Annotated in this window: 93 protein-coding genes and 2 pseudogenes; 40 read left to right on the top strand and 55 right to left on the bottom strand. The window is 66.9% G+C overall.

Features of this window, described 5'->3' with window-relative positions; all coding sequences use genetic code 11:
• The first annotated feature begins 5 nt into the window (after positions 1-5).
• On the top strand, positions 6-578 hold the full coding sequence (locus tag BAC01S_RS16650; RefSeq protein WP_027795792.1) for a cob(I)yrinic acid a,c-diamide adenosyltransferase: 573 nt from the start codon (positions 6-8) through the stop codon (positions 576-578).
• A gap of 115 nt (positions 579-693) precedes the next feature.
• Positions 694-1,932, top strand: coding sequence for an NO-inducible flavohemoprotein (gene hmpA, locus BAC01S_RS16645; protein WP_407667938.1), 1,239 nt, complete (start codon positions 694-696; stop codon positions 1,930-1,932).
• A 105-nt stretch (positions 1,933-2,037) separates the two neighbouring features.
• On the opposite strand, the gene aroG is transcribed toward hmpA, so the two are convergent.
• The 4 genes from aroG to BAC01S_RS16625 form a co-directional block, all read right to left on the bottom strand.
• Positions 2,038-3,111, bottom strand: a complete 1,074-nt coding sequence (gene aroG, locus BAC01S_RS16640) for a 3-deoxy-7-phosphoheptulonate synthase AroG (protein WP_027795790.1) — start codon at positions 3,109-3,111, stop codon at positions 2,038-2,040.
• A gap of 428 nt (positions 3,112-3,539) precedes the next feature.
• On the bottom strand, positions 3,540-5,006 hold the full coding sequence (gene tldD / locus BAC01S_RS16635) for a metalloprotease TldD (protein WP_027795789.1): 1,467 nt from the start codon (positions 5,004-5,006) through the stop codon (positions 3,540-3,542).
• Between the two features lie 80 nt (positions 5,007-5,086).
• Positions 5,087-5,926: a carbon-nitrogen hydrolase family protein gene (locus BAC01S_RS16630; protein WP_027795788.1), complete on the bottom strand. Its 840-nt coding sequence runs from the start codon at positions 5,924-5,926 to the stop codon at positions 5,087-5,089.
• 115 nt (positions 5,927-6,041) lie between these two features.
• Entirely contained in the window at positions 6,042-10,355 is a 4,314-nt protein-coding gene (locus tag BAC01S_RS16625; RefSeq protein ID WP_027795787.1) for a YhdP family phospholipid transporter, read from the bottom strand.
• A gap of 142 nt (positions 10,356-10,497) precedes the next feature.
• On the opposite strand from BAC01S_RS16625, the gene glnE reads away from it, so the two are divergent.
• Complete coding sequence (gene glnE / locus BAC01S_RS16620) at positions 10,498-13,290, top strand: bifunctional [glutamate--ammonia ligase]-adenylyl-L-tyrosine phosphorylase/[glutamate--ammonia-ligase] adenylyltransferase (protein WP_027795786.1); 2,793 nt, start codon at positions 10,498-10,500, stop codon at positions 13,288-13,290.
• Positions 13,291-13,337: 47 nt separating this feature from the next.
• Here the strand turns inward: glnE and recN are convergent, their stop codons facing one another.
• Entirely contained in the window at positions 13,338-14,996 is a 1,659-nt protein-coding gene (recN, locus tag BAC01S_RS16615; RefSeq protein WP_027795785.1) for a DNA repair protein RecN, read from the bottom strand.
• Between the two features lie 52 nt (positions 14,997-15,048).
• On the bottom strand, positions 15,049-15,963 hold the full coding sequence (locus BAC01S_RS16610; protein WP_027795784.1) for an NAD kinase: 915 nt from the start codon (positions 15,961-15,963) through the stop codon (positions 15,049-15,051).
• 213 nt (positions 15,964-16,176) lie between these two features.
• On the opposite strand from BAC01S_RS16610, the gene hrcA reads away from it, so the two are divergent.
• The 3 genes from hrcA (at position 16,177) to BAC01S_RS16595 (ending at position 18,854) form a co-directional block, all read left to right on the top strand.
• Complete coding sequence (gene hrcA / locus BAC01S_RS16605; protein ID WP_027795783.1) at positions 16,177-17,196, top strand: heat-inducible transcriptional repressor HrcA; 1,020 nt, start codon at positions 16,177-16,179, stop codon at positions 17,194-17,196.
• A 151-nt stretch (positions 17,197-17,347) separates the two neighbouring features.
• Complete coding sequence (gene hemH / locus BAC01S_RS16600; protein WP_027795782.1) at positions 17,348-18,415, top strand: ferrochelatase; 1,068 nt, start codon at positions 17,348-17,350, stop codon at positions 18,413-18,415.
• A 31-nt stretch (positions 18,416-18,446) separates the two neighbouring features.
• The gene (locus BAC01S_RS16595; RefSeq protein WP_027795781.1) at positions 18,447-18,854 is read left to right on the top strand and encodes an RNA-binding S4 domain-containing protein; all 408 of its coding nucleotides are present in this window, start codon (positions 18,447-18,449) and stop codon (positions 18,852-18,854) included.
• Here BAC01S_RS16595 and BAC01S_RS35125 read toward each other — a convergent pair.
• Complete coding sequence (locus tag BAC01S_RS35125) at positions 18,826-18,987, bottom strand: hypothetical protein (protein WP_169740126.1); 162 nt, start codon at positions 18,985-18,987, stop codon at positions 18,826-18,828. The genes BAC01S_RS16595 and BAC01S_RS35125 overlap by 29 nt on opposite strands.
• A gap of 363 nt (positions 18,988-19,350) precedes the next feature.
• Between BAC01S_RS35125 and grpE the strand changes: the two genes are divergently transcribed.
• The 4 genes from grpE (at position 19,351) to pabB (ending at position 25,480) form a co-directional block, all read left to right on the top strand.
• Positions 19,351-19,929, top strand: a complete 579-nt coding sequence (gene grpE / locus BAC01S_RS16590; protein WP_027795780.1) for a nucleotide exchange factor GrpE — start codon at positions 19,351-19,353, stop codon at positions 19,927-19,929.
• Positions 19,930-20,126: 197 nt separating this feature from the next.
• On the top strand, positions 20,127-22,073 hold the full coding sequence (gene dnaK, locus BAC01S_RS16585) for a molecular chaperone DnaK (RefSeq protein ID WP_027795779.1): 1,947 nt from the start codon (positions 20,127-20,129) through the stop codon (positions 22,071-22,073).
• 323 nt (positions 22,074-22,396) lie between these two features.
• On the top strand, positions 22,397-23,530 hold the full coding sequence (gene dnaJ, locus BAC01S_RS16580; protein WP_027795778.1) for a molecular chaperone DnaJ: 1,134 nt from the start codon (positions 22,397-22,399) through the stop codon (positions 23,528-23,530).
• Between the two features lie 66 nt (positions 23,531-23,596).
• Positions 23,597-25,480 (top strand): aminodeoxychorismate synthase component I, encoded by a 1,884-nt coding sequence (gene pabB, locus BAC01S_RS16575; RefSeq protein ID WP_027795777.1) that lies wholly within the window; start codon positions 23,597-23,599, stop codon positions 25,478-25,480.
• Between the two features lie 79 nt (positions 25,481-25,559).
• Here the strand turns inward: pabB and panB are convergent, their stop codons facing one another.
• The 6 genes and pseudogenes from panB to hda form a co-directional block, all read right to left on the bottom strand.
• A complete protein-coding gene (panB, locus tag BAC01S_RS16570; RefSeq protein ID WP_027795776.1) occupies positions 25,560-26,378 on the bottom strand; it encodes a 3-methyl-2-oxobutanoate hydroxymethyltransferase in 819 nt (272 codons plus the stop codon).
• 80 nt (positions 26,379-26,458) lie between these two features.
• Complete coding sequence (locus BAC01S_RS16565; RefSeq protein ID WP_027795775.1) at positions 26,459-27,139, bottom strand: deoxynucleoside kinase; 681 nt, start codon at positions 27,137-27,139, stop codon at positions 26,459-26,461.
• Positions 27,139-27,714, bottom strand: coding sequence for a 2-amino-4-hydroxy-6-hydroxymethyldihydropteridine diphosphokinase (folK, locus tag BAC01S_RS16560; RefSeq protein WP_027795774.1), 576 nt, complete (start codon positions 27,712-27,714; stop codon positions 27,139-27,141). The genes BAC01S_RS16565 and folK overlap by 1 nt, the downstream gene beginning before the upstream one ends.
• 75 nt (positions 27,715-27,789) lie before the next feature.
• Positions 27,790-29,469: a polynucleotide adenylyltransferase PcnB gene (gene pcnB, locus BAC01S_RS16555; protein ID WP_027795773.1), complete on the bottom strand. Its 1,680-nt coding sequence runs from the start codon at positions 29,467-29,469 to the stop codon at positions 27,790-27,792.
• Positions 29,466-30,152: a histidinol-phosphatase gene (locus BAC01S_RS16550; RefSeq protein ID WP_027795772.1), complete on the bottom strand. Its 687-nt coding sequence runs from the start codon at positions 30,150-30,152 to the stop codon at positions 29,466-29,468. Before BAC01S_RS16550 ends, pcnB begins: the two co-directional genes overlap by 4 nt.
• A 584-nt stretch (positions 30,153-30,736) precedes the next feature.
• Positions 30,737-31,471 (bottom strand): annotated as a pseudogene (gene hda / locus BAC01S_RS31560) (DnaA regulatory inactivator Hda); the annotation flags it as partial.
• Positions 31,472-31,775: 304 nt separating this feature from the next.
• Here hda and purM point away from each other — a divergent pair.
• Positions 31,776-32,837: a phosphoribosylformylglycinamidine cyclo-ligase gene (gene purM / locus BAC01S_RS16540; RefSeq protein WP_027795771.1), complete on the top strand. Its 1,062-nt coding sequence runs from the start codon at positions 31,776-31,778 to the stop codon at positions 32,835-32,837.
• Positions 32,838-32,949: 112 nt separating this feature from the next.
• On the opposite strand, the gene kynA is transcribed toward purM, so the two are convergent.
• From kynA to kynB, 3 genes are all read right to left on the bottom strand, one after another.
• Positions 32,950-33,900, bottom strand: coding sequence for a tryptophan 2,3-dioxygenase (gene kynA, locus BAC01S_RS16535; RefSeq protein WP_027795770.1), 951 nt, complete (start codon positions 33,898-33,900; stop codon positions 32,950-32,952).
• Positions 33,901-33,910: 10 nt separating this feature from the next.
• The gene (gene kynU / locus BAC01S_RS16530) at positions 33,911-35,161 is read right to left on the bottom strand and encodes a kynureninase (protein WP_027795769.1); all 1,251 of its coding nucleotides are present in this window, start codon (positions 35,159-35,161) and stop codon (positions 33,911-33,913) included.
• A gap of 81 nt (positions 35,162-35,242) precedes the next feature.
• Positions 35,243-35,881 (bottom strand): arylformamidase, encoded by a 639-nt coding sequence (gene kynB, locus BAC01S_RS16525; RefSeq protein ID WP_027795768.1) that lies wholly within the window; start codon positions 35,879-35,881, stop codon positions 35,243-35,245.
• A gap of 132 nt (positions 35,882-36,013) precedes the next feature.
• Between kynB and BAC01S_RS16520 the strand changes: the two genes are divergently transcribed.
• Entirely contained in the window at positions 36,014-36,520 is a 507-nt protein-coding gene (locus BAC01S_RS16520) for an Lrp/AsnC family transcriptional regulator (RefSeq protein WP_027795767.1), read from the top strand.
• A gap of 18 nt (positions 36,521-36,538) precedes the next feature.
• On the opposite strand, the gene BAC01S_RS16515 is transcribed toward BAC01S_RS16520, so the two are convergent.
• Positions 36,539-37,051, bottom strand: a complete 513-nt coding sequence (locus BAC01S_RS16515; protein WP_027795766.1) for a flavin reductase family protein — start codon at positions 37,049-37,051, stop codon at positions 36,539-36,541.
• A gap of 198 nt (positions 37,052-37,249) precedes the next feature.
• Here BAC01S_RS16515 and msrA point away from each other — a divergent pair, with 198 nt between their 5' ends.
• A complete protein-coding gene (gene msrA, locus BAC01S_RS16510; protein WP_027795765.1) occupies positions 37,250-37,798 on the top strand; it encodes a peptide-methionine (S)-S-oxide reductase MsrA in 549 nt (182 codons plus the stop codon).
• Here msrA and BAC01S_RS16505 read toward each other — a convergent pair.
• From BAC01S_RS16505 to pdxH, 3 genes are all read right to left on the bottom strand, one after another.
• A complete protein-coding gene (locus tag BAC01S_RS16505) occupies positions 37,785-39,065 on the bottom strand; it encodes a DUF72 domain-containing protein (protein ID WP_027795764.1) in 1,281 nt (426 codons plus the stop codon). The genes msrA and BAC01S_RS16505 overlap by 14 nt on opposite strands.
• 85 nt (positions 39,066-39,150) lie before the next feature.
• Complete coding sequence (locus BAC01S_RS16500) at positions 39,151-40,365, bottom strand: SAM-dependent methyltransferase (RefSeq protein ID WP_027795763.1); 1,215 nt, start codon at positions 40,363-40,365, stop codon at positions 39,151-39,153.
• Positions 40,366-40,575: 210 nt separating this feature from the next.
• Positions 40,576-41,211, bottom strand: a complete 636-nt coding sequence (gene pdxH, locus BAC01S_RS16495) for a pyridoxamine 5'-phosphate oxidase (protein WP_027795762.1) — start codon at positions 41,209-41,211, stop codon at positions 40,576-40,578.
• Positions 41,212-41,412: 201 nt separating this feature from the next.
• Here pdxH and BAC01S_RS16490 point away from each other — a divergent pair, with 201 nt between their 5' ends.
• Positions 41,413-42,276 (top strand): tRNA threonylcarbamoyladenosine dehydratase, encoded by an 864-nt coding sequence (locus BAC01S_RS16490; RefSeq protein ID WP_027795761.1) that lies wholly within the window; start codon positions 41,413-41,415, stop codon positions 42,274-42,276.
• Positions 42,277-42,387: 111 nt separating this feature from the next.
• Here BAC01S_RS16490 and trxA read toward each other — a convergent pair whose 3' ends face one another.
• Both trxA and BAC01S_RS16480 read right to left on the bottom strand, forming a co-directional pair.
• The gene (gene trxA, locus BAC01S_RS16485) at positions 42,388-43,236 is read right to left on the bottom strand and encodes a thioredoxin (RefSeq protein WP_027795760.1); all 849 of its coding nucleotides are present in this window, start codon (positions 43,234-43,236) and stop codon (positions 42,388-42,390) included.
• Positions 43,237-43,365: 129 nt separating this feature from the next.
• Complete coding sequence (locus BAC01S_RS16480) at positions 43,366-44,247, bottom strand: pirin family protein (RefSeq protein WP_027795759.1); 882 nt, start codon at positions 44,245-44,247, stop codon at positions 43,366-43,368.
• A gap of 222 nt (positions 44,248-44,469) precedes the next feature.
• Between BAC01S_RS16480 and BAC01S_RS16475 the strand changes: the two genes are divergently transcribed.
• The gene (locus BAC01S_RS16475; protein ID WP_027795758.1) at positions 44,470-45,366 is read left to right on the top strand and encodes an EamA family transporter; all 897 of its coding nucleotides are present in this window, start codon (positions 44,470-44,472) and stop codon (positions 45,364-45,366) included.
• 100 nt (positions 45,367-45,466) lie between these two features.
• Here the strand turns inward: BAC01S_RS16475 and BAC01S_RS16470 are convergent, their stop codons facing one another.
• Entirely contained in the window at positions 45,467-47,050 is a 1,584-nt protein-coding gene (locus tag BAC01S_RS16470) for an N-acetylmuramoyl-L-alanine amidase (RefSeq protein WP_062859421.1), read from the bottom strand.
• Positions 47,032-47,601, bottom strand: coding sequence for a tRNA (adenosine(37)-N6)-threonylcarbamoyltransferase complex ATPase subunit type 1 TsaE (tsaE, locus tag BAC01S_RS16465; RefSeq protein WP_027795756.1), 570 nt, complete (start codon positions 47,599-47,601; stop codon positions 47,032-47,034). The genes BAC01S_RS16470 and tsaE overlap by 19 nt, the downstream gene beginning before the upstream one ends.
• 115 nt (positions 47,602-47,716) lie before the next feature.
• Between tsaE and queG the strand changes: the two genes are divergently transcribed.
• From queG to BAC01S_RS16435, 6 genes are all read left to right on the top strand, one after another.
• Entirely contained in the window at positions 47,717-49,030 is a 1,314-nt protein-coding gene (queG, locus tag BAC01S_RS16460; RefSeq protein WP_043202518.1) for a tRNA epoxyqueuosine(34) reductase QueG, read from the top strand.
• 73 nt (positions 49,031-49,103) lie between these two features.
• Positions 49,104-49,577 carry a methylated-DNA--[protein]-cysteine S-methyltransferase gene (locus tag BAC01S_RS16455; RefSeq protein WP_027795754.1) on the top strand — a complete coding sequence of 158 codons (474 nt, stop codon included), beginning with the start codon at positions 49,104-49,106 and terminating at the stop codon, positions 49,575-49,577.
• A complete protein-coding gene (xerD, locus tag BAC01S_RS16450) occupies positions 49,574-50,614 on the top strand; it encodes a site-specific tyrosine recombinase XerD (protein ID WP_245616604.1) in 1,041 nt (346 codons plus the stop codon). Before BAC01S_RS16455 ends, xerD begins: the two co-directional genes overlap by 4 nt.
• Before the next feature lie 9 nt (positions 50,615-50,623).
• Entirely contained in the window at positions 50,624-51,115 is a 492-nt protein-coding gene (gene ybaK / locus BAC01S_RS16445; protein WP_027795752.1) for a Cys-tRNA(Pro) deacylase, read from the top strand.
• 147 nt (positions 51,116-51,262) lie between these two features.
• On the top strand, positions 51,263-51,889 hold the full coding sequence (gene plsY, locus BAC01S_RS16440) for a glycerol-3-phosphate 1-O-acyltransferase PlsY (protein ID WP_027795751.1): 627 nt from the start codon (positions 51,263-51,265) through the stop codon (positions 51,887-51,889).
• Between the two features lie 139 nt (positions 51,890-52,028).
• Positions 52,029-53,831, top strand: coding sequence for a methyl-accepting chemotaxis protein (locus BAC01S_RS16435; RefSeq protein ID WP_027795750.1), 1,803 nt, complete (start codon positions 52,029-52,031; stop codon positions 53,829-53,831).
• Positions 53,832-53,888: 57 nt separating this feature from the next.
• On the opposite strand, the gene BAC01S_RS16430 is transcribed toward BAC01S_RS16435, so the two are convergent.
• Genes BAC01S_RS16430 through BAC01S_RS16420 form a run of 3 tightly spaced genes read right to left on the bottom strand, consistent with a single transcriptional unit; the run spans position 53,889 to position 59,187 of the window.
• Positions 53,889-54,965 (bottom strand): Imm72 family immunity protein, encoded by a 1,077-nt coding sequence (locus BAC01S_RS16430; RefSeq protein WP_027795749.1) that lies wholly within the window; start codon positions 54,963-54,965, stop codon positions 53,889-53,891.
• On the bottom strand, positions 54,962-56,419 hold the full coding sequence (locus BAC01S_RS16425) for a hypothetical protein (RefSeq protein WP_027795748.1): 1,458 nt from the start codon (positions 56,417-56,419) through the stop codon (positions 54,962-54,964). Before BAC01S_RS16425 ends, BAC01S_RS16430 begins: the two co-directional genes overlap by 4 nt.
• Complete coding sequence (locus tag BAC01S_RS16420) at positions 56,416-59,187, bottom strand: type VI secretion system Vgr family protein (RefSeq protein ID WP_027795747.1); 2,772 nt, start codon at positions 59,185-59,187, stop codon at positions 56,416-56,418. Before BAC01S_RS16420 ends, BAC01S_RS16425 begins: the two co-directional genes overlap by 4 nt.
• Before the next feature lie 474 nt (positions 59,188-59,661).
• Between BAC01S_RS16420 and BAC01S_RS34650 the strand changes: the two genes are divergently transcribed.
• Positions 59,662-60,000 carry a hypothetical protein gene (locus tag BAC01S_RS34650; protein ID WP_156954431.1) on the top strand — a complete coding sequence of 113 codons (339 nt, stop codon included), beginning with the start codon at positions 59,662-59,664 and terminating at the stop codon, positions 59,998-60,000.
• 264 nt (positions 60,001-60,264) lie between these two features.
• On the opposite strand, the gene BAC01S_RS16415 is transcribed toward BAC01S_RS34650, so the two are convergent.
• Positions 60,265-60,750: a YajQ family cyclic di-GMP-binding protein gene (locus BAC01S_RS16415; RefSeq protein WP_027795746.1), complete on the bottom strand. Its 486-nt coding sequence runs from the start codon at positions 60,748-60,750 to the stop codon at positions 60,265-60,267.
• 251 nt (positions 60,751-61,001) lie between these two features.
• Between BAC01S_RS16415 and murB the strand changes: the two genes are divergently transcribed.
• Positions 61,002-62,060, top strand: a complete 1,059-nt coding sequence (murB, locus tag BAC01S_RS16410) for a UDP-N-acetylmuramate dehydrogenase (RefSeq protein ID WP_027795745.1) — start codon at positions 61,002-61,004, stop codon at positions 62,058-62,060.
• 46 nt (positions 62,061-62,106) lie between these two features.
• On the opposite strand, the gene BAC01S_RS16405 is transcribed toward murB, so the two are convergent.
• On the bottom strand, positions 62,107-62,949 hold the full coding sequence (locus tag BAC01S_RS16405) for an EAL domain-containing protein (protein ID WP_027795744.1): 843 nt from the start codon (positions 62,947-62,949) through the stop codon (positions 62,107-62,109).
• Positions 62,950-63,285: 336 nt separating this feature from the next.
• Between BAC01S_RS16405 and hmgA the strand changes: the two genes are divergently transcribed.
• Positions 63,286-64,641 (top strand): homogentisate 1,2-dioxygenase, encoded by a 1,356-nt coding sequence (gene hmgA, locus BAC01S_RS16400; protein WP_027795743.1) that lies wholly within the window; start codon positions 63,286-63,288, stop codon positions 64,639-64,641.
• Positions 64,638-65,954 (top strand): fumarylacetoacetase, encoded by a 1,317-nt coding sequence (gene fahA, locus BAC01S_RS16395; protein ID WP_027795742.1) that lies wholly within the window; start codon positions 64,638-64,640, stop codon positions 65,952-65,954. The genes hmgA and fahA overlap by 4 nt, the downstream gene beginning before the upstream one ends.
• Before the next feature lie 149 nt (positions 65,955-66,103).
• On the opposite strand, the pseudogene BAC01S_RS16390 reads toward fahA, so the two are convergent.
• From BAC01S_RS16390 to BAC01S_RS16380, 3 genes and pseudogenes are all read right to left on the bottom strand, one after another.
• Positions 66,104-66,358, bottom strand: a pseudogene (locus BAC01S_RS16390) (MFS transporter); the annotation flags it as partial.
• Between the two features lie 103 nt (positions 66,359-66,461).
• Positions 66,462-67,646 (bottom strand): MFS transporter, encoded by a 1,185-nt coding sequence (locus tag BAC01S_RS16385; RefSeq protein ID WP_027795740.1) that lies wholly within the window; start codon positions 67,644-67,646, stop codon positions 66,462-66,464.
• 197 nt (positions 67,647-67,843) lie between these two features.
• Entirely contained in the window at positions 67,844-68,644 is an 801-nt protein-coding gene (locus BAC01S_RS16380; RefSeq protein WP_245616603.1) for a crotonase/enoyl-CoA hydratase family protein, read from the bottom strand.
• A 118-nt stretch (positions 68,645-68,762) separates the two neighbouring features.
• On the opposite strand from BAC01S_RS16380, the gene BAC01S_RS31555 reads away from it, so the two are divergent.
• Entirely contained in the window at positions 68,763-69,287 is a 525-nt protein-coding gene (locus BAC01S_RS31555; RefSeq protein WP_043202549.1) for a plasmid fertility inhibition factor family protein, read from the top strand.
• A 72-nt stretch (positions 69,288-69,359) separates the two neighbouring features.
• Here BAC01S_RS31555 and BAC01S_RS16370 read toward each other — a convergent pair whose 3' ends face one another.
• Entirely contained in the window at positions 69,360-70,337 is a 978-nt protein-coding gene (locus BAC01S_RS16370; RefSeq protein ID WP_027795738.1) for a LysR family transcriptional regulator, read from the bottom strand.
• 546 nt (positions 70,338-70,883) lie between these two features.
• Here BAC01S_RS16370 and aspT (BAC01S_RS16365) point away from each other — a divergent pair.
• From aspT (BAC01S_RS16365) to BAC01S_RS16355, 3 genes are all read left to right on the top strand, one after another.
• Positions 70,884-72,566: an aspartate-alanine antiporter gene (gene aspT, locus BAC01S_RS16365; RefSeq protein WP_027795737.1), complete on the top strand. Its 1,683-nt coding sequence runs from the start codon at positions 70,884-70,886 to the stop codon at positions 72,564-72,566.
• A gap of 104 nt (positions 72,567-72,670) precedes the next feature.
• A complete protein-coding gene (aspT, locus tag BAC01S_RS16360) occupies positions 72,671-74,356 on the top strand; it encodes an aspartate-alanine antiporter (RefSeq protein ID WP_027795736.1) in 1,686 nt (561 codons plus the stop codon).
• A 134-nt stretch (positions 74,357-74,490) separates the two neighbouring features.
• Positions 74,491-76,152 carry a bifunctional aspartate transaminase/aspartate 4-decarboxylase gene (locus BAC01S_RS16355; protein ID WP_027795735.1) on the top strand — a complete coding sequence of 554 codons (1,662 nt, stop codon included), beginning with the start codon at positions 74,491-74,493 and terminating at the stop codon, positions 76,150-76,152.
• On the opposite strand, the gene BAC01S_RS31550 is transcribed toward BAC01S_RS16355, so the two are convergent.
• Positions 76,070-77,257 carry a glycosyltransferase family 2 protein gene (locus BAC01S_RS31550; RefSeq protein ID WP_407667937.1) on the bottom strand — a complete coding sequence of 396 codons (1,188 nt, stop codon included), beginning with the start codon at positions 77,255-77,257 and terminating at the stop codon, positions 76,070-76,072. The two genes, BAC01S_RS16355 and BAC01S_RS31550, sit on opposite strands and share 83 nt — an antisense overlap.
• A gap of 159 nt (positions 77,258-77,416) precedes the next feature.
• The gene (locus BAC01S_RS16345; protein ID WP_027795733.1) at positions 77,417-78,628 is read right to left on the bottom strand and encodes an MFS transporter; all 1,212 of its coding nucleotides are present in this window, start codon (positions 78,626-78,628) and stop codon (positions 77,417-77,419) included.
• Positions 78,629-78,984: 356 nt separating this feature from the next.
• On the opposite strand from BAC01S_RS16345, the gene xdhA reads away from it, so the two are divergent.
• From xdhA to xdhC, 3 genes are read left to right on the top strand one after another with little or no spacing between them, the layout of a single operon-like run.
• On the top strand, positions 78,985-80,550 hold the full coding sequence (xdhA, locus tag BAC01S_RS16340) for a xanthine dehydrogenase small subunit (protein ID WP_027795732.1): 1,566 nt from the start codon (positions 78,985-78,987) through the stop codon (positions 80,548-80,550).
• A 28-nt stretch (positions 80,551-80,578) separates the two neighbouring features.
• Entirely contained in the window at positions 80,579-82,933 is a 2,355-nt protein-coding gene (gene xdhB / locus BAC01S_RS16335) for a xanthine dehydrogenase molybdopterin binding subunit (protein WP_027795731.1), read from the top strand.
• 44 nt (positions 82,934-82,977) lie between these two features.
• The gene (xdhC, locus tag BAC01S_RS16330) at positions 82,978-83,562 is read left to right on the top strand and encodes a xanthine dehydrogenase accessory protein XdhC (protein WP_043202515.1); all 585 of its coding nucleotides are present in this window, start codon (positions 82,978-82,980) and stop codon (positions 83,560-83,562) included.
• A gap of 201 nt (positions 83,563-83,763) precedes the next feature.
• Here xdhC and BAC01S_RS16325 read toward each other — a convergent pair whose 3' ends face one another.
• Positions 83,764-84,171, bottom strand: coding sequence for a hypothetical protein (locus tag BAC01S_RS16325; protein ID WP_156954429.1), 408 nt, complete (start codon positions 84,169-84,171; stop codon positions 83,764-83,766).
• Between the two features lie 568 nt (positions 84,172-84,739).
• Here BAC01S_RS16325 and BAC01S_RS33330 point away from each other — a divergent pair.
• Positions 84,740-86,305, top strand: coding sequence for a caspase family protein (locus tag BAC01S_RS33330; RefSeq protein WP_052408765.1), 1,566 nt, complete (start codon positions 84,740-84,742; stop codon positions 86,303-86,305).
• A 64-nt stretch (positions 86,306-86,369) separates the two neighbouring features.
• On the opposite strand, the gene BAC01S_RS31540 is transcribed toward BAC01S_RS33330, so the two are convergent.
• The 3 genes from BAC01S_RS31540 to BAC01S_RS31535 all read right to left on the bottom strand — a co-directional run bounded on the left by BAC01S_RS31540 (position 86,370) and on the right by BAC01S_RS31535 (position 89,841).
• Positions 86,370-87,383 carry a LysR family transcriptional regulator gene (locus BAC01S_RS31540; RefSeq protein WP_084168616.1) on the bottom strand — a complete coding sequence of 338 codons (1,014 nt, stop codon included), beginning with the start codon at positions 87,381-87,383 and terminating at the stop codon, positions 86,370-86,372.
• A 186-nt stretch (positions 87,384-87,569) separates the two neighbouring features.
• A complete protein-coding gene (locus BAC01S_RS16310) occupies positions 87,570-88,238 on the bottom strand; it encodes a 2-hydroxychromene-2-carboxylate isomerase (protein ID WP_027795728.1) in 669 nt (222 codons plus the stop codon).
• Positions 88,239-88,368: 130 nt separating this feature from the next.
• Positions 88,369-89,841 carry a TAXI family TRAP transporter solute-binding subunit gene (locus BAC01S_RS31535; protein ID WP_043202513.1) on the bottom strand — a complete coding sequence of 491 codons (1,473 nt, stop codon included), beginning with the start codon at positions 89,839-89,841 and terminating at the stop codon, positions 88,369-88,371.
• Positions 89,842-90,117: 276 nt separating this feature from the next.
• Between BAC01S_RS31535 and BAC01S_RS16300 the strand changes: the two genes are divergently transcribed.
• Positions 90,118-90,378: a hypothetical protein gene (locus BAC01S_RS16300; protein ID WP_027795727.1), complete on the top strand. Its 261-nt coding sequence runs from the start codon at positions 90,118-90,120 to the stop codon at positions 90,376-90,378.
• Positions 90,379-90,412: 34 nt separating this feature from the next.
• Here BAC01S_RS16300 and BAC01S_RS16295 read toward each other — a convergent pair whose 3' ends face one another.
• Positions 90,413-91,201, bottom strand: coding sequence for a sulfite exporter TauE/SafE family protein (locus BAC01S_RS16295; protein WP_027795726.1), 789 nt, complete (start codon positions 91,199-91,201; stop codon positions 90,413-90,415).
• A 211-nt stretch (positions 91,202-91,412) separates the two neighbouring features.
• Between BAC01S_RS16295 and rarD the strand changes: the two genes are divergently transcribed.
• Both rarD and BAC01S_RS16285 read left to right on the top strand, forming a co-directional pair.
• A complete protein-coding gene (rarD, locus tag BAC01S_RS16290; protein ID WP_027795725.1) occupies positions 91,413-92,300 on the top strand; it encodes an EamA family transporter RarD in 888 nt (295 codons plus the stop codon).
• Positions 92,301-92,415: 115 nt separating this feature from the next.
• Positions 92,416-92,796: a DUF5594 family protein gene (locus tag BAC01S_RS16285; protein ID WP_027795724.1), complete on the top strand. Its 381-nt coding sequence runs from the start codon at positions 92,416-92,418 to the stop codon at positions 92,794-92,796.
• A 79-nt stretch (positions 92,797-92,875) separates the two neighbouring features.
• Here BAC01S_RS16285 and BAC01S_RS16280 read toward each other — a convergent pair whose 3' ends face one another.
• Genes BAC01S_RS16280 through BAC01S_RS16260 form a run of 5 tightly spaced genes read right to left on the bottom strand, consistent with a single transcriptional unit; the run spans position 92,876 to position 96,588 of the window.
• The gene (locus BAC01S_RS16280; RefSeq protein ID WP_027795723.1) at positions 92,876-93,712 is read right to left on the bottom strand and encodes a sulfite exporter TauE/SafE family protein; all 837 of its coding nucleotides are present in this window, start codon (positions 93,710-93,712) and stop codon (positions 92,876-92,878) included.
• Between the two features lie 22 nt (positions 93,713-93,734).
• The gene (locus BAC01S_RS16275) at positions 93,735-95,366 is read right to left on the bottom strand and encodes a bifunctional protein tyrosine phosphatase family protein/NAD(P)/FAD-dependent oxidoreductase (protein ID WP_027795722.1); all 1,632 of its coding nucleotides are present in this window, start codon (positions 95,364-95,366) and stop codon (positions 93,735-93,737) included.
• A gap of 16 nt (positions 95,367-95,382) precedes the next feature.
• Positions 95,383-95,814, bottom strand: a complete 432-nt coding sequence (locus tag BAC01S_RS16270; protein ID WP_027795721.1) for a YeeE/YedE family protein — start codon at positions 95,812-95,814, stop codon at positions 95,383-95,385.
• Between the two features lies 1 nt (position 95,815).
• A complete protein-coding gene (locus BAC01S_RS16265) occupies positions 95,816-96,256 on the bottom strand; it encodes a YeeE/YedE family protein (protein ID WP_027795720.1) in 441 nt (146 codons plus the stop codon).
• Complete coding sequence (locus BAC01S_RS16260; protein ID WP_027795719.1) at positions 96,253-96,588, bottom strand: ArsR/SmtB family transcription factor; 336 nt, start codon at positions 96,586-96,588, stop codon at positions 96,253-96,255. The genes BAC01S_RS16265 and BAC01S_RS16260 overlap by 4 nt, the downstream gene beginning before the upstream one ends.
• A 109-nt stretch (positions 96,589-96,697) precedes the next feature.
• Here BAC01S_RS16260 and BAC01S_RS16255 point away from each other — a divergent pair, with 109 nt between their 5' ends.
• Positions 96,698-97,591 carry an MBL fold metallo-hydrolase gene (locus BAC01S_RS16255; RefSeq protein WP_043202510.1) on the top strand — a complete coding sequence of 298 codons (894 nt, stop codon included), beginning with the start codon at positions 96,698-96,700 and terminating at the stop codon, positions 97,589-97,591.
• A gap of 81 nt (positions 97,592-97,672) precedes the next feature.
• Here the strand turns inward: BAC01S_RS16255 and BAC01S_RS16250 are convergent, their stop codons facing one another.
• From BAC01S_RS16250 to BAC01S_RS16240, 3 genes are all read right to left on the bottom strand, one after another.
• Positions 97,673-98,128, bottom strand: coding sequence for a host attachment protein (locus BAC01S_RS16250; RefSeq protein WP_027795717.1), 456 nt, complete (start codon positions 98,126-98,128; stop codon positions 97,673-97,675).
• A gap of 319 nt (positions 98,129-98,447) precedes the next feature.
• Positions 98,448-98,582: an entericidin A/B family lipoprotein gene (locus tag BAC01S_RS16245; RefSeq protein WP_027795716.1), complete on the bottom strand. Its 135-nt coding sequence runs from the start codon at positions 98,580-98,582 to the stop codon at positions 98,448-98,450.
• A gap of 170 nt (positions 98,583-98,752) precedes the next feature.
• The gene (locus BAC01S_RS16240) at positions 98,753-99,859 is read right to left on the bottom strand and encodes an MraY family glycosyltransferase (RefSeq protein WP_027795715.1); all 1,107 of its coding nucleotides are present in this window, start codon (positions 99,857-99,859) and stop codon (positions 98,753-98,755) included.
• Between the two features lie 179 nt (positions 99,860-100,038).
• On the opposite strand from BAC01S_RS16240, the gene BAC01S_RS31530 reads away from it, so the two are divergent.
• Positions 100,039-101,154, top strand: coding sequence for a PLP-dependent cysteine synthase family protein (locus BAC01S_RS31530; RefSeq protein ID WP_043202508.1), 1,116 nt, complete (start codon positions 100,039-100,041; stop codon positions 101,152-101,154).
• A gap of 22 nt (positions 101,155-101,176) precedes the next feature.
• Here BAC01S_RS31530 and BAC01S_RS31525 read toward each other — a convergent pair whose 3' ends face one another.
• Complete coding sequence (locus BAC01S_RS31525; RefSeq protein ID WP_245616602.1) at positions 101,177-102,499, bottom strand: glycoside hydrolase 5 family protein; 1,323 nt, start codon at positions 102,497-102,499, stop codon at positions 101,177-101,179.
• Positions 102,500-102,518: 19 nt separating this feature from the next.
• The gene (locus BAC01S_RS31520; RefSeq protein ID WP_084168615.1) at positions 102,519-104,000 is read right to left on the bottom strand and encodes a flippase; all 1,482 of its coding nucleotides are present in this window, start codon (positions 103,998-104,000) and stop codon (positions 102,519-102,521) included.
• A gap of 187 nt (positions 104,001-104,187) precedes the next feature.
• Here BAC01S_RS31520 and BAC01S_RS31515 point away from each other — a divergent pair, with 187 nt between their 5' ends.
• The gene (locus tag BAC01S_RS31515) at positions 104,188-105,996 is read left to right on the top strand and encodes an alpha/beta hydrolase (protein WP_043202537.1); all 1,809 of its coding nucleotides are present in this window, start codon (positions 104,188-104,190) and stop codon (positions 105,994-105,996) included.
• A gap of 46 nt (positions 105,997-106,042) precedes the next feature.
• Here the strand turns inward: BAC01S_RS31515 and BAC01S_RS31510 are convergent, their stop codons facing one another.
• The 5 genes from BAC01S_RS31510 to BAC01S_RS16195 all read right to left on the bottom strand — a co-directional run bounded on the left by BAC01S_RS31510 (position 106,043) and on the right by BAC01S_RS16195 (position 112,173).
• Positions 106,043-108,559 (bottom strand): glycoside hydrolase family 2 protein, encoded by a 2,517-nt coding sequence (locus BAC01S_RS31510; protein ID WP_043202535.1) that lies wholly within the window; start codon positions 108,557-108,559, stop codon positions 106,043-106,045.
• A 72-nt stretch (positions 108,560-108,631) separates the two neighbouring features.
• Positions 108,632-109,621, bottom strand: a complete 990-nt coding sequence (locus BAC01S_RS31505; RefSeq protein WP_043202506.1) for a DUF1839 family protein — start codon at positions 109,619-109,621, stop codon at positions 108,632-108,634.
• Positions 109,618-110,649: an amino acid--[acyl-carrier-protein] ligase gene (locus BAC01S_RS16205; RefSeq protein ID WP_027795714.1), complete on the bottom strand. Its 1,032-nt coding sequence runs from the start codon at positions 110,647-110,649 to the stop codon at positions 109,618-109,620. The genes BAC01S_RS31505 and BAC01S_RS16205 overlap by 4 nt, the downstream gene beginning before the upstream one ends.
• Position 110,650: 1 nt before the next feature.
• Positions 110,651-111,925: an acyl-CoA dehydrogenase family protein gene (locus BAC01S_RS16200; protein WP_027795713.1), complete on the bottom strand. Its 1,275-nt coding sequence runs from the start codon at positions 111,923-111,925 to the stop codon at positions 110,651-110,653.
• Positions 111,922-112,173, bottom strand: coding sequence for an acyl carrier protein (locus tag BAC01S_RS16195; protein WP_027795712.1), 252 nt, complete (start codon positions 112,171-112,173; stop codon positions 111,922-111,924). Before BAC01S_RS16195 ends, BAC01S_RS16200 begins: the two co-directional genes overlap by 4 nt.
• A gap of 373 nt (positions 112,174-112,546) precedes the next feature.
• On the opposite strand from BAC01S_RS16195, the gene BAC01S_RS16190 reads away from it, so the two are divergent.
• A complete protein-coding gene (locus BAC01S_RS16190) occupies positions 112,547-113,362 on the top strand; it encodes a class I SAM-dependent methyltransferase (RefSeq protein ID WP_027795711.1) in 816 nt (271 codons plus the stop codon).
• Positions 113,363-113,792: the final 430 nt, after the last annotated feature.

The raw sequence follows: 113,792 nt of genomic DNA, 5'->3' as shown, positions 1-113,792 counted from the left end.
ACATCATGGGCAATCGGCTGAGCAAAATCGTTACGCGCACGGGCGACGACGGCACGACCGGCCTCGGCGACGGCAGCCGCATCCGCAAGGACGCCTTGCGGATCGCGGCTATCGGCGACGTCGACGAACTGAATTCGCAAATCGGCGTGCTGCTTTGCGAAACGCTGCCCGACGACGTGCGCGCCGCGCTCACGGAGATCCAGCATGATCTCTTCGATCTGGGCGGCGAGCTCTGCATGCCGGGACACACGGTCGTGACGGATGCGCATCTGGCACGGCTCGACGGCTGGCTGGTCCACTACAACGCCGCGCTGCCGCCGCTCAAGGAGTTCATCCTGCCCGGCGGCTCGCGCGCGGCGGCGCTCGCGCATGTGTGCCGCACCGTTTGCAGGCGCGCGGAGCGGACCGTCGTAGCGCTCGGAACCTCGTTACCGGCGGGCGAAACGCTTGCCCAAACACCGCGGCGTTATGTGAACCGGCTGTCCGATCTGCTTTTCGTGCTGGCGCGCGTGCTCAATCGCGCGCATGGCGGCGATGACGTTTACTGGCGTCACGACCGTGGCGGGTCGGCGGACTGAGGGGGCCGTCGGCGGCGGCCCCAACCGGGGCGTCGCCATGCGCCGCCGACGCTCCAATTTGTCCGCGAATTCCCATGCGGCAAAATGACCAGGGTATACTCGAACTTAAACATGTATCGTAGATGCATCTTTAAGCCGGAGAACCCGAATGACTGTGCTTACCGCCGACCAGATGGCCCTCGTCAAGGCCACGGCCCCCGTCTTTGCCGAACATGGCGCCACCATCACGAAGCACTTCTACAAGCGGATGTTCAATGCGCATCCCGAACTGAAGAATCTCTTCAACCAGACGCACCAGCAAAGCGGCAGCCAGCCCGAAACGCTGGCGCGCGCGGTCTATGCCTACGCGGCGAATATCGACAATCTGGGCGCGCTCGGCGGCGCAGTCACGCACATCGCCCACAAGCATGCGAGCCTGAACATTCGTCCGGAGCACTATCCGATCGTGGGGCGCCATCTGCTCGGCGCCGTGGTCGACGTGCTCGGCGATGCCGTCGATCAGCCTACGCTCGACGCATGGACCGCAGCCTATGGCCAGCTCGCGCAGATCATGATCGGCGCGGAGGCGGGTTTGTACGAGGGCGCGTCCTGGAGCGGCTTCCGGCCGTTCAAGGTGATTCGCAAGCAGGTCGAGAGCGACGAGATCACGTCGTTCTATCTCGCGCCGGCCGACGGCGCTTCCGCCGGCGGCTTCGAGCCGGGACAGTATGTGAGCGTGACGCGCTTCGTCGATCGCCTGGGCGTCGATCAGCCGCGCCAGTACAGCCTCTCGGACGCGCCCCACGGCCGCTGGCTGCGCATCTCGGTCAAGCGCGAGGCGGGCCGCGAGCAGGTCGAGCCCGGTCACGTGTCGAACCTGATGCACGACGGCGTCGAGGAAGGCGCGATCGTCCACGTGAGCGCGCCGATGGGCGAATTCACGCTCGACCGGAAAGCGGCAGCGCCTGTCGTGCTCATGAGCGGCGGCGTCGGCATCACGCCGATGGCGTCGATGCTCGCGACCCTCGTGGCCGAGGGCAGCGCGCGCCCCGTAACGTTCGTGCATGCATGCCGCAACGGACGCGTTCATGCGTTCCGCGACTGGCTGCGCGATGTCACCCGCGATCATGCGAACGTGCGCAGCGCCGTGTTCTATGAGGAAGTCGAGGCGAGCGACCGCGCGGGCGTCGATTACGACTACGCGGGACGCATGGACCTCGAACGGATCGAAGCGGCCGCGCTGCCGGCTGACGCCGACTATTACCTGTGCGGCCCCGTGGGATTCATGCGCGCGCAGCGCGAGGCGCTCGTCGCACGCGGCGTCGATCCGCAGCGTATCCGCACGGAAATCTTCGGTTCGGGCATGCTCGACTGAGCGGCATGTAAAAACGCCCGGCTGCAACGGCCGGGCGAACTGGAGCAAGACCCCGGCGCGACGCCGGGGTTGCCGTATTCACGAACGACGCGGCTCAGTTGTCGTTCAGTTACCGCTGCCGCGCGCCACGCGCCGCTGCCTGACGCTTTCCGCCAGCCCTTCCAGCACACCCACGCTTTCGTCCCAACCGATACAGGCATCGGTGATGCTCTGCCCGTAGGTGAGCGCGCAACCTTCCTTCAGATCCTGGCGCCCTGCCACGAGATGCGACTCGACCATCACGCCGATGATGCGCTCGTCGCCCGCGGCGATCTGGCGGCCGATGTCGGCGCACACGGGAATCTGGTTCTCGTGCTTCTTCGAGCTGTTGGCATGGCTCGCGTCGATCATGAGGCGCGCGGCGAGGCCTGCCTTGCCGATGTCGGCGCATGCCGCGTTCACGCTGTCCGCGTCGTAGTTAGGCGTCTTGCCGCCGCGCAGGATCACGTGGCAGTCCTCATTGCCGGCCGTCGAGACGATGGCCGAATGGCCCCCCTTCGTCACCGAGAGGAAATGGTGCGGCTGCGAGGCGGCCTTGATCGCGTCGACGGCGATCTTGACGTTGCCGTCCGTGCCGTTCTTGAAGCCCACCGGGCACGAGAGGCCCGAGGCCAGTTCGCGGTGCACCTGCGACTCGGTCGTGCGCGCGCCGATCGCACCCCACGAGATCAGGTCGGCGATGTACTGCGGGCTGATCATGTCGAGGTACTCGGTGCCGGCGGGCAGGCCCAGTTCGTTGATCGAGACGAGCAGTTCGCGCGCGGTGCGCAGGCCGTCGTTGATCTTGAAGCTGTTGTCGAGGTACGGGTCGTTGATGAGGCCCTTCCAGCCCACCGTCGTGCGCGGTTTTTCGAAGTACACGCGCATCACGATTTCGAGCTCGCCGGCGAAGCGTTGGCGCATCGGCTGGAGCTTCTGCGCGTACTCGACGGCGGCCTTGGTGTCGTGGATCGAGCATGGGCCGATGATCACGATAAGGCGGTCGTCCATGCCGTGCAGGATGCGGTGCAGCGACTGGCGGGTTTCGTAGATCAGGGTCGAGGCGGCCTCGGAGCACGGGAATTCGCGGATCAGGTGCGCGGGCGGCGTGAGTTCTTTCAGTTCCCGGATGCGGACATCGTCGGTGTTGTGCGGGGGCATGGTCGTTTTCTCCTGATCCTGTGTGTAGCGTGTGTCGGCGTCGATCAACGGTGGCGGCGCGGACGGTGCCTCAAAAAGCGGTTAGATGAAAATTGCGGCTCGTGGGTTTGGGGCGAAAGGACGAAAAAAAACCGCCAGGCTTGCTGGCGGTTTCTCGTGTATTCGGGGTTCTGCGCGTACTGTCAACCCTCTCGATCCGCCAGCGGTCTGAGATACCAAAAGAAGTAAAAGTAAAACTTCGTGGCGGTCATGGCGAAAAACTTGCTGGAACGTGAAGTTCGTCGAAAAGGGTGTTTGCCTTTATAACCCGATCATCCTCGGGCTGGCAAGCGCTGCACTGCAAAAATGCGTGATATCCGCGCAGTATGTAGTCAAGGCGCGGAAATCATGCACATGGATGCGGATTTTCCGCATCCATGTGCATGAAATCAAACCGTGCCGCCCACCGTCATGCGGTCGATGCGCAACGTAGGCTGGCCGACACCCACGGGCACGCTCTGGCCTTCCTTCCCGCACACACCCACCCCGGAATCGAGCTTCATGTCGTTGCCGATCATGCTCACGTACTTGAGCGACTCGGGGCCGCTGCCGATCAGCGTGGCGCCCTTGACCGGATAGGTGATCTTGCCGTTCTCGATCATGTAGGCCTCGGAGGCCGAGAACACGAACTTGCCGTTCGTGATGTCCACCTGGCCGCCGCCGAAGTTGACAGCGTAGAGACCGTTCTTCACGGAAGCGATGATCTCCTGCGGATCCTTATCGCCGTTCAGCATGTAGGTGTTGGTCATGCGCGGCATCGGCAGGGCGGCGTAGGACTCGCGGCGGGCATTGCCGGTCACGGGCATCTTCATGAGACGCGCGTTGAGCGAGTCCTGGATGTAGCCCTTGAGAATGCCGTCCTCGATCAGCGTCGTGCACTGCGTGGGGTTGCCTTCGTCGTCGATGTTGAGCGACCCGCGCCGATTGGGCAGCGTGCCGTCGTCGACGACCGTGACACCCTTTGCGGCCACCTGCTCGCCGATGCGTCCCGCGAATGCCGACGAGCCCTTGCGGTTGAAGTCGCCTTCCAGCCCATGGCCGATCGCTTCGTGCAGCAGCACGCCGGGCCAGCCCGGCCCGAGCACGACGGTCATCGCGCCGGCCGGCGCCGGGCGTGCCTCCAGATTGACGAGCGCGCTATGCACGGCATCGTCGACGTATTTCGAGAGGACGTCATCGGTGAAGTAGCCGTAGTCATAGCGCCCGCCGCCGCCGCCGTTGCCGATCTCGCGGCGGCCGTTCTGCTCGGCGATCACCGTGACCGAAACGCGCACGAGCGGGCGGATGTCCGCCGCGAGGGCGCCGTCGCTGCGGGCCACGAGCACGACGTCGTATTCGCCGGCGAGCGCCGCCATGACCTGGGTGATGCGCGGGTCGCGGCCCTTGGCCATCTGCTCGATGCGCTCGAGCAGCTTGACCTTTTCGGTGGCGTCGAGCGATCCCAGCGGATCGGAGGGCAGATACAGGTCGCGGCCCGCGATGCCCTTGAAGGCGCTGGCCACCTTGATCTTCTGCTTGCCGCCGCCTGCTTTCGCGATCGAGCGCGTGGCGAGGGCCGCCTGGCGGATCGCTTCGGGCGAGAGATCGTCCGAGTACGCGAACGCCGTGCGCTCGCCGGAGACGGCGCGCACGCCGACACCCTGGTCGATGCTGAAGCTGCCCGATTTGACGATGCCTTCTTCGAGGCTCCACGCTTCGCTGCGCGTGGCCTGGAAGTAGAGGTCGGCGTAATCGACGCGGTGAGTGAAAATCTCGCCGAGCGTGCGCGTGAGCAGCGTCTCGTCGAGGCCGTAGGGCGTGAGGAGCACGTCCTTGGCGGTCGCCAGATTGCGGATGCCGGGTTCGATGATGTTCATGCGTGCAATAGGGAGGATCAGTTTCGGTAAATTCGGGTGGTGAGCGGCTTTGTCAAGCCGTTGCGCTGCTCTTGTTGTGCTCAGTTGCAGTCGAGCATGCGATGTCGCCACGCGGGCAAACTCGCGCGCACGGCGGCGATGCGCGCGAGGTCGATGTCGCCGGCCACGACGCCGGGGCCTTCGTCGAGCACGTCCATCACTTCGCCCCACGGGTCGATCAGCATGCTGTGGCCCCAGGTGCGGCGGCCGTTCTCATGCTGTCCGCCTTGCGCGGCGGCCAGCACGTAGCACTGGTTTTCGACGGCGCGGGCGCGCAGGAGCGTCTGCCAGTGCGCGCGGCCTGTGGTGTACGTGAACGCGGACGGTACGACCATCAGCGCGCAGTCGCCCATGCGGCGGTACAGCTCGGGAAAGCGCAGATCGTAGCAGACCGACAGGCCGACGCGGCCAAACGGGGCTTCGAAGGTGCGCACCTCGCCACCGGGGCGGATCGTGCGCGCTTCGTCGAACGATTCCGCGCCTTTCTCGAAGTTGAACAGGTGGATCTTGTCGTAGCGCGCGACCTCTTCGCCGCGCGTGTCGAACACAAGTGTCGTGTTCAGCACGCGGTTTTCCTCGGGCAGCGGGTCGGGCACGCGCAAAGGCAGCGTGCCGCCGATGATCCACACCTTGTTTTTCAGCGCGGCCTCGGCGAGAAACCGCTGGATCGGCCCATCGCCGTAGGGCTCGCGGACCGCAAGCTTGTCGCTGTCCTTGTAGCCCATGAAGCAGAAATATTCGGGCAGTAACACGAGGCGCGCGCCGGCCGCGGCCGCTTCGGCGATCAGGCGCCCGGCTTCGGCCAGATTGCGCTCGCGATCGGGCGTGCTGACCATCTGCAGCGCGGCGACGCGAAATGGGGTAGTGGGGGAATCGCTCATCGACGGCGTGCGAGCTGGCTCGCGAAGTGGCTCATGGGAGACGCCGCCCGGTACGGCACCTGGCGTGACGCGCAGTGCGGCAAACAGGGCGGCTGGCCGGTACGGCGCGCACGGTTCAATGCGCCGTGGCCGGCGACTGCGCGTTCATCTTACCCTGATCGCCGTGCAGCCGCTCGACGTGCGGTTTGGCCCAGGAGCCCGTGATCGCGTAGTCGATCGCGAACGCCGACTCGACGGTGTGCGAGAGCGCGAAGTCGGCGACGAGCGCGCCAAGGCCGATGAGCGGATTGATGACCGCCGCGGCGATCACGCCGGCGCCCAGGCTGACGGTCGGCTCTACGTGCACGTGCAGGTCCTGGGTCTCGTGGGCGAGGTCGACGCTGCCGCTCATCTGGGCGCGGGCCGGTGCGGTGACGAGCTTGAAATCGTTCGTGCGGCCGACACCGTTTTCGATCACGCCCGTGCCTGTGACGCTCGTGAAGGGCAGGCCTTCGCCGATCACGTCGCGGAAATCCGTGCTCGCATAGCGCGCGAGGCTTTGCAGGCTCAGCACGCCGAGGAGCCTCGCCACGCCCGGATCGACCTTGAGGATCTGGCCATGGCGCAGATCGACGGCGACGCTGCCTTCGAGCGACGGGTAATCGATCTTCGTCGGGCCGCCGCGCCAGTCCAGCTTGCCGGACAGCGTGCCTTCGCCGCCCTTGAGCGTGCGCGGCTTGCCCGCGCGTGCGAGCAGGTCGCCCGCGTTCTTGATGTCGAGGCGGAATTCGAGCGCGGTGCGGCGCGGCGTCGCCGTTTCGAGGTCGGGGCCGATGTCGCCGATCGAGCGCCAGTTGCCCGTTGCGGCCAGGTGCGCGTCGGGATTGCTGAGGTCGAGCGTGTCGAGCTGCCAGACCGGCACGCCGTTCTCGTCGATATTGCGCGCGTTCACCTGCAGCCGGCCGAAGTCGCGGCCTCGCACGATCAGCTGGTTCACGACCAGGTCGATCGAGGGCATGTTCTGGGCGGGCTGCGAAATGGCCTGGCCGAGCAGGTCGTTTTCGGTCGCGGCGGGCACCACGAGGCGCGCAAGGCGTGCCTCGAGCGTGCCGGGCGAACCGGGAACGGCGCCGGGCTTCCAGGAGAGGTGCCCGGAAACCTGGTTCGAGGCGAGGTTGGCCTGCCAGTCGCGGCCGGTGCGCGTCGCGCCGACCACGACGTTCTCCCAGTGGCGTTTGAGCAGCGTGAGCGTGCCGACGTGCACCGCGAAGCGCGACGGCAGGAACTGGGCGAAGGCGCCGCCGGGCATGGGCGGGGTCGCGGCCGTTGATGAGGCGGGTTGCGCCGGGGCGGCGCCGCTGGCCGCGCTGCCGGCGGCATTGGCCGCAACCGTCTGCGCGCCGCTCGCCGGCGTCGCGGCCGCCGTGCTCGCCGCCGCTGCGCCGCGAATCTGCTGCACGACGCTGTGCCACGCGTCGGCATCGAAGGCGGGCATGTCGACGTTGGCGGTCACGCCGTCCGTCGGCAGATCGACGGGCCGGTTCATCGAGATCGCACCGCGCACCACGTCGGGCACGTGGCCCGGCACGCGCCGCAGCACATACTTCGCGGCGAACGGCCCGAGCGTCACGTCGGCGTGCTGGAACGCGGCGGGATTGCCGGCGTCGCTGCCGTCGCCCGCGCCCGGCTGCAGTTCGAAGCGCAGCGGCATCGGCGTTCCCGCGGTCTTGCCGAACGGCGCGGGCAGGTCGAGCGCGAGGTCGGTCAGGTCCGACGAGGCCTTCACGTCGGGCAGATGGCCCTTCGTGCCGCTCACGCTGAGCGCGTAGGGCGCCTGCCCGCTCAGGCGGCCCAGCACGGCCGCCGCCGTGCCGCGCAGGTTCAGGCCGCGCGCGGCATCCACGGCAACGTTGCCCGATACGTCGAGCGCATAGCGGCCGTCTTCGCTCAGCCCGCCGTTGGCGCGCAGGGCGCCGCCGAGGAAACGCGCGCTCAGCGCCTCGACCTGCGCACTGTGATTGCTGAAGTGGACCTTGCCCGTGAGATTCGAGACGGGCGGCACGTTGTCGGCCGTGAGCTGGTCGTTTTCGAAGCCGATCGTGCCCGCCAGCTTGACCTTGGGCTTGGGCACGCGCGGGATCGTGAGCTTGAGCGCCAGCGTTGCCGGTCCTTGCGCGCGCACCTTTGCGGTGGCGTGTTTCGACACATAGCCGATCGAGCTGTTGTCGGCATAGTCGAGCAGGTCGGCAAGCGGGCCGCGGCCGGCGCCGCTGATGAAGAGGTCGGATCCCTTCGTGCCGAGATCGTCGATGCGGCCGCTCACGTCGTGCAGAACGAAGCCGCGATAGTGGCCGCGCGCGACGTCGAAGCGCAGCTTGTTTTCGGCAAGCGTGAACACGCCGTCGATGCCGTCGAACGCGGGCCACACGTTCGGCGCGCCGTTCTTGAGCTTTTTCGGCGGGAACGGCGACGGGTCGAAGCGGCCGCCCGCGAACGGCGCGACGATGCGGAACTGGCCGGCATCGGGCGCGCGCGAGTAGGGGAACAGCGTGAGGTCGCCATGAATTTCCAGCGTGGCTCCCTTCGAGACGCCGGCCTGCAGGCCGTGGCCGAGGTAGGTGCGCACCTTTTCGGAGAGGCTCGTCGGCAGGTAGCGCGGGATGGCCTTGACCTGGGCCCGCTCGAAGTCCGCTTTCAGGTCCAGTGCGCCGCGTCCGTGGCCGGGGTTCGTGTAGTGCGCGGTCATCCTGGCGCGCGCGTCCTCGTTCGCGACACCCAGTTCCGAGACGTCCACTTCGAAGGCCTTGTGCGTGTCGCCGGCTTCGCGCCGGGGCGCGACGGTCCACTTGCCCGCGCCGTAAAGCCGGTCGAACGTGAGGCGCGGGTTGTCGAACACGCCCGGCAGCGTGACGGCGGCTTTGGTCGTGTCGAAGTTGATCGTGCCGTGCGCCTCGTCGGCGTCGATATGGCCCCAGAGGTTCTCGAAGCCGGGCAGGCCCGCGCGCGGGTGGCCGCGCGGCGTGAGGCCCGGCCCCGGTTCCTGGGCGTCCACGCTGATGCCCTGCAGGTCGGCCTTGAGCCGGTAGTGGACGATCGGCTCGGCGCTCGTCGCGCGTTGTTCGGTGGCGGCCTCGCCCGACTCCGGCGCCGCGCGTTCGAGCGCGAGGTCGTAGTTCTCGACGAGCCCCTGCGGATTGAAGCGGATCAGGGCGTTTTCCACGCGGCCCGGCAGCGGCAGCGCGCGCATGAACTCGTCCAGGATGCCGAGGTCGATGCGGTCGCCCGCCACGCTGAAGAGCTGGCCGTGCTGCAGCGACTGCTGTCTCAAACGCGCGTCGAGCGTCGTGAACGCGAGCGTGCGCACGAGCGGCGTGCCGTCGTCGAGCGGCGGCTGGCCGAGCTCGGCGCGAAAGTCCTGCAACTGCAGCGTGTAGTCGCCGGGCTGCACGCCCATGCGCCACTGGAAGTGCGCGACGGGCAGGTCGAGGCGCGGCTGGGTCGGACGCACCTGCAGCGAAACGGCGGTGCCGTCGACCACGCCGTTCGCCGACAGCAGATGGCCCGAGGCGAAGTGCGCCCAGATGGCGTTGTCGATGCGGCCTGCATAGGTGGCGATCGGGATCTTGACGTAGCGGGCAAGCGTGGGCAGATCGACGGGGCCGGTGGAGAGATAAGCGTTGCCGGTCCAGGCAACGGGTTTGCCCGCTTGCGACAGGCGCGCGTGGCGGAAGTGCGCCCGGAAGTCGAGCGGGCCGTCCAGTACGGTGCCCTCGCTCGGCGCCTGCAGCCCGACGCGGTGGTCGTAGCCGTCGTTGAGGATCGCGAGGCGGATGTCGTGCAGCGCGAGATCGGGCACGTCGCGCGTGGCGTCATGCCAGCGCAGCGTGCCGCCGCGCAGAATAATGGCCTGCTGGCGCATGAGCCAGGTCGTGAACGTGGCGTTGCCCGTATGAGCCGTGGGCACCGGCACGCCGGCCACCGTGAGCGTGCCGTCGTCCTCGCGGGCGATCAAGACGTCGGGGCGCTCGACCTCGACGCTCGAGAGCAGCAGCTCGAACGAGACGAGCGAGCGCCAGGAGACCGCCATCGTGGCATGCGGCACGTTCAGCGCGATCGCGCCATGGCGGTCGCGGATCGTGAGATCGGTGACGTCGATGCCGGGCTGGAAGCCTAGCCAGTGCGGCGCGAGCTTGCCGATGCGGAATTCCGCGTGGATCTTGCTGGAGACGAGGGCTTCGATGCGCGGCCGAATGTCGTTGACATAGGGCAGCACGATGTAGCGCAGCCCGAAGGTCAGCGCGGCGACGATGAAGTAGAGGACGAGCGCGAAGGCGGCCAATACGCGCAACGTGTGACGCAGCACCGGGTGATGGTGCTCGGGCGCATCCGGGGTCGCCCGGCTGGCATGTCCGGTTTGATGCGGGCCGGCGGGATCGTTTCGCTCGGACATGCTGCTGCGGGTGGGGTATGGTAGCGTTGCGTTCTGACCACGAAATGTATCACATAGGGGGGCGGCATCGGCCATCCGGAGTAGCCTCGATGGCCCGCAAAATGCATGCCGCCGGTACTGCACCCCAGCGAGCCAGGCCTTCATGACCGACGACATTCCCCTTCTCAGTTCCCGCTACTCCCGTTATGCCGCGCGTGCTTGTGCGGCCCGCCCAGGCCTCGCGGCGCAGGTCGAGGCGCTCGCCGCCGGGCCGGTCACGCGCGAGCGCATCGCCGCGCGGCTGGAGACGCTCTGCGCGCAGGCAGGCGGCGCGGCGCTCACCGACGATCAGTTGAAGAAGGCGTTGCGCCAGCTGCGCGTCGAGGTGATCTGCGCGGTGATGGAGCGCGATCTTGCGCGCGTGGCCGACGTGGCGGAGGTCACCGGCACGATGACCGATCTCGCCGAAGTGGCGATCCAGCGCGCGCTGGCGGTGGTCACGGCCGACCTCGAAGCGCTCTTCGGCGAGCCGCGCGGCCCGAACGGCGAGCGCCTCACGCTCGGCGTGGTGGGCATGGGCAAGCTGGGCGGGCGCGAACTCAACGTTTCGTCGGACATCGATCTGATCTTCGTCTACGAGGACGACGGCGAGACCACGGGCGGCCAGCGCTCGCCCATCGCGACGCAGGACTTTTTCACGCGTGTGGGCAAGCGGCTGATCGGCGCGTTGAGCGACGTGACGGCCGACGGCTTCGTTTTCCGCGTGGACATGCGGCTGCGTCCGAACGGCGACTCGGGGCCGCTCGTGGGCAGCCTCGGCATGCTCGAAGAATATTTCTACGTGCAGGGCCGCGAGTGGGAGCGCTACGCGTGGATCAAGGGGCGGCTTGTTTCGGAGTCCGATAGCGAGAGCGCGCGGCGGCTCGCCTCGCAGCTCGACGCGCTCGTGAAGCCGTTCGTCTACCGGCGCTACCTCGACTTCGGCGTGATCGCCGCGATTCGCTCGCTGCACGTGCAGATCCGCCAGGAGGCGCAGCGCCGCGCTCACATGCGTCCCGACAAGGCCGACGACATCAAGCTCGGCCGCGGCGGCATCCGCGAGATCGAATTCAGCGCCCAGGTATTTCAACTGATTCGCGGCGGCCAGGACGCGGGCTTTCGCGTGCGGCCGACGCTCGCCGTGCTCGGCTATGCGGCGGCGCGCGGGCTGATCGCGCCGGAGGTCTGCACGGACCTGACGCGCGCCTATCAATTCCTGCGCGAACTCGAGCATTGCCTGCAGTATCGGGACGACGCGCAAACCCACGCCATGCCGGTCGATCCGGCCGAGCGCGCGGCGCTGGCCGGCGCGATGGGCTTCGCCGACTACGCCGCGCTGATGAAGACGCTCGACGCGCACCGCGACAGGGTGGAGCGCCAGTTCGACCAGATCTTCGCCGACAAGGTCAACGGCGACGGCGGCTGTGCGGCGCGCGAGGACGGCGCGGCCGCGTGGGTGTGGAGCGCCGCGCTGGCGGAGGAGGGGACCGACGACGAACTGCTCGAGCGCCTGCACGACCTGGGCATCGACGACCCCGGGCCGCTGCTCGCGCGTCTGCGCGGCCTGTGGCAGTCCTCGCGCTATGCGGGGCTGCCCGAAAAGAGCCGCCAGCGCTTCGACAGCGTGGCGCAGCGAGCGCTGGAGGCCGCGCGCACGCTGGAGACGCGCGCGCACCGCGGCGACACGCTCGCGCGCATGTTCGACCTGCTCGAAGCGGTGATCCGGCGCGGCGCCTATCTCGCGCTGCTCTGCGAGTATCCGGACGCGCTCGACCGCGTGCTGAAGGTGCTGGGCACGTCGCGCTGGGCGGCGGGCTACCTGATCCGCCATCCGCAACTGCTCGACGAGCTGCTCGACGACGAGGCCATCGCCACGCCGTTCGACTGGCCCGAGTTCTCGCGCCTCCTGCGCGCGCGCCTCGCGGCCGCGGCCGACGTGGAACAGCAGATGGACCTGCTGCGCCACGCGCACCAGGCCGAAGTGTTCCGCATCCTGCTCAACGACCTGGCGGGCCGCCTCTCGGTCGAACACGTGAGCGACCGGCTCTCCGAGCTCGCGGACGCGGTGCTCGACGTGGCCATCGAAACGGTCTGGAAGCAGTTCGCGAAGCGCCACCGCGAGGTGCCGCGCTTCGCGGCGATCGCCTACGGCAAGCTGGGCGGCAAGGAGCTCGGCTACGCCTCGGACCTCGACCTGATCTTCCTCTACGACGACGCAGACGAAAGCGCCGCCGAGATCTACGCGACGTTCGCGCGGCGCCTCATCACGTGGCTCACGACGGCCACCGGCGCGGGCACGCTGTTCGACGTCGACCTGCGCTTGCGGCCGAACGGCGAGTCGGGGCTGCTCGTCACCGATCTCGATTCGTTCCGCCGCTACCAGTTGCGCGAGGGCGACGCGGCGAACACGGCGTGGGTCTGGGAGCACCAGGCGCTCACGCGCGCGCGTTTTTCGGCGGGCGATGCAGAGATCGGCAACGCCTTCGAGGCGATCCGCGTGCAGGTGCTCACCACGCCGCGCGACGCCGCGCCGCTCGCGCAGGAGATCGTCGAGATGCGCCAGCGCGTGGAGGACGGCCATCCCAACCGGACCGAACTCTTCGACCTCAAGCACGACCGCGGCGGCATGGTCGATATCGAGTTTCTCGTGCAGTACTGGGTGCTGCTGCACGCGGCAGAGGACCCCGAGCTGATCCGCAACACGGGGAACATCGCGCTCTTGCGCGAGGTGTCGCGCTTCGGGCTCATGAGCGAGGAAGAGGCCGATACGATCGGCTCGGCGTACCGGCTCTATCGCAAGCTGCAGCACCAGTTGCGGCTGGACGGGATGGAGAAGGCGCGCGTGGCGCCCGAACGGGTGGCGGCACAGCGCGAAGCGGTGCTGGCGTTGTGGCGGCGGGTGTTCGAGCGGGGGTGAGGCTGGCACGAAGGCATGCCGGCAACCCGTTCAGCATCTGCGCATCCTCACGCCGCCAGCATCTCTTTCGCATGCCTGCGCGTGGTGGCCGTGATTTCGAGGCCGCCCAGCATACGGGCGACTTCCTCGACGCGGCCCGGCTTGTCCAGCGGGGTGACGGCCGAAAGCGTGCCGCCGTTGCCGTCGCTCGCCTTCGAGACCTGGAAGTGATGGTCGCCGCGCGCGGCCACCTGCGGCAAGTGCGTGACGCACAGCACCTGGCGTTCGCCGCCGAGCTGATGCAGCAGCCGGCCCACCACTTCCGCCACGCCGCCGCCGATGCCGGTGTCGACTTCGTCGAAGATCAGCGTGGGCGTAGGGCTCGCCGCGCTCGCGATCACGGCGAGCGCGAGGCTGATGCGCGCGAGCTCGCCGCCTGAAGCGATTTTCGCGAGCGGCCGCAGCGGCACGCCCGCATGACCCGCGACGCGGAATTCGATCTGCTCCAGCCCGTGCGCGCCGCCTTCCGCAAGCGGCACGAGCGCGACTTCGAAGCTGCCGCCCGCCATCGAAAGCTCCTGCATCCCTTGCGTGACCGCCACGCCGAGCGCCTTCGCCGCTTTTGTGCGGGCCTTCGAAAGCTGCTTCGCCTCGGCGAGATACGACTCGTGGGCGCGGTCCGCGGCGGCGCGCAGGCTGTCGAGGTCCGCGGCGGCGTCGAGCGTGGCGAGTTGCGCGCGCCGCGCCGCGTGCTCTTCGGGCATCGTCTGCGGCTGCAGGCGGAACTTGCGGGCCGTCGAATGCAGCGCGTCGAGGCGCTTTTCCACCTGGGCGAGCCGGTCGGGGTCGAGTTCGAGCCGCTGTGCGTAGTGCGACAGCGAGTACGCCGCCTCTTGAAGCTGGATTGCCGCCGGTTCGAGTGCGGCAAGCGCATCGCCGAGCGCCGGGTCGATTTCGGCCAGGTCGCGCAGCTTCGAGACGATGCTGTTCAGATGCGAAAGCATCGCCTCGTCGGATTCGGAGAGCGCGGTGAGCGCGCCCTGCACGCCGTCGATCAGGTTCGCCGAATGCGTGAGCCGCCGGTGTTCCGTGTTGATCTCTTCCCACTCGCCGGGCTGCGGCGCGAGCTTGTCGAGCTCCGCGAGCTGCCACGCGAGGCGCTCGCGTTCGAGCTGCAGTTCGCGGTCGCGCGACTGGGCGGTTTCCACGGCCTGGCGGGCGTCGCGCACCGTGCGCCACGCGCGCGTGACGGCGGCGGCGAGCTCGGTCAGGCCCGCATGCGTGTCGAAGAGTTCGCGCTGGGCGTCGGGACGCATCAGTAGCTGGTGCGCGTGCTGGCCGTGAATGTCCACGAGCATCTCGCCAACCTCGCGCAACTGCGTGAGCGTAGCCGGCGTGCCGTTGATGAACGCCCGCGAGCGGCCGCCGGCGTCCACCACGCGGCGCAGCATCACCGCGTTTTCACCGTCGGGGCTGGCGAGCGCCTGCTCGTCGAGCCACGCGGCGACGTGCGGCGGGACGTCGAATTCGGCGGTGATGTCGGCGCGGGTTTCGCCGGTGCGCACGACGCCCGCGTCGGCGCGCGCGCCGAGCGTCAGGGCGAGCGCGTCGATCAGGATCGACTTGCCGGCGCCCGTCTCGCCGGAGAACACGGAAAAGCCGTTGTCGAATTCGAGATCGAGCGCCGCGACGATCACGAAGTCGCGAATCGAGAGATGGCGGAGCATGGAGTCTGGTGGTTGGCGTGCGGTCGGAAAGATGAGCGGGCGCGCGGCGCGTTCAGTCTTCGGGATCGTCCTGACGCATCGAGGGATGCTCGTTCCAGTGCAGCTTCTTGCGCAGCGTCGCGTAATAGCTGTAGCCCACCGGATGCAGGAAGGGCACGGTATGGCGCGAGCGGCGCACGTCGATCACGTCGCCGAGTTCGAGCGAGGTGAACGACTGCATGTCGAAGTTCACGTTGACGTCGCGGCCCGCCACGATCTGGATGCTGACCTTGCAATCGTCGGGCAGCACGATCGGGCGGTTCGAGAGCGCGTGCGGCGCGATCGGCACGAGCACGAGGCCCTGCAGTTGCGGATGCAGGATCGGCCCTTGCGAGGAGAGCGCGTAGGCGGTCGAGCCCGTGGGTGTGGCGACGATCAACCCGTCGGAGCGCTGGTTGTACATGAAGCGTCCGTCCACGTGCACGCGCAGCTCGGCCATGCCGGAGAAGCCGCTGCGGTTCACGACCACGTCGTTGAAGGCGAGCGCGTGGTAGATCGGGTCGCCGTCGCGGGTGATGCGCGATTCCAGCAGCGTGCGCTCCTCGCGCTCGAACGAGCCGGCGAGCAACTGCGGCACGATCTCCTGCATGTCCGAGAACGGAATGTCGGTGATGAAGCCGAGCCGACCGTGGTTGATGCCGATCAGCGGGGTGCGGTAGGGCGCGAGCTGGCGTCCGATGCCGAGCATCGTGCCGTCGCCGCCAAGCACGACCGCGACGTCCGCGCGCGCACCGATCTCGGCGGGCTGGAGCGCGGGGTAGCCGGCAGCGCCGATCTCGTTGGCCGTCTGAGCCTCGAACACCACGTCGAAGCCGAGCTTCGAGATGGTTTGCGCGAGCGCCGTCAGCGGCTCGCCGATGCCCTGCGTGTTGCTGCGGCCGACTAGCGCGACGGTCTTGAACTGGCTCTGGATCTTCTGGATTCGCATGCCGGCATTACACCATAGTCAGATCGTGAAAAGAACCTGGCGGTCCCCGGGAAGGCCGGACGGCGGTGCTTTGGGCATTTCCCGATAGAATCGGTGACGCGGTGATGACAACGCCGCGCGCCGCGCGCGGACTCCCCAAAAGCCTCGAAACGCCGTTCCGTGCGGCCGGAGCGCACTCGCGGCGCGGCGGCCATTAGGCTAGAATTTTCAGTCATGCTAGATTCCCGCGCACAAACCCTCCTCAAGACGCTGATCGAGCGCTACATCGCCGAAGGCCAGCCGGTCGGCTCGCGCACGCTGTCGCGCTATTCCGGCCTGGAACTGAGCCCGGCGACGATCCGCAACGTCATGTCGGATCTGGAGGAGCTGGGGCTCGTATCCAGCCCGCACACCTCGGCGGGACGCGTGCCCACCCCGCGCGGCTATCGCCTCTTCGTGGACACCATGCTCACCGTCGAGTCCGCTGCCGACGAAGAGGCGGTCACGCAGGCGGTCAAGACCACGCTGCGCCCCGGCGAGACGCAGAAGGTGGTGGCCGCGGCCGCGAGCGTGCTGTCCAATCTCACGCAGTTCGCGGGCGTGGTGCTGACGCCGCGGCGCAGCCACGTGTTCAAGCAGATCGAGTTCATGCGCCTTTCCGCCAGGCGCATCCTGCTCATCATCGTGACGCCCGAAGGCGACGTGCAGAATCGCATCATGGCGACCCAGCGCGACTTCTCGCCCTCCGAGCTCATCGAAGCCTCCAATTACATCAATGCGCATTTCGCAGGCCTCTCGTTCGACGAGGTGCGCCAGCGGCTGCGCGACGAAATCGACGCGCTGCGCGGCGACATGACCACGCTGATGCACGCTGCCATGACGGCGAGCACCGACGAGTCCGACGTCGGCGAAACCGTGCTCATTTCCGGCGAGCGCAACCTGCTCGAAGTGGCCGATCTTTCGTCGGACATGGCGCGGCTGCGCAAGCTCTTCGACGTGTTCGACCAGAAGACGAGCCTCCTGCAGCTACTCGACGTCTCGAGCCACGCGCAGGGCGTGCAGATCTTCATCGGCGGCGAATCGAATCTCGTGCCGATCGAGGAAATGAGCGTCGTGACCGCGCCGTACGAGGTGAACGGCAAGATCGTGGGCACGCTCGGCGTGATCGGCCCGACGCGCATGGCATACAACCGCGTGATTCCCATCGTCGACATTACCGCGCGCCTCCTTTCGCTCACGCTCAGCCAGAACTGAGCCGGCCACGTTTTCATCATCGGGCAAACGCGCGCGGCGCGCCATTGGCCGAATGGCCAGATGGGCATGCACGAGCCGGCCGCTATAATGATTCCCTTGTGCAACCGTTGCTGCGCTCGATGGACTTGAGGCGCGGCGCAAGTCTTCGCCTATGCGTTTCGATCTGGAGCGGCCTCTGCAATCCGCCGGCGCACATCGCGTCGCCGTGCTGCTGATCAATCTGGGCACGCCCGACGCGCCCACGCCGCGCGCGGTGCGCCGCTATCTGGCGCAGTTTCTCTCCGACCCGCGCGTGGTCGAGATTCCCGCGCTCGCCTGGCAGGTCATCCTGCGCACGCTGATCCTGCCGCTGCGCGGACGCTCGTCGGCCAAGAAGTATGCGGCGGTCTGGACGCCCGAAGGCTCGCCGCTGCGCGTGCACACCCAAAAGCAGACCGACGGCCTGCGCCACTTGCTGCATGCGAACGACTATGCGGTCATCGTCGATTACGCCATGCGCTACGGCACGCCCGACATACTCTCGGTGCTCCGGCAGCTCAAGCTGTCGGGCGCCGAGCGCATCCTGCTCGTGCCGATGTATCCGCAATACTCGGCCTCGACCACGGCCACGGCATTCGACGCCGCGTTCGCCGCGCTCGGTCGCATGCGCAATCAGCCGGAAGTCCGCACGGTGCGCGCCTATCACGACCATCCGGCCTACATCGCGGCGCTCGCGGCGCAGGTCCAGCAGTACTGGCAGGCGCATGGCCGCCCTGATTTTGCTGCGGGCGACCGCCTCGTGTTGAGCTTTCACGGCGTGCCGAGCCGCACGCTCGACCTTGGCGATCCGTATCACGATCAATGCCAGCAGACAGCGTCGCTTCTCATGCACGCGCTCGAATTGACGCCGGTGGAATGCCGCGTCACGTTCCAGTCGCGCTTTGGCCGGGCACAGTGGCTGCAGCCGTATACCGCGCCGAGCTTGCGCGAGCTAGGGCAGGGCGGCGTGCGGCGCGCCGACGTGTTCTGCCCCGGTTTCACGGCCGACTGCCTGGAAACGATCGAGGAAATCGGCATGGAAGTGCGCGACGAATTCCTGCATGGCGGAGGCAAGGTGTTTCACCGCATTCCCTGCCTGAATTCATCGCCGGCATGGATTGCCGCGCTCGGCGAAATCGTCGCGCAGAACCTGCAGGGCTGGCCGGTGCGGGCCGCCTCCCCGGCCGGCGCGCTCGCCTGAACCCGGCTCCGGCGCTATCCATTTGCATCGTATGAACTACAAGATCTCGACCGACCCGTCCGCGCGCCTGCGCATCGACAAGTGGCTATGGGCCGCCCGCTTCTTCAAGACCCGCTCGCTGGCGGCGGACGCCGTGAGCAAGGGGCACGTGCGCATCGGCGGCGACGCGGTGAAGGCCTCGAAGGACGTGCGTGTGGGCGACCTCGTCGAAATCGAGATCGATCACGTGCTCTGGGAGGTGGAGGTGCTGGGTCTGTGCGACGTGCGCGGCCCGGCGAGCGTTGCGCAAACCCTTTACGCGGAAACGCAGGCCGGGCGCGAGCGGCGCACGGCGGAGCAGGAACGCCGGCGGCTCTTTCGCGAGCCCGCGGCGGTGCTGCACGGACGACCGACGAAGCGCGACCGCCGCACTATCGACAAACTTGGGCGTGAGGGTTGAACAGCGCTTCCATGGCGGCATGAACGCCGCCATATTCGGTCGTGTTGTCGGTTACGGCGCCCGACATGCAGATGGTGGTGGTTCCGGCAATGAGTACCAGCGCGACCACCGATATTGCAAAGGTCAGTTTCACGGTACTCCCCCGGGAGAAATGCACGGCGAAAACGGCCAGCTCGGTGTTGGGTACGGGCCTCGGACGCACTTGCAGGGTCAGGGTAAACGTGGTCTGAGCAGTACCTGTTCCTGAGTGTAGGTCAGCCGGGCGGCGCACTCAATTTCATTTTTGCGGCGGCGCAGTAATGGTTGTAACGGCCAGTTTCCCAAGGCTGAAAAACTGTAAAAAAGCCGCGGAAAACCCTTGAAATCGGCAATCCGGCACCCAAGTGCAGTCGCAACACGCAAAGCGGGTGTCGTGCCGGAACAACATGGCGCGAACCGCCGGGCAGAGTGCCCGGAGCTTTGCTCCTTTTTTGATTATCCAACCACGTTCAGCGACATGGAAAACACGCAAGAGAACCCGACGAGCCAGAATCCCACGCCCGCGGACGAGGCCTCGCAAGCCGCTGCATCGGCGCAGCCCGAAGCGGCTGCGGCGGAAACCGCCGCAGCGTCGGCGCAGGGCGGCGTGGACGCGGCACTGGCCGAAGCGCAGGCGAAGATCGCCGAGTTGCAGGATGCGTTCGTCCGCGCGAAGGCGGAAACCGAGAACGTGCGCCGTCGCGGCCAGGAAGATGTCCAGAAGGCGCACAAGTTCGCCATCGAGAGCTTCGCCGAGCACCTGCTGCCCGTTGTCGACAGTCTCGAAGCGGCCGTCACGCACGGCTCGGACGACCTCGTGAAGGTGCGCGAGGGCGTCGAGCTGACGCTTCGCCAGCTCACCGGCGCGCTCGAGAAGGGCAAGGTGCTGGCCATCAACCCGGTGGGCGAGAAGTTCGATCCGCATCGCCACCAGGCCATTTCGATGGTGCCGTCGGAGCAGGAGGCGAACACCGTCGTCGCCGTGCTGCAGAAGGGCTACGTGATTGCCGACCGCGTGCTGCGTCCGGCGCTCGTCACGGTCTCCCAGCCGAAGTAAGCAAGATGAAAGCGTTCACGCCCAACCGTCCCGGTTGCGGCGCGGGCGATTGAAAAAAATTAATAACCGGATAGCGCCCAGGGTCTTGAAAACGCCTCAGTGGCACTTATTTGGGCAGCAGTTCCGGATTAAGGCGGATGGGCCGAGCAAAGCGCAGGCGCCGTTCGCACAGCGATCAATTATTGGAGATCAACTAAATGGGCAAAATCATCGGCATCGACCTCGGCACCACGAACTCGTGCGTGGCGCTGATGGAAGGCAATCAGGTCAAGGTGATCGAAAACTCGGAAGGCGCCCGCACGACGCCGTCGATCATCGCCTACATGGACGACAACGAAGTGCTGGTCGGCGCGCCGGCCAAGCGCCAGTCGGTCACGAACCCGAAGAACACGCTTTACGCCGTCAAGCGCCTGATCGGTCGCCGCTTCGACGAGAAGGAAGTGCAGAAGGACATCGGCCTGATGCCCTACAAGATCGTCAAGCACGACAACGGCGACGCCTGGGTCGAAGCGCACGGCGCGAAGCTCGCGCCTTCGCAGGTTTCGGCCGAAGTGCTGCGCAAGATGAAGAAGACCGCTGAAGACTACCTCGGCGAGCCGGTCACCGAAGCCGTGATCACGGTTCCCGCGTACTTCAACGACAGCCAGCGTCAGGCCACCAAGGACGCCGGCCGCATCGCCGGTCTGGAAGTCAAGCGCATCATCAACGAGCCGACGGCGGCCGCGCTCGCGTTCGGTCTGGACAAGGCCGAAAAGGGCGACCGCAAGATCGCCGTGTTCGACCTGGGCGGCGGCACGTTCGACATCTCGATCATCGAAATCGCGGACGTTGACGGCGAAATGCAGTTCGAAGTGCTCTCGACGAACGGCGACACGTTCCTCGGCGGCGAAGACTTCGACCAGCGCATCATCGATTACATCATCGGCGAGTTCAAGAAGGAGCAGGGTGTCGACCTCAGCAAGGACGTGCTCGCGCTGCAACGCCTGAAGGAAGCCGCCGAAAAGGCCAAGATCGAACTCTCGTCGGGCCAGCAGACCGAAATCAATCTGCCGTACATCACGGCGGACGCCTCGGGTCCGAAGCACTTGAACCTGAAGATCACGCGCGCCAAGCTGGAAGCGCTGGTCGAAGACCTGATCGAGCGCACCATTGAGCCGTGCCGCGTGGCGATCAAGGACGCGGGCGTGAAGGTTGGCGACATCGACGACGTGATTCTCGTCGGCGGCCAGACGCGTATGCCGAAGGTGCAGGAGAAGGTGAAGGAGTTCTTCGGCAAGGATCCGCGCCGTGACGTGAACCCCGACGAAGCCGTGGCCGTGGGCGCCGCGATTCAAGGCCAGGTTCTCTCGGGCGACCGCAAGGACGTGCTGCTCCTCGACGTGACCCCGCTCTCGCTCGGTATCGAGACGCTCGGCGGTGTGATGACGAAGATGATCAACAAGAACACCACGATCCCGACCAAGCACGCTCAGGTCTACTCGACGGCCGACGACAACCAGGGCGCCGTGACGATCAAGGTGTTCCAGGGCGAACGCGAAATGGCGGCGGGCAACAAGCTGCTGGGCGAGTTCAACCTGGAAGGCATTCCGCCCGCACCGCGCGGCGTGCCGCAGATCGAAGTGAGCTTCGACATCGACGCGAACGGCATCCTGCACGTCGGCGCGAAGGACAAGGCGACCGGCAAGGAAAACCGCATCACGATCAAGGCGAACTCGGGTCTGTCCGAAGCCGAAATCGAGAAGATGGTGAAGGACGCCGAAGCGAACGCGGAAGAAGATCACCGTCTGCGTGAGCTGGCCGACGCGCGCAACCAGGGCGACGCGCTGGTTCACAGCACGAAGAAGGCCGTGGCCGAGTACGGCGACAAGATCGACGCCTCCGAAAAGGAAAAGATCGAAGCCGCGCTGAAGGATCTCGAAGACACGCTGAAGAGCGCGTCGGCCGACAAGGCCGAGATCGAGGCGAAGGTCGAGGCGCTGTCCACGGCATCGCAGAAGCTCGGCGAAAAGATGTACGCCGACATGCAGGCTCAGCAGGCCGGCGCGGCAGCAGGCGCCGCAGGCGCGGGCGCGGAGCAGGCGGGTGCGCAGGGCAACGCCGACGACGTGGTCGACGCCGAGTTCAAGGAAGTCAAGAAGGACTAAGTTGTCCGGCCCGTACCCGTGCCGGGCGGGCCGCAGCGGCGAACCGGGCCTCGCAGGAGGTCCGCGCCGCGGCGGGAATGTTCGGCGCAGGACGGCCGCATCGGTTACGATGCGGGCAGCATTGCTTAACGCCTGGCGAGCCTTTTCGGCTCTCCGGGCACATTTGTTTTATGGAGGCCGTTCCCGACAGGGGCCGCTGGACGCGTTGCAGCAGGGTGCGATGGCGTTTTCGGCGGTGAACGGGACGGCAAACGGGTCACGAGATCCAGCATTCATGAGGAGCCGACGCGCACGACTGCGTGCGTGACCGGCGTTGAACCGATATGGCGAAACGGGATTACTACGAGGTTCTGGGCGTCGCGAAGAACGCGAGCGACGACGAAATCAAGAAGGCGTATCGCAAGCTGGCGATGAAGTACCACCCCGACCGCAATCCGGACAACAAGGACGCGGAAGAGCATTTCAAAGAGGTGAAGGAAGCCTATGAAATGCTGTCGGACTCGCAAAAGCGTGCGGCCTACGACCAGTACGGGCACGCGGGCGTCGATCCGAACATGGGCGGCGCGGGTGCGCAGGGCTTCGGCGGTTTCGCGGATGCATTCGGCGATATTTTCGGCGACATCTTCGGCCAGACGGCAGGCGCCCGCGGCGGCGCGCGCAGCGGCCCGCAGGTGTATCGCGGCGCGGATCTGCGCTACAGCATGGAAATCACGCTGGAGCAGGCGGCGCACGGCTACGAGACGCAGATTCGCGTGCCGGGCTGGAGCAGTTGCGAGGTCTGTCACGGTTCGGGCGCGAAGCCCGGCACCAAGCCGGAAAGCTGCCCGACCTGCCATGGCTCGGGTTCGGTGCGCATGTCGCAGGGTTTCTTCAGCATTCAGCAGACCTGCCCGAAGTGCCATGGCACGGGTTCGTACATTCCTGAGCCCTGCACGAACTGCCACGGCGCGGGCAAAGTGAAGGAAACCAAGACGCTGGAAGTGAAGATTCCGGCGGGCATCGACGACGGCATGCGCATCCGCTCGGCCGGCAACGGCGAGCCGGGTATCAACGGCGGGCCGGCGGGCGATCTCTACGTCGAGATTCATATCAAGTCGCACCCGGTATTCGAGCGCGACGGCGACGACCTGCACTGCCAGATGCCGATTCCGTTCACCACGGCGGCTCTGGGCGGCGAGATCGAAGTGCCGACGCTGGCGGGCCGCGCGACCTTCCCGGTGCCCGAGGGCACGCAGTCGGGCAAGACGTTCCGCCTGCGCGGCAAGGGCATCAAGGGGCTGCGTTCGAGCATCGCCGGCGATCTGTACGTGCACGTACAGGTGGAAACGCCGGTCAAGCTCACCGACCAGCAGCGCGATCTGCTTCAGCAGTTCGAGAAGTCGCTCGTGGAGGGTGGCTCGCGCCACAGCCCGCAGAGCAAGAGCTGGTTCGACCGCGTGAAGAGCTTCTTCGACTAAGGCGGGTTTCATGCCGGCGGCGCGTAACCTGCGTACGCGCCGCCGGCCTTGCGGCAGGTAGCGTTTATGGCAGTGAATGACGGCGGCGCGGTGTTCGCGCTGCTCGACGATGGCGATTCGACGCCCGCGCGCCGCACGAGTCGCCTCTACACGGGGTTCGTGCGCGAACGCGTGTGCAGCCGGGCGCAGGATCTCGACGCGGTATGCCGCGCGGTGGAGGGCGATCTGCGCGCGGGGCTGCATGCGGTCGTGCTCGGCGATTACGATTTCGGGCGCGATCTGCAGTTTGCGAAGCATGCAAGCGGCGCCTCGGACGATACTTTGGGAACGCAGCACGGCCACGCCGCGCTGCGTTTTTTATTGTTCGAGCGCTGCGAGCGGCTTTCGCGCGACGAAGCCGATGCCTGGCTGGCGGCGCGCGAAGGTGCCGCGACCCCCGCGCCGGCCGGCATCGCGGGTGTCGTGCCGGGCGTCGATCGCGACCAGTTCGAACGCGGCATCGAGGCCGTGCACGCGGCGCTGCGCGCGGGCGACTCCTATCAGATCAACTACACGTACCGGCTGCAATTCGAGGCATTCGGGCCGCCGGTCGCGCTTTATCGGCGTTTGCGCGAGCGGCAGCGCGTGCCGTTCGGCGCCCTGATCGCGCTGCCGGGCGACCGCTGGGTACTGTCTTGCTCGCCCGAGTTGTTCGTCGAGAAGCAGGGCGATGCGCTGCGCGCACGTCCCATGAAGGGCACCGCTGCGCGCTCGCCGGATCCTGTTGCAGACCGTGCCGCCGCGCAGTTCCTCGCCAACGACCCCAAGAATCGCGCCGAAAACGTGATGATCGTGGATCTGCTGCGCAACGATCTTTCGCGCGTCGCGCAGACCGGTTCGGTGCGCGTGCCCGCGCTCTTCAGCGTGGAGTCTTACGCGTTGGTGTGGCAGATGACCTCGACGGTCGAGGCGAAGCTGCGCGAACGCACGTCGTTCGCCGGGGTCATGCGCGCGCTCTTTCCCTGCGGCTCGATCACGGGCGCGCCCAAGCACCGCACGATGGAACTGATCGACGCGATCGAGCATGGTCCACGCGGCCTCTATACCGGCACGATAGGCTGGCTCGACGGCGCGACGGGCGACGACACCTGCGGCGACTTCTGCCTTTCGGTCGTGATCCGCACGTTGACGCTCGACGCACCCGCCGCGCCGGCCGGGGTGCGGCGCGGCGAGATGGGCGTGGGCGCGGGCATCGTGCTCGACAGCGTCGCCGCAGACGAATACGAGGAGACACGTTTGAAAGCCCGCTTCCTGACTGGCGCCGACCCCGGCCTCGAACTGTTCGAAACGATGTATGCGACGCGTGCGGATGGCGTGCGCCACCTGGAGCGTCATCTCGCCCGGCTGGCGGCGGGCGCCGCGTGGCTAGGCTTCACGTGCAACGCCGACGACTTGCGCGCGCGCCTCGCCGAAATCTGCGCCGCGTTTCCCGAGGGTGTCGCGCACCGCCTGCGCGCCGCCCTTGGCAAGGACGGCGCGGTGCAGCTGACCAGCGCGCCGCTGGCGCCGTTGCCGGGAGGGCCCGTGGGCGTGATGCTCGCGCCCGACCGCGGCTTCGCGCCGGTGGCTTCCGCCGATGCGCTCCTGCTGCGCAAGACCACGCGCCGCGCCGAATTCGACCGCGCGTGGCGCGAGGCCGAAGCGCAGGGCGGCTTCGACATGCTGTTCTTCAACGAGCGCGGCGAACTGACCGAAGGCGGGCGCTCGAACGTGTTCGTGAAGCTGGACGGAACGTGGTGGACGCCGCCGCTTTCCGCGGGCGTGCTGCCGGGCGTGATGCGCGGCGTTTTACTCGACGACGAAACGTTCGGTGTGAAAGAGCGCGCGCTGACCCGCGCCGACGTGCTGCGCGCCGAAGCGCTGCTGCTGACGAACGCGCTGCGTGGCGCGGTGCCTGCGCGGCTGATCTGACGCCGACGCGGGGAGCAACGACGAAAGAAGGGCGCGGCGCCGCATGGCCCGCGCCCTTCGTCTTCCGGGTTGCTTGCTGTTACTGAAACGCGTGTTCGGCCGCCGGGAACGAGCCGTCCTTTACCGCCTTCACATACGCGCTAACGGCCGCTTCGATGCTCGGCTGGCCCTGCATGAAATCCTTCACGAATTTCGGCCGCTTGCCGGGGAAGATGCCGAGCATGTCGTGCAGCACGAGCACCTGGCCCGAGCAATCCACGCCGGCGCCGATGCCGATCGTCGGAATGCGCAACTGCTTCGTGACCATCGCGCCGAGCGCCGAAGGCACGGCCTCGATCACCACGAGCTGCGCGCCCGCCGCCTCCAGCGCCTGCGCGTCGCGCACCATCTGCGCCGCGCCGCTCTCGGTCTTGCCCTGCACCTTGAAGCCGCCAAAGGCATGCACCGACTGCGGCGTGAGGCCGATATGGGCGCACACGGGCACGGCGCGCTCCACCAGCATCTTCACCGTGGGCGCGAGCCATTCGCCGCCTTCGAGCTTGACCATCTGCGCGCCGGCGCGCATCAGCTTGACCGAGCTCGCGAACGCGTCTTCGGGCGTGCCGAAGGTGCCGAACGGCAAGTCGGCGACGATCAGCGCGGACGGCCGCGCGCGCGCGACGCAGGCCGTGTGATAGGCGATTTCGTCGAGCGTGACGGGCAGCGTCGTCGTCTGGCCTTGCAGCACGTTGCCGAGCGAATCGCCGATCAGCAGCACGTCGACGCCCGCGCGGTCGCATAGCGACGAGAAACTCGCGTCGTAGCACGTAAGCATGGCGATCTTTTCGCCGGCGTCGCGCATGGCCTGGAGTTTGGGCACGGTCACGGCGCTGCGGCTCGTTTCCTGCAGGTAAGTCATGAGGGAATCCGTCTGGAAAGGAAAACGGGAAGGGGCCGCTGCTTCGGAGTCGACTCAGCCGAGTCGACCCGGCGTCGACGTCAGCGCGGCATGCCCTTGACGAAGGACTCCTTGCGCCCGCGCATCGTCTCGATTCTTTCGGCGACGAGCGCAAGGTCCGCATCGGAGTCGAGCGGGTTCAGGTGTTCGGCGCCGACGGTCAGCACCGGCGCATGGTCGTAATGATAGAAAAATTCGTTGTAGCTGTCGCAGAGGGCCCGCAGGAAGGCGTCCGAGATCGGCAGCTCGGCGGGGTTCGCGCGCTTCTGGATGCGCGCGTAGAGCACCTCGGGGCTGGCCTGAAGATAGACGACGAGATCCGGCGGCGGCGCGTTCGCCACGAGCCGCGCGGCGAGCGCGCGGTAGAGCGGCAGTTCGTCGTCGGCGAGCGTGAGGCGCGCGAACAGGTCGTCGCGCGCCGCCACGAAGTTCGTCACGAAGGGCTTGCCCGCGGCGCGCAGGGCCGCGACGTCGCGCGCGAGCCGCTCGCGCTGCAGCGCGAAATGCAGCTGCGCGGCGAGTCCGTGTCGCGACGGGTCGCGGTAGAAGCGCTCGAGAAACGGGTTGCTCGTGTTCGATTCGAAGAGCGTCTGCATCGACCAGCGGTCGGCGAGGCGCGTGGCCAGCGCCGTCTTGCCCGCGCCGATCGGTCCTTCGATGGCGATGTGCGCGAGCGGCGGGCGTGCCGCGCGCGTGACCGGGGCGAGTGGCGGCGTGTTCATCATCGGCAGGTGCGGCCTGGCGCGGGGGTGTCCGAGGGCGTATCCGCTGCGCGGTCGGTGGGGGCGGCGGCCGGTGCGGCGCCCATGCACTGGCACGGCGGCTTGACCTTTTCGATGCGCTGGTCGGTGACGGCGGGGAGGAACGCGCTCGCCAGGCCGTGGCCCGGAATCGCGAGATCCGGATCGATCTCGACGGCCGGCACGAGCACGAACGCGCGGCCCGTCATGCGGGGATGCGGCACGGTCAGGTCGGGTTCGTGGATCACGGCGTCGCCGTAAAGCAGAATGTCGATGTCGAGCGTGCGCGGCGCGTTGCGAAAGGGGCGCTCGCGGCCGAAGTGATGTTCGATGCGCTGGCACAGGGCCAGCAGTTCGCGCACGCCAAGGCGCGTTTCGAGCTTCACGACGCAGTTGAAATAGTCGTCGCCGCCCGCGTCGACGGGCGCGGTGCGGTAGAGACTCGACTTCGCGAGCACGGCGAGGGTGTGCTGCTGTGCGAGGCACACCACCGCGTCTTTGAGGGTCTGGCGCGCATCCCCCAGATTCGCGCCAATTCCCAGCCAGGCAACCGTCATGGCTTCACTTCCTGCGACTGTCGTTTCCGGTTCGTCCATTGCATCATGGTCCGGCGGCATGCGGCGCTCCCGCGCTCAGTCCTCGAAGGGACCGTCGTGGTCCGCGCGCGCCGGCGCATCCGCGCCTTCATCACTTTCAACGCCTGCTGCGCCCTCGGCCGTCTTGCGGTTCTTTGCCCCGCCGCGGCGGCGGCGCTTGCGCGGCGCACGTTCCTTGCCGCCCTGGGAGAGGAGCGCTTCGCGCGCGGCGAAATCGCCGTCGATGAAATCGGTCCACCATTGCCCGATTTCCTCGTCGAGCTCGCCCGATTCGCAGCGCAACAGGAGGAAATCATACCCCGCTCTGAAACGCGGGTGTTCCAGCAGCTTGATCGCGCTGCGGCCGCGCTTTTCGAGGCGCTGCTGCAGCCCCCAGATCTCGCGCATGTCCGACGAGTAGCGGCGATGGATCGCGAGCTTTTCCGTCTGCACGTCGATCACGTCGTCCATCGCGCGGTGGATGGCCGGCACCGGGTACTCGCCCGCGGCCGTGTACTGCTGCCAGCGCTGCTGGACGTCGTGCCACAAGAGCGTCGCGAACAGGAAGCCCGGCGAAACCGGCTTGCCGGCACGCACGCGCGCGTCGGTGCTCGAAAGCGCGAGCGAGATGAAGCGCTCGCCCTGCGGCTCTTCCAGAATCACGTCGAGGAGCGGCAGCAGGCCGTGATGCAGCCCTTCCTTGCGCAGCCACTTGAGGCATTCCAGCGCGTGGCCCGAGAGCAGCAGCTTGAGCATCTCGTCGAAGAGACGCGCGGCCGGGACGTTGTTGATGAGGTCGGCGAGCTCCTTGATCGGCTCGCGCGTGCGATCCTCGATCTCGAAGTCGAGCTTCGCGGCGAAGCGCACCACGCGCATCATGCGCACCGGATCTTCGCGGAACCGCGTGGCCGGGTCGCCGATCATCCGCAACAGGCGCGCGCGCATGTCGGCCATCCCGTTGTGATAGTCGAGCACGGTCTGCGTGGCCGGGTCGTAGTACATCGCGTTGATCGTGAAGTCGCGGCGCGTGGCGTCTTCGTGCTGCTCGCCCCAGACGTTGTCGCGCAGCACGCGGCCGCTTGCGTCCACCGCGTGTGTCTTGCGGTCGAGCTCGTCGCGGCGCAGGCGCTTGTTGGGCGAACTGCCGGCCGATGTGCTACCCGACCCGCCCGGCGCGGACTCGGCGGTCGGCGGAGCGTCCACCAGCGCGCGGAACGTCGAGACTTCGATGATTTCCTGGCCGAACTGCACGTGCACGATCTGGAAGCGCCGGCCGATGATGCGCGCGCGGCGGAACAGCTTCTGCACCTGGTCGGGCGTGGCGTCGGTGGCGACGTCGAAGTCCTTCGGCGCGATGCCCAGCAGCAGGTCGCGCACGGCGCCGCCCACGATGAACGCCCGGAAGCCCGCCTGCTGCAGGCCGTCGGTGACGCGGACGGCGTTCTTCGAGATGAGCGAGGGATCGATGCCGTGAATGTCGGCCGAGAGGATGACCGGGGTGGCCGGATCGGCGTTTTGCGCCGAGCCTTTTGAGCCGCCTTTCGTGGTGCGGGACCTGGGTCCGCGAATCGTCTTGTCGTCGGCGGCAGCGGCCGGCTTGCGCGCCGCGCGGCTGGAAGCGCGGGCGGGGGCGGCATCTTCAGCCACCGCGGCCGGCGTATCGACGCCCGACGTGTCGGCGGCGGCTTCGGGGGCGCTGTCCTGGCCGAACAGCTTGCGGATGAATTTCTTGATCACGAGGCCTGGAACAAATCGAGAATGGGCCAGCCAGCCGTTTGCGCGTGCGCGCGCAGGGTGGCGTCGGGGTTGGTCGCGATCGGGTCGGTGACCTTTTCGAGCAACGGAATGTCGTTGTGCGAGTCGCTGTAGAAGTAGCTGCGCTCGAAGTTCGACCAGCTTTTGCCGAGCGAGGCGAGCCACGCTTCGGTGCGCACGATCTTGCCCTCGCGGTAGCTGGGCGTGCCCGTCGGGCGGCCCGTGTAGGCGGAATCGGGGTGGCCGTCCACGGTTTCGACCTCGCAGGCGATCAGCTTGTCCACGCCGAACACCTCGGCGATCGGGCCCGTGATGAACTCGTTGGTCGCCGTGACCATGCAGCAGAGGTCGCCCGCGTCCTTGTGCTTGCGCACGAGCTCCATGGCCGCCGGCACGATCGCCGGCCGGATGACTTCGTGCATGTACTGGTCGTGCCACGCCTTGAGCTGCGTGCGCGGGTATTTCGCGAGCGGCGTGAGCATGGCGACGAGGTAGGCGTGGATGTCCAGCACGCCGGCCTTGTAGTCGGCGAAGAAGCGGTCGTTCTGCTTCGCGAAGCGCTCGGCGTCGACAATGCCGAGCTTCACCATGAAGCGGCCCCATTCGTGGTCGCTGTCGGTGGGGATCAGCGTGTGATCGAGATCGAAAAGTGCAAGATTAGCCATGGGCGCTCATTTTACTTGAAGCGGGTCAACCCGTTGCCGGTGCCGGTTTCGGAGGGCGGGTGGCGCGGCTCCGGGGCAGGGGTGGGATCACCGGCGGTTTCGGGGACGTCTGCGGCCGCGGGCCGTGGCGGCGCCGGGTTCGTGGCGGCGGCGTCGGAGGCGGCCGTCGCACCGGGCGCGGTGGCGTCCGACGTGCCGCTGCCGGGTGTTGCGGCTTCGAGGTCGCCGCCGAGTTTGCCGTTCAGTTCGCCGCTCACGTCGGCCTCGACCTCGCCGGTCAAGGCGCCGCCCAGTTCGCGCTCGACCGCGTCGCGAAACGGCGCGCCGAGTTCGCTGTCGACGTTGTCGGTGGGCGTTGCGAAGGGAGCCGGTTGTGGCGCGCGTGCGTGCGCGGCGGGCGGGCGCGCTGGTTCATAGGGGGCCGGGGTTTCGGCAGACGGTGCGGCTTGTGCCGGCTCGCTTGCGCTGTTGGCGGACACCGGCGGCATCGGGTCCGGCAGATCGGGCGATCTGGGCTCGCCGCCGTTACTGTCACCGAAATCGAATTCGTCGCCCGCGCTGTCCGCCTGGCTCGCGCTGCCGCCGGATTCGCCGGCAAGATCCACCGGCGCCGCGGCGCCCCCCTGCGGCGGCACGCCGGCGGCCAGCATCGTGCGCAGAAGCGGCAGCGTCACCGCGCGCTTCTGCTCGAGCGAGAAGCGGTCGAGTGCGTCGAGCAGCGCCATCAGGCTCGGCATGTCGCGGCGAAAGTGCGTGAGCAGATAGGCGGGCACGTCGTCGGCGAGCGCAATGCCGCGCTCGCGCGCCGCGCGCTTGAGCACGGCGGACTTGCCTTCGTCGGAGAGCGGCGCGAGATGGAACACGAGCCCCCAGCCGAGCCGCGTGCGCAGGTCCTCGCGCACCGCGAGCCCCATCGGCGCCGTGTTGCCGGTTGCCACGAGCGCGCTGGTGGGATGCGCGCGCACCTCGTTGAAGAGGTTGAAGAGTGCGATCTGCTGGGCGCCCGAGAGCGCATCGCAGTCGTCCACGGCATAGATCGCGATGCGCGGGTCGAAGCCGAACGCCGCGAGCGCGCTTTGCGGCCCGAGATAGCGTGCGTGGCCGGGCGGCGCCTCGTGCACGAGCGCGTGCAGCAGATGGCTGCGCCCGTTGCCGGGCTCGCCCCAGATATAGAACGTGCGATCGGCAACCGGACCGGCGGCGAGCGCGGCGTCGAGCCCGCGCAGGCGCGCGACCAGCTCCGCGTTGGCGGCGGTGTGGAAGTTTTCGAAGGTCGAAGGCGGCGGCGTGCCGAGATCGAGCGTTAACTGTCGCTGCACGATGGTTTCAGGCGTAATTCAGTTCACTGGCGCGGCCTTGCCCGGCTCGGGAGCCCAGGCGCGTTTCCGCCCGGAACCGCGCGCGGAGACAGCGTGAAAGTCGGTATATCCGGTGACAAAACTCGGCGACAAACGAGGGTTTCCGGTCGTTGGGCGGCCCGCAGTCCCTGCCGGGTGCCGTATTGAGCACCGCGGTTGCCACCGCAGTTGTCACCTTGGTTGGCAGATTTCTCGACCTGGCCACGGCGGTGGGGCGCCGTCAATCGGTTAAAATCGCATTTTACCGACCTTCTGGCACTTCCCCATGAATCAACCGAAATCCGACCAGGGCGCTGGCGCCCAGGGCCTCTCGTACCGCGACGCCGGCGTGGACATCGACGCAGGCGACGCGCTCATCGACCGCATCAAGCCTTTTGCGAAGAAGACCCTGCGCGAAGGCGTGCTGGGCGGGATCGGCGGATTCGGCGCGCTCTTCGAAGTGTCGAAGAAGTACAAGGAGCCGGTGCTCGTGTCGGGCACCGACGGCGTGGGCACCAAGCTGCGTCTCGCCTTCAATCTGAACAAGCACGACACGGTGGGCCAGGATCTCGTCGCGATGAGCGTGAACGACATTCTCGTGCAGGGCGCCGAGCCGCTGTTCTTCCTCGACTACTTCGCCTGCGGCAAGCTCGACGTCGATACGGCGGCGACGGTCGTGAAGGGCATCGCCTACGGCTGCGAGTTGTCGGGCTGCGCGCTGATCGGCGGCGAGACGGCGGAAATGCCGGGCATGTACCCGGACGGCGAATACGACCTCGCTGGCTTCGCGGTGGGCGCGGTCGAGAAGAGCAAGATCATCGACGGCAGCACGATCGCCTCGGGCGACGTGGTGCTGGGCCTCGCGTCGAGCGGCATCCACTCGAACGGCTTCTCGCTCGTGCGCAAGATCATCGAGCGCGCGCAGCCGGACCTGAACGCCGACTTCGACGGCCGCACGCTGGCCGACGCGCTCATGGCGCCCACGCGCATCTACGTGAAGCCGCTGCTCGCGCTGATGGAGCAGGTGAAGGTGAAGGGCATGGCGCACATCACGGGCGGCGGCCTCGTCGAGAACATTCCGCGCGTGCTGCGCGAAGGCCTCACGGCCGAGCTCGACCATCGCGCCTGGCCGCTGCCGCCGCTGTTCACGTGGCTGCAGAAGCATGGCGGCGTGGCCGATTCGGAAATGCACCGCGTGTTCAACTGCGGCATCGGCATGGCCGTGATCGTCTCGGCCGATCAGGCCGACGAGGCGGCCGGGCTGCTGGCGGCCGCGGGCGAGCAGGTCTGGAAGATCGGCATCGTGCGCGAGCGCAAGGCAGGGGAAGCGCAGACAGTCGTGATCTGACCTGACCGGTCACGCGCGGCTTGCGTTCGCGCGAGCCGCCAGGGCGTTCGGAACGCCACAAAAAAGCCAGCGCAATGCTGGCTTTTTTCGTTCTCGCTTTGCGTAACCGGCGTTACAGCACCGTCCGCACGTGCCAGAGCTCGGGGAACAGCACGACGTCGAGCATCTTGCGCAGATACGGTGCGCCGTTGGTCCCCCCGGTGCCCTGCTTGAACCCGATGATGCGCTCGACCGTGGTGACATGCCGGAAGCGCCATTGCCGGAAGGCGTCTTCGAGATCCACGAGTTCCTCGGCCATCTCGTACAGATCCCAGTACTGCGAAGGATTGCGATAGACCTCGAGCCAGGCGGCCTCGACGGTGGCGTCGTGCTCCGTCTGCAGCGTCCAGTCGCGTGCGAGGCGCTCGGGCGCAATCGCGAATCCGCGCCGGGCGAGCAGACGGATCACTTCGTCGTAGAACGACGGCGCTTCGAGCGTCGCCTTCACTTGCGCGAGGATCTCGGGCCGGTGCTCGTGCGGCTTGAGCATCTGCACGTTCTTGTTGCCGAGCAGGAACTCGATCTGCCGGTACTGATACGACTGGAATCCCGACGAACTGCCTAGATAGGGGCGCATCGCCGTGTACTCGGAGGGCGTGAGCGTGGAAAGCACGTTCCAGGCTTGCACGAGCTGCTCCAGGATCCGGGAAACGCGCGCGAGCTGCTTGAACGCGGGCTGCAGCTCGTCGCGGTGCACGTTTGCGAGCGCCGCGCGCAGTTCGTAGAGCGCGAGCTTCATCCACAGCTCGCTCGTCTGGTGCTGCACGATGAACAGCATCTCGTTGTGGTCGGGCGAGAGCGGATGCTGCGCGTTGAGCACGGCGTCGAGCGCCAGATAGTCGCCGTAGCTCATCGACTTCGAGAAGTCGAGCTGGGCGTCGTGCCAGCCTTCGCCGGTTTGTGCCGCCGCACCGGGCGTCGGCTGAGAAGCCGCCGCGGCGCCGCCGAAAGGACAGCCGCCGCTCGGCGCGGTCTGGGTGACGCCCGCGTCGGGCATGCCGGGAACCTGCATGTGGTCGGTCATTTCGGTCTCCTCAGGTCACCGTGCCGCGTGCGGCGAATTCGGGCGCACGCCAGTGCTCGCCTGCGAGAACCTCGCGCAGCGTTTCGACGGCGTCCCAGACATCCACGTAACGCACGTAGAGCGGCGTGAAGCCGAAGCGCAGCACGCGCGGCTCGCGATAGTCGCCGATCACGCCGCGCGCGATCAGCGCCTGCATCACCTCATAGCCATGCGGATGCTCGAAGCTCACGTGCGAGCCGCGTTGCGCATGCTCGCGCGGCGTGACGAGCGTGAGATCGAGGCCGGCGCAGCGCGCCTCGACCAGTTCGATGAAGAGGTCGGTGAGCGCGAGCGACTTGCGGCGGATAGCCTGCATGTCGGTTTGCAAGAACACGTCGAGTCCGTTTTCGACGAGCGCCATCGAAACGATCGGCTGCGTGCCGCACAGGAAGCGGCCGATGCCGTCGTCAGGCCGATAGTCCGGGCTCATCTCGAACGGCTTCTTGTGGCCCCACCAGCCCGAGAGCGGCTGCGAGAACGCATTTTGATGATGCTTGGGCACCCAGATGAAGGCGGGCGAGCCGGGACCGCCGTTGAGGTATTTGTACGTGCAGCCCACCGCATAGTCGGCGTTCACGCCGTTCAGGTCCACGGGGACGGCGCCGGCCGAGTGCGCCAGATCCCACAGTGCCAGCGCGCCGCGCGCGTGGATCAGTTCCGTGAGCGCGCGCATGTCGTGCATGTAGCCCGTGCGGTAGTTCACGTGCGTGATCATCGCGATGGCCACGTCGTCGGTGAGCGCGGCGGGGAGTTCGGCCGGATCGTCCACGAGGCGCAGCTCGTAGCCGCGGTCGAGCTGCTCGATCAGGCCCTGCGCGATGTAGAGATCGGTCGGGAAATTCGAGCGCTCGGAAACGATCACGCGGCGCTTCGGATCGCGTTCGTTCTGCAGCCGCAGCGCCGCCGAAAGCGCCTTGAACAGGTTCACCGAAATCGTGTCGGTGACGACCACTTCGTCCTCGGCCGCGCCGATCAGCGGGGCGAGCTTGTTGCCGAGGCGGCGCGGCAGCGCGAACCAGCCCGCGGTGTTCCAGCTGCGGATCAGGCCGTCGCCCCATTCGCCGCCGATCACGGCTTGCGCGCGCGCAGCGGCGGCGCGCGGCGGCACGCCGAGCGAGTTGCCGTCGAGGTAAATGGTGTCGGGGGCGAGCGCGAACTGGTCGCGCAGCGCGGCGAGCGGGTCGGCGCGGTCGGCGGCCAGGGCGTCGTTACGGTCGTTCATGGAGGTCATGGGTGGTAGTGGCTGTGTTTCGGTATCCGGTTGGAAGCTGGGTGTCGTGTCCTCGGGCGGGCGCTCGGGCGCTCAGGCCGTGCGCGGCAGCGCGCGCAGCACGGCCCGCACGGGGCTCGCGTCGAGCGTCGCGAACTTGAGCGGCAGCGCGATCAGTTCGTAGTCGCCGGGCACGACAGCGTCGAGCACGATGCCTTCGAGGATCGCCATGCGGTGTGCGCGTATGCGGTGATGCGCGTCCATCGTTTTCGACTCCTGCGGGTCGAGCGAGGGCGTGTCGATGCCGATCAGGCGCACGCCACGCGCGGCGAACAGGTCGATCGTTTCCGGCGCAACGGCACAGAATGTGCTGTCCCACCGCCCCACGGGTGCCTGGCGGTAGGTGCGCAGCAGGACGCGCGGCGGCACGCCGTCGAGCGCATGCGCCACGTGCTCGGGCCGCACGAGCGGCGCCGCGCCGAGGCAGTGAATCACGCGGCATGGGCCGAGATAGGCGTCGAGCGGCACGGCGCCGATCGGCGCGCCGTGCTCGTCGTAGTGCAGCGGGGCGTCGGTGTGCGCGCCCGTGTGCGGCGAGAGCGTCACGCGCGCCACGTTCACGGGCGAGCCGGCTTCCATGCGCCATATACGTTCGACCCCGACCGGCGTGTCTCCTGGCCAGACGGGCGTTGCGGGATGGATGGGTGGGGAAATGTCCCAGAGGTCGTTCATGTTTTTGATCCGCATTCGCTGCTTGTGCTTCGAATGATAGGCAAGCTAGAGTGAAATGTGCTTGCGAAAAAAACGCCGCGGACCGGGGTTCCTGGCACATAATTTACGACAGGACGGGAATGGAGACCAAATATGAATGCAATCTCGCTGGACGCCACCGATTGCCGTATTCTCGCCGTGCTGCAAAACGAGGGGCGGATCAGCAACCTCGATCTGGCGGAGCGCATTTCGCTTTCGCCTTCGGCGTGTCTGCGCCGGCTGCGGCTGCTGGAAGAGCAGGGGGTGGTGGATCGGTATCGCGCGTGCCTGAACCGCGAACTGCTGGGGTTCGAAATGGAGGCGTTCGTGCAGGTGTCGATGCGCAATGACCAGGAAAGCTGGCACGAGCGTTTCGTGGCGGCGCTGCGCGACTGGCCGGAAGTGGTGGGCGCGTATGTCGTGACGGGCGAGACGCACTATCTGCTGCGCGTGCTCGCGCACAACCTCAAGCACTATTCGGATTTCGTGCTGAACAAGCTCTACAAGGCACCGGGCGTGATGGACATCCGCTCGAACATCGTGCTCACGACGCTCAAGATCGAGGCGGGCGTTCCCGTCGATCTGATCCAGCAGAGGGAAGCCAGAAGCGTCGTGGCGTGACGGGAGCGCTGCCCGGCCTCAGAGCGATTGCAACTGGTGGAAGGCGCCGGCATGGAAGACGAGCGGCGCGGCGCCGGCCAGGTCTTCGCGCACGCCGCAGCGCTCCACTTCGCCGACGAAGATGACATGGTCGCCCTCGTCGTAGCGGCTGCGGTTGTGGCACTCGAACCAGGCGATCGCGCCGTCCAGCACGGGCATGCCCGTGTTTCCGGCTGCGTGCGAGACGCCCTCGAAGCGATCGCCCTTCACGGTGGCGAAGCGTTTGCACAGGTCGAGCTGCGAGGCCGCGAGCACGTTCACGACGTAGTGGCTGTTCGTGCGGAACACGGGCATCGAGGCCGAGCGCGTGGCGAGGCTCCACAACACGAGCGGCGGGCTCAGCGAGACGGAGTTGAACGAGCTGGCGGTGATGCCGATCAGCTTGCCGTCCGGCGCGCGCGTCGTGATAACGGTGACGCCGGTCGCGAACTGGCCGAGGGCCTGGCGGAAGGCGGCGGCGTCGAAATTGGGCGGGGTGGCGCGGCGCGTCATCGGCGGGAGGCCCCGCCTGGCAGGAGCCGGCGAGGTGCGAGGAAAGTGGGTGTTGGGTTCGGTGTCATCTGGAAAACCGGCGTATTGTCACAATTTTAACGGATGCGCCGGGCGCCAGTCGGGCTTACACGTATCGCGTTCAAGGTTGCTGGCGGCGGCAAGTTGCCGGCCTCGGGTCAAGTTCAAGGAGTGAGCAGCATGAGTCAGACAGTCGAAGTCGCCATCTTGGGCGGCGGGTGTTTCTGGTGCCTCGAAGCGGTGTATCTGCGCGTGGAGGGCGTGGTGTCGGTCGAGTCGGGCTATGCGGGCGGCCAGGTCGCGAACCCGAGCTACGAGCAGGTTTGCGACGGCGACACGGGGCATGCCGAGGTCGTCGACGTGACGTTCGATCCGGCGAAGATCGGCTATCGCGAGATCCTGGACATTTTCTTCGCGATCCACGACCCGACTCAGCTGAACCGCCAGGGCAACGACGTGGGCACGCAATACCGCTCGGTGATCTTCACGCACTCCGAGGCGCAGCGCGAAACGGCGCTGCAGGCCATTCGCGAGCTGGCCGCCGAGGGCGTCTACGATGGCCAGATCGTCACCCAGGTGCTACCGCTCGACGGCAATTACTATCCCGCCGAGGCCTACCACCAGAACTACTTCGCGCAGCATCCGAATCAGGGCTATTGCGCGTTCGTCGTCGCGCCGAAGGTGGCGAAGTTCCGGCAGAAGTTCGCGCACCGGCTCAAGGCGGAGTGAGTGCTTCGGCGCCGTCTTCCGGCGCCGCCTCGCCCTTCAGCCGCAGGAATGCGTCCGCGATCGCGCGCGCGAGCTTCGCGCACGAGAGCGGCGCCGATCCTTCCGCCTTGTTGTTCGTCGTGATCAGCACGGGCTGGCCGGCCAGCGCGTAGCGCGCGGCCAGTTCGGCGAGCGCGTCGCGGGTGTGCGGGTCTTCGTCGACAAGCTTGTCGAACGGTTCGTAGCGCGCCTTCGCCTGTTCGTAGCGAAAACCGCCATGCAGGCTCCAGCGCACGATCAGCGGTCCGGCGGGCGTTTCACCGTCCATCAGCGCGAGCGCCGCGGCCTGGCGCAGCGGGTCGGGCATGCGCGCGTGCAGTCCCACGCAATAGCGCACACCCACCGCGCGCAACATGCGCACGAAGCGCGGCGTGAGCAGGATCGCATCGCGGATCTCGACCGCGTAGCAGGGGCCGTCGGCCGTGGCCGGCAGCGGAGGCAGCGCCGTGAGGAACGCGTGCAGCCGCTCGACGAATACGGCCGGATCGGCGAGCAGCTGATCGGGCAGCGGCGGAAACTGGAACACGAGCGCGCCGGCCTTCTGGCCGAGACCCGCGAGGCAGGGATCGACGAACTCGCTCGCGGCCAGTTGCGCGTTCAGGAAGCAGGGGTTGGCCGCAATCGGCTCGCCGCGTTCGCCGCGCACGCTGGCGTCGGTGATCGAGGCGGGCGCCTTCACGATGAAGCGGAAGTGGTCGGGCACCTGCTGCGCGTAGCGCAGGTAATCGGCGACGGAGAGCGGCGCGTAGAACGACCGGTCGATGCTCACCGACCGCAGCAGCGGATGGGCGCCATAGGCCGAGAGACCGTCGCGCGCGAGCTTGCTGTTGCTGTAGTCGTCGCCGTAGACGATGCCGCGCCAGCCCGGAAACGACCACGACGACGTGCCGAGCCGCACCTGCGGCGGCAAGTGGGCGCCAAGGTCGAGCGTGGCTTCGTCGGCCGCCATCGGCAGCACGCCGCGCGCGCGGCGTTTCGGAGCGGGAGCCGCGGGAGGAGCTTCGAAGCCGGCCAGCTCGCCCGTCGCGGGAGCGGGTTCGGCGGCGGTGTCTACCGGAGCGCCCTCTTGTTTCGCGCGTGGCGTTCTGGTCGCGGCGGGCTTTACGGGTGGCTCCGGCGCGACGAAGCCGAACAGGTCGGCCTGCGTGTCGGTTCGCGTATCGGCAGCGTGCGGCTCGTTGCGCGCGTCGGTGGAATCCCCGGCATCCGGGGCGTGGCGGTCGTTCATGCGTGTGCGGTCGTGCGGTTTCGATCGGGCAGGCCGCGCGCGCAGCGGTCGCGGCACCGTTACCGGCGCCGCGCCGCGATTCCCGTCACAGCGGCTTTTCGTACATATAGCGGCGCGACCAGGGCAGCGTGGTCGCGCTGCGGCCGGCCTTGCGGCAGACGATCTGGAAGATCGAGACGTCGTCGTGTTCGAACGCGTAAGCGCAGCCCGCGAGATACACGCGCCAGATGCGGAATTTCTCGTCGTCGACGAGCTTTTTCGCCTCTTGCGCGCGCGCCTCGAAGTTCTCGGACCAGATGTCGAGCGTGTGCGCATAGTGACGGCGCAGGCTCTCCACGTCAACCGCCTCCAGCCCGCCGCGCTGCGCCGCTTCGAGCGCGAGGCCGATATGCGGCAGCTCGCCGTCCGGGAACACATAGCGGTCGATGAACTCGCCGCCGCCCAGCGCCGTCTCGCCCGAGTCGGCGTCCGACGAGGTGATGCCGTGGTTCATGGCGACGCCGTCGTCCACGAGCAGGTCGTGCACCTTGCGGAAATAGCCCGGCAGATTCTTGCGCCCGACGTGCTCGAACATGCCGACGCTCGTGATGCGGTCGAACTGGCCGTCGATCTCGCGATAGTCCTGCAGGCGGATTTCGATGCGGTCCTCGAGCCCGGCGGCTTTCACGCGCGCCGTCGCGAGGTCGAACTGGTTCTGCGAGAGCGTGACGCCCACGCAGCGCGCGCCGAACTTCTGCGCCGCGCGCAGCACGAGCGCGCCCCAGCCGCAGCCGATGTCGAGCAGGCGCTGGCCCGGCTGCAGCTGGATCTTGGTGAGGATGTGGTCGATCTTCTTCAACTGCGCGGTGGCGAGGTCTTCGTCGCCGTTCTCGAAGTAGGCGCAGGAATAGACCATGTTCTCGTCGAGCCAGAGCTGGTAGAACTCGTTCGAGACGTCGTAGTGATACTGGATCGCTTTCTTGTCGGTGGTTTTCGAGTGCGTGAAGTAGCGCCGCACGCGTGCGAGCTTGCCGGCGCTCGTGACCGTGCTGCGGGCAAGCGAGTAGCCGATGTTGATGATGTCGGCGAGCTTGCCCTCGATGTCGATCTTGCCCTTCACGTAGGCCTCGCCGAGATTGTCGAGGCTCGGTTCGAGCAGTAGCGGCAGCGCGGACGCGCTGTTCACCTTCAGCGTGACCTGCGGCGCGGCGAAGTGGCCGAAGTCGTACTGCTGGCCGCTCCAGAGCACGAGGCGCGCCGGCAGGTTGGCCTGGTTGCGCACCTCGTCTACCCACTGTGCGAGTTTTTTCTCCCAGAACATGCGTTTTTCTCCGTGTCGATCCGGTGTTGGCGCTTTAGCGCTTTACTCCGGTCCCATGCGGGTTTGTGGCGGTCTGATAACGATGAAGCCCCAAGACAAAAGTGCAAAACGAATGACTCAAACGAACTGCGAGTGAACTGCCGGCAAACCTCGACCGCTGCGGACTGCGGGCGGCTTGGACGCGCATGGCCGGGCGGCGCTGGCGTCGGCCTACGGCGCGAGACGCTCGATGCGCCAGCCGGCGCCGTCGCGCGTATAGCGGATGCGGTCGTGCAGGCGCGACGGACGGCCCTGCCAGAACTCGATCGCGTCCGGCACGAGGCGGTAGCCGCCCCAGTGCGGCGGGCGCGGCGGGTTCTCGCCGTACTGCGCGCTGATTTCGCGCTCGCGCGCCTCGAGTTCCGCGCGGCTGCCGATCACGGTGCTCTGTTCGGAAGCCCAGGCGCCGATGCGCGAGCCGAGCGGGCGCGAATGGAAGTAGCCGTCGCTTTCCTCGGCGCTGGTTTTCTCGACCGTGCCCTCGACGCGCACCTGGCGCTCCAGTTCGATCCAGTGAAAGAGCAGGCTCGCATGCGGGTTGGCCGCGAGCTCGCGGCCCTTGCGGCTTTCGTAGTTCGTGAAGAAGACGAAGCCGCGCTCGTCGACGCCCTTGATGAGCAGGATGCGCGCCGCCGGACGGCCCGCGGCGTCCACGGTGGCGACGGTCATCGCGTTGGGTTCGGGCAGCTTTGCGTCGAGCGCCTGGGCGAACCAGGCCTGGAACTGGCGGATGGGATCGCGGTCGACGTCGGCGGCATCGAGCGAGCCGAGCGAGTAGTTCTTGCGGAGGTCTGCGAGGGTTGTCATGTTTTATGCGGACACTTCAATACCAACAAGTATAGCGAAGGACGAAAATCGCCGCGCACGCTCAACCCGGCGTCTTTCCTGCGATGCGGGCCGCCGGCGGCCGCGGAACGATCTCGTCCGATCAGGCAAAATACGGGTCTCGCGCGGATCGGCGATACGCTCGTCCGGTTCGCTTTCGCGCCTTTCTGAAGCTCCGCCGCCATGTCCAGTACCCCGATTTCGCCGCAAACCGATCTTACCGCGCCCCCCGTGACCGATGAAGCCGACCGGGCCCGCCGCTTCGGCGGCGTGGCGCGGCTTTACGGCGCACCGGCGCTCGCGGCGTTCGAGCGCGCGCATGTCGTGGTGATCGGCATTGGCGGCGTGGGGTCGTGGGTGGCGGAGGCGCTCGCGCGCAACGCGATCGGCAAGCTCACGCTGATCGATCTCGACAACGTGGCCGAGAGCAATACCAACCGCCAGATCCATGCGCTCGACGGCAACTACGGCAAGCCGAAGGTCGAGGCCATGGCGGAGCGCATCCGGCTGATCGACCCGGCCTGCGACGTGCGGTTGGTGGAAGATTTCGTCGAGCCGTCGAACTTCGACGCGCTGCTCGGCGGTGGCTTCGACTACGTGATCGACGCCATCGACAGCGTGCGCACGAAAACGGCGCTGATCGCCTGGTGCGTGGAGCGCCGGCAGCCGCTCATCACGGTGGGCGGCGCGGGCGGGCAGCTCGACCCTACGCGCATCCGCATCGACGATCTCGCGCTGACGATCCAGGACCCGCTGCTCTCCAAGGTGCGCGGCCAGTTGCGCAAGCACCACGGCTTTCCGCGCGGACCGAAGGCGAAGTTCAAGGTGAGCGCCGTGTACTCGGACGAGCCGCTCATCTATCCCGAGGCCGCGGTGTGCGACGTGGACCCCGAGGCGGAGCATCTCACCACGTCGCCGGGCCATCACGCTCCGGTCGGGCTCAACTGCGCGGGCTTTGGGTCGAGCGTCTGCGTGACGGCAAGCTTCGGTTTCGCGGCGGCCGCGCATGTGCTGCGCGCGATTGCGCATGGGGCTGTCGCGCGCTAAGCGGCTTCGGCGCGGCTGGCGCCTTTCGGCGCAACAAAAGAAAACGCACGGCGGTGTCAATGCCGTGCGTTTTTTGCGTCCACGCGGCGGTTGCCGCGCGCCTTGGTCGATTCAGTTGAGCATGGCGCTCAGCTTGCGCCGCCACTCGCTCACGAGCTGCGGCTGGTGTGCCGCGAGATCGAACACCGAGAGCATGGTCTTGCGGCCGATGTCGTCGCGGAACGTGCGGTCGCGCCTGACGATCTCGAGCAGCTGCTCGAACGCGCCGGCGTACTTGCGCCGCGCGATCAGCGCGTTGGCGAGATCGAAGCGCGCCTCCAGATCCTCCGGATGGGCGCTCACCTGCGCTTCGAGCGCATCGGTGGGCGGCAGGTCGGCGGCGGCGTCGAGCGCGTCGAGGCGCGTCTTGATCGCGTTGTAGCGCGGATCGATGCCTTGCGTCGTTTTCGGCGAGAGCAGTTCCGCTTCCTTGTGAGCTTCGTCGGCGCGGTTATCGGCCAGCAGCAGCTCGATCAGGTCCATGCGCGCGTCGTCGAAGCCCGGGTCGTAGGCCAGCGCGGCTTGCAGCGCGTCGTAGGCCTCTTCGCGGCGGCCTTCGGCCAGCGCTTCCTGGGCGGTGCGGCGCTCGGTGGCGGCGGGGTCGGGGATCAGGCCGTCGATGAACTGGCGCAACTGCCCTTCGGGCAGCACGCCGATGAACTGGTCGACGGGCCGGCCGTCCGCGAACGCGACGACGTGAGGAATGCTGCGCACCTGGAAATGCGCGGCAAGCTCCTGGTTTTCGTCGACGTTGACCTTCGCGAGCTTCCACTTGCCGCCGTATTCGGCTTCGAGCTTTTCGAGCATCGGGCCGAGCGTTTTGCACGGGCCGCACCACGGCGCCCAGAAGTCGATCAGCACGGGCGTGAGCGCCGATGCCTCGATCACGTCCTTTTCAAAAGTGGCCAGGGTGGTATCCATTGCGTCCTCGTTGGGTTTGCTCAATTGGGTTCGAGCAGTCATGCGCTGAGATGGGGACGATACGCGGCGGATTCAATCGCCGCGGTTTGCTCGTGCTTGCCTGCGGTTTGCTGGCCATCCAGCGCCGGCTCAATGCGGCTTCTTTTCCGGCAACGGAATCCATTCGGTTTCGCCGGGGACATGCCCCATTTCCTGGCGCGTCCACGCGGCCCTGGCGGCCTCGATCTTCTCGCGCGAGCTGGCCACGAAGTTCCATTCGATGAAGCGCTCGCCCTCCAGCTTCTCGCCGCCCAGCAGCATCACGCGTGCCCCGCCGGTGCTCGCGAGCGTGACCGTCTCGCCCGGCACGAGCACGGCCATCGTGGCGGCTTCGAGCGGCGTGCCGTCGATCGACAGATCGCCTTCCACGAGATACACGCCGCGTTCCTCGTGCTCCGCGTCGAGCGCGATCGCGCCGCCCGGCGCAAAGTCGCCCGCCACGTAGAGGGTGCCCGAGAAGGTCTCGACGGGCGAGGTCGCGCCGAACGCCGTGCCCGCGATCACGCGCAGCGCGACGCCGTTGCGCTCGATCTCGGGCAATGTATCGGCGGCGTGATGGAAGAACGACGGCTCGGTGTCCTCGTGATCGAGCGGCAGCGCCACCCAGGTCTGGATGCCGTGCATGGTCATGCTTCGCGCGCGATCTTCGTCGGGCGTGCGCTCCGAGTGGACGATGCCGCGGCCCGCGGTCATCCAGTTGACGTCGCCGGGGACGATCTTCTGGCTCGAGCCGATGCTGTCGCGGTGCATGAGCGCCCCGTCGAACAGGTAGGTGACGGTGGCGAGGCCGATGTGCGGGTGCGGGCGCACGTCGACGCCCGCGCCCGGTTCGAGCGTGGCCGGGCCCATATGGTCGAAGAAGATGAAGGGTCCGACGAGACGCGCGGCGAGCGCGGGCAGCACGCGCCGCACGAGCAGATTGCCGATGTCGCGCGTATGGGGCTTGAGGACCGCTTTGATCGATGAGGACATGGCGCTTCCTTGATGGATCGGTATGGGCACGCTAAACCTGAATGCGGCTGTATGCGGCTCGACGTGATTGGATACGGCGGCCGGCGCGCGGCGCCTCGGTTCTTTGTTGACGTCGCGCGCGAGCAGGCGCTCATTCTAACGCCCGCTGTCGGGCCATGCCGAGCGGCCGCGAGGGCGGCACGGTACACTCGCCAGTTCGACAAGAACGAAGCGGAGGAGGCGATGTCGCCGAAGGATCTGCTGTTCGCGCTGGTGGTGGTGCTGGCGTGGGGCGTGAATTTCGTGGTGATCAAGGTGGGCCTGCACGGCGTGCCGCCGATGCTGCTGGGCGCGCTGCGCTTCCTGCTGGCGGCGTTTCCGGCGGTGCTGTTCGTGAAGCGGCCGAACCTGCCCTGGAAGTGGCTTTTCGCCTACGGCCTGACGATCTCGTTCGGGCAGTTCGCATTCCTGTTCTCCGCCATGTACGTGGGGATGCCCGCCGGGCTCGCCTCCGTCGTGCTGCAGGCGCAGGCGTTCTTCACGCTCGGCTTTGCGGCGTTCTTCCTGAGCGAACGCTTTCATGCGCAGAATGTGATCGGCCTGCTGATCGCGGCGGGCGGCCTCGCGCTGATCGGGCTGCAGTCGGGCGCGGGCGGGGGCGCGCAGGCGATGACGCTCGCCGGCTTCCTGCTCACGCTCTGTGCGGCCGTGATGTGGGCGCTCGGCAACATCGTCACGAAGAAAGTGGGCAAGATCGATCTGGTCGGGCTTGTCGTCTGGGCGAGCCTGATTCCGCCGCTGCCGTTCCTCGTGTTGTCGTACGGCTTCGAAGGGCCGCAGCGTATCGTGGGCGCGCTCGAAGGGATCGGCGTGTCTTCGGTGCTCGCGATCGTGTATCTCTCGTTCGTCGCGACGCTGCTCGGCTATAGCCTCTGGAGCCGCCTGCTCTCGAAATATCCCGCAAGCCAGGTGGCGCCGTTCTCGCTGCTCGTGCCGATCGTCGGGCTCGCCTCGGCCTCGGTGCTGCTCGACGAGCATCTGACCGTCGCGCAGATCGGCGGCGCCGCGCTGGTCATGGGCGGGCTCGTCGTCAACGTGTTCGGGGGCTGGGTGCGGCAGCGGCTCGCCACGGCGCGCTAGTCTCGCCTCTCGCGCCGGCGCGCGCCCGCAAAAGAAAACGCCGCGCGCCCATGAGGCTGCGCGGCGTGACGACGGGGCGGCGGCACAGGCCTTACGCGCCTCAGGTCATGCGGTTCTTTGCGAGCGGCGGATTCGCCGCGAAGTAGCGCTTGATGCCCTTGAGAATGGCGTCCGCCATCTTGTCGCGGTAGGCGTCGTCGTTGAGCTTGACCTCTTCTTCCGGGTTGCTGATGAACGCGGTCTCGACCAGGATCGACGGGATGTCGGGCGCCTTGAGCACCGCGAAGCCCGCCTGCTCGACCGAGCCCTTGTGCAGCTTGTTGATGTCGCCGATCTCGTCGAGCACGAAGCCGCCGTAACGCATCGAGTCGCGAATCTGCGCCGTGGTGGACATGTCGAAGAGCGCGCGATTCACCGCGGCGTCGGCGGTCTGCACGTTGATGCCGCCGATCTGGTCCGACGAGTTCTCCTTGTTCGCCATCCAGCGCGCCGCGGCGCTCGAGGCGCCGTGCTCCGAGAGCGCGAACACCGACGAGCCGCGCGCGAGCGGCGTCGTGAAGGCATCGGCGTGGACCGAGACGAAGAGGTCCGCGCCCACGCGCCGCGCCTTTTGCACGCGCACGTTCAGCGGCACGAAGAAGTCGGCGTCGCGCGTCATCATCGCGCGCATGTTGGGCTGGGCGTCGATCTTCGCGCGCAGCTTCTTCGCGATGTCGAGCGCGATGTGCTTTTCGTAGGTGCCCGCGCTGCCGATGGCGCCCGGATCTTCGCCGCCGTGGCCCGGGTCGACGGCGACCGTGAGCAGGCGTATCGTGCCGCCCTTGCCCGACTTCGGCGTGACGAAGCCGTAGTCGTCGCCGTTGCTGCTGTCGCCGTCGTTTTGCGCGAGCGCAGCGGTGCCCGGTGCGGGTTTGGGCCCGCGCTGCACGATGACGGCGGGCGGCACCGGCGGCGCCGGGCGCGGCACGGCGGGGCGCGCGGGCGGCGCATTTCCCGCATCGGCCGCGTCGTTCTGCGCGTAGTGCTGGAAGAACGCGTCGCTGCTGTCGCCGGATTGGGCGCCCGGTGAGGCCGGCGGAGCCGCCGGGCCCGCGAGCGTCGAGGGCGGAACGTCGTGGCGCATCGCCTCGCGCGCGTCGAGCTGCTCCTGTTTTTTGTCGCTCTGCGCGAGCAGATCCATCATCGGATCGGGCGCGACGGCCGGGTAGAGGTCGAACACGAGCCGGTACCGGTAGGAGCCCACCGGCTCCAGCGTAAACACCTGCGGCTTCACCGAGCCCTTGAGGTCGAACACCATGCGCACGACGTGCGGCTGGTATTGCCCCACGCGCACCGCCTGGATCTGCGGATCGTTCGGCGTGATCTTGGAGACGAGGTTCTTCAGGGCGTCGTCGAGGTCGAGGCCGCTGATATCGACGACGAGCCGGTCCGGGCTTTGCAGCATTTGCTGCGAGGTGGCGAGCGGCTGGTCCGATTCGATCGTGACGCGCGTGTAGTCGCGCGCGGGCCACACGCGCACGCCAAGCACCGAGGTCGCCCACGCCAGCCGCGGCGCGGCCACGGAGAGGCCGAGCACGAGCGTGGACGCGCCCGCCTTCAGGATCTGCCGGCGCCGCCAGTTGTGCGTGGCGGTGGCCGCGGATTCGATCGAGCGGAACGGTTTGATCAACATCTTTCTAGACATGCCTTTCCTGATGCGCTGTATGCGTAGGCGGTCAGCACGCGGCCTTCGCCTTGTTCTCCGGGTTCCAGCGAAAACACGAGATCCGGTACGCCGAGCAGGCCTTGCGCGCGTTGCGGCCACTCGACGAGACACACCGCGCCGGCTGCGAAATATTCGCGAAAGCCGGCGTCGGCCCATTCAGCCGGATCGCTGAAACGGTACAGATCGAAGTGATAGAGCGGGAGTTCCCCGTTCGGCGTCGCGACCGTGTACGGTTCGACGAGCGTATAGGTGGGGCTGCGCACGCGGCCCGCGTGACCCAGCGCGCGCAGCGTGGCGCGCACGAGCGAGGTCTTGCCCGCGCCCAGGTCGCCCAGCAGCTGGACCTGCAGCCCTTCGAAGCGCGTGCTTGCCTCAGCCTTGGCGGCTTCGGCACGCTGCGCTTCGAGCGCATGAGCGAAGCGCGCGCCGAATGCATCGGTGGCGGCTTCGTCCGGCAGGTCGATGCGCCGTTCGAGCAGGACCGGGGCCGGTGCTTGCGGCGTGTGCAGCGCGTGATCAGGGCCGGGCATGTCGGGCTTCAGGGGCATTAACTCGTAAAATGACGTAATGAACCGCAGTCCCTCGCCTTCCTCTTCAAGCCTCGCGTTCGCCACGACGGACGTGGAGGGTCTTGAGCCCTCTGCGATGCGTGCCGCCGCAACGTCGTGCGAACCGGCCGCGCCTCGCGCGCCGTCGGGGCCATCGCTCGATGCGCCGGCGCTTGCCGCCCTCGCGGCGCGCATCCGGACATGGGGACGCGAACTGGGGTTCGGTGCGATCGGCATCAGCGATACCGACCTCTCGCATGCCGAAGCGGGCCTCGCCGCATGGCTCGAAGCCGGCTGCCACGGCGAGATGGATTATATGGCCAAACATGATATGAAACGTGCGCGGCCCGCAGAGCTTGTGGCCGGTACGCGACGCGTGATTTCCGTGCGCATGGCCTATCTGCCGGGCGCGACGCTCGCGCCGGCCGCATCGAATGGGGCGGGAAAGACAGCCGAAAGTGCTTTGCAAGACGCGGCGCGCGACGAGCCCGCCGCGCGCTCGCAGGAGGCGCCGCGCGAGTACGTGCGGGGCGGATGGCGCGGGCGCGAGCACGCGCGTCTCGCGGATCCGCAGGCGGCGGTCGTGTCGATCTACGCGCGCGGCCGCGATTATCACAAGGTGTTGCGCGCGCGCCTGCAGCAGCTCGCGGATCGCATCGAAGCCGAGATCGGCGCGTTCGGTCATCGCGTGTTCACCGACTCGGCGCCGGTGCTCGAAGTGGAGCTCGCGCAAAAGGCCGGCATTGGCTGGCGCGGCAAGCATACGCTGCTGCTTCAGCGCGACGCCGGATCGCTCTTCTTCCTCGGCGAGATCTACGTCGACCTGCCGTTGCCGACGGATGCCGAAACCGCAAGTTCCCCCGCGGCAGGGCCCGCGGCCGCCCAGGTGCCCGAAACGGCCGGCGCCCACTGCGGCAGCTGCACGCGCTGCATCGGCGCGTGCCCGACCGGCGCGATCACCGGGCCGTATCGCGTGGATGCGCGGCGCTGCATCTCGTATCTGACGATCGAGCTGAAGGGCAGCATTCCGCTCGAGATGCGCGAGCTGATCGGCAATCGCGTGTACGGCTGCGACGACTGTCAGCTCGTGTGCCCCTGGAACAAGTTCGCGCAGGCGGCGCCCGTCGCCGATTTCGACGTGCGCCACGGGCTCGATCGCGCAACGCTCGTCGAGCTGTTCGGCTGGAGTGCGAAAGATTTCGACGAGCGCATGCAGGGCAGCGCGATCCGCCGCATTGGCTACGAGCGGTGGTCGCGCAACATCGCGGTGGCGATGGGCAATGCGCTGCGCGCGCGTCCCGCGCTGGAGGAGGGTGCCCGCGCGGCGATCGTCGCGGGGTTGCGCGCGCGCGAGGACGATGGGTCGGAGCTCGTTCGGGAACACGTGCGCTGGGCGCTCGAAGCGGCGTAAAGTGCGGAATCCGGCAGCAAACTCGAAGGCAAGCACGGCGGCGAATGCACCCGCCGCGCAGACGGAGGCAATCATGTTCAATGCAGTGATCGACGCGCCGTTCGGCAAGGTCGGCATTCGCACCGGCGGCGAGGCCGTGCGCGAGATCGTCTATCTGAATGGAGCGACGGCCAGCATCGAGCCGGACTGCGTGCTCGCGGCGCGTGCGGCCGAGCAGATCGCGCGCTATTTCGACGACGCGTCGGCGGGCTTCGACCTGCCGCTCGCCGCGCGCGGCACGCCGTTCCAGCAGCGCGTCTGGCACGGCATCAGCGCCATCGTCGCGGGCGGCGTGCTGACCTACGGCGAGCTCGCGAGGCGCATTGGCAGCGACTCGGCGCGCGCGGTGGGCCAGGCGTGCGGCTCGAATCCCTTTCCGCTCGTGATCCCGTGCCATCGCGTGGTTTCGGCAAGCGGAATCGGGGGCTTCGCGCATCACGGCGGCGAGGGCTTCTTCCGCGACGTGAAGCGCTGGCTGCTCGCCCATGAGGGCCTGGCCTTCCGATGACGAACGCCATGACGCCCATGGAGCCCATGGCGCCCGCCACGCCCGCAGCCGACGATGCGCTCGCCGCGCGCGAGGCCAACGACGGTGGCAGCACGGCTGCTGCTTTCGACGATGCCGAAGCCTTGCCTCCCGAAGCCGCGTCGGCGCTGGCGCAGAGTCTGCTCGCCATCGACACCTTCTGCGACGCGATGTGGCTCGAACACGGCCTCTCGCGCAACACCCTCGACGCTTACCGCCGCGATCTGAAGCTCTTTTCGACGTGGCTCGCGAGCGCGCGCGCGGGGACGCTCGACACGACGCACGAGGGCGATCTCTTCGCCTACAGCGCGAGCCGCAAGGCGGACAAGTCGACCTCGGCGAACCGGCGTCTTTCGGTGTTTCGCCGTTATTACGGCTGGGCGTTGCGCGAGCGGCGCGTGGCGACCGATCCGACCGTGCGCGTGCGCTCGGCGAAGCAGCCGCCGCGCTTTCCCACGACGCTCACCGAGGCGCAGGTGGAGGCGCTTCTCGGCGCGCCCGACGTGAGCACGTCGCTCGGCCTGCGCGATCGCACGATGCTCGAGCTGATGTATGCGAGCGGCCTGCGCGTGACCGAGCTCGTGACGCTCAAGACCGTCGAGGTGGGGCTGAACGAGGGCGTCGTGCGCGTGCTGGGCAAGGGTGCGAAGGAGCGGCTGATTCCGTTCGGCGAGGAGGCGCACGCCTGGATCGAGCGTTATCTGCGCGAGTCGCGGCCCGCGCTGCTCGGCCCGCGCACGACCGACGCGCTGTTCGTCACGGCGCGCGCGGAGGGCATGACGCGCCAGCAGTTCTGGCACATCATCAAGCGCCATGCGGCGGCGGCCGACGTGCACGCGCCGCTTTCGCCGCACACGCTGCGGCACGCGTTCGCAACGCACCTGCTCAATCACGGCGCCGACTTGCGCGTGGTGCAGCTGCTGCTCGGCCACAGCGACATCTCCACGACGCAGATCTACACCCACGTCGCGCGCGAACGCCTCAGGCTGCTGCACGCGAAGCATCATCCGCGAGGGTAGGGGCGATCCATGAGCAAATCGAAACACGTCTCCGAAACGCCCGCCACGCAGATGCTGCGCCGCGCGGGCATCGCGTTCGGCGAGCATCCCTACGAGTATGTCGAGCACGGCGGCACCGAAGAATCCGCGCGTCAGCTCGGTGTGGACGAGCATCGCGTCGTGAAGACGCTCGTGATGGAAGATGAGCACGCGAAGCCGCTGATCGTGCTGATGCACGGCGACCGCAAGGTCTCCACGAAGAACCTCGCGCGCCAGATCGGCGCGAAGCGCATCGAGCCCTGCAAACCCGAGGTCGCGAACCGCCATTCGGGCTATCTCGTCGGCGGCACGTCGCCGTTCGGCACGAAGAAGACCATGCCGGTCTACGTCGAATCGACGGTGCTCGAACTCGACGAGATCTGGCTCAACGGCGGCCGGCGCGGCTACCTGGTGAGCCTCGCGCCGGCGGCGCTGGTCTCCCTGCTGGGCGCGAAGCCGGTGCAGTGCGCAAGCGTGGAGTGACGGCCGGCGCAGGCCGCGCCTCCGTACGTTCCCTGATTCGCGCTCACCCGGCGCCCGCGCTTCGGTAGAATGGGCGCCTTCGCGCGCCCCCGCCCGGCCTCGACGGCCGCGCCGCGCGCCTCCTTCACCAATTACCGGGTTTCGCGCATGTACAACCTGATCGTCGCCGTTCTCGCCTATCTGATCGGCTCGGTATCGTTCGCCGTGATCGTGAGCGCCGCGATGGGGCTCGACGACCCGCGCTCCTACGGTTCTGGCAATCCCGGCGCGACCAATGTCCTGCGCAGCGGCAACAAGAAGGCCGCGATCCTCACGCTGATCGGCGACGCGTTCAAGGGCTGGCTGGCCGTGTGGCTCGCCGCGCATTTCGGCCCGCACTTCGGGCTTGGCGACGAGGCGATCGCGCTTGCCGCGATCGCCGTGTTCCTCGGCCACCTGTATCCCGTGTTCTTCCGCTTCCAGGGCGGCAAGGGCGTGGCGACGGCCGCGGGCGTCCTGCTCGCGATCCATCCGGTGCTGGGGCTCGCCACGCTGCTCACCTGGCTCATCGTCGCGTTCTTCACCCGCTACTCGTCGCTGGCGGCGCTCGCCGCCGCCGTGTTCGCGCCGCTCTTTTACGTCTTTCTGTTCGGCCCGCACGTCATCGCGCTTGCCGTTCTCGCGATGAGCGTGCTGCTGTTCTGGCGCCACCGCTCGAATATCTCGAAGCTGATGGCGGGCAAGGAAAGCCGCATCGGCGACAAGAAGAAACCGGCCGCCGAAGCCGGGCAGTAACGCGGCCAGGCACAGCCCTGCACGATCAAGCCCCAATTGATGGGGCTCAAGTCCCGCGTCGCGGCCGCCGTAAACGCCGGTGAAGTCCCCAATCGTGTTTGCCGGCCAACCGTTTCATTCCCCGCACCCGACGCTCTCCATGTTCTCCACCATTCGCGCGCGCATCGTCGCGCTCGCAGTCGTCATCGTCGTCGCGGCGCTTGGCGCCAACGCGGCGCTCGATTATTTCGTCGCCAACTCGCACAACACGGAGTCGGTGAACAGCACGCTCACGGCCGTCGAGAACAGCCACGCTGCCGGCATCAACGACTGGATCGCCGCGCACGCGCAGATGATCAACTCGCTGCAGGACACGGTGATCGATCCGGCGGATCCGGTGCCGGCGCTCAAGCAGGTCGCGGCGGCGGGCGGCTTCACCAACGTCTACGTCGGCTACGCGGACAAGACCGCAAAATTCTCCGATCCCACCGGCATCCCGCCCGACTACGATCCCACCGGCCGCCCCTGGTACAAGCAGGCGGTCGCGGCGGGCAAGGGCGTGGTGACGCCGCCTTACGTGGACGCCGGCAGCGGCAAGCTCGTGGTGGCGTTCGCGACGCCCGTCATCCGTGACGGCGCGGTGAAAGCCGTGGTTTCAGGCGATGTCTCGATGGACAGCGTGATCGCCAACGTCCGCTCGATCCAGCCGACGCCCGCGAGCTTCGGCATGCTGGTGGACAGCAGCGGCCAGATCGTCGCGCATCCCGACGCGAAGCTCACGCTCAAGCCCGTTTCGGAACTGGCGCCCGACCTGGCCGGCGACCGCCTTAACGCCCTGTTCGCCTCGACGGACCCGGTGCCCGTGGACGTGGGCGGCAGCATCAAGCTGATGCGTGCCGAGCCGATCGCGGGCACGGACTGGCACGTGGTCGTGGCGCTCGACCGCACGGATGCGACGGCGGGCATGCGCTCGCTGCTGACCGCCTCGCTGATCGCGCTCGTGGTGATCGCGGTGGCGGCGGCACTGATCATGGCGGCGGCGACGGCCGTGTCGTTCCAGCGGCTTTCGAAGGTGCGCAACGCCATGGACGCCATCAGCGCGGGTGAGGGCGACCTCACGCAGCGTCTGCCGGCCGAGGGCGCCGACGAAGTCGCGCAGATCGCGCGCTCGTTCAATGCCTTCATGGACAAGCTGCGCGACGTGATGCGCCATATCCGCGATACCAGCGAATCGGTGCGCACCGCGAGCGACGAGATCGCCGCCGGCAACGTCGACCTGTCGGGCCGCACCGAATCGGCGGCGGCGAGCCTGCAGCAGACGGCGGCCTCGATGGAGCAGATCACGGCGACGGTCGCGCAGTCGGCGAACGCGGCGCAGCAGGCCGACGTGACGGCGGCCTCCGCCTCGCAGGTGGCCTCGCGCGGCGGCGCCGTCATCAACGACGTGGTGCGCACGATGGGGTCGATCGAAGAGGCCTCGGTGAAGATTGCGGACATCATCGGCGTGATCGACGGTATCGCTTTTCAGACCAACATTCTCGCGCTGAACGCGGCTGTGGAAGCGGCGCGCGCGGGCGAGCAGGGCCGCGGCTTCGCGGTGGTGGCGGGCGAGGTGCGCAGCCTCGCGCAGCGCAGCGCGCAGGCGGCGCGGGAGATCAAGGACCTGATCGAGTCGACGGTGGCGAGCGTCACGTCGGGCTCGCAGCAGGTGCGCCGCGCGGGCGAGACGATGGACGAAATCGTGCAGAACGTGGGGAACGTCACGACCATCATTTCCGAGGTCACGAATGCGGCGAGCGAGCAGACGCGCGGCATTCAGGAAGTGAACCGCGCCGTGAGCCAGCTCGACGAAATGGTTCAGCAGAACGCGGCGCTCGTCGAGGAATCGACGGCGGCGGCCGCGGCGCTGCGCGGCCAGGCGACGAATCTCGCGGCGGCGGTGGGGCAGTTCAGGCTCGATTGAGGCGGTGGGCAGGTTGACCCGGAGTCCCATTCGCCTCTCGCGGATTTTTGGAAAAACTCAGTTGTCCGGCTGCGGATCGCAATAATGCCAGATGACCATTCCCCATGAAGTGTGCGGGGGGCCCGGCATGGGTTCTCCGGCCTTGACGTACACCTGACTTTTCATCGCCGGGTTTTGCCAGTAGCCGGCGCGCGGGCAAGGCTCGCCTGGCAAAGCACGCAGCCTGGGTTGCGCGATGGGCTTGGGGAAGTAGGTCTCTTCCTCCGCGGGCACGCTACCATCCTGGTAACGTTTGTCTTCCCACAGCAGCCGCCAGCGCACCGCATGTTCATCATTGGTGCCCTCCAGCAGATATCTGTGGGCGACGCTGCCTTTGAGGAAGTAATTCGGGCAACCAACCTTGCCGATCGGAAACCACGGCTCCCAGATTCCTTCGACAGGAATCTCCTGATCGCTGTGGATCTCACCCTCGCTGGACTGGTTTTTGGGCGGACACGGGGGGAGTTCCGAAGGATAACTGCGACCGGGCGGCCAAGGCCTCCACGCCGGATATCGCGCATCCTGGAACAAAGATTCATAGGTCCAGTGCTCGAAGACACGGGGACCCCCATCGTCACGCTGTCCGTATGTGAGCAACCCCATAAAATTCAACCCGGCTGTGCACTTAAGCGCCAAACAGCTCAACTCCTCGATCCACACCCCTTCCGCAAATCCGGTGGCATATACGGAATCCGTGTAGTTCGTATCTCTTACTCCGAGCGCTTGAAAGAACGGATCGTAGGTTCTGCCGATTTCGTGTGCGCTTCTGCCAAAGAGAAGCTCGCTACCTCGCTCACTACCTGTAACAAGTGCGTCGTAGGCCGATCGCTTGTCCGAACCTTTGCGCAATGTCTCAATGCCCTCATCCATTTGCACCAATGCATCGAGGAAGTTGCTGACATACGCGATCTCGAGTTCCTTCTGATTGGGACTCGGTGTGTCCAATTGTTTTGCGTATGCGCCGAGAAAATCCCGGTACAGCCCAACCGCGTGGCCGAGAAACGTCACGCTAGTCCACTTTTTGAGCAGATAGAACGCCTTGGCCCGCGCATCCTGCTCCTGCGCCGGGGTCATGGTCAGAGTATTCAGCATCATGGGTTCTGTTCGTCCGTCGATTGTTTGCCAACGTCGGCTCCTGCTCGCCGCACGTAGCCTTCCTGCCTGATCTTGGCCGATCGTTCGCGCTCCTCCAGAAATAGAGCGCGTGCCTCGGCCTGATCCGGTAGCCTCACATCGGTCCAATGCGTCGGCTGCGCTTTGATCTGCTTTTGTATCCACTCTTTTACGGGAGCGTTGAATGGGTGGCTAAAGTCCACGAAAAACTGGACATCGCCGCCCACCAGCAAGCGCATGGTGGCACCGGGTTCTTCGTTGTCCAACTGCTCGGCAATTCTGCCTTTCCACAAGCGCATTCCATCCCAGCCGGCGGGCACTGAAATGCCAAGAGCTTCCATCGCCTCGCGTGTAGGCACTTGCATTTCGGCATAACTGCCGTTCATGCTCCAGGCGTGCTTGATTGCGCTCTGCGTGCGCCAAACGGTTCCGTTAGGGGCCAGGCTATCAGCCCAGAATTTACCGGGAATCGTCCGTGGCTTATCGAGGTACCGGCTATCGACCACACGAATCATTGTCTCGCCTGGCGTCCGCGTTATTGCTTCGAGTGGCGCCTTTACGCTAAAGGTTCCGATGGCCTCACTGACTTTGAATGCCAAAAGGTCCGGCCACCCATCTTTGGGCACATAGTCCCTGGCGGTCATCGGCTTATGTCCGAGGCTCTTTGTATCTTCGGCCAGATGAGCCAGACGTGCCTCCTCCGTCATCGTCCGGGTGGTGCCGCCTCCCACCGACACATCCGCCCAGGTGCCCTCCACCAGATGGCTTCGAACCCGCTCCAGCAACCGCATCAAATCTTTGATGCCCTGCGCGATCTTGGTGTCCCCCAGCTTGCGCAGTTCTTCGAGGTTGGGCAATAGCTTCCGGATGTAGCTCTGCACTTGCGCAGGGATGACGGAGCCGAGCTTGTTCAGAATGAAATTCAGCGCCTTGCCGATGCGATCCAGCATCGTTCCAAATGCTTTGACTACCACGTCTTGATATTGAGTGAAGTCCAGCTTTCTGAACCACTGCACCGCATCGCCCAAGCCGGCCTTGCGGACGATTGCCAGGATTTCCCTGCACAGCTTGGCCAGGTCCTCGGATTTCTCGACCGCGCGCATCAGCAGCTTGCCCACACCCTTGAGCAGGCCACCGGCCACTGGAACGACGGCCAGCAGACAGAGCACCAGCGCGACCCATTCCCACGTGTCCTCCCGATCCTTCGGATCATCACACATGCGAATGGTGATAGCGATCGCATCGCGCGCGGCGGTGACTTCGCCCGCTACCGGGAACATGCTGACAACAGCATCAATGACGATGGCACCGCTGTTGCGCTTTTGCGAGAATTCTCCGGCTACGGCGCCGACAACGGTATTGCCGACCGCAGTGGCTCCGCGCCATAGATAGTCGCCGACCTCGGACGCAGCCTGGCTGATCCTGCTGTCGCTCATGACTGCCCCCCCTGCATCCTGTCCAGGGACTGCTGCATGTCGGAATCGCTCCAATCGGCCTTGTAGCCGGGATTTTTCTCGGTGGCCTTGATTTCGTAGGCTCGGCTGTCTTCGCCCAATTCGATGCGTCCCGATCCTTTCGGTGCGTTCGTCAGGTCGGCCATGCCCTGGCCGTCGACGGTGCCGGAGAACGTGGCACCGCTGTCGTAGTGGATGGTGAACTTGGCGCCCTGCACGGGCGTGTCGTCGTGATACAGATATTGCAACGCGTCGGGGTCGCGGGACGTTGGCGACGGCGACAGCGGATAGTCGAGCTGCGTCGGACCACTGAATGCATGCGAGGCGCCCTTGATATCGATTTTTCCCGGCGCATGAATCTCGATATTGCCGCTCTTGAGCCGGATATACGCGCCTCCCGAAGTCAGCAGGATTTCCTGCTTCGCAGCCGCTTCGATATTCTCCGTAGCCGACAGCACCTTCACCGTCTTCTGCGCGGTCAGTTCGATGTTGTCCGAATGGGCCTGAACCGCCACCTTCCCCTGCGCCGCAAACAGCTTCATCCCCGCGTTCTGCACGAACAGGCTGATCTTCTCCGCCACGCTCGCCACCAGCGACTTTCCGCTTGCGATGAACGTGCTCTGGCCGCTGACGAGATTGATCTGCTGGTCGCTCGACACATGTACCGACTGCGGCGTCGACAACGCCATACCGGATGGGCTCGCGAACAGCATGACCGGAGCCTTGAATGCGTTCGCACTGCCCGTGCCGCCGCCCCCCGTCCTGCCCCCCGACTGCGAGCCCTGCACACTGTTCTGCGTCGCATCGGTGAAAGTCTTCAATGCGTCGTGACCGGCATCGAGACTCTCCGCCTGATGTTGCTGGCTCGCCTGCGACAGCCCTTGGATCGTGCTCTCGGCACTGACGAGCTGCTGCTGCGCTTCGCGAACGTCGAGCTGCTGGCTGCCCGCCTGCTTCGGATACGTCGCGACGTAAAGTCCCTGCGCAGCACTGACCGCGCCATACGAAGCGGTCCCCAGATCGAACCCTGAACCCAGGTAGGCGCCGCGCGTGTTGCCGCTCTGGTCGACCAGGTAACCCAGGTGCAGCACGCTGTTCCCGGTGCTGCTCATCAGCCGCATGCGGTTCTGTCCGGTGGCGTCGTCCAGCACCATTTCGTTATAGCCGGAACCCGAGTACTCCTTCGACCGGTATCCCGACAGGATGCCGTTGCTGTGCCACTGCGGCTGGACCTCTCCGTTGTAGACGCGATACAGGACGATAGGCCGATCACAGTCGCCGCCCATATAGCCGATCAGCACTTCCTCGCCCACTCGCGGAACGTGGACGCTCCCGTATCCGCCCCCCGTGTCCGACTGCGCAACTCTTACCCAGCACGAAGCGCCCTCATCCCCCGCGTTCTGCCGATCCCAGGTGAACATGACCTTCACCCGGTTCAGTTCGTCCGTGTATATCTCTTCGCCCTGCGGCCCTACGACGATGGCCGTCTCCAGGTGCATCTCCGGCTTCTTGTGCTCGAACGGGCTGCGGTACGGAACCGTCACGCGCTGCGCTTCGACTTCAACCAGATAAAAGCCCGCCGAACCGTCTTCGTGGGTGACCGTTCCTTCCGTATGCCCGGCCTTTGCCTGCGCCAGTTCGTTCTGCAGGCTGTGCGGGAAGCTCGCTTCCTGGTCCGACAGCGGTAGGTTGTTTTCGATATAACGGCGCACCTTGATCGCCGCAAACTCCCGCTGGCTGGACGCATCGCGGTCATGCTCCGGATGACCGCTCAGCTCGAAGCGTCGCCCCGCGTCAATTCCCCGAACGCCGCCCACCGCGTAGAACCGCTTGGCGCGGGATTCCCACTCTTCAAGATGAACCTTCGAAAGCTGCTCGCCGCGGGACGGGTCGAGGTACGTGTACGCGCCGGTATATTCGTAGACCTCTGCCTGCTCCGGCAAATTTCCCTGGCCGGACATCGTCGGCAGCGATGTCCCTTTGGGGCTGACTGCCGACGATGGCGCCTTGTAGTCGAACGTGCGCGTCGTGTAGGTAGTGCTCTGCAGGGTCCGTGAACCCGACCATTGCGTGAACGCATCCGTTTCGCTGCCCGTGCCGGACCGGTAGAAGCTGAGCGGATTCGTCGACACTTCATCGAGCGAATGGATGTCGTCGGTCACGACCAGCGTGTGCGACTTGCCGTCCTGGCCGTAACGCCAGAAGCCAAACAGGCCTTCCTCCTCCATCAGCCGCTGTACAAAATTCCAGTCGGTCTCGCTCTGGCGGCAATACGACCGCTGGGGCAACGGCTTGCGCAAGACAAACTGAAACTGCCCCTGAGCCTGCGGATGTGCGTTGAATACATCCGTGATGATGGCGTCCGCGCTCCTGTCCTGCCAGTACCGCATATCGCGGCGGAACTTGAGGAAGTGCATCCATGAGGCGAATGTCAGCTGATAGCCAGAAAAGCTGCCATCTGCACCCAGCCGGCGCGCGGTGTGAATATAGCCGTTGACCGGGAGACAGGATTTATCCGCCTGTTGGATCCACAGCGTCATTTGCTGCGCAATCAGCGTCTTCAACTCGATATCGCCCGCTGTGGACACCATATCAAGCGTGACGCTGAAATCGCGGCCGAGTTCGGAACAAGTTACCGCTCGGCGCGGCACAAGCGCATTATTCGGTAAAGATGGAATATCTGCCTTGATCAGGCGGTCCTGCTGGATCAGGCCTCCCCGGATCATCCGGGCCAGTTCGGTCGGATTCATGCGGTTTCCATATTCTTGTGCATTGCGGCTGATAACCCGCGTTTTCAACGAAACGGTCTCGACTGACTGTATAGCGGGCCGATTTTAGATTTCACAAATGTGCCACGTCAACCGATAGATAATCAAATTTTGAAAACTGGACTGAAATACGGTCTGAAACTAATTTTCCGCCTTGAATACTCAGGGTGTGCCGCAGACTGCTGGCAGCACCTGTCTTGCCGTACTCAATCCCGATAGCTCGTACGGGGGTTGATTAATCGGGTGACGTAAATATTACGTCGGACTCCTTGAAATATCGTGACGTTTCAAACTCGAAACATTGGCTATAACGTTGCCGTTCGGCTTTGCGAACCCTCGTGGATGCCAATTCCATAGATAACGAAGTAGCGCGGAAGAAAGAACGGCGACACCATAAATGTCGTCACCACTGTCCTGGTGTATCCGGAGCAGATGCAGACAGCGGCCGGCAGCAGTATGGCAACCTATCGCCGCAACGATGCCGCCAATTTATCAGCGGGCGGTAAAAATTCAATGACAACCAACACCAGCAGCCTTTTTGATCGAACACTTGCCAACAACGAATTGAGCAATTTTCTGATCCGTGAAGGGGCTTATTTTTGCAATTCATCGAGCGCTAATGACGAGCTGCAGAAATTAGCGTGGAATATGATCTCAAGGTACTACCATCCTGGACGCTCTGGGGCGCGTGAAATCGTCGGACTGCGGAGATACTCGCTTGGCGAGGATGCTCCGCATGTGACAGTGTCTCCGGGTGGGCGCCTTTACCGTTTTCTCGACGCGCAAGATGTATGAGCATCTTCCGGATGACACCATTGCCCGCATTGAGGACGTGGTGCGCGAGGCATTTGCAGCGGCTTCAACGCACTCTGACATTGACGGAGACTCGCCGGTCCACGAGCCGGAACTGAGCGTCCCGCGACTCCGGAAACGATGGTTTTCGAGGCGCGGCGCGATGTGCTGGCTAAGCTAAAAGAATTTCGGCCGGAACGACGGAATCCCGAGTCTTCCGCCCTTGCGGCGGCGCATCCGGGCAGACGCGCCGCTCGTGTTCGCTGCTCAGTCGCGGAAGTTGTTGAAGTCGAGCGGCGTGTCGGTCACGTCCTTGCGCAGCAAGGCGATCACGCTTTGCAGATCGTCGCGCTTGGCGCCCGTCACGCGCACGGCGTCGCCCTGGATGCTGGCCTGCACCTTGATCTTGCTGTCCTTCACGAGCCTGACGATCTTCTTCGCGAGATCGCCCGACACACCTTTTTTCACGGTAATGACCTGCTTGACCTTGTCGCCGCCGATCTTCTCGATCTTGCCGTGGTCGAGAAAGCGCACGTCCACGTTGCGCTTGGCCATTTTGGAGATCAAGACGTCCTTCACCTGGCCGAGCTTGAAATCGTCGTCGGCGAACGCGGTCAGCTCGCGTTCCTTTTGCTCGACGCGTGCGTCCGAGCCCTTGAAGTCGAAGCGCGTCGAGATCTCCTTGTTGGATTGCTCGATGGCGTTCTTGACTTCGATCATGTTGGCTTCGCTGACGACGTCAAACGATGGCATTGCATTCTCCCAGTAAGTGCGAGCGGCGCATCCACGGGCCACGGCCGCCGAATCCGGCGGCGGGCCGCGCACTCGCTATAATCACGGACCGACGCCATTTTACCGGCGGCTCGGGCGTTTGCCCAAGGCCGCACAGCCATGCGGAGCAAGCGCCGCGGCCGGCAGACCACGCACAGGCGCCTGGCGCACGGCGTGTGCCGCTCGCGTCTTGCCTGTTGCGCCGGCTCCACTTTGTTTTTTCGTTGGCCCCGATGTCCGCTCTTCCCTCGACCGCCGTCGATTCGTCCCCCGCGTGGTTCGCCGCCGGTTATCCGCTGCGTGCGCACAACACGTTCGGCTTCGACGTGCGCGCGCGCTTTGCCTGCCGCATCGATACCGAAGCTGCCCTGACCGAAGCCGCGCGCGACCCGCGTGCGGCCGGGCTTGCCACGCTCGTGCTGGGCGGCGGCAGCAATATCGTCCTTACGCGCGATTTCGACGGCCTCGTGCTGCTTGTGGCGCTGCGCGGGCGCCGCCTCGTGCGCGAGGACGAGGAGGCCTGGTATGTCGAGGCGGCGGCAGGAGAGAACTGGCACGATTTCGTGGCCTGGACGCTCGAAGCGGGCATGCCCGGGCTCGAAAACCTCGCGCTGATTCCCGGCACGGTAGGCGCGGCGCCGATCCAGAACATCGGCGCCTACGGGCTCGAGATGGCCGAGCGTTGCGTCTCGGTGCGCGCGATCGAGAGGGCGACGGGCGCGGTGGCGGAGTTCGACGTGGCGCAATGCGCATTCGGCTATCGCGACAGCTTTTTCAAACGCGAAGGGCGCGACCGCTACGTGATCACGGCGGTGACGTTCCGCTTGCCGAAGCAATGGCGGCCGAACGCCGGTTACGCCGACCTCGCGCGGGCGCTGGCCGAGAGCGGCCGCGCCGAAGCGCCCGATGCGCGCGCGGTGTTCGACGCGGTCGTGGCCGTGCGGCGCGCGAAATTGCCCGATCCGCAGTTGCTCGGCAACGCGGGCAGCTTCTTCAAGAATCCGGTGATCGAAGCCGCGCAGTTCGACGCGCTGCTCGAACGCGAGCCGCAGATCGTCTCCTATCGCCAGGCCGACGGGCGCGTGAAGCTGGCGGCGGGCTGGCTCATCGACCGGTGCGGCTGGAAAGGCCGTGCGCTGCGCGCGGCGGCCGTGCATGATCGCCAGGCGCTGGTGCTCGTGAATCGCGGCGGCGCGACAGGCGCCGATATCCTGGAACTCGCGCAGGCCATCCGGCGCGACGTCGAGGCGCGCTTCGGCGTCCTGCTCGAACAAGAGCCCGTGAGCCTCTAGGCCCGCCCGGCCGGACCATCGCCGCCGGGCGCCGGTGACGGCCGCGTCAGACCGTCCCGCGTTGGACCAACTTATCCTGGCTCGCGAATACGGGCCCTTGCACGAACCGCACGTCGTACTGCTGCAGCTGCTCGAACTGCGCGGTATCTGCGACGCGATTGAATATCAGCGGAATGCGCAGCCGCGCGGCATAACTCACGAGCGGCTTGACCATCGAATCGCGCAGCGCCGAAGTCGCATCCATCTTCACGAAATCGAGCCGCGCCATATCGGACACCGAAAGGATCTGTCCGGCGTTCGGCAGATTGCCCGCCACCTTGAACCCATAACGCTGATAACTCTTCGTCAGATAACCGACGAAGGTTCGGTGCGCCACCGCCGCCGCCGGCAGCTCGATCACGACGCGCCCCGGATTCAGCCCGAACGACAGCAGCACGTTCGAAAAATGCCTGCCGTGGTCGTACCTCACGCTTTTCAAGAGGCGCTCGTGCACGCGCAGGAACAGCAGTCCATGCTGCTGCGAACCGAGAAAGTTGATGGTGTGCAGCGCCCGGACCATGCGGTCGAGCGCAACCAGTTCGGGGTCGTCGAGCGAATCGACGAAGGGATCGCACGGCGCGGCCTGGCCGTCCTGTTCGCGCAGCGTCACGGCCTGGAAGCCCAACTCGTCGCCAAAGCGCGACGCACTGGCGAGGTCGGCCACGAGCGACTGCGCGCCGCTATGCACGCTGATGTCGTAGATCGGCTCGTAGGCCGACAACAGCTCCATGCCGCGTCGTCTCGCGACAGCCTGGCCGTGGTGGGCGCCCGTGCCCATCGCAAGATGCTCGCCGAGAAAGGGGTGTTCAGCGGCGCGGGCGACGAGCTCGGGAACGGTGAGAGCTTTCATGTTGATGTGGGTGGCGGCGCTGGCCCTGACCAAGGCGCCGCGCGTCGCGCGTGCGCTGGGGCCGCATGACTCGATGGTAGCAGCCGCCGGGCCCGGCGATTCGACTTCTTGCTTATAACGTTATTGATGGCACCCCGCCGGACGGCCTTGATCCTGCGCCCGATTTCCCGCGAATCACCTGTGAATGACCAGGAACCAGGGTTTTTACTATATTTCACTATTCATAATCCGTTTTACTATTCGTAAATCACGCGACGCGCCGTCGCATCCTTTCCGATTTGACCCGGATCACGCCGGGCGGCTTGCCGCCGCCTCGGAGCACGTGGAGACATCAGCATGAACGCACCCTTGCGACATCCCGCCGGGGCCGATCAGGCCCAGCGCGGCTACATGAGCGGCTTCGCCAACGAATTCGCGACCGAGGCGCTGCCCGGCGCGCTGCCCGAGGGCCGGAATTCGCCGCAGCGCGTGGCTTACGGCCTCTACGCCGAGCAGATCTCGGGCACGGCCTTCACCGCGCCGCGCTCGCATAACCGGCGTTCGTGGCTCTACCGCATCCGCCCGGGCGCCGTGCACCAGCCGTTCACGCCGCTCGCCGCGCGCGCGCTGCATGGCGCGCCGCGCCTTTGCGCCGACTTTGGCGCCGTGCCGCCCACGCCGCCGAACCAGTTGCGCTGGGACCCGCTGCCGATGCCCGCCGAGCCCACCGACTTCGTCGACGGCTGGGTGACGATGGCGGGCAACGGCTCGGCGGCCTCGATGAGCGGTTGCGCGATCCACCTGTACGCCGCGAACCGTCCGATGACGGATCGCTTTTTCTATAATTCGGACGGCGAATTGTTGATCGTCCCGCAGCATGGCCGTCTTGCGATCGCGACCGAAATGGGCCAGCTCGACGTGGAGCCGTTCGAGATCGTCGTGATTCCGCGCGGCGTGCGCTTTACGGTCGATCTGCCCGATGGCGAAGCGCGCGGCTACGTCTGCGAAAACTTCGGCGCGCTGCTGCGCCTGCCCGACCTTGGCGTGATCGGCTCGAACGGCCTCGCGAACCCGCGCGACTTCCTCACGCCGCATGCGGCCTACGAGGACCGCGAGGGCCGCTTCGAGCTCGTCACGAAGCTGAACGGCGAACTGTGGCGCGCGGACATCGGCCATTCGCCGCTCGACGTCGTGGCATGGCACGGCAACTACGCGCCCTACAAATACGATCTGCGCCGCTACAACACGATCGGCTCGATCAGCTACGACCACCCGGATCCGTCGATCTTCCTCGTGCTGCATGCGCCCACCGACACGCCGGGCGTCGACGCCATCGACTTCGTGATCTTCCCGCCGCGCTGGCTCGCGGCCGAGAACACGTTCCGCCCGCCCTGGTACCACCGCAACATCGCGAGCGAGTTCATGGGCCTCGTGCACGGCGTCTACGACGCCAAGGCCGAAGGCTTCGTGCCGGGCGGCGCGAGCCTGCACAACTGCATGTCGGGTCACGGCCCGGATGCCGAGACCTTCGAGAAAGCTTCGAGCGCCGACACCTCGAAGCCGCACAAGGTCGGCGACACGATGGCGTTCATGTTCGAGACCCGCACGCTGATCCGCCCGACGCGCCACGCGCTCGAATCGGCGCAGTTGCAGGCCAACTACTACGAGTGCTGGCAAGGCCTCGAGAAACATTTCAATCCGGAGCAGCAATGAGCAGCCATCTGACGAACGCGCTTCAGGCGACGCTCGACCCCGCGCGCAAGAGCTGGATCGAGAGCGCCAACGATCCGCACTGCGACTTTCCGATCCAGAACCTGCCGTTCGGCGTGTTCGGCGATACGAAGAACGCGGCGCCGCGTGTGGGCGTCGCGATCGGCGACCTGATCGTCGACCTCGCGGTGCTGCACGACGCGGGCCTGCTGCGCCTGCCCGCGGGCGCACCGCAGGACGTGTTCGCGCGTGGGGCGCTGAACGGGTTCATCGCGCTGGGCCGCGAGGCGTGGCGCAGCGTGCGCGTCCAGCTTTCCGCGCTGCTGGCGCGCGAGAGCGCGCCGCTGCGCGACGATGCGGCGCTCAAGGCGCGTGCCTTCGTGCGCCAGGCCGACGCCACGCTGCATCTGCCGGTGGAGATTCCCGGCTATACGGACTTCTATTCGTCGAAAGAGCATGCGACGAACGTGGGCAGCATGTTTCGCGATCCGAAGAATGCGCTGCTGCCGAACTGGACGGAAATGCCGATCGGCTATAACGGCCGCGCCTCGTCGGTGGTGGTGAGCGGCACGCCGGTGCGCCGTCCGCGGGGGCAGCTCAAGCTGCCCGACCAGGAGCGCCCCGTGTTCGGCGCGTGCCGCAAGCTCGATATCGAACTCGAGACCGGCTTTATCGTCGGCCGCGGCAACGCGCTGGGCGAGCCGATCGCCTGCGCAAACGCCGAGGACCACATCTTCGGCATGGTGCTGCTTAACGACTGGAGCGCGCGCGACATCCAGCAGTGGGAATACGTGCCGCTCGGCCCGTTCAATGCGAAGGGCTTCGCGACCTCGATCTCGCCGTGGGTGGTAACGCTCGACGCGCTGGAGCCGTTCCGCGTGGCCCAGCCGCAGCAGGAGCCGCAGCCGCTCGAATATCTGCGTCACGAAGGCGATCATGCGTTCGATATCGCGCTCGAAGTGCGGCTGCGCCCCGAAGGAGCAGGCGAGGCGAGCACCATCGCGCGCACGAATTTCCGCTACATGTACTGGTCGATGGCGCAGCAGCTTGCGCATCACACGGTAGCCGGCTGCAACACGCGCGTGGGCGATCTGATGGGTTCGGGCACGATCTCGGGGCCGACGCCCGACTCGTTCGGCAGCCTGCTAGAACTCACGTGGAATGCGAAGAATCCGCTCGAACTCAAGGATGGCGGGTCGCGCGGCTTCATCGAGGACGGCGACGAGCTCACGCTCGCGGGCTGGTGCCAGGGCAACGGCTATCGCGTCGGCTTCGGCACTTGTGCCGGCAAGATTCTGCCTGCACTGGAGTCCTGATCGTCTGACTACCTGCGAGGGAGCTCGCGCTCTCGCTTATCTGGAGTGCAAACGGAACGGCCGATGCGCGGCAAGGCGCACCGGCCGTTCGCCGTTTCCGGGGGCGCGGTTCAGGCCCGCACGAGACCGCGCGTTCGCTCCCAGCACAGTGCGCCGAGAAAGACGAGCACGGCGCCGACGATCACCTGATATTTGGAAAGGCGCCGCGAAACCCACGCGGCAAGCGGCGCAACGGCGAGTCCGCCGAACGCCTGCGCGGCGGTCAAGAGACCGGTGACGGCGCTGCCGTGGCCGGACTCGGCCAGCGCGAGAGCCGTGAGAGGGAATGTGGCGCCATACCCGATGCCGACCACGGCGACGCTCAGGATCAGCGCGAGGAAATCGCGGATGAGGACGATTTTCATCGGGCGAGATGCTACTACTACGGCGGCGCGTTCGCGCGGCGGCGGACGGCGCGCTGCGGTGGCGGTGCCGGGGCAAGGCGCGTGAGGCGCGCGCAGCGAACCCTCAGGCGCAGGAGCCCGGCCCCGCCACGGCCACGCGCCGGCGCGCGCGGCGGTCGAGTTGCGCCGAGACCAGCGTGAGCGCGAGGGCGGAGAAGGCCATCGCCATGCCGAGCCACGGCAGCGAGGCGAGCGGCACGCCCGCGCTGATCGCCACGCCGCCAAGCCACGCGCCGCCCGCATTGCCGAGGTTGAAGGCGCCCTGGTTGAGCGTGGACGCCAGATTCGGCGCCTCGCTGGCGCGATTGACGATCAGTATCTGCAGCGGCGGCACGATCGCGAACGCGAGGATGCCCCAGACAAAGAGGGTTGCCGTGGCGGCGAGCGCGTCGTGCATGGTGGCCGCGAACACGGCGAGCACGATGCCGATCGAGCCGAGGAAGACCAGCAGCGAGCGCATCAGCTTCCAGTCGGCGAGCTTGCCGCCCAGCGTGCTGCCCACGGTGAGGCCGAGGCCGAACACCAGCAGCACGAAGGTCACCTCGTGCGGGCTGAAGCCGGTCACGTCCTCGAGGATCGGGGTGATGTAGGTGAACACGGCGAAGAGGCTGGTGGACGCGAGCACGCTGATGCCGAGCACCATCAGCACCTGCGGATTCTTCAGCACCGTGAACTCGTGCACGAGGCTCGCCTTCTGCATTTCGATCTTCGCGGGCAGGCAGATCCACAACGCGAGGGCGGCAAGCACGCCGATGCCCGTGACGGCCCAGAAGGTGGCGCGCCAGCCGGCGATCTGGCCGAGCGCCGTGCCGAGCGGCACGCCGAGCACGTTTGCAAGCGTGAGGCCGGTGAACATCAGCGCAATGGCCTGGGCGCGGCGGTTGGGCGCGACGAGGCCGGCGGCCACCACCGATCCGATGCCGAAGAACGCGCCGTGGCAGAACGCGGTGACGATGCGCGCGGCCATGAGGATCGTGTAGTTCGGCGCGAGCGCGCAGAGCAGGTTGCCGACGATGAAAACGCCGATGAGCCGCATGAGCGCGGCCTTGCGCGGCACGTTGGCGATGGCGATCGCGACGATCGGCGCGCCGATGGTGACGCCGAGCGCGTAGGCCGAGACCAGCATGCCCGCTGCCGGGATCGAGACGGCGAGATCGCGCGCCACGTCGGGCAAGAGCCCCATGATGACGAATTCCGTGGTACCGATTCCAAATGCGGCGACGGCAAGAGCAAGAAGGGGCAGGGGCATGGGAGGGGGAATCGTGGTGGCGCGGCGGGCGGTGTGCGCCGCACCCGGGAAGCCGCAATTAAGTCAACACGGAATTGTACTTAATCCTGAAAGTTCGCATGCGGCCCGCTTTTTGTTGCGCCACCCGGTTGTGCCATACGCCCAACACCTTGCCGGTCCAGTGCTCCCTGGGCGGAAAAAACAGACACCAGGACCGCTCAATTTTGGAGCGGATCGCCATGACGCCCGGCACCCGCCGCAAAGCGGGTCGCGCCCGCCAGGCCCTCGTCGAGCACCGCGCGATAGCCGCCCGCGCCTTCGCGGCGCAGGGCTTCGGCCAGGCTGTCGAGCGCACTGTTCTCGACGGCGGACCAGCGGTCGGCGAGCAGCGCGGCCTGCGGGAACGCCGCGATCTGCGCGGCGAGCGCTTGCGCGGCCGCCCGCGCCTCGCCGTGGGGAACCACCCGGTTCGCGAGCCCGAACGCCAGCGCTTCGTGCGCCTCGACGGGGCGGCCCGTGAGGATCAGGTCGAGCGCCCGGGAGAGGCCGATCAGGCGCGGCAGCCGCACCGTTCCGCCGTCGATCAGCGGCACGCCCACGCGGCGGCAGAACACGCCCAGCACCGCATCCTCTTCCACGATTCGCAGATCGCACAACAATGCCAGTTCCAGGCCGCCGGCGACGGCGTATCCTGTAATAGCGGCGATTGTGGGCTTGGCGAGCTGCATGCGCGTCGGGCCGAGCGGGCCCGGGCCGCCGCCGTCGGCATGGATCTCGTTGCGCCGGCTTTCGTCGGCCAGCGCCGTGAGGTCGGCACCCGCGCAGAAGGTTCCGCCCGCCCCGAACAGTACGGCTGCGTGCCAGTGCGGATTCGTTTCGAAACGAACGAAGGCATCGGTCAGCGCGTCTGCCGTAGGGCGGTCGATGGCGTTGCGGCACGCGGGATGCTCCAGCACGATGGTCGCCACGAAGCCGCTGGCCTCGATGCGCACGTGCTCGCCGAAGGTTTCGATGTGCATGAGGGTCTCCATCGCGTGCATGCCCCGCGCATAGGTCACAAGAGCGTCACGAATGACTCGTAGCTTAGGCCGCTTTTAGTCAAAAGAACTGCTTCTCTCTCGCATGCTGCCGTCGTTCATGTCTACGCCCGACCCAAGCTCTCTCTCCCCTGCCGCCGCCATGCCGCCGCTCTGGATCGTGCCGCTGTCCGGCCATCCGGCCTACGACCACGTGCGCCTCACACGCGTGTTCACGACCGACGGCACGCGCCATGAAGTGGTGATCGTCGATCTTCACAAGCTGCTCGCCTGCGCCGACCGCGACGACACCGACTACGTGCTGCGCCCCGTGGACGATTGGCATGCGGGCAAGGTGCGAGGCATCCGCGACTTTCTCAACCCGGGCAGCGAGCGCGTGCCGCAGATGCCCTACGTCACGATCTCGACGCGCCGCGCGCCGGGTGTGGCGGGCTGGCTCGGGATCGCGCGCGAAGGCGTGGTGGGATTTCGCAACGGTCAGCACCGGGCGCGTTATCTCGCGTGGGCGGGCGCCCTGTGGCTGCCCGTCGAGGTGCATGAGCGCGAAGCGTCGCTGTTGCGCCAATTGTGCGGCGCCGGGGACCTCGGCGATGGCGCGGCGGTGCAGAACGCCTATGGCGAGTGACGCGGGCGCACCCGCGCCCGCACCTGCGTCCCGACGCGGCCTCGAACCGCCGCCCCGGCGCGGGCGAGACGCTCAGAGTTCCGGCACGGCCAGCAGCGCGGCGCTGCTTTTCGCGGCGTTGAGCGACCGCATGCTCGCGCCCGTGGCCGCGCGCACATTCTCGAAGTGCTCGACGGCATAGTCGACGAAGCGGCGCGTCCTTGCGGGCAGATACTGGCGGCTCGGATAGACGATCGACATCTGCGCTTCGGGGTCGTCGATTTCGTAGTCGGACAACAGACGCCGCAGCGTCCCCGCCGTGAGGTCGTCGGCAACGAGCGAAGTCGGCACGATCGCCACGCCCATTCCCGCGAGCGCCGCGAGGCGCACCATCAACATGTTGTTGACCGCATAGGCCGGCCGCAACGTCACCTGCTCGGCATGCTCGCCGGGCCGGGCAAATTGCCACGTCGCGCTACGCTCCTCGGGCGGCAGCGTGACCGCGGCGTGCCGCGCAAGCTGCGCGGGCGTGCGCGGCTCGCCGTGCTCCGCGAGCCACGCGGGCGCCGCGCAGGGCACGAAGGTCGTCGTGCCGAGCGAGCGCTCGACGAGATCGCTGCTGCGCGCCGTTGCGGCCGCGACGATGCCGCAGTCGAAACCATCCTCGATCAGATCGATGCGCCGCTCGGCCAGCGTGAGCCGCACGTTGACGCGCGGGTAGAGCCGCCGGTAGCCGTCGATGAGCGGCGTGAGCGTGGCAAGCGAGAGCGCGCCCGCGGCAACCACGCGCAGGGTGCCGCTCGGCTCGCGTTCGGTATGGGCGACGCTGTGTTCGAGGTGATCGAGTTCCTCTAGCAGACTGCGGCAGCCTTCCAGATAGCGCAGTCCTGCTTCGGTGAGCGAAAGATTGCGCGTGGTGCGGTTGATGAGACGGGTATGCAGATGCGCCTCGAGCATCGCGACCGATCGGGTGACGAGCGCGTTGGAAACGTCGAGTTGCTGTGCGGCGCGACGGAAACTCTGTGTTTCAGCAACCCTAACGAAAACGCGCATGGCGTGTATCTGGTTCATGGATATTCGCCTCGTATGCTGGATGCATGGATCGGGTAAAGCAATTTCTGACAGAGTCAGCGATATGAACTGGGGCGCGGCGATCTTGCATTGGCTGTACTTGAACGAAAATCATATTGACACTTTATGGAAATTACAATATCTATCTCAAAACACAGCGGTATTGCATATGTGTAAAGGATTCAGCACTCATCTGGCATGGGAATTGAATGAAGAATGCATGATGATCCTATGTGCAATTGAACCGCGCTTTGCCTTGTGGATAAAGGCTCTACAGCTATTGGCCGCCAGTGGGGAGGCGACGTCTGTCAGATTACCGGGACTTTTCTGTAATAGTCCACCGGCGATCCATGTCTCATTCGAATCGTGTATAAGTAGTCGCGGCCGTAACATAAGCGGGAAATAATTGTGGCGATTGTCTGATTACGGATGCCGGTACGGATCTGCTGCGCTGCAAACAGGACGTGCGTGACTTTGCATGACAAAGGGCACGTTTTTTTATGCGCTTCTTTAACGCCGGAACGTAATTCGGCTTACCGGACACTCATGATCGTCGAATTGCTGAAATCGCAACCCGAGATTGCGCTTTTCCTCAGTCTGGCGCTGGGTTACCTGATTGGATCCATCAAATTCGGGCCGATCTCGCTGGGCGGCGTGTGCGGCACCTTGATCGTCGCGCTCGTGCTGGGGCAAACGGGCGCACGCATCGACACCGACCTCAAGAACATTGCTTTCGCACTTTTCATCTTCGCGCTCGGCTTCACGGGCGGCCCGCAGTTCTTCGCCAACGCCTTGCGCGGCTGGCGCTACGGGCTCCTTTCGATTGTCGAGATCGTTTCGGTGATGACGCTCGTGATGATTGCAGTCGTTACGATGAAGCTCGACCCGGGCACCGCTGCTGGCCTGCTCGCCGGCGCGGCGACCGAGTCGGCCGTGATCGGCACGGCGTCCGAGGCCGTCTCGAAGCTCGGCATGCCGGCAGCCCAGGTGACGATGCTCCAGTCGAACATCGCCACGGCCTACAGCGTGAGCTACCTGTTCGGCCTTATCACCATCGTCCTGTTCACGAGCCAGATCGCGCCGCTCCTTCTTCGCATCAACCTGCGCGACGAGGCGGCGCGGCTCTTTCGCAAGCTGGGCGGCGACGGCGTGCTCGACGAAGGGCAGCGGCTCGCGCTGCCGCCGCTCGTCGGCCGTGCGTTCCTCGTCGGGCCGGCGGCGGGCGGCGTCGTGTCGGCGATCGAGGCGCGCTACGGCAACAACGTGACGATCGAGCGCGTGCTGCGCGCCGGCAAGCAACGCGAAGTCGATGCGCAGTTCGTCCTGCAGGCCGGCGACACCGTGTTCGTCGCGGGGCGGCGCGAAGCGATCGTCGAGGCTTCGCAGGCGTTCGGCGAAGAAGTCTCAGGCGAGAGCTTCACCCATCTGCTCGCCCAGCGCACCGACGTGCTGGTGACGCGCCGTGACGTCAACAATCTTTCGCTCGCTCAGCTGCGCGAGCGCGCGACCCCCGAGCAGGGGCGCGGCATCTATGTCGCCGCGCTCACGCGTGCGGATACCACGGTGCCCGCGTTCCCGGGCACCGTGGTCCAGCGCGGCGACGTGCTCACGCTCGTAGGCGCGCCCACGGATGTCGCACGCGGGGCGAAGCGTCTTGGCTACGTCATCCAGCGGACGCAAAAAACCGACTTCGTATACCTTGGCCTCGGCGTGCTGGTGGGCATGGCCATCGGCCGTCTCGGGGCGACGGTCGGCGGCGTGACGCTCGTGCTCGGCACCGGCGGCGGTTGCCTGCTTTCGGGGCTCTTCTTCGGCTGGTTGCGCTCGCACTTTCCGGTGGTGGGCTCGCTGCCGTCGGCTGCAGCGCAGGTGCTCAAAGACTTCGGTCTTGCCACTTTCATCGCGGCAGTGGGGCTCTCGGCCGGTCCCGACGCCATCAGGCTCGTGCGCGAGTACGGCGTTGCGCTGCCGCTCGCGGGCATCTTGCTCGTGGCGGTGCCCGGTCTGTTGTCGCTCTGGATCGGGCGCATGTTTCTCAAGCTCGAAGTGCCGATGCTGCTCGGCGCAATTGCAGGTCAGCAGTGCAGCACGCCGGCGATCAGTGCGCTCGTCGGCGTAGCGGGGAACTCGACTCCAGTGATCGGCTACACGATCACGTATGCGTTGTCGAACATTCTGTTGCCGCTGATGGGCCCCGTGGTGGTCGGGCTGGCGGCGAAGTTCGGTTGAGGGGCGGCTCGCGGGCGATTCGCGAGTCACGCAGGCGCCGGATCCGGCCTTGAACCCGGCTTACTTCCACAACGGCAGGCAGTCACTTCAAATGCGAGGGCACGATGGAATGGCTACACGACATCTTTCATAAGTCTCCGGAAATCGCGTTGTTCCTCTCGCTGGCCGTCGGCTATTGGGTCGGCCAGATCAACTTCGGCAAATTCCAACTGGGGGGCGTGGGCGGCTCGCTCCTTGCGGCCGTCGTGATCAGCCAGGCGGGCGTGACGGTGGACAACGGCGTGAAAGCGGTGATGTTCGCCGTCTTCATCTATGCCGTCGGCTACGACTCGGGCCCGGGCTTCTTCAATTCGCTCAACCGCAAGACGCTGCGCGAGATCGCCATGGCCGTGTTCATGGCCGTCGCGGGCCTCGTCACCGTGATCGTCTGCGCGAAGCTCTTTCACCTCAACAAGGGGCTCGCCGCGGGTCTCGCCGCCGGCGGCATGACGCAGTCGGCGATCATCGGCACGGCGGGCGACGCCATCGCGCGCCTGGGCCTGCCGCCCGACCAGGTGAAGGCCATGCAGGCCGACGTGGCGATCGGCTATGCCGTGACCTACGTGTTCGGCTCGCTCGGCGCGATCATCGTCTGCGTGAACATCCTGCCGAAATTCATGGGGCAGGGGCTGCGGGAGGCTTCGCTCGACGCCGAGAAGGAGATGTCCGGCGGCGGCGGTTCGACGGGGCCGGGCCAGGTCACCGCGCTGCCCGAACTGTTCGGCCGTGTGTTCCGCGTGGAAGCGGCAGCGGGCAAGACGGTCAAGCAGCTCGAAACGGCCGAGAAAGACCTTGTTGCGATCGAGAAGGTGCGCCGCGCGGGCAAAGCGATCGACGCCACGCCCGATTTCGTGCTGAGCCGCGACGACGTCGTGCTGGTGGTGGGGCGCCGCGAGCAGATGGTCGAGGTGGGCGCGCTGATCGGGCCGGAAGTGCCGGATTCGGGCGGCATGAGCCTCGTCATGCAGACGCGCCAGCTCGTGTTCACGAAGAAGGGCATGAACCACACGACGATTGCCGAGGTGCGCAAGAACGTGGACCGCGACATGCGCCACGGCGTGTACATCGAGAAGATCGAGCGCGTGGGCCAGCCCGTGCCGGTCCTGCCGCAAACGAAGCTCGAACACGGCGACGTGATCACCGTCTACGGCACGGCGACCGACACCAGGCGCGCGGTGCAGGAGGCCGGCTACGAGCTGGCGTACAGCAACAAGACCGACTTCATCTACATGGGCGTCGGCCTCGTGCTCGGTCTGCTGATCGGCCTGATCGTCGTGAACGTGGCCGGGATTCCGCTCACGCTCGGCTCGGGCGGCGGCTGCCTGCTGGCGGGTCTGCTGTTCGGCTGGATGCGCGGCAAGCACCCGATGTACGGCGTGATGCCGCCGGCCGCTTCGCAACTGCTCAAGGATTTCGGCCTCGCGGCGTTCGTGGCGGTGGTGGGCCTGAACTCCGGCCTGCAGGCCGTGGTGACGATCAAGCAGAGCGGCATCACGATCTTCCTGCTCGGCGTGGTCGTGACGATGGTTCCGCTGATCCTCACGATGCTCTTCGGCCGCTACGTGCTGAAGTACAACAACGCGGCGATTCTCGCGGGCGCGCTGTCCGGCGCACGCAGCGCGAACCCGGCGTTCGGCGGCATTCTCGACAAGGCCGAAAGCGCTGTGCCGACCGTGCCGTTCGCCATCACCTATGCGATCGCCAACGTGCTGCTCACGCTGCTCGGGCCGCTCGTGGTCGGTCTTGCCTGACGCGAAGTCAATGCGGGCGGCGCTTCACGCGGGGCGCCCGTCCGCCGGTTCACCCTGTCACCCGCTTTCGTGCCGGCTGCGGACCAACCTGCATGTGCCCGGCACGCGCACCATCTTCCACTGGAGAAAGCATCATGGCAAAAGGTAAAGACGCGAAGGAAAAGTCGGGTCTCGACGCGCTGAGCCCGTTCGAGCTGAAGGACGAGCTGATCAAGGCGGCCGGCGGCGGCGCGGCCGAGCGTCCGGCCAATCTTTCGATGCTCAACGCCGGCCGCGGCAATCCGAACTTCCTCGCCACGATTCCGCGTCACGGCTTTTGGCAACTGGGCCTCTTCGCGATGCGCGAGTCGGAGCGCTCGTTCTCGTACATGCCGGAGGGCGTGGGCGGCTTCCCGCAACGTGCCGGCATCGTCGAGCGTTTCGACCAGTTCCTGCGCGAGAACAAGGGCCAGGCCGGCATCGACTTCATCGGCGGCGCCGTTTCGTATGTGCGCGACCAGCTCGGCCTCTCGGCCGGCGATTTCCTGTACGAAATGTGCGAGGGCATCCTCGCCTGCAACTACCCGGTGCCGGACCGCATGCTCAAGCTGTCCGAAATCATCGTCGGCCAGTATCTGCGCCGCGAGATGATCGGCAAGCATCCGTTCGTCGGCGAGTTCGACATCTACGCGGTGGAAGGCGGCACGGCGGCGATGACGTACATCTTCAACACGATGAAGGAAAATTTCCTCATCAAGGCGGGCGACACGATCGCGCTCGGCATGCCGATCTTCACGCCGTACATCGAGATTCCCGAGCTCAACGACTACGAGCTCAACGTCGTGCACGTGGAAGCCAGGGTCGAGAACGAATGGCAGTACTCGAAGAAGGAGCTCGACAAGCTGCGCGACCCGAAGGTCAAGGCATTCTTCCTCGTCAACCCGAGCAATCCGCCTTCGGTGCGGATCAACGACGAGAGCCTCGAATACATCGCCGAGATCGTCAAGGAGCGCCCGGACCTCATCCTCCTGACCGACGACGTGTACGGCACCTTCGCCGACGACTTCGTCTCGCTCTTCGCGCTCGCGCCGAAGAACACGATTCTCGTGTACTCCTACTCGAAATACTTCGGCGCGACGGGCTGGCGTCTGGGCACGGTCGCGACGCACCGCGACAACGTGCTCGACCATCTGATCGCGAAGCTGCCGAAGGAAGAGAAGAAGATCCTGCACAAGCGCTACGAGTCGATCACGACGGACCCGGACAGCCTCAAGTTCATCGACCGCCTCGTCGCGGACAGCCGCACGGTGGCGCTGAACCACACGGCCGGCCTCTCGACGCCGCAGCAGGTGCAGATGGTCCTCTTCTCGCTGTTCTCGCTGATGGACACGCCGGACGCGTACAAGCACGCCCTCAAGCGCCTGATCCGCAGCCGCAAGCGCGCGCTCTTCGAGGAGATGGGCATCACCTACGACGAAACCGACCCGAACCAGGTGGACTACTACACGATCCTCGACATGGAGTACATGGGCGAGAAGATCTACGGCCGCGATTTCGTGGACTGGCTGCTCAAGCAGGTCAAGCCGAACGAGCTGCTGTTCCGCCTCGCCAGCGACGCGCGCGTCGTGCTGCTGCCGGGCATGGGCTTCGGCACGCCGCATCCGTCGGGCCGCGTGTCGCTCGCCAACCTCAACGAGTCGGACTACCGCAAGATCGGCCGCGCGGTGCGCAAGCTCACCGAGGAATGGGTGCAGAAGTACAACGAGGCGACCGGCAAGAAGCTTGATCCGGCTGCTGTGAAGACCGTGAAGAAGTAAGGGCGGTCCGCCGGCCGATGCGTACGGAACATGCGTGTCCGTGCGCGCTGACCTCGCAGCCCGACCGGCTCACGCCGATCGGGCTGTTTCCTTTTGTGCGTCCGACGCGTCGGACTGAGGCTCGCCGGGGCCGCCCGGTAGCGCCAATGGTGCGAGCGGTAGGTGACGAGCCCGGCGCGCGGCTCTCCAGATCTTCAGCAGGTGGTAGTAGAGCCTCGGGCTGAAGCCATAGCGGTAGGCGTGGAGGTTGCCGAACGCCAGATGCAGCCCCGCGGAGAACTCGCGATTGCAGGCGTGCAGCGAGACGACGATCGGCACGATCCGTCGCAGTGACAGGCGGCCGCGCGGCTTCGAGTTCGAGCGGCAGCGGGAGCGCCGTGAGGAAGCGCCAGGCGGCCAGCGACGACGCATGGGGCGTGCGGCGTGTCGTCTGGGATACCGAAACGTCGCTCTTGCGATAGCACGAAACGTACTCGTCCACGTAGCACACCTGTTGCGCGGCGAGGCAGAGCTGCGTGCCGAACACGAAGTCGCAGCATGTTCCGTACTGGCTCGGATAGCCGATGCGCTTGACGAGCGCCGCGTTCGCGAGCCAGCCGTTGTTCGGAAACATCTGCAGAATGCCTGCCCGGCCGGGCGGCACCTGCAAGCCGGCCGCCGCGGCCGTGCGGTGACAGGCGATATTGAGCCTGCGGCTCGCGGCATAGTCGATGCGCCCGTGAGGATCCGTTTCGTACTGCTTGCCGAATGCCACGTCCAGATCGGGATGGCGTTGCCACTGTGCGAGGAGCCGCTCGACGCAGTTCGGCAGCAGGAAATCGTCGTCGTGGATCAGCAGGATCTTGTCGCCGCTCGCGCGCTCGAAGAGGCTCGCCACGTTGCGCGCCTGGCCGAGCGCCGGCACATTGCGCCGGTAGCGGATGCACGGTTCGCCGGCGTAGTGCAACGCGATCAGCTTCGCCGTGCCGTCGTCGCGAGAGTCGTCTCCAATCACGATCTCGAGGTTCGCATGCGTTTGCATGAGACACGAGTCGATGCACGCTCGCAACAGCTCCGGCCGGTTGCACGTTGGCAGACAAATGGAGACTTTCGTTTGGATTGTCATAGCTCACCCCCAATGCCTGAGGAAAACGAGAAGGTTCGTAATGCGAACTCTCCTCGCTGGCAATGAAGGTAAGCGAAAAATATCCGAAAGAAATTGAAAATTAATAGAAAGGGTATAGGGCTTGCTGCGCTGCGTTCCCCCTTCATCCAGGCCTTGAAATCAGGTCTGGAGTTGAATCTGCGCGGCTCGCACGCTACGCCGGTGCAGCGACACCGAAAGCGCAATCGCCGCGGCTGCTGCGATTGCAGCAAAGAGAAAGACCGATCCGTACCCGAACAGATTCGCGACATAGCCCGCGAGCGGCCCGGTGATGCCGAGCGAGAGATCGACGAACAGCGAGTACGCGGAGAGCGCTGCGCCGCGGCTCGCGGCCGGCACGAGGCCCACGGCCTCCACGCCGAGCGCCGGGAAGACAAGCGCGAAGCCGAAGCCCGTGAGCGCGGCGCCCGCGAGCGCGACATGCGGCACGGGCGCGAGCCACAGCAGGACGAGGCCCACGCATTCGCAGGAGAACGACGCAATGGCGACGCGAAAGCCGCCGAAGCGCCGGATCGTATTGGCAAACAACAGGCGCGAGCCGATGAACATGAGGCCGAACACCGTCAGCGTGAACGCGGCGTTGGGCCAGTGGCGCGCGGCGTAGAAAAGCGTGATGAACGTGGCGATCGAGCCGAAGCCCGCCGAGCCGAGCGCGAGCCCCAAACCGTGCGGGAGCACGCGCAGGAACACGCTGCGATAGGACATGCGCTCGCCATGGACGAGCGGCACGGGCGCGACGGGGCGCGCGAGCCAGCGACCGAGCGCGGCGAGCGCGATGACCATCGCGCCGAGCGTCCAGAAGCCGAGGTAATGGGTCAACTCCACGCCGAGCGGCGCGCCGATGGCGAGCGCCCCGTAGGTGGCGATGCCGTTCCAGGAGATCACGCGGGCGTTGTTGGCGGTGCCCACGCGGCCGATGCCCCAGAGGATCGCGCCGGTGCCGCACAGGCTTTCGCCGCACCCGAGCAGCAGACGGCTTGCCACGATGAGCGTGAGCGAGAGTTCGGGCCAATGTGCGACGAGTGCGGCGAGCAGGAGCAGCACGCCGCTCGCGCCGCAACAGATCAGGCCGATGCTGACCGTGCGTTTGGGGCCGAGCGTGTCGGCCGAGCGGCCCGCGAGCGCGCGCGAGGCGAGCGTGGCGAAGTACTGTACGCTGATCGCGCCCCCTGCCATGACGGTGCTGAAACCCAGGTCGTTGTGGACGTATCCCGGCAAGACGGCGAGCGGAATGCCGATGGTCAGATAGCAGAGGAACGTGAAAAAGACGACCGGAATGATCTGCAAGGTCGTCGCAAACGAACTGCGCTCGGGCGCCGTGTCAGCGGACATGGGGAAAATGCGGATGGAAGACGCGGGAAAGGCGTGATTCTCCCATGGAACCGGTTCTTCTGCAGATGCAGAAAAGATATTTTGGCCATCAGGGCACACATGAGGCGAAGTGGCGGGGTCGCGCCGTTCGCTCAAGAGTGGCGATATTGAGATAAATTAGCAAAAAATGTCGAAATACGGCCATCGCACCATAAGCAATCTGGCGCCGGACCCCCTCGATTTATCGATTCAACGATATATCCCCCATGTACCTCTGCCTATGGGTTGTAAATATTGGTGGTGATAGCGTTCGAACCGTCCACAGAAGCGTGCCTGGCCTCCCCAGCCGGGCCGCACATTCAGACGAGCCAGAAATCATGAGTCAGCCGATCCGCTTCTACCACCGCAACGCGATTCGCGAAGTCAGCGACGCAGGCGTCACCCGCACCGTTCTCCAGTATCTGCGCGAGGACGCGCATTGCACCGGCACCAAGGAAGGCTGCGCGGAAGGCGACTGCGGCGCCTGCACGGTCGTCGTCGGCGAACGCAACGAGGCGGGCGGCGTGAGCTTCAAGGCGGTCAACGCCTGCATCCAGTTCCTGCCGACGCTCGACGGCAAAGCGCTTTTCACGGTGGAGGACCTGCGCCAGCCGGACGGCTCGCTGCATCCGGTGCAGCAGTCCATGGTCGACTGCCACGGCTCGCAGTGCGGTTTCTGCACGCCGGGCTTCGTGATGTCGATGTGGGCGCTCTACGAGAAGCATGGCCACGAGCACGCGGGCGCCGCCCCGGCGGCGGCCGGCTGTGCCGGCAAGGGCGCCTGCACGGTGCCTTCGCGCGACGAGATCGCCAATGCGCTTACCGGCAATCTGTGCCGCTGCACGGGCTATCGCCCGATCCTCGACGCCGCCGAGCGCATGTTCGAAGCCGACGCGCCGAAGCGGCCCGTCGACGTCGAGGCGCTCGCCCGCACGCTCGCGACGCTCGAGCGCAAGGACACCTTCCACTACGAGCACAAGGGTCAGCAATACGACGCGCCGCGCACGGTCGAGGCGCTCGCCGCCATCAAGGCCGCGCGGCCGAACACGCGCATTCTCGCGGGCAGCACCGACATCGGCCTGTGGGTCACGAAGCAGATGCGCGATCTGGGCGACATCGTCTATGTGGGCCAGGTAGAGGCCATGCGCCGGATCGAGGTGGGCAGCGACTGGATCGAGATCGGCGCGGGCGTGAGCGTGGAGCGCGCCTATGCCGAACTCGCGAAGCATTACCCCGAACTCACGGAGATGTGGCAGCGCTTCGCTTCGCTGCCCATCCGCAATGCCGGCACGATCGGCGGCAACGTTGCGAACGGCTCGCCGATCGGCGACTCGATGCCGGGTCTGATCGCGCTGGGCGCGCACGTGGTGCTGCGCGGTGCGGAAGCGTCGCGCGAACTGCCGCTCGAAGACCTCTATCTCGCGTACCAGAAGAAGGACATGGCCGAGGACGAATTCGTGCTCGCGCTGAAGGTGCCGACGCGCACCGGCATACGCAAGAACCTGAAGTTCCGCACCTACAAGGTTTCGAAGCGCTTCGACTCGGACATCTCGGCCGTATGCGCGGCCTACGCGTTCATCGCCGACGGCGAGACGATCCGCGAGCCGCGCATCGCTTTCGGCGGCATGGCCGCCACGCCCAAGCGGGCGACGCATGCCGAAGGCGTGCTCGCCGACGCGCACTGGCACGAGGCCACGGCGCAGGTCGCGATGATCGCGCTCGGCAAGGACTACGCGCCGCTCTCCGACATGCGCGCCACCGACGAATACCGCATCGAGGCGGCGAAGAACACGCTGTATCGCTTCTGGCTGGAAACGCGCCCGAACAACCCGCTCGCGCAGCAGGCCGTGAACGTGCGCGCCGTGTTGCCCGCCGGCGCCGCCGAGGCTGCAGAGTCGGTCTGAGACTTCAGGAAACGAGAAGGAGAACATAATGAATCAGCAAGCCGAACCGTTCCTGAAGGATGCGCAGGCCCTCGAGAATTTCACCCAGGTCCACGTGTCGCGCCCGCACGAGTCGGCGCATCTGCACGTGAGCGGGCGCGCGACCTACACGGACGACATTCCGGTCATGGCGGGCACGCTGCACGCGGCGCTCGGGCTTTCGCAGAAGGCTCACGCGCGCATCGTCTCGATGAATCTCGACAAGGTGCGCGCCACGCCGGGCGTGGTCGCGGTGCTGACCGCCGGGGACATTCCGGGCGTGAACGACTGCGGCCCGATCATCCACGACGACCCGGTGCTGGCCGATGGCGTGGTGCAGTACGTCGGCCAGCCGATGTTCATCGTCGTGGCCACGTCGCACGATACGGCGCGCCAGGCCGCGCGTCGCGGCGAGGTGGTGTACGAGGAACTGCCCGCGGTGCTCACGGCGCAGCAGGCGCGCGCGGCGAACCAGTTCGTGCTGCCGCCGATGAAGCTTGCGCGCGGCGACGCCTCCACGCGCGCCGCACGCGCCGCGCATCGCCACGAAGGGGAGATGCTGCTGGGCGGGCAGGAGCAGTTCTACCTCGAAGGCCAGATTGCCTACGCGGTGCCGAAGGACGACGACGGCATGCATGTCTGGTGCTCGACGCAGCACCCGAGCGAAATGCAGCACCTCGTCGCCCACGTGCTGGGCGTGCATTCGCACAACGTGCTCGTGGAATGCCGCCGCATGGGCGGGGGCTTCGGCGGCAAGGAATCGCAGTCGGGCCTCTTTGCCTGCTGCGCGGCGCTCGCGGCGTGGAAGCTGCTGTGCCCCGTCAAGCTGCGCCCGGACCGCGACGACGACATGATGATCACCGGCAAGCGCCACGACTTCCACTACACCTATGAAGTGGGCTACGACGACGCGGGCGTGATCGAAGGCGTCTCGGTGGACATGACCTCGCGCTGCGGCTTCTCCGCCGACCTTTCGGGTCCGGTGATGACGCGCGCCGTCTGCCACTTCGACAACGCCTACTGGCTGCCCGACGTTTCCATCGCCGGCTTTTGCGGCAAGACCAACACGCAGTCGAACACCGCGTTCCGAGGCTTCGGCGGCCCGCAAGGCGCGTTCGCGATCGAGTACATCATGGACGACGTCGCGCGCTCGCTCGGCCTCGACCCGCTCGACGTGCGCCTGCGCAACCTCTATGGCAAGACGCAGAACAACGTCACGCCGTATGGTCAGGAGATCGAGGACAACGTCATTGCCGAGCTGCTCGACGAACTCGTGACGACGAGCGACTACCGCGCGCGCCGAGCCGAAATCCGCGAGTTCAATGCGAACAACGAAGTGCTCAAGAAGGGCATTGCGATCACCCCCGTGAAGTTCGGCATCGCGTTCAACGTGACGCACTTCAACCAGGCCGGCGCGCTCGTCCACATCTATACCGACGGTTCGGTGCTCGTGAACCACGGCGGCACGGAAATGGGCCAGGGCCTCAACACGAAGGTCGCGCAAGTGGTGGCGCACGAACTCGGCATCGACTTCGCGCGCGTGCGCGTGACGGCCACGGATACGAGCAAGGTCGCCAACACCTCGGCGACCGCCGCCTCGACGGGCTCGGACCTCAACGGCAAGGCCGCGCAGGACGCCGCGCGCCAACTGCGCGAACGGCTGGCGGCGCTCGCGACGAAGCTCTACGGGCAAGACGGGGTCAACGCGGGCGACGTGCGGTTTGCGAACGACCATGTGATCGTCGGCGGCGAGATCGTCTCGTTCGAAACGCTGGTTTCGAAGGCCTATCTCGCGCGCGTGCAGCTCTGGTCGGACGGTTTCTACGCCACGCCCAAGCTGTACTGGGACCAGGCAAAGCTGCAAGGCCGGCCGTTCTACTACTACTCGTATGGCGCAGCCGTTTCGGAAGTGGTGATCGACACGCTCACGGGCGAAATGCGCGTGTTGCGCGCCGACGCGCTGCACGACGTGGGCGCCTCGCTGAACCCGGCGCTCGACGTGGGCCAGGTGGAGGGCGGCTTCATTCAGGGCATGGGCTGGCTCACCACCGAGGAACTCTGGTGGAAGCCGGACGGCAAGCTGATGACGCATGCGCCGTCCACCTACAAGATCCCGACCGTCAACGACACGCCGTTGCACTTCGACGTGCGCCTCTTCAAGAACCGCAACGCGGAAGACAGCATCCACCGTTCGAAGGCCGTGGGCGAGCCGCCGCTCCTGCTGCCGTTCTCGGTGTTCTTCGCGATCCGCGACGCGGTGGCGAGCGTGGGCGACTACCGCTTCAATCCGCCGATGAATGCGCCCGCCACGGCGGAGGAAATCCTCAAGTCCGTGCGCGCGGTACGCACCGCCATGCGCGGCTGAGCGGCTGAGCGGCTGAGTTTGCCACTTCGAGGGAGCATGCCGAGATGAATCGTCATCCGAATCATTGCGTGAGCGTCGATGCGGCGGGCCGGGTGGTCATCGGTCGCCGCAGCACGCCGGTGCCGCAGTACGGGCCGATGCACGTCGTGCTGTTCGGCGCCGGGCACGTGGGCCATGCGCTCGTGCACCTGCTCGGCATGCTGCCGTGCGTCGTGCAGTGGGTGGACGAGCGCGACGAACTGTTCCCGGACGAAGTGCCGGCCAACGTGCAGATCGAAGCAACCGACACGCCCGCCGCGATCGTGGACGAAGCGCCGCCGGGCGCGTGGTTCATCGTGATGACGCACAACCACGCGCTCGACTTCGAGCTGACCGAGCGCATCATGCGGCGGCGCGATTTCGCGTGGTTCGGGCTGATCGGCTCGCAGACCAAGCGCGTGAAGTTCGAGCGGCGCCTGCTCGATCGCGGCGTGCCGGCCGAGCGGCTCATGGAGATGGTGTGCCCGATCGGCGTGACGGGCATTGTCGACAAGGCGCCTTCGTCGATTGCCGTGGCGGTGGCGGCGCAACTGATGCAGTTGCGCGTGCCGAGCGGGGCGCTGGAGCGGCTTGGCGTTCTCGCGCAATAATTCGTCGTACATAAGATGGCGCGCGGTGGCCGCACCGCCGCCGCGCACGTCTGGGGTGATGCATTTGCACTATTGCCCCTCGCGCCCCCCGAGGCCTTAAATGCTCGCAACGGGGTGCTGCGGCGCATCCGGCGCGCTGCGAGTGTGCCCAAGCCGATTGCGATCAGCGTGGCGACCGCGTTAACAACATCACTACGGCCACTACGTTTCTGGAACAAAAAACGCACTGGAGGGCATTTCGGACAGCACTGCGGTCGTGCACGTTTTCAGCAGCCGTGAATTGGCGATCTTGTCGGGACTGGATATATCGATGTGGCGCTGTCGTTCGAGAGCACGCAAAAAATCCGCCTTCAACTCCTCGTCGTACGTTCCGCGCTGCTCGATTTTGCGGCGTATTGTTTCGAGGTCGTATTCGAGGGCCTGATAAGCAGCGATTGTCGTTTCGTAGGCTTTGAGCGTTCTTCTGAACTGAATCGCCGGCCGGATGGCCGCGACGAAGGCAGCAAACGTCCCGAGGCCTTGCCAGATGTGCTTGCCCATGTCCGTCTTGAAGAACCACAGACCAGCGACCGCCGAAGTGGGGGCCGCAATGACGAGCGCGAGGTCCATGGCCATGTCCAGATGCTCGAGACGGCGCAATCGTGCGCTGTAGTAGCGGACATTAAGCCGGGCAGTGCGAAGCTTGTCATATACTGCCCAAACGGGATGGTTCTCACGTCCCATAGTTCCCCCGTACGCGTGCGGAGTAGAACAATGATAGTCAGGAAACACAGCATAGGCATGCTTGTTTTGCTGTCTGCACTGTTGTGCTCGCCGGCTCTCACCAAGGCTGAGACGCCCGAAACGGGCTCACCTGCATCAGGCAGCGCGGTGGCTGCGCGAAAGTCGAGCGTGCCGATTCCGTCGAGCACCGCGAATGCGCAGCCGGCAGCCGCCGCGAGCGGCGCCACTTCGAATCCGGACGAGGGGGATGTGCCGGCCGCTACACGCGGCTTCGTTCCGGATAGCCCCCATCCCGGCGTCGAACCTACGCAACCCTGGCCGCGAACCGGAGCCGTCGACGAATCCAGGTAAGGCCTCGACAGCGAGGCGGCGGGACGACCCTGCAATCCGGATTGCTTCGCAGCCCTTGCGGCCTGGATCCCCGCTTTCCTGGCGCCTGAACCGGAGCACTCAAATGTCGGACAACCAGAACCTCCGCGCCGCATTTCGTGCCGACAAACGCCGCACACTGGGCAAGCTGGCCGCCTTGTCCCTGTTCCCGTGGGTGCTGGACACGCTGGCCTTCGCGGACGACAGTGGGGGGCCGCGCGTCGCGCTCGTGATCGGCAACGGCGCGTATCCGGGTGCGCCGCTGCGCAATCCGCCTAACGACGCGAACGCGATCGCCGCGACCCTGAAGCAACTCAATTTCGAGGTCGACCTGAAGACCGACTGCACGCGCGACGCGATGATCAACTCGATCCGCGGGTTCTGCGATCGCGTCGAACGGAACTCCGCCGTCGCGCTTTTTTACTTTGCCGGGCACGGCATGCAGATCGACTGGCGCAACTACCTTCTGCCTGTCGATATCCGGCTTGCGGCCGCCGGCGACGTGCCGCAGCAGACCGTCGACAGCTCGGCACTGGTGGGCAGCCTCGGCAAATTGAGCAATCCGATGAATATCGTGATCCTCGACGCCTGCCGCAACAACCCCTTCGGTTTTGCCGGCTCGACCGGCGCGGGACTGAGCCAGATGGACGCGCCGACACGGACATTTCTCGCGTATGCGACTGCGCCGGGCAACGTCGCGTCCGATGGCAGCGGGAAAAACGGCCTGTACACGGAAAATCTGCTGCGCGAGATGGTGCGTCCCGACGCGAAGATCGAGGACGTGTTCAAGCGCGTGCGGCTCGCGGTTCGGCTCCAGTCGCATGGCAGGCAGATTCCGTGGGAGAGCACGTCGCTCGAGGGCGATTTCTATTTCATCCCTCCCCCCACCTCCGACAAGCCGACCGACGAGCAGCTCGACCAGCTCGCGCAGGCCGACAAGGACGACTGGGACGCCGCGCAGCAAGCCGGCACGGCCGACGCGATCGCAGCCTATCTGAAGACGCATCCGAACGGCAATTTCTGCGAGCTCGCGCAGGCGGCGCTCGACAGGCTGCTGGCTGCGAGCGGCGAGCAGAAGGTCGTCGTCAAGACCGATCAGGCGAATCCGTTCACACAGGGCAGCGCGGTCGCGGCGACGATGAAGCTCGGCGAACGCTATACGTATCGGGAAATCGACCTCTATTCGAAGCGGGAAAACTGGTCCAGCCACCAGCAAGTGACGAAGATCGACGACACGTCGGTCGAATTTGACAACGGCCGCTTCCGCACCGACCTGCTCGGCAATACGCGCGTCGATTCGAAGGGCACCCGCTACAGCGACCGGCAGCTCTTCGTGAGCGACTACATGATCGGCAAGGAATGGAAGACGCGCTATGACCGCGTGTTGGTGTCGGGAAAGGAGGACACATTCGAGTACGACTTCCGGGTCGTGTCGCGCGAGAGCATCACGGTCCCGGCCGGAACGTTCGACGCGTTCTGCGTGAAGGGCGAAGGCTGGCGGCTCGAGAGCCATTCGCGTCTTACGCTGGTTTACTGGATTGCGCCCGACAAGGTGCCGCGCTATCTCGCCATGGAGTTCGCCTACTACGGGAGAGGCCGCGGCGCGCGCGACTATTGGCGGCAGGAACTGGTCAGTTTCGACGCGGCATAGGAATGGGCGGCAGCCTCGATTCTTTTCCGGTGCCGTGCCGTCGTCGAGCAGGACGACGGTTCGTTCACGCCGGCGCGTTCGCCGGACCGGAAGGCGCAGGTTTCGAAGTAAGCGGCGCCGCGGCGCCTGCCGCGCGCCTCGCTTCCGGCCGGCTGCGCGCGGTGAGTTTGCGCGAGACCTCATCCACGAGCCCGCGCAGCCAGTCCACGTCGCTCGGCCGGTCCGGGTGCGGGTGCCACATCTGATAGCAGCGGATGCGCGGAAACGCGAGCGGCGGCTCGACCACGGCGATCGGCAGCAGGCTCGCGTAATGCAGCGCAAAACGCCGCGTGGTCGTGAACACGAGGTCCGACTGCAGCAGCACCTGCGGCACGAGCCCGAAGTAGGGCAGGCGCGTCACGATGCGCCGTTCGGCGCGCGCTTTCGCGAAGCCGATATCGATGGCGTTCGCATTCGAACCCGTGTAGGGCGTCGGCGCGAGGTGCGCGGCGCGAAGATAGGCCTCGCGCGTGAGCGGCGCGCGCGTGAGCGGATGATCGGCGCGCATCATGCAGACCACCTTGTCGGCGAACAGGTCGCTGCGATGAAAACGCGCGTCGGGCTTCGGCCAGTTGCCGATCACGATGTCGAGTTCGCCCGCGTCGAGCGCCGCATGATGGTCGAGCGTCGGCGAAAGCGAGAGGATCTCCAGCCGCGCCGTGGGCGCCGCCTCGCGGAAGTGCGCGATCAGCGTCGGCATGAAGAAGTCGTTCAGGTAGTCGGGCGCCGCGAGCCGGAAAGTGCGCTTCGAGCGCGCCGGATCGAAGTCGCCATGCGGCGTGGAGACGAAATCGACGTCGCGCAGCACGCGCTGCGCGTGCTGCAGCAGCGACTCGCCGTATTCGGTGGGCACCATGCCGGCCTTGCCGCGCACCAGGATCGGATCGCCCAGGATCTCGCGCAGGCGCCGCAGCGCCGTGCTGATCGCGGGCTGGGTCTGGTTCAGCCGCAGCGCCGTCTGCGTGACGCTGCGCTCGATCAGCAGCGTGCGCAGCACGCGCACGAGCCAGATGTCGAGGGTAAGGGCGGTGTCGTCCATGTAAAGGGGTGTCGATGAGGCGCGCGGGGAGCCGGGCAGTCGTCTGCGCGCGCGTACCGGCTCAGCCATAACCATAGGCCGGCGCGCCCGCCGGCGCCATAGCCTGAGTGGTATGGCCGGCATCAGGACGCCTCGCCGGCCGGGTGCGCGACGCACGCCGGCCCTCCGGCAACCCTCAGCGGCCCCTCATTCCGCCGTGGCTTTCGCGAGCCCGGAAGGCAGTGTGCTGATGCGCTTCACCTCGCGCGAATCGAGCCAGTTCGGCGAGCGGGCGCAGTAGAGCACCATCGGCAGCGCGTCCTCGCCCCAGAACAACTGCTTGTTCATCCAGAAAGTCGGCACGCCGAACACGCCCAGCGCGATTGCGTCGCTCGTGTTGCGGCGCAACTGGGCGCGCACGTTTTCCTGCTCGATCAGCGCTTCGCCGTGCGGGATGCCCACGCGCTCGCAAAGCTGTTCGAAGCCTTCTTCGCTCGACGGGTCGCGGCCCTCGCGCCAGATGAAGCGGAAGATCTCGCGCACGCAGGCGAACTCGCCGCCGGCGGCGATGGCCAGCAGCATCGGCTTGACCGAGTCGAACGGATGCGCCGGCGGCATTTTGAAGGGGATGCCGAGCTGGTCCGCGCGAAAGAGCGCGTGGCGGTACGTGTAGATGCGTTTGGCCGGGATCGCGAGGCCGCCCGCCTGGCCCCAGTGACGGTACAGGTCGGTCAGCAGCACGGGGCACGGCACGAAGTCGAAGGTCGGCCACTTTTGTTGCTGCTCCAGCAGCAGGTACGAGAACGGCGAGACGAAGTCGTAGAACCACGTGGGCTGGTTGACGTCGATGCCGCTGAGATCGATGCCGCTGATCATGCTGTTCCTCCGCTATGCGCTTCATGCGGACCGCCCGAAGCGCGGTCCGTCGTTTCGGTTTCGTTATGGGTTGCGATGTTGCGCGCTGCATCACGATCTTGCGTGCCCGCGGCCAAGCGCGCTATCGGTGTCATTCCGGGCGGGCCGCGTCAGGTCGCGCCGTGTCCTGTCCCTCTTGGGCCGTCTCGTCGGCCGTGCCGCGCTCCGCCATGTCGTCGCTGTCATCGCCGTTGTCGGCGTCGGCCGCGCGCTCTCCGTGCTGGCGCGCCGCGATATGCGAGAGGCGCGAGCGCACGAAGCCGATGTGCTCGCGCAGCACGTAGAACTGTTCCGCATAGGCGAGCGGCATCTTCATGCCGTTGACCGACTCCTCGATCGTGTCGAGCTGGCGCACGAGCGCGCGGCGCTCGGCGGGCGAGGTGTCCGCCATCGAGGCGCGTTCGAGCGCGATCAGCGCGCCGTACCAGCGGTAGATCCGCGATTTCACCCGCCACGCATACAGCGACGGCACGAGGCGCAGCCCCGGGATCAGCACGACGATGATCGGCACGAGCAGGACGATCAGCCGGTCGGCGAGGCTCGCGAGCCAGAACGGCAGCACGCGGTAGAGGAAGCTCTTGCCCGACTTGTAGTAGCGCGCGGCGTCGTCGCTGATCGGGAAGTCCTGGGCGCGCGGCGCGGGGAATTCGCCGGCGTTCTGCAGGAGCGTGGCGCGCCCGTGCACCTGCTTGGCCGCTTCGATCAGCAGGTCGGAGAGCGCTGGATGCAGCGAGTCGCGCGCGACCAGCTCGGCGGTCGGCGCCACCATGTACATGGGTTTCGGCGGCAGGTTGTGGCCGAAATCGAAGGCGCCCATCGGGATCGTGACCGCCGTGAGGTAGGGGAAGCGGCGCGTGTAGGCGGCGGCCTGGGTGAAGTCGAAGAAGCGCACGCCGGGCATGCGCAACAGGCGCCCCATCACCGGCGGCTGCGCAGAGTCGCCCGAGAGGAACGCCGCGTCGACCTTGCCTTCCACGAGCGCGCGCGCCGCGTCGTCGCCCGAGAGCGGCAGCAGCTGCGTGGCGCCGCCCGGCTCGATGCCGTTCGCCTTCAGCAGGGCCAGCGCCAGCTCGCGCGCGCCGCTGCCCTGCGCGCCGATGGCGAGCCGCTCGCCTTCGAACTGCGAGAGGCGCGTGGCCGCGGGCCCGTGATAGAACACGGCGAGCGGCACATACGCGACGCTGCCGAGCGAAACGAGCCCGTCGGGCACCTTGCTTGCGAGGCCGTCCTGCACGAATGCCACGTCGACGCCGGATTTGGGGTCGGCGAGTCGCAGGAGGTTCTGCACCGAGCCTTCCGACTCGAGCACGTTCAGCGTGATGCCGTTGCGCGCGAGGATGGCCTTGTACTTCTGCGCCGCGTTCCAGAACGTGCTGCCCCTGGGGCCGGTGCTTATCGTGAGCGTGCTGGGCGGCGCGGGCTGGATGAGCCGCACCGCGAGCCAGATGGCGGCGGCGCTCACGAGCAGGATCGGCCCGAACGAGACTGCCAGGTCGCGCCACGAAATCGCCACGAAGCGCGCGACGAGACGGGGGGCAGATTTGCGGCCGGTGGGAGACTTCATCGGGGGAGTGCGGGCCTCGGGTTCCGTGGAGTGATTGGGGGATGTCGTCAGCCTGCGCCTCGGGGGCGTCTATCGGATGTCGAAGCGACGCCGGCGGCACGCCAGGCGCCGGATCTGTCCGCCGATGGTACATGAGATTCGGCGATGCGGCGCTTTCAGGCGGGGGGCGGCCGGCGCACGTCGAGTGTGGCCTGACACACAGGCATCGTCAAAAACAGCGTATACCGTAAGTGCAGGAACCCGGGGCCGCGTGCGGCCTCATTGCAGGACACTGCCATGACTATCCACACTTACACCGATCTCCCGCTCGTCGATCGCGCCGCCTTCGAACTCGCATGCGCGCGCCACGGCTTCGCGCCGATCCACTTCGATGTCAGCGGCGCGGCCGACCCGGACGATCCCGCTCACGGCGATCTCGTGATCGTGCGGCGCGGCGCCTGGGCCCAGGCGTATCGCATCGACGCGCGCGGGCAATGGCTGCGCCAGTTCGAGGCCGATCTGAACGGCCGCTTCTTCCAGTTCGCGCCGCACGCCTGAGCGGCGGCGTGCCCGGACGCGCCGGGCGAACGCCCTAGGCCAGCACGAGCCGCACGCCCACGAGCGTGAGCGTCGCGGCCAGCAGGATGCGCAGAAGGCGTTCCGGCGCGCGCGACGAGAGCAGGCTGCCGAGCGCGATGCCGGGCAGCGACCCGCACAGCAGCGAAAGCAGCATCGGCCAGTTGATCGAGCCGAGCAGCCAGTGGCCCGCGCCGGCCAGCAGGGTGAGCGGCACGGCGTGCGCGACGTCGGAGCCGACGATGCGCACGGTCGGCAGCGTCGGATAGAGCAGGAGCAGCACGGTCACGCCGATCGCGCCCGCTCCCACCGAGGTGAGCGACACCAGCACGCCCAGCACCGCTCCCGTGAGCATGGTGAGCGCCAGCGTGCCGGCCTCGCCCGGCGCGCGGCGATGGCGCGCGGCGAAGGCGGCGAGCTGCGGCCGGAAGATCAGGGCGACGGCCGTGATCAGGAGCGCGGCGCCCAGCACGGCCTGGATCAGATGGCCGGCGCGGGGCGTGTCCATGCCATAGCGATGCAGCAGGATCAGCGTGACCGTGGCCGCGGGCACGCTGCCGGCCGCGAGGCGCAGCGTCACGCGCCAGTCCACCGAACCCTTGAGCCCGTGAACCAGCGTGCCCGCCGACTTGGTTGCGGCGGCGTACAGCAGGTCCGTGCCCACGGCCGTGGCCGGGTGGACCTTGAACAGCAGCACGAGGATGGGGGTCATCAGCGAGCCGCCGCCCACGCCGGTCAGGCCGACCAGGAACCCGACACACAGGCCGGACAGCGAATACAGCAGATCGATATGAGGTAGATGCATCGCGGTCAGGGCAGGTTCGGGGCCGGTTCAGGGTACGTGGCCGACATGACGGACGGCTGACTGCCCGGGGCGCACCGTAAGCGGCGCGTCAGGCTGGACAGCGGCAAAGCCCGGCGGCGAAAATCCGCTATTGTCGCAAAACCGGCGATCCGGCGCAGGCGGCCCCAATTTTGTCAGGTATTGCCTCGCGCGCGCCACTCCACGGACAACCATGAATCCCGGCATTCCCTACGCTTTTTTCGCCTTCGTGATATGGGGCCTCTTTCCCGTCTACTTCAAGACGCTGCACCAGATTCCCGTCCTCGAGATGCTGGCGCACCGCATGGCCTGGTCGCTCGTCTTCGTGCTCGCCGTGCTCCTCGTGCGGCACCACTGGCGCTGGCTCGGTCCGGTGCTGCGCAACCGGCGCCTCGTCGGCCGTTTCGCGGCCAGCGCCGTGCTGCTCTCGGCGAACTGGGGCATCTACATCTGGGCCGTGAACGCCGGGCATATCGTCGAAGCGAGCCTTGGCTATTTCATCAATCCGCTTATCAACGTGCTGTTCGGCTATGCGTTTCTCGGCGAGCGGCTGCGGCCGTTGCAGTGGTGCGCCGTGGCCGTGGCCGCGGCGGGCGTTGTGTGGCTGACCTGGCAGAACGGCGCGCCGCCTTGGATCAGCCTCGCGCTCGCGCTCACCTTCGGCGGCTATGGGCTCTTGCGCAAGACCGCGCAACTCGGCGCGCTCGAGGGGCTCACGCTGGAGACGCTGCTGCTCTTTCCCGTGGCGATCGTCTATCTCGCGATGCTGAGCCTTGCCGGCGCGAGCCACTTCGGCCACGCGCCGCTGCCGCTCCAGCTGCTGCTCGCCTGCGCCGGGCCCGTGACGGCGATTCCCTTGCTGCTGTTCGGCGCGGCGGCGCGGCGCATTCCGCTCTCGACGCTGGGCCTCGTTCAGTACGTCACGCCCACGCTGCAACTGCTGACCGGCGTGTTCGTCTATCACGAGTCGTTCGGCACGGTACGCGCAATGGGCTACGGTGCGATCTGGATCGCGCTTGCGCTCTACTCGTTCGAGGGGGTGCGCAATACCGTGTCGGTCCGCGAGGCGAGCCGGGTGTAGCGCTGGTCCGCGTCCGCCGCACGCGGTAGGATGGTTCCGGATTGCGCGCCGCCTGGGGAGATGCACGCTGGCGCAAACCCGACGATACGCGGAGAGACAGAGGAGTGAGACACGCATGAGCATCGAGGCCGCCCATCGCTTCGAGGAAGCGTTCGCGCCGCGCATCGCGGCGCAGCTGGCAAGTCAGTTCGGCCCGGCCGTGCATGTGGAAGTCGTGCCTCGCGAGGGGCACGGGCATCCCACGCGCGTGCGCCTCGTTGGCGCGGCGAGCGAATACCGGCATCCGTATGTGTACCCGCTCAACGTGTCGCTCACGTGGGACGTCGACGAGATCGAGCGGCTGATGGAGCCGGGCGGCGAGGCGCGTTTCGAGCACTATCTGGCGGCGATGGCGCGCAAGCTGGCGTCGTGGGAAACGGCGCGTCCCGTTGATTTCGCCTCGCGCACTCAGGGCGAGCCGGAGGTGCTGCTCGGCGGTCTCGACTTCGAGGGTTGAACTGCGAGGGCTGAACTGCGAGGGCTGAACTGCGAGGGCTGAACTGCGAGGGCTGAACTGCGAGGGCCGATGCAGCGCCTTAAAACCCGCCCATGACCCGCATGGCGAGCACGGCCTTCACGGCCATGCCGATCGCCACGCAGCCCGCAAACGCCGCGAACGACTGCTGCAAGCGCGCGCCGCTCACGTGATGCGCGACGCCGCGCCCGCCCAGCATGCCCGCGAGCGCGCCGGCGGCGAACGGCAATGCCTCGGGCCAGAGCATGTGTCCCGACACCGCCGAAGCGGCCACGCCCACCGACGATACGAGCGCGATCACGGCGAGCGAAGTGGCGACGATGCCCCGCATGGGGATATCGGAGGCGCGCCTGAGCGCGGGCACGATGACGAAGCCGCCGCCCACGCCAAGGAGTCCTGAGAGAAACCCGGACAGCACGCCCGAGAGGGCGAGCGAGCGCGCGCACGGCGCGGTCCAGTCGAGCTTGCCGCGTTCGGCGTTCAGGCGGCACGGCAGGTTCGACGGCGCGAGCTCGGGCCCGCCGTGGGTCGCGCCGCTCTTCTGGCGGAACATGCGCACGGCGACCAGTGCCAGCACGCACGCGAACACGAGCGTGAGCGGCGCATCAGGCACGCGGTGCGCGACCCACAACCCGAGCGGCGAGACCAGCGCGCCGCAAGCCGCCATCAGCGCGGCGGCCCTGTAGCGCACCTGCCCCTCGCGCAGCGCGAGCAGCGCGCCAAGTCCCGCCGAGAGACCGACCGCGAGCAGCCCGATCGGCGCGGCCTGCGCCACTTCGAGCCCGAGTCCGAACACGAGCAGCGGCACGGCGAGGATCGCGCCGCCCGCGCCGGTCAACGCGAGGATGACCCCGACGATGGAACCGAGCGCGGCGCTGACGAGCATGGCGGTGGGCATGGTGTGGCTCCCCGGCGTTCGATCAGCTCTGCGAAGCGCGCGTGAACCACTCGCGGCCCTTGAGCATGCCCCACCAGTAGAAGCTCGGCAGCACCGTTGCCTTGAGGAACCACATGAGGCGGCGCGGGCGCGTGGGGTCGAGCGGGAAGGTGGGCAGCAGCTTGCCGCCATAGCCGAACTCGGCGAGCACGACCTTGCCGCGCTCGACCGTGAGCGGGCACGAGCCGTAGCCGTCGTAGCGGTAGGCAAGCGGCTTGCCGGCGCGCGCGGCCAGCAGGTTCTCGGCGACGATCACGGCCTGCTTGCGCGCGGCCGCGCCGGTTTTCGCGTTGGGCGCGGAACAGACGTCGCCGAGCGAGAACACGTTCGGGTAGCGCGGATGCTGCAGCGTCGCGTGGTCGACTTCGCACCAGCCGGCTTCGTCCGCAAGCTGGCTGTCGCGGATGAAGTCGGGCGCCACCTGCGGCGGCACGACGTGAAGCATGTCGAAGCGCTTCTGCTCGCGCGCGACCTTGCCTTCGGCATCTTTCGTTTCGAACGTGGCGGTGCGCGACGGCCCGTCGACTGCGACGAGATTCGAAGAGAACGCGAGGTTCGCGTTGTAGCGCTTCACGTATTCCATCAGCGGCGGCACGAAGGTCGCGACGCCGAACAGCACGGCGCCCGCGAGATCGAACTCGACCTTGATCTTCGAGAGCACGCCGCGCTTGCGCCAGTGATCGCACGACAGGTACATCGCTTTTTGCGGCGCGCCCGCGCACTTGATCGGCATGGCCGGCTGCGTGAAGAGCGCCGTGCCGGCCTGCATCTGCTGCACGAGCTGCCATGTGTAGGGCGCGAGGTCGTAGCGGTAGTTCGAGGTGACGCCGTGCTTGCCGAGCGTCGCTTCGAGGCCCTCGATGCGCTCCCATGCGAGCCGCAGGCCGGATGCCACGATCAGGTCGCGATACGCGATGGCTTCGCCGTTGTTCAGGCGCACGACGTTGTTGTGCGGCTCGACGCGCGCGGCCGCCGCGCGGATCCACTTCACGCCGGCGGGAATCACGCTCGCCGTCGCCCGGCGCGTTTTCTCCGCGTCGAAGGCGCCGCCGCCCACCAGCGTCCAGGCCGGCTGATAGAAGTGCTCGTCGCTTGGCTCGACGATCGCGATCTTCAGATCGCGCTGGCGGCGCAGCAGGCTCGACGTCACGGTGATGCCCGCGAGACCGCCGCCGATCACGACGATATCCCAGACCACGCCGTTCGAGCCGCCTGCCTCGTCCCATTCGCAGGCGGGCGCCGCGGGCGAGGCGGGCTCCGCCTGCGGCGCCTGTGCAAGCGCCGGCGAGTTCGCGAGCTGATAGAGGCTCATCGCGCGGTTGCCGCTGCGGCAGTAGGCGAGCACCGGGCCGGGCATGTCGTCGAGCAGCTGCGCGAAACGGCGGGCGTCATCGGCGGTGATCTGGCCGGGCTTCACGGGCAGATACGCGAACTGCAGGCCGAGCTGCGCGGCGGCGCCACGGATGTCCTGCGAGGCGGGCTGGGCCGCGCCGCCTTCGCCGTCGGGACGGTTGCAGATGATCGAGCGATAGCCCGCCCCCGCAATGGCGGGAAGATCGTCGGGCGAGATCTGGTCGGCGCTGGCGAAGCGTTCGTCGAGCGGGACGATTTGCATGGGGGAAGACTCCTGATCAAGGATGGCCGGGCTGGCTGCGGCGGCGTTCGAGGACGGTGTAGAGCGCCATGCCGGCGAGCATGGCGGCGACGAAGAGCCAGGCGCGCGGCTGGCCGCTGCCCGCGCTCACGAGCGCAGGGCCGGGGCAGAAGCCCGCGAGCCCCCAGCCCACGCCGAATACGAGACTGCCGGCCACGAGCCGCGCGTCGACGCGGCGGGCCGTGGGCAATTGCATCGGTGCGCCGAGGACGCTCGTGCCGCGCGTGCGGGAGAGACGAAAGCCGACGGCGGCCAGTGCGACGGCGCCGGCCATGACAAACGCGAGCGACGGATCCCAGCGGCCGGCCAGGTCGAGGAAGCCCAGCACCTTGGCGGGGTTGGCCATGCCCGAAAGAATCAGGCCGATGCCGAACACGAGGCCGCAGACAAACGCGTTGACGATCCGCATATCAGGCTCCGGCAAGGTGCCGCGCCACGTAGACCGTGGCGAAACCGGCCGCCATGAAGGCGCCGGTGGCGACGAAGGACCGCAGCGAGCCGCGCGCGATGCCGCAGACGCCGTGACCGCTCGTGCAGCCCGAGGCGTAGCGCGTGCCGATGCCGACGAAGAGGCCGGCGCAGACGAGCGTGGCAGGCGAGGCGGCGATGACGGGGGCAGGGAGGGGCGCGGCGATGCGCCACAGCCAGGGCGCGGCGAGGAGGCCCGCCAGAAAGGCAAGACGCCAGGCGCGCTCCCCGCGCGAGGTGCCGAAGATGCCGCCCACGATGCCGCTGATCCCCGCCACGCGCCCGTTGCCGAGCACGAAGAGCGCGGCGGCCGCGCCGATCAGGAGGCCGCCCGCGAGCGAGGCAAGCGGCGTGAAGTGCGCGAGATCGATGGAGGGGCTCACGCCGGCCTCGCTTTGAGGCGGCCGCAGTAGAGGCTCGAGAGCGTTTGCATGACCTGGATGACTTCGTGGCTCGCGAGGCTGTAGTAGATGTACTTGCCTTCGCGGCGCGTGGCCACGAGCCCCTCTTCGCGCAGCACGCCGAGGTGCTGCGAAAGACTCGGCTGATGCACGCCGACCAGTTCCTCCAGCTCGCCGACGTTGCGCTCGCCTTCGGTGAGCTGGCACAGCAGCAGCAGGCGGTCTTCATGCGCGAGCGCCTTGAGCAGCGCGCAGCATTTTTCGGCGGATTCGCGCAGGGCGGCGAGGGCTTCGGGAGTGAGCGGCGAGTTCATTTGTCGCACCAGTCGGTGGGGTTGCCATCAGTCAATTTATTGACAAACATTATATGCATTAATAATATGTACTTCAATAGATAAACAGGCGCGCCGCCTGGAGCCCAGCATGTCCGCCCATACCCCCGTCTCCCCCAACGTTTCGTCTGCGATCGTCGAGCCGTTCTTCGATCCCGTCACCGCCACCGTGACCTATGTCGTCCATACGGGGCGCGGTTCGGCGTGCGCGATCGTCGACCCGGTGCTCGACTACGACCCGAAGTCGGGCCGCACCTCCACGGAGTCGGCGGACCGCGTGATCGCGTTCGTGCGCGAGTACGGCCTCACGGTGCAATGGCTGCTCGAAACCCACGCGCATGCCGACCACCTTTCCTCCGCGCCGTATCTGAAGTCGCAACTGGGCGGGCGCATTGCCATCGGCGAGCACATCCGCTCGGTGCAGGGCGTGTTCGGCAAGGTGTTCAACATTGGCGCGGCCGTGAACGGCGACGGCAGCGAGTTCGATCATCTCTTCAAGGACGGCGAGACCTTCGAAGTCGGGCCGCTCGCGGCGCGTGCGCTGCACGTACCGGGCCACACCCCCGCCGATCTCGCCTACCAGATCGGCGACGCGGTGTTCGTGGGCGACACGATGTTCATGCCCGACGTCGGCTCCGCGCGCTGCGATTTCCCCGGCGGAGACGCGCATACGCTCTACCGTTCGGCGCACCGTTTGCTCGACCTGCCCGGCGAAACGCGCCTCTTCATGTGTCACGACTACCCGCCCGGCTCGCGCGGGCCGCGCTTTCACACCACCGTGGCCGAGCAGCGGCGCGAGAACATCCACCTGCACGACGGCGTGAGCGAAGAAGCCTTCGTCGCCATGCGCACCGCGCGCGACCGCACGCTGGCAATGCCGAACCTGATCCTGCCTTCGATCCAGGTGAACATCCGCGCGGGCCGCATGCCCGAGCCGGAGGACAACGGCGTGCGCTATCTGAAGATTCCGCTCGACGCGCTCTGAGGTGCGGCGGCGAGCGCACGGCCCGCCTCCGGGTGTGCGCTCCCTCCGGCGCGCTTGCGCCAGGGCAGTCGGCGCGTGTGCCTACGTCGGCACGCGCACCAGCCGCTCGGGCAGATGCGCGCGCAACGCCCGCGCGTCGAGGTGCGCCAGGTCCTTGTCGAGCTCCAGCGTGACGACGCTTTGCGTCCGCGTATCGAGGGCCTTGCGCAACGCGCCGAGAAACGCCGGCGGCGCCGTGATGACCAGCGTGCCGTAGCGGTCCTCGGTCCGCGCCTTCGCGAGCGCCGTGGCGATCTGCGCGGCGAACAGCGTGGCTTCACGCTCGTGCTGGGTGGTGTCGGGGTCGGTGGCGTGGCGGCCGGGACCGGCGCGGTCGTAAGTGCGGCCGGGTTTGTCGCTCACGAGGCTTTGCTCCTGCACGCGCCCTTCGGGATGCAGCAGCGTCTCGACCTCGTCGATGGCGCCAAGCGGGCTTTCGGCGGCGAAAATGCGTGCGGTCACGCGGTTGGCGACGACAATCCAGATCGTTTTCGACATGTTTCCCTCCCGGGTCAGGCTCAGGGCCCCGGCGACGCGTCGCGGCGTGGCGCAGGCCTGGCCGGAGCGGTGAGCGAAGATGTGCGGCGCGAACGTCTAGGGTAGCGCGATCACCGCGAGGGCGTGCGGCCAGGTGTACGTGGCGCGCGTGCGTGGGTTCGGGAGAGGAAGCGGTGCGGCCCAAGGCGGCTGGCGCCGCCGGATGAACCGGCGGGCGCCAGCCGCGGGGCCGCGAATGGCGTGCTGTCGGGCGTGCTGTCAGGCGTTCAGGCAGGACGTTGAGGCAGGACGTTGACGCGGCGTGTTGCGGCAGGCCGGGCTACTTGGCCTTGTCCGCCTCGTTCGTGATGGCCTGGCCGCCCTTCGAGATGTCCTCGCCGGCGCCAGCGATGGTGTTGCACGCGGCCAGCGTGACGGCGAAGAGTGCAAGGGCAACGGCAAGGTAACGGCTCATGTCGGCTCTCCTTTTGATGAAATCCCCAGAGACGGTGCGGCGCGCAAGACAGGTCACACTGCGGGCCGCCCGCGGCAGGCGGGCGCGCGGCTTGCTGCGGGCGCCGGTTGCTGAAAGGATTGTACGCGTGCGGCGAGCCGCGTGCCGGGTTCGGGGCCTGTCCCCGGGGCTCAGGTGCGCCGGTGGGTTTTGCGCACCACGAGCCACTTCGGCGAGCGAAAGCGCACGATGCTCACGTAGAGCCACACGTAGGTCAGCGCGAACACCACCACGAAGCAGAACAAATGCAGCGTGTGGCGCCAGAACAGCGTGGCGGGAATCACCGCGATCAGGCACAGCAGCCAGAGATAGGGCGAGGTGAGCGAATTGCGGCGCGTGAGCTCGCGTGCCGTGCGGGCGCCCACGGCCCAGCGCATGAGCCGCTTGTACACGAGCATGTGCAGGTGCACGCCGTCGGGGATGCCCGGCGACATGCCGCGCACGAACTTCTTCCGGTAGATCGAGAAGCAGGTCTCGAAGATCGGGTACATGAAGAGCAGCACCGGATACCACGCCGAAACGTCGCGATTGCGCATCACGAGCAGGATGGCCAGTTCGGCGAGCATGAAGCCGATGAAGTACGCGCCGCCGTCGCCGAGAAAGATCAGCCCGGCGGGGAAATTCCAGATGAAGAAGCCCATCACGGCGCCCATCATGATGAGCGACGCCGAGAGCACCACCGCGTCGTGCACCTGGAAGGCGACGTAGGCGAGCGAGGCGAACATCATGAACGCGACCATCGAGGCGAGGCCGTTGAAGCCGTCGATGATGTTGATCGCGTTCGCGAGGGCCGCTACTGCCAGCACGGTGATGACGCACGAAATCGCCGCATACGAGAGCAGGAAATCGAGCGGCGGCACGCTGATGCGCGTAACGGCGATGCCGAGGATGAAGTACGCGAGCGCTGCCGCCGCCATCGTGCAAAGGAGCCGCGCGAGCGGCGAGACGCGCTTGGTGAGGTCCTCGACGAGACCGGAGGCGAACGCCGGGATGCCGCACGCGACAATGCCGAGAATGCCGCCCGAGACGGCCGGCCAGGCGTGATGGAGCTGCGCGGCCGCGACGACGAGGCCGGCCAGGATCCCCGTGCCGCCAATGCGCGGGACGGGTCTCGCATGGAATTTCTGCACGCCCGCGAGATCGGAGTCCACGGAGAACCGCTCATGCAGATGCGCGTAGCGCACGATCAGCAGCGTGACCAGTAAGGAAACGAGAAAACCGAGCGCAAAACTAAGCATGAAAGCGGCACGAGAGGTGTGGATGCGGGATTATACAAAGCCGGCGCGGCAGGCTTTGCGGCAGTCTGCCGTAACGTTGCGCGGCCTTGTGCCATGATGGCGGCGCGGCACGCCGCGTACCTACCCGGCGCGCCGGTGTTGTTCCGGTTTCCTGTCACGTTGCCGAGCCGAGGTCCGCCATGCCCCATTCCGCCTGGGTCCGCGAAGCGATCCGCAAGATCGAAGCCGATTTCAACCGTTCCGCCGACACCCACCTGATTCCGCTCGACCTGCCGGGCTACCCGGACTTGCGCTTCTACTTCAAGGACGAGTCGAGCCACCCGACCGGCAGCCTCAAGCACCGGCTCGCGCGCTCGCTCTTTCTCTACGCGCTGTGCAACGGCTGGCTCGACGAAACGAGCACGGTGGTCGAGGCGTCGAGCGGATCGACGGCGATTTCCGAGGCCTATTTTGCGCGGCTCCTCGGCCTGCCGTTCGTCGCGGTGATTCCGGCCAGCACCTCGCGCATGAAGATCGCGGAGATCGAGTTCTACGGCGGACGCTGCCATCTCGTCGCGAAAGCTTCGGAGATTTACGCCGAATCGCATCGCATCGCGCGCGAACTGGGCGGCCACTTCATGGACCAGTTCACCTACGCCGAGCGCGCGACCGACTGGCGCGCGAACAACAACATCGCCGAATCGATCTTCAAGCAGATGGCCGCGGAAGAGCATCCGGTGCCGGCGTGGCTCGTGTCGAGCGGCGGCACGGGCGGCACGATCGCGACGCTCGGCCGCTACGTGGCCTACCGGCGGCACCCGACGCGCGTGCTGTGCGCCGACCCCGAGAACTCGGTGTTCTTCGATTACTTCAAAAGCGTGCTGGCGGGACAGCCCGACGACAGCCTCACGCTCGACGTCGGCTCGCGCATCGAAGGGATTGGCCGGCCGCGCGTGGAGCGCTCGTTCATTCCCACGTGCATCGACGCGATGGTGAAGGTGCCCGACGCGCTTTCGTTCGCGGCGATGCGCTATCTGGCCGCGCGGCTTGGCCGGCGCGTGGGCGGGTCGACGGGGACCAATTTCGTCGGTGTGCTGCTGCTTGCCGAGAGGATGAAGGCGCAGGGCGAGACGGGGGCGATCGTGAGCCTGCTGTGCGATAGCGGGGAGCGGTATCGGACTACTTACTATGACGACGGCTGGTATGCGGCGCAGGGGATTGCGATTGGGGAGGCGGATGCGGTGATTGCGCGGGCGGTGGGTGGGGAGGCGGTGTTCGCACAAGGGGCAGCGGCAGCGAGTACTGCCGGGTTCTGAGCCAGGTCAGCGCGCGGGCGCTTCAGGCGGGTTCCGCGCCGGCGGGTGTCACGTCGATCAGGACCGGATGGTCGGGCACTTCGACGACGAGCCGGCGCAGGTTGCGATGGCGCGCGAGCGGGGTGCCCGATACGGTCGGATCGTAAAGCGTAACCTCGCCCACCGTCTCGCCGAAGTCGACCTCCACCTTTGCGGGCGGATTCGAAACGGGTGTACCGGTGGCGCGGTTCCAGATCGGCACCTCGTTCCACAGCGCCAGTACGACGTCACCGTTCGTCTTTTGCAGCAGCAAGCCGTTGCCCGACACCGGCAGCCCCGCGAGCGTAACGGCCGGCACCTCGCGGGGCGAGGCCTTGTCCGCGCTCGCGCGCCGGATGCGCAGGATCGATGTGAGGTTGTGAATCGCAGCGGCAACCGGCTTCGGGCTGTTGTCGTTGCGAAAGAGCCCGAAGTGCATCTCGCTGCTCTTGTTCTGCGGATCGGGCTTTTCGTCGAGGAGCTCGTAGACGTAGGTGCGTACCACGCCCGCCGCGGCAGCGTCGAAGTAGCCGTTGAGCACGCCTTTGGCCTGGGTCGGCTCGTCCACGCCAAGCATGTACCAGCCGGCCTGAGGCATCGAGAAGTAGCCGAACTCGGTGATGACAATCGGGAGTGCGAATTTCTTCAGGCCGTCGATGGACCAGGCCAACCATTTGTCGTGGTTCGGGTTGGATGCCGGCTGCTCGCCGTTCTGCGGATAAAAGTGTGCGTTGGCGAAATCGGCGGCGCCCGAGCGTGTGGCGACCGGCTTGATGTCGTATCCCGTGAGGTCGTAGACCGTCACGCCCGCGAGCGCCGGATCGTCCTTGACGTGCCGGTAGATCGCCGTCTGCGCGGCGAGGCCCGCCGCGTCGCCCTTCAGGCCGTCGTACTGGGCCGGGAAGTTGTCGATTTCGTTGAAGCCTTCCACCGCGGCGACGCTGCCGGGCGCGGCGGCGTTGAATCGGTCCACTTGCCGCAGTGATATGTCCAGGTCGTGCCGCGCGAGGTAATCGAAGCGGATGCCCTGCTTCGCCAGATCCAGGTACGTTTCGAATGGCGCCGAGCCGTCGGGCGTACTGTCGCGCACGTGATGCACGCCCAGCCATGCGAGATCGTCGGCCACGTTGCGTGCGTTCGCGTATGCACCGTCGCGATAGCCGAGGTGGAGGTTCACGCCGAGCGAATCGAGAAACGTGTCGGCGCGCATGGCCCGCAGGCCGGGTTCGGCATGCGCGAGCGGGGCGGAGCCCGATGCCGCGAGAGCCAGCAGCAGCGCACCAGTGACGGTGCAAGCGCCGCGTGCGAGTACGTTGGCCTTTTTCATCGACGGGCTCCGCACGGGCTCACTGACCTTGAGCCCACCGCCGCGTGGCATTGCGCATGGAGGCGAACAGGCTCGCCACGCGCGCGCACGCGGCCGGCTCCGTGCGCGCGGTCCAGACGAGTGCGACGCCGGTCAAACCCGCCCACAGCGCGATGTTCGGCCAGGTGAGCGGCGCGAAAACCAGCGTCGCGACGTAGGCGGCGAGAACGATCAGCGCGGGTGTGAACAGCATCCGTGCCGGGCGCGAGTCGAAGCGCGCCGCGCCGAAGAGGAGGGCGCTGTCGAGCGCCGCCCGCGCGCTCCAGGCCAGCGCGGCGCCGATCACGCCAAACGTGTGCAGGGCCCACCAGAGCATGAGGAAGAACGGCACGACCTCGTAGGCCTGAAAGCGCGCGACGATGCCCGGCCGACCCGTCGCCTGCAGATGGCAGGCGGCGATCGAGGCGAGCGCGTTGATCCAGATGCCGACGAGAATCGTCTCCCCGACGGAGTTGGCGCGTTGCGCGAATTCCTGTCCGACCCAGAGTGCGAGGAAGGGGTGCATGAGGAACATGCCGAAGACGGTCATGGGCGTAAGCGCGGCTGCCACGCCGCGGATGGCGGTGCCCGACAGATCGGCGGCGCTTTTCCCGCCGAGCGCCGACAGGCGCGGAAAGAGTGCCTTCGTGACGACCCCGGGAAAGAGCCGCACGCGGCCCGCGAGATTGAACGGCACCTGGTAGTACGTGACGGCCTGGGGGCCGAGCGCGTGGCCGATCATGAGGCGATCGGCCGTTTCGAGCAGCGGCTGGGCGAGCGTGGTGACGCTGATCCAGGCACCATACGAGAGCAGCTTGCCGGCAAACTCGCGGCGCGGCGCGGCGGCGAAGCGCAGCGGAAACGTGCGCCAGACGACGGCGAAGGTGAGCACGAGCGAGGCGATGCCGGCGATCATCGTCGCCAGAACGAGGTAGCGCAGGCTGGGCCCGAAAACGAGCGCCGCGCCGAGCGGCACGAGCTGGTACATGAGCGTCACGGGAAGCTGCACGGCGTTGAGCGTGCCGAAACGCTCGCGCCCGGTCAGCGCGCCGTTGAGGACGCTGATCAGGTTCGAGAGCGGCACGAGGCATGCCACACACGGCAGCGCGGGCTGCAGTTCGGCGCGCAGTGCGGGCCCCATGTCGAAGCAGGCGAAGAGCAGGTGCATGAGCGCGAAGAGCACGAGGCCGCCCGCCACGCCAAGCGCGGCGTTCAGGATCAACGCGGTCCACAGCACCGATTCGCGATACGCGGCCGTCATGTTGCCAAGCTGCGCGATGCGATTGGACGTGGCCGAGGAGAGCCCGAGGTCGAGAAAGCCGAAGTAGCCCTGGATCATCCAGACGATGGCCAGCACGCCGTAGCGCGCCGCGCCGATGTGCTCGAGATAGATCGGCGTGGTCGCGAGCGCGACGAGCATCGGCACGACGCTGCTGACGAGGTTCAACGAGGCGTTGCGTCTGATACTGGATTGGGCGGTCATGGCGCGATGCAGGGCGGGCGGATTCGGCGGCGCCGCGTCTCGCCTCGGTGAAATGGTGTCCCGCCCATTCTGGACTCGGGTATGCGCACGCGTTTGTGCGAAGGCGCACGGATGCGGTGGACGCGCAAGCTTAAATTTGCCTTACACGATGTTGATGTTCGGCAAGATTTCCGAGGGGGACATTTCGATGGAACCTGTCGTCTTCGACGGCTGTTTTGGCTGGTTGCATCCCGCCACGGGGCCGCTTGGGGTGGTGCTGTGCAATCCGTTCGGCTATGACGCGCTCTGCACGCATCGCGGCTGGCGCAAGCTTGCGGAACGGCTCGCGGCCGCGGGCATGCCGGCGCTGCGCTTCGACTATCCGGGCACCGGCGACTCGACGGGCGCGGAGGACGATCCGGGCCTCGTCGACGCCTGGCTCGACAGCATCGGCTGCGCCGTGCGCCATCTGCGTGAGCGGACCGGCGTGGAGCGTGTCGCGCTCGTGGGCTTGCGGCTCGGGGCCCTGCTTGCCGCGTTCGCGGCCGAGCGCGGCGGCGTAGACGCGCTTGTCATGCTCGCGCCGCCGGCGACGGGACGGCGCTACATCCGCGAACTGCGCGCCCATCGGCAGAGCTGGCTCAGCACGTCGGCGGGCATGGGCGCCGTGCCGATTACCGACGACGATGCCTACGTCGAAGCGTTTGGCTTCGGCTTGCACGGCGGCGATATCGCGCGCCTTGGCGAACTCGACCTTTGCCGGGGCACGCGTGCGCCGGCGCGCCGCGTGCTGCTGCTCGACTCGAGCGCGCCGGCCCTCACCGTTGCGCTTGCGCAGCACTACGAGTCGAACGGCGTCGCAGTCGATCTGGGAGGTTTTGAGGAGTCCGATCAGTTCTTTCTGGAGGCCCTTTACAGCGCCGAGCCCGTCGAGGCGTTCGCGCGCGTGCATGCCTGGCTGCTGCAGGAGCCGGGCACCCCGCCGATCCCGCCGCCGCGCTCTCCGGCCGGGCTCGAAGCGGCCGGCGAGCTGCGGCTGCCGGGTCGTCGCGCGATCGAGCGGCCCGTGGTGCTGGGTCAGTGTTTCGGCATCTATTGCGAGCCCGAGGATGCGCGCGCCAACGCGCCCGCCGTCTTGTTCGTCAATACGGGAGCCGCTCATCACATTGGCGACGGACGTATTGCCGTCCTGCTCGCGCGCCGTCTGGCGGCGCGTGGCGTGGCGTCCCTGCGCATGGATCTGGGCGGCCTTGGCGACGCCGTTCCGGCCGCCGACGCCATCACGCTCGATTTTCTGTACTCCGATGCGTTGCGCGACGATGCCGCTCGCGGGGCGGACTGGCTCGCAGCACGCGGGCACGCGCGCATCGCGGCATTCGGCGTGTGCGGCGGCGCGTTCGTGAGCCTGCACGTGAGCACGGTGCATCCGAACGTGGTTGCCGCGTTCGGCGTCAATCTGCAGAAGTTCATCTGGGACGGCGCGGCGCGCTCGCCCGGCGAGCAGAGCGTCGTGTCGTCGCGCACGTACTGGCATTCGTTCTTCAGCGCGGAAAAGTGGCGCCGCGCATTGCGCGGCAGAACCGCCAGTTCGCCGCTGCAGATCGCGCGCGTACTCGCGCATCGCGTGGCGCGGCGTATTCGGATCGCCGTGGCCGATCGCGTCGAGCGCAGGACGGGCTGGCCCGTCGCGGCCAACGAAGCGCGCTCTTTGCTGCGCGACGTGCAGGAGAAGAACGTGAGCCTGCGCCTCGTCTACGGCGCTTACGACACGGGCCTCGAAGAGGCGCGGCTGCAGCTTGGCGCCTCGCTTGGCGCGCTGCGCGGCCTGCCTGGCGTGCGCGCGATCATCCTGCCCGCCCTCGACCATGCGCTTTTCACGCGCGAGGCCCGGGATGCCGTGATCGCCGACTTCGAAGCCTGGCTGTTCGGCGAGGTGTCGCGCGAGGCGGCGCCTGTGCCTGCGCCGGCTTGCGGCGTTGCCCGCAGCGGTGCTTTCGCGACGTCGACATCGGCCTGAGCGGGAGGGCGGTGGCACGTTGCGCGCCGCCCGCCCAGTCGCGCGATCAACGATAGAAGACCGGCGCAACGGCGTTGATCGCCCGCACCTCGCCGTCGGGCGCCGCATCCCTCGCGTGATCGGCGAGCGGCACGAGCGGCACCGTCACCGGCCGGTTCGGCGGCAGGTGAAACCAGTCCCGGGCGGCGCGATAGTGCGCGTCGGCAATGTGGACGTAACGCGCAAAGCGCCTGGCTTCGAGCGTGAGCATCCAGCCGTCACCGCTCTTCTGCGGCGTCGCCGCGATGCCGAGATCGTGACGTTCGAGCACGCGCCGCTCGGGCAGGTGACAAGCCTCGGACCAGATGTGGCCGCTCGCGGCGTCGCGCAGCGTGGCGATCGTTACCTCGTGCGTGCGCGGGCCGAAGCGGTAAGCGTGCGTGAAATCGAAGAAGCGCCCGAGCAGGTCCGCGCAAGCGATGCGCTGCACGCTGCGCGGCGCGAGTTCGACGGCGCGCGTGCCCGAGACGACGCTCACGGCGCCGTCGCGCAGGCAGACGAGGTCGAGCTGCAACGAGAGCGCATCGGCCGTATCGTTGACCAGATGCACGTCGAGCCCGTCGAGCCCCTCGTCCGTGATGAGCACCTGCACCGGCTGCAGTATTTGCGCCAGCGCGTGCCAGGCGCTCTTGGGGCGGCCGAGAGCGTCGATCACGCCCCAGCCCGCGCCCGCGCGCAGATCCTGGAGCTGCCAGACGAGCCCGCCGCCGCACGACGAGCCCTGGCGCCGCCACTCGGAAAAGACTTCGGTCATCAGCTCGGCCACGACCGCGCGCGAAAGGTCGAGGTAGCGCTGCGGATCTTCGTAGCGCACCTGCGACGGTTCCACACCGTAGAGCGTGCGCACGTAATGGTCGCGCACGTCGTCGAAATCCCAGCCCGCGCCGGGGTCGCGCGGCACGGCGGCTTTCCAGCGCGGATCGTGGGCGTGCAGGGTGCCGGGTCCGTCGTGCAGCGTCGCGTCGTCGGGAACATTGGCGAAGGCGAGACACTCGGAGGCGAAGCGCACCTGCGCGCGGCGCGCGTCGTCGAGGGGGCGCAGGTATGCGCTCACGCCGTAGTAGTGCGTGACGCCCGTGCGCGTGGAAAACGGCCAGGTGCCGCCCGACGGGGAGTTCGTGACGTAGGGCACGTCCGGCCGCTCGCGCGCCGCGATGCCCGGCAGTTGCCGCGTGAAGAGCGCCTGCTCGCGCATCTCGGGCGGCAGGCCGAACATGGCGCCCTGCTGGTCCGCCTCGCTGCCGCCGCATAGCACGGCGAGCGCGGCGTAGCGGCGCGTGCGCGCGAGAAACTGCGTGGCTTCGCTCTCGACGGCGGCGACGAAGGCCTCGTCGGTCGGGTAGTCGAAGTTCGCGAAGGCAAAGTCCTGCCAGACGAGCAGACCCTGTTCGTCGGCGAGACGATAGAAGTCGTCCGACTCGTAGACCATCGTGCCGCCCACGCGGATCATGTTCAGCCCCGCGTCGCGAGCGAGCGCGAAGGTGTGCGCAAGCTGCGCGCGCGTGCCGGCCAGCGTCACGAGATCGGCGTTCGTCCAGCATGCGCCGCGGCAAAATACCGGCACGCCGTTGATGCGCAGCGCGAAGCCGGCGCCGTCCGCGCCGCGATCGACTTCGATCGTGCGGAATCCCACGTTGCCGAGGGCAATCGGCGTCGTGTCCAGACGCAGCTCGACGGCGTGCCGTGCCGGCGCGCCATGCGTGTGCGGCCACCAGCGCTCGGCGCGCGGCACGCGCACGCTGCCGCACAGCGTGCAGGCGTCGGTCCACGCGAGCGGGGCTTGCGCGTCGGCGCAGCGAAGCGTGGCGGACGTGTTCGCATCATGCGGATGGACGAAGCGCAGGACGATCTCCACCACGCCGTCTTCGCCCTCGACGGAGGGGCGCAGGTCGAGCGTGCGAATCGCGTGCGGCGTATCGGCGAGCAGCTCGACCGGCCGCCAGGGGCCTACCGCATGAAGCGGCGCACACCAGCCCGGCATGTGCCCGAGCAGCGTGGCGCGCACGTTGCGTAAAGCGGGCGGGTCGACGAGCCGCGGGCGCCAGCGCGCACGCGTGCGGCGCGCGGCGAGCGACGGCGCGAGCGAGCGGAAGCAGAGCGCGAGCACCGCAGTGCCGTCCAGGTCGATTTCGACATCGTGCGCGATGAACATTGATTCGGAGGCGAGCAGCAGCCGGTCGTCGAGCCATACCTCGGCCAGCGTCGCGAGGCCGTTCAGGCGCAGCGTGTGCCGGCCGTGACCTGCGAGCGTGAGGCGGTACCAGTGGTCGTCCCGTTCGAACTCCGGCGGCCGCTCGAGGTCGAGCCGCCCGGCCGCGCGCAGCGCCGAGGCGAGCGTGCCCGGCACCGGCGCGTTCAGCCAGCCCGCGGCGGGCAGTTCGGCCGGCCGGGCGCAGGCGCTCGCCGGTGTCGAGACACATTGCCAGCCTTGCGAGAGCCGGCGCGGCCACACGCTGTCGGCCGGCGCGCAGCCGTCCTCGGCGCCGCCGGGTTCGGGGCCGTGCCCGGCGCAGTCGTTGCTCAGATGGCGCACGCCGGCTCTCCTCTCTCCCGTTCGCCTCGGGCGCTCGCGGGGGCGCGGCGCCAGCCGGCTTTTTTACGCCATGTGCCGGGCGAGCGGCGGGAGCGTGTTTTCGTAGGCGGCTTCGAGCACGTCGAAGCAGTCGTCGCAGGTATCGCGCCGGCCGCGCGCCATCGCGCGCACGAGACGGAACTGCATCACCATGGCTTCCGACGCGATCTTTTGTGCCGACACCGCGATCGATTCCGGCACGTCGATGCCTTGGGCATTCAGCCAGCCCAGATACTTCGAGAGAAATTCGAAGTTCGCGCCGAGCTGCCGCATCAGATTGAACGAGTACGGATGGAAGAAGCGCTCTCCGCGTTCGAGCAGCATATCGAGCTGCGCCGGAAAGTGGGCGCGCCATTCGGTAACGGGATTGCGCGGCGGCCGGCGCAGCAGATGACCGCGCAGGAGCTGCACGGAACCCTGCGCGAGTGCGCTGCCCGCGAGCGGCGGCCGTACCGGCTTGGCGAATTCGACGTAGGGAAACAGCAGATCGGCCTGCCCCTGGAACTGCGGCAGCCTGCGGAACACGCCGTCGTAGTCCTCGCCTTCGAGCGTGTGGTAGCCCGTATTGTGGAAGTACCCGAGGCGGCGCAACGGCGGATCGATGAAGTCGATACCGACGGTGGTTTTCGGATGCTCGCGCTTATAGGAAGTCGCTCGCGTGTTCGGCAGATAGTAGCCGTCCACTTCGACGAGCACCGTGTTGCCGCGTTGTGTCTGCGCCCGGACGCGATCTTCGAGCGAGTCGTAGATCGCGAGCTCCTGTACCTGCGTGCCGTAGAGCTTTTCGATGTCTTCCAGCGGGAACTTGAAGAACGTGAACTGATCGCCCTCGAAGTCCTGCGTGACCGTGAAGGCGAGCGCCGCGCGCGGATCGAAGCCCATGCCGTGCAGCAGCTCGATCCACAGGTCGACGTAGCAGTTCGTCTCCTGCCATACCCGGTCGCCCTGGTGCAGCGCGTGCGAGACGTGCTCGCGCGCGCCGGCCGGGCTCAACGATTCGGTCGGCACGCTCATGCGCCCGACTCCTTGAGGGCTTTGGCAATGCGCCCTCCGGTATCGCCCCACAGGAGCGCGCGCACGTCGTCGGGCCACGCGCTGACGTCGAGACCGTGGTGACGCAGCAGCGCGAGCGTGATGCGCTCCATGCCGAAGCCGACGCAGGCGGTATGCGCGGTCGAGCCGTCTTCGCACGCGATCTTCCAGATGCCGCCGAAGTGATCCATGTGATAGTTGAACGACAGGCACGCCGTCTTGCCGTCCGCGTTCGCTACCGGAATCAGCAACTCGAACTTCAGCGCCTGGGCGCGCTGGCTGTCCGCGACGATCTTGCCGCCGCGGCCGAAGAACGGGTCGTTGGCGAGATCGACGTCTACCGGCAGCCCAAGGAGGGAAATCAGCAGCGAGCCGCGGTCGATCCACATCTGGCGAAACGCCATGACCTGTTCCGCGTTGCCGAGACGCACGTATTCGCGCTGGCGGAACATCTGCATGCGCGCGGGGTCGAGCGAGGGCTCGTGGCGAAAGCAGTACGAGAGCACGTCGACGGTGCGGCCCTGTGCGGGCAGAGGCCCGCGCCGCGCCATGACCGGATAGATCGGATAGCAGGCAGCCGGCGTGAGCACGAGGCGCGTGGGCTTTTGCTGCTCCATCCATTGCGTGTCGCGGTCGTCGCCGCTTTCTTTCATCGCGTCGTCGAGACAGCGCAGAAGGCGCATTTGTCCGGCTTCGTTGCCGCAGAACGAATGGATCGTGCCCGCCAGTTGCGGAAAGTTCTTCAGGTACTCGCTGTCCTCGAAGTCCGTGCGGCGCATGGCCGGCGGAAATCTCAGCACTTCGGGCGACTGGTCGGCTCCGAGGTGAGTGATGGCCGCGTTCAGCCGGTCCACCACGTCCTCGAAAATCTGGCTGCGGCCGTACAAGCCGTTTTCGCCCGTGTCGATGAGGAGGCCCTTTGCGAGCAACTCGTCGCGAAAGCTCGGTGCGGCATCGGCGCCGGCCTGGGTCGCGGCCTGCAGCGCCGCCGTGTCGGTCATGGTGTTCATGTCAGGCTCTCCCCGGGCCCGTGGGCCGCTGTGCGAGCAGCAGGCTTGCGGTGTTTTGCGCGATGCGGTCGTTGTTGATCATCAGCGGCGCCGAGTGCAGGTCGCGCAGGTGGCGTCCCACGCTGTACTCGGTGCCGTTCTTGTAGCCGGCCATGCCGCAGATCATCAGCACTTCCTGCACGACGTCCAGCGCCGTGGACGAGATGCTCGTCTTGAGCGTATTCATGTCCGACGCAAAGTTGAGCATGGCCGAGAGCGGCGCGTCGGAGCCGGCGCCGGCCGCGCGAGCGCGATGGGCTGCGCGCGCCGCGTCGAGCGCGACGGCGAGGCGCGCCTGCATCATCTGCAGGAGTCCTACGGCTGTGGCGAGACGCATGCCGGCCGGGGGCACCGAGCCCGGCTTCGCGCGCGCCTGGGCGCGGAAGAACGCTTTCGCGCGGTTCACGGCGTCGCTCGCCACGCCGGTCCAGACCGCGGCCCAGAGCGTGTGCGAGACGGGCAGCATGGTCTGGTCGGCGATGTCCGCGAACGGCGTCGGCAGGATCTGTTCGGCAACCCCGCCGGCGACGAGCCGAAAGCCTTCGCTGCAGGTGCCGCGCATGCCCATTGCGTCCCACGTGCCGCGCTTGTCGAGCTCGAGGTCGCCGAGCAGCGTGACGATCAGCACCTGGTCCGACGCCGGCGATTCGGCGGTGCGGCGCGCGGTCACCAGAATGCCGTCTGCGTGGGCGCCGTAGGAGATCGTGGGCGCCATCTTCTCGATGCGGAAGCGGCCGTCGTTCACCTCGACGGCGCAGGCGCTCGTGCGCATGCTGCCGCCGATGTTCTCTTCCGACGTGGCGGAGGCGAGCAGCCACTGCTGCTCCACTAGCCGGGTGAGAACGTGCTGCTGCCAGGGCACGGCGCTTCCGTGCTGCGCGATGCAGGCTACCTGGATCTGGTGCATCGCGTAGATCATCGCGGTCGAGGCGCAGCCGTGCGCGAGCGTCTCGCAGACGGTCGCGACGTCGGCGAGCGAGAGCCCCGCGCCGCCGAAACGTTCGGGCACCATCGCGGAGAGCAGGCGCTCGGCCTTCAAGGCGTCGAACGCTTCCACGGGAAAGCGCGCTTCGCGATCGACGTGATCCGCATGCTGCGCGGCGATCTGCGCGACGCGCTGCGCGGCGGCGAGCCACTCGGCCTCGGGTGCGCGAGCGGGCGGGACCACGGCGCCGGCCGTTTCGGTAAGTGCGCGCCGTTCGTGTTCGACGGCCTGTTCGGTGAGCGGGGCGTTCATGCCGCCGCCTTTGCCTGCTGCAGTTCGGCGACCGCGGCGGCGAGCGAGTCGATGCTCGAAAAGAGGCGCCGCGTCAGCATGCGGTCGGGAATCTCGATGTCGAACTCATCTTCGATGGCGAGCATGAGATGCACCGTTGCCAGTGAAGAGAGGCCTGCGGCGTAGAGGTCGGCGTCGTCGGCGAGCGTGTCGGCGGGCACGTCGAGACGGGCGGATTCGGAAAGGATGCGTCGCAGTGCTGTTTTCATGGAGCGGTGCCCCCTCTGGCTGAATGGCGTGGGAATCGGCGGGCGGATGCCCTGAAGGCGGCCGTCGCGTCCGGTACGGGTATTTAACGAATGGTCACGAAGCTGCGTCGGTGCGCCAGCGCACTCATGCGTGAGGCGGCTTGCGCGCAACGCCGGATGGGGCCGTCCAGACGCGGGCGGCGGGCTGCGGCGTTTGCATGAAGGATGCCCCGCTTTCGCAGAAGCGTTTGTGCGCGCCCGTACAGTCGCCGCCTGGCGGCTTTGTTCAAATGGTTGCGCAGCCCTTCCTGGCCCGCTCGCCGGTTCCGTCATTCGGACTCCTGTTGCACGAACGAGCGTTGAACCGTGGTTTCCATTCCACTGGAGTTATGCGATGGATATGCAGCTTCCGCTCGATCAGGTCAACCGGCGCGCGTGGACGACGAGAGACGCTCTTCACGAATTCACGCGCGGCAAGAAGTGGACGGATGCCGGCGAGCAAGCCGCGTTCGCATGGATTGCACGCGAGTGTCACGGCCAGCCGCTGCTCGATATCGGCATCGGCGCCGGGCGCACGATTCCGCTGATGATGGAAATTTCGTCGAACTACACGGGCATCGACTACACGGCGAGCCTCCTTGATCAGGCGCGCAAGTCGTTTCCGGGCCTGGATCTGCGGCATATGGATGCGCGTGACATGGCCGCGTTGCCTTCGGATCACTACGCACTCACGGCGTTCAGCTGGAACGGCATCGATTGCGTCGACTACGAGGACCGCGAGCGCATTCTCGAGGAAATGTACCGGGTGACGCGGCCCGGCGGTCTCGTGCTCTTCTCGACGCACAACCGCGGCGGTCCCGGCTTCGACGAGCGCCCGCGGCAACTGCTGCCGCGCTTTTCGATCAATCCGCTGCGTTTTGGCTGGCGCGTGCTGCGCGCGGCGCGGCTACTGCCGTTCGCGCTCTACAACTATCGGCGCCATCTGCCGCTGCATCGCGATTACGACGGTTATTCGATTCGCACGGCTGCGGCGCATATGTTCGGCATCGTGATTGTCTATACCACGCTGCCTGAACAGCGTCGTCAGCTCAATGCGCTTGGTTTCGATGTTGACGCGGTGTTTGGTAGTTGCGATGGGCAGCTTATTGCGCCCGAGGCGCGGACGAGCGATGCCTGGTGGCTGCATTTTGTTGCTCGGAAGCCGCGTTGAGTGGGGGGTGGTTTTTGGTTGTTTTGGTGTTTTCTTGTTTTCGTGTCGGTATGCCAGGGTTGCCCCTGTGCGGGGCGGCACCTACTTTCTTTGCCGCGGCAAAGAAAGTAGGCAAAGAAAGCCGCTCACACCGCCAGTGTGACGCCCACCACCACTCGCCCACTTTGGTAGTGGTTCCGGAGCGTCTGTCATCACTCGCCGTCCAACGGAGTGACAAAGCACTCATCCTTCCGGCGGCGCTACGCCGCCGAAGGGCATAACCCAAACCAGCGGTATGCACACCGAAACGCCTGGCAGCAAGACCGGTTTCCCTTGCAGACCTGTCTGCGGTGCGCGTAGCGCGCAGCAGGAAGAATGAGCCCTTTGTCACTAACGTGAAGGGTGCGAGGCGACAGACGCTCCGGAACCACTACCAGTGTGGGCGCGTGGT

The sequence above is a fragment of the Paraburkholderia acidipaludis NBRC 101816 genome (genome assembly GCF_000684975.1).
GTDB lineage: Bacteria > Pseudomonadota > Gammaproteobacteria > Burkholderiales > Burkholderiaceae > Paraburkholderia > Paraburkholderia acidipaludis.
Note: the sequence above shows the minus strand (reverse complement) of the source record. Positions and strands in the feature narration are given on the sequence as shown.

Excerpts from the sequence above, each read along its gene's own strand:
- BAC01S_RS16650 (WP_027795792.1), top strand. The coding sequence starts at position 6 with ATGGGCAATCGGCTGAGCAAAATCGTTACGCGCACGGGCGACGACGGC.
- aroG (WP_027795790.1), bottom strand. The coding sequence starts at position 3,111 with ATGCCCCCGCACAACACCGACGATGTCCGCATCCGGGAACTGAAAGAA.
- tldD (WP_027795789.1), bottom strand. The coding sequence starts at position 5,006 with ATGAACATCATCGAACCCGGCATCCGCAATCTGGCGACCGCCAAGGAC.
- BAC01S_RS16630 (WP_027795788.1), bottom strand. The coding sequence starts at position 5,926 with ATGAGCGATTCCCCCACTACCCCATTTCGCGTCGCCGCGCTGCAGATG.
- BAC01S_RS16625 (WP_027795787.1), bottom strand. The coding sequence starts at position 10,355 with ATGTCCGAGCGAAACGATCCCGCCGGCCCGCATCAAACCGGACATGCC.
- glnE (WP_027795786.1), top strand. The coding sequence starts at position 10,498 with ATGACCGACGACATTCCCCTTCTCAGTTCCCGCTACTCCCGTTATGCC.
- recN (WP_027795785.1), bottom strand. The coding sequence starts at position 14,996 with ATGCTCCGCCATCTCTCGATTCGCGACTTCGTGATCGTCGCGGCGCTC.
- BAC01S_RS16610 (WP_027795784.1), bottom strand. The coding sequence starts at position 15,963 with ATGCGAATCCAGAAGATCCAGAGCCAGTTCAAGACCGTCGCGCTAGTC.
- hrcA (WP_027795783.1), top strand. The coding sequence starts at position 16,177 with ATGCTAGATTCCCGCGCACAAACCCTCCTCAAGACGCTGATCGAGCGC.
- hemH (WP_027795782.1), top strand. The coding sequence starts at position 17,348 with ATGCGTTTCGATCTGGAGCGGCCTCTGCAATCCGCCGGCGCACATCGC.
- BAC01S_RS16595 (WP_027795781.1), top strand. The coding sequence starts at position 18,447 with ATGAACTACAAGATCTCGACCGACCCGTCCGCGCGCCTGCGCATCGAC.
- grpE (WP_027795780.1), top strand. The coding sequence starts at position 19,351 with ATGGAAAACACGCAAGAGAACCCGACGAGCCAGAATCCCACGCCCGCG.
- dnaK (WP_027795779.1), top strand. The coding sequence starts at position 20,127 with ATGGGCAAAATCATCGGCATCGACCTCGGCACCACGAACTCGTGCGTG.
- dnaJ (WP_027795778.1), top strand. The coding sequence starts at position 22,397 with ATGGCGAAACGGGATTACTACGAGGTTCTGGGCGTCGCGAAGAACGCG.
- pabB (WP_027795777.1), top strand. The coding sequence starts at position 23,597 with ATGGCAGTGAATGACGGCGGCGCGGTGTTCGCGCTGCTCGACGATGGC.
- panB (WP_027795776.1), bottom strand. The coding sequence starts at position 26,378 with ATGACTTACCTGCAGGAAACGAGCCGCAGCGCCGTGACCGTGCCCAAA.
- BAC01S_RS16565 (WP_027795775.1), bottom strand. The coding sequence starts at position 27,139 with ATGAACACGCCGCCACTCGCCCCGGTCACGCGCGCGGCACGCCCGCCG.
- folK (WP_027795774.1), bottom strand. The coding sequence starts at position 27,714 with ATGACGGTTGCCTGGCTGGGAATTGGCGCGAATCTGGGGGATGCGCGC.
- BAC01S_RS16550 (WP_027795772.1), bottom strand. The coding sequence starts at position 30,152 with ATGGCTAATCTTGCACTTTTCGATCTCGATCACACGCTGATCCCCACC.
- purM (WP_027795771.1), top strand. The coding sequence starts at position 31,776 with ATGAATCAACCGAAATCCGACCAGGGCGCTGGCGCCCAGGGCCTCTCG.
- kynA (WP_027795770.1), bottom strand. The coding sequence starts at position 33,900 with ATGACCGACCACATGCAGGTTCCCGGCATGCCCGACGCGGGCGTCACC.
- kynU (WP_027795769.1), bottom strand. The coding sequence starts at position 35,161 with ATGAACGACCGTAACGACGCCCTGGCCGCCGACCGCGCCGACCCGCTC.
- kynB (WP_027795768.1), bottom strand. The coding sequence starts at position 35,881 with ATGAACGACCTCTGGGACATTTCCCCACCCATCCATCCCGCAACGCCC.
- BAC01S_RS16520 (WP_027795767.1), top strand. The coding sequence starts at position 36,014 with ATGAATGCAATCTCGCTGGACGCCACCGATTGCCGTATTCTCGCCGTG.
- BAC01S_RS16515 (WP_027795766.1), bottom strand. The coding sequence starts at position 37,051 with ATGACGCGCCGCGCCACCCCGCCCAATTTCGACGCCGCCGCCTTCCGC.
- msrA (WP_027795765.1), top strand. The coding sequence starts at position 37,250 with ATGAGTCAGACAGTCGAAGTCGCCATCTTGGGCGGCGGGTGTTTCTGG.
- BAC01S_RS16505 (WP_027795764.1), bottom strand. The coding sequence starts at position 39,065 with ATGAACGACCGCCACGCCCCGGATGCCGGGGATTCCACCGACGCGCGC.
- BAC01S_RS16500 (WP_027795763.1), bottom strand. The coding sequence starts at position 40,365 with ATGTTCTGGGAGAAAAAACTCGCACAGTGGGTAGACGAGGTGCGCAAC.
- pdxH (WP_027795762.1), bottom strand. The coding sequence starts at position 41,211 with ATGACAACCCTCGCAGACCTCCGCAAGAACTACTCGCTCGGCTCGCTC.
- BAC01S_RS16490 (WP_027795761.1), top strand. The coding sequence starts at position 41,413 with ATGTCCAGTACCCCGATTTCGCCGCAAACCGATCTTACCGCGCCCCCC.
- trxA (WP_027795760.1), bottom strand. The coding sequence starts at position 43,236 with ATGGATACCACCCTGGCCACTTTTGAAAAGGACGTGATCGAGGCATCG.
- BAC01S_RS16480 (WP_027795759.1), bottom strand. The coding sequence starts at position 44,247 with ATGTCCTCATCGATCAAAGCGGTCCTCAAGCCCCATACGCGCGACATC.
- BAC01S_RS16475 (WP_027795758.1), top strand. The coding sequence starts at position 44,470 with ATGTCGCCGAAGGATCTGCTGTTCGCGCTGGTGGTGGTGCTGGCGTGG.
- BAC01S_RS16470 (WP_062859421.1), bottom strand. The coding sequence starts at position 47,050 with ATGTCTAGAAAGATGTTGATCAAACCGTTCCGCTCGATCGAATCCGCG.
- tsaE (WP_027795756.1), bottom strand. The coding sequence starts at position 47,601 with ATGCCCGGCCCTGATCACGCGCTGCACACGCCGCAAGCACCGGCCCCG.
- queG (WP_043202518.1), top strand. The coding sequence starts at position 47,717 with ATGCGTGCCGCCGCAACGTCGTGCGAACCGGCCGCGCCTCGCGCGCCG.
- BAC01S_RS16455 (WP_027795754.1), top strand. The coding sequence starts at position 49,104 with ATGTTCAATGCAGTGATCGACGCGCCGTTCGGCAAGGTCGGCATTCGC.
- xerD (WP_245616604.1), top strand. The coding sequence starts at position 49,574 with ATGACGAACGCCATGACGCCCATGGAGCCCATGGCGCCCGCCACGCCC.
- ybaK (WP_027795752.1), top strand. The coding sequence starts at position 50,624 with ATGAGCAAATCGAAACACGTCTCCGAAACGCCCGCCACGCAGATGCTG.
- plsY (WP_027795751.1), top strand. The coding sequence starts at position 51,263 with ATGTACAACCTGATCGTCGCCGTTCTCGCCTATCTGATCGGCTCGGTA.
- BAC01S_RS16435 (WP_027795750.1), top strand. The coding sequence starts at position 52,029 with ATGTTCTCCACCATTCGCGCGCGCATCGTCGCGCTCGCAGTCGTCATC.
- BAC01S_RS16430 (WP_027795749.1), bottom strand. The coding sequence starts at position 54,965 with ATGATGCTGAATACTCTGACCATGACCCCGGCGCAGGAGCAGGATGCG.
- BAC01S_RS16425 (WP_027795748.1), bottom strand. The coding sequence starts at position 56,419 with ATGAGCGACAGCAGGATCAGCCAGGCTGCGTCCGAGGTCGGCGACTAT.
- BAC01S_RS16420 (WP_027795747.1), bottom strand. The coding sequence starts at position 59,187 with ATGAATCCGACCGAACTGGCCCGGATGATCCGGGGAGGCCTGATCCAG.
- BAC01S_RS34650 (WP_156954431.1), top strand. The coding sequence starts at position 59,662 with ATGGCAACCTATCGCCGCAACGATGCCGCCAATTTATCAGCGGGCGGT.
- BAC01S_RS16415 (WP_027795746.1), bottom strand. The coding sequence starts at position 60,750 with ATGCCATCGTTTGACGTCGTCAGCGAAGCCAACATGATCGAAGTCAAG.
- murB (WP_027795745.1), top strand. The coding sequence starts at position 61,002 with ATGTCCGCTCTTCCCTCGACCGCCGTCGATTCGTCCCCCGCGTGGTTC.
- BAC01S_RS16405 (WP_027795744.1), bottom strand. The coding sequence starts at position 62,949 with ATGAAAGCTCTCACCGTTCCCGAGCTCGTCGCCCGCGCCGCTGAACAC.
- hmgA (WP_027795743.1), top strand. The coding sequence starts at position 63,286 with ATGAACGCACCCTTGCGACATCCCGCCGGGGCCGATCAGGCCCAGCGC.
- fahA (WP_027795742.1), top strand. The coding sequence starts at position 64,638 with ATGAGCAGCCATCTGACGAACGCGCTTCAGGCGACGCTCGACCCCGCG.
- BAC01S_RS16385 (WP_027795740.1), bottom strand. The coding sequence starts at position 67,646 with ATGCCCCTGCCCCTTCTTGCTCTTGCCGTCGCCGCATTTGGAATCGGT.
- BAC01S_RS16380 (WP_245616603.1), bottom strand. The coding sequence starts at position 68,644 with ATGCACATCGAAACCTTCGGCGAGCACGTGCGCATCGAGGCCAGCGGC.
- BAC01S_RS31555 (WP_043202549.1), top strand. The coding sequence starts at position 68,763 with ATGTCTACGCCCGACCCAAGCTCTCTCTCCCCTGCCGCCGCCATGCCG.
- BAC01S_RS16370 (WP_027795738.1), bottom strand. The coding sequence starts at position 70,337 with ATGAACCAGATACACGCCATGCGCGTTTTCGTTAGGGTTGCTGAAACA.
- aspT (WP_027795737.1), top strand. The coding sequence starts at position 70,884 with ATGATCGTCGAATTGCTGAAATCGCAACCCGAGATTGCGCTTTTCCTC.
- aspT (WP_027795736.1), top strand. The coding sequence starts at position 72,671 with ATGGAATGGCTACACGACATCTTTCATAAGTCTCCGGAAATCGCGTTG.
- BAC01S_RS16355 (WP_027795735.1), top strand. The coding sequence starts at position 74,491 with ATGGCAAAAGGTAAAGACGCGAAGGAAAAGTCGGGTCTCGACGCGCTG.
- BAC01S_RS31550 (WP_407667937.1), bottom strand. The coding sequence starts at position 77,257 with ATGACAATCCAAACGAAAGTCTCCATTTGTCTGCCAACGTGCAACCGG.
- BAC01S_RS16345 (WP_027795733.1), bottom strand. The coding sequence starts at position 78,628 with ATGTCCGCTGACACGGCGCCCGAGCGCAGTTCGTTTGCGACGACCTTG.
- xdhA (WP_027795732.1), top strand. The coding sequence starts at position 78,985 with ATGAGTCAGCCGATCCGCTTCTACCACCGCAACGCGATTCGCGAAGTC.
- xdhB (WP_027795731.1), top strand. The coding sequence starts at position 80,579 with ATGAATCAGCAAGCCGAACCGTTCCTGAAGGATGCGCAGGCCCTCGAG.
- xdhC (WP_043202515.1), top strand. The coding sequence starts at position 82,978 with ATGAATCGTCATCCGAATCATTGCGTGAGCGTCGATGCGGCGGGCCGG.
- BAC01S_RS16325 (WP_156954429.1), bottom strand. The coding sequence starts at position 84,171 with ATGGACCTCGCGCTCGTCATTGCGGCCCCCACTTCGGCGGTCGCTGGT.
- BAC01S_RS33330 (WP_052408765.1), top strand. The coding sequence starts at position 84,740 with ATGTCGGACAACCAGAACCTCCGCGCCGCATTTCGTGCCGACAAACGC.
- BAC01S_RS31540 (WP_084168616.1), bottom strand. The coding sequence starts at position 87,383 with ATGGACGACACCGCCCTTACCCTCGACATCTGGCTCGTGCGCGTGCTG.
- BAC01S_RS16310 (WP_027795728.1), bottom strand. The coding sequence starts at position 88,238 with ATGATCAGCGGCATCGATCTCAGCGGCATCGACGTCAACCAGCCCACG.
- BAC01S_RS31535 (WP_043202513.1), bottom strand. The coding sequence starts at position 89,841 with ATGAAGTCTCCCACCGGCCGCAAATCTGCCCCCCGTCTCGTCGCGCGC.
- BAC01S_RS16300 (WP_027795727.1), top strand. The coding sequence starts at position 90,118 with ATGACTATCCACACTTACACCGATCTCCCGCTCGTCGATCGCGCCGCC.
- BAC01S_RS16295 (WP_027795726.1), bottom strand. The coding sequence starts at position 91,201 with ATGCATCTACCTCATATCGATCTGCTGTATTCGCTGTCCGGCCTGTGT.
- rarD (WP_027795725.1), top strand. The coding sequence starts at position 91,413 with ATGAATCCCGGCATTCCCTACGCTTTTTTCGCCTTCGTGATATGGGGC.
- BAC01S_RS16285 (WP_027795724.1), top strand. The coding sequence starts at position 92,416 with ATGAGCATCGAGGCCGCCCATCGCTTCGAGGAAGCGTTCGCGCCGCGC.
- BAC01S_RS16280 (WP_027795723.1), bottom strand. The coding sequence starts at position 93,712 with ATGCCCACCGCCATGCTCGTCAGCGCCGCGCTCGGTTCCATCGTCGGG.
- BAC01S_RS16275 (WP_027795722.1), bottom strand. The coding sequence starts at position 95,366 with ATGCAAATCGTCCCGCTCGACGAACGCTTCGCCAGCGCCGACCAGATC.
- BAC01S_RS16270 (WP_027795721.1), bottom strand. The coding sequence starts at position 95,814 with ATGCGGATCGTCAACGCGTTTGTCTGCGGCCTCGTGTTCGGCATCGGC.
- BAC01S_RS16260 (WP_027795719.1), bottom strand. The coding sequence starts at position 96,588 with ATGAACTCGCCGCTCACTCCCGAAGCCCTCGCCGCCCTGCGCGAATCC.
- BAC01S_RS16255 (WP_043202510.1), top strand. The coding sequence starts at position 96,698 with ATGTCCGCCCATACCCCCGTCTCCCCCAACGTTTCGTCTGCGATCGTC.
- BAC01S_RS16250 (WP_027795717.1), bottom strand. The coding sequence starts at position 98,128 with ATGTCGAAAACGATCTGGATTGTCGTCGCCAACCGCGTGACCGCACGC.
- BAC01S_RS16245 (WP_027795716.1), bottom strand. The coding sequence starts at position 98,582 with ATGAGCCGTTACCTTGCCGTTGCCCTTGCACTCTTCGCCGTCACGCTG.
- BAC01S_RS16240 (WP_027795715.1), bottom strand. The coding sequence starts at position 99,859 with ATGCTTAGTTTTGCGCTCGGTTTTCTCGTTTCCTTACTGGTCACGCTG.
- BAC01S_RS31530 (WP_043202508.1), top strand. The coding sequence starts at position 100,039 with ATGCCCCATTCCGCCTGGGTCCGCGAAGCGATCCGCAAGATCGAAGCC.
- BAC01S_RS31525 (WP_245616602.1), bottom strand. The coding sequence starts at position 102,499 with ATGAAAAAGGCCAACGTACTCGCACGCGGCGCTTGCACCGTCACTGGT.
- BAC01S_RS31520 (WP_084168615.1), bottom strand. The coding sequence starts at position 104,000 with ATGACCGCCCAATCCAGTATCAGACGCAACGCCTCGTTGAACCTCGTC.
- BAC01S_RS31515 (WP_043202537.1), top strand. The coding sequence starts at position 104,188 with ATGGAACCTGTCGTCTTCGACGGCTGTTTTGGCTGGTTGCATCCCGCC.
- BAC01S_RS31505 (WP_043202506.1), bottom strand. The coding sequence starts at position 109,621 with ATGAGCGTGCCGACCGAATCGTTGAGCCCGGCCGGCGCGCGCGAGCAC.
- BAC01S_RS16205 (WP_027795714.1), bottom strand. The coding sequence starts at position 110,649 with ATGAACACCATGACCGACACGGCGGCGCTGCAGGCCGCGACCCAGGCC.
- BAC01S_RS16200 (WP_027795713.1), bottom strand. The coding sequence starts at position 111,925 with ATGAACGCCCCGCTCACCGAACAGGCCGTCGAACACGAACGGCGCGCA.
- BAC01S_RS16195 (WP_027795712.1), bottom strand. The coding sequence starts at position 112,173 with ATGAAAACAGCACTGCGACGCATCCTTTCCGAATCCGCCCGTCTCGAC.
- BAC01S_RS16190 (WP_027795711.1), top strand. The coding sequence starts at position 112,547 with ATGGATATGCAGCTTCCGCTCGATCAGGTCAACCGGCGCGCGTGGACG.